Annotated in this window: 91 protein-coding genes and 2 tRNA genes (1 of these 93 running past the window's edge); 59 read left to right on the forward strand and 34 right to left on the reverse strand. The window is 36.3% G+C overall.

All coding sequences use genetic code 11. The annotated features are described in order from the left end of the window. Nucleotides 1–234 precede the first annotated feature (234 nt). The gene (locus ACFO7M_RS08280; protein ID WP_379735058.1) at nucleotides 235–2,202 is read left to right on the forward strand and encodes a metallophosphoesterase; all 1,968 of its coding nucleotides are present in this window, start codon (nucleotides 235–237) and stop codon (nucleotides 2,200–2,202) included. Continuing rightward, nucleotides 2,195–2,590 carry a hypothetical protein gene (locus tag ACFO7M_RS08285; protein WP_379735060.1) on the forward strand — a complete coding sequence of 132 codons (396 nt, stop codon included), beginning with the start codon at nucleotides 2,195–2,197 and terminating at the stop codon, nucleotides 2,588–2,590. Before ACFO7M_RS08280 ends, ACFO7M_RS08285 begins: the two co-directional genes overlap by 8 nt. A gap of 43 nt (nucleotides 2,591–2,633) precedes the next feature. Here the strand turns inward: ACFO7M_RS08285 and mscL are convergent, their stop codons facing one another. The 3 genes from mscL to ACFO7M_RS08300 form a co-directional block, all read right to left on the reverse strand. Further along, the gene (gene mscL, locus ACFO7M_RS08290) at nucleotides 2,634–3,059 is read right to left on the reverse strand and encodes a large conductance mechanosensitive channel protein MscL (protein ID WP_379735062.1); all 426 of its coding nucleotides are present in this window, start codon (nucleotides 3,057–3,059) and stop codon (nucleotides 2,634–2,636) included. A gap of 74 nt (nucleotides 3,060–3,133) precedes the next feature. Beyond that, nucleotides 3,134–5,578 carry a bifunctional UDP-N-acetylmuramoyl-tripeptide:D-alanyl-D-alanine ligase/alanine racemase gene (locus ACFO7M_RS08295; RefSeq protein ID WP_379735064.1) on the reverse strand — a complete coding sequence of 815 codons (2,445 nt, stop codon included), beginning with the start codon at nucleotides 5,576–5,578 and terminating at the stop codon, nucleotides 3,134–3,136. Next, nucleotides 5,575–6,213: a thymidine kinase gene (locus ACFO7M_RS08300; RefSeq protein WP_379714004.1), complete on the reverse strand. Its 639-nt coding sequence runs from the start codon at nucleotides 6,211–6,213 to the stop codon at nucleotides 5,575–5,577. The genes ACFO7M_RS08295 and ACFO7M_RS08300 overlap by 4 nt, the downstream gene beginning before the upstream one ends. A gap of 153 nt (nucleotides 6,214–6,366) precedes the next feature. On the opposite strand from ACFO7M_RS08300, the gene ACFO7M_RS08305 reads away from it, so the two are divergent. The 6 genes from ACFO7M_RS08305 (at nucleotide 6,367) to ACFO7M_RS08330 (ending at nucleotide 13,642) form a co-directional block, all read left to right on the forward strand. Continuing rightward, on the forward strand, nucleotides 6,367–7,269 hold the full coding sequence (locus ACFO7M_RS08305; RefSeq protein ID WP_379735066.1) for a hypothetical protein: 903 nt from the start codon (nucleotides 6,367–6,369) through the stop codon (nucleotides 7,267–7,269). After that, on the forward strand, nucleotides 7,270–7,971 hold the full coding sequence (rsmI, locus tag ACFO7M_RS08310; protein WP_379714008.1) for a 16S rRNA (cytidine(1402)-2'-O)-methyltransferase: 702 nt from the start codon (nucleotides 7,270–7,272) through the stop codon (nucleotides 7,969–7,971). Next, nucleotides 7,964–8,317 (forward strand): HopJ type III effector protein, encoded by a 354-nt coding sequence (locus ACFO7M_RS08315; RefSeq protein ID WP_379714010.1) that lies wholly within the window; start codon nucleotides 7,964–7,966, stop codon nucleotides 8,315–8,317. Before rsmI ends, ACFO7M_RS08315 begins: the two co-directional genes overlap by 8 nt. A gap of 20 nt (nucleotides 8,318–8,337) precedes the next feature. Then, nucleotides 8,338–10,026, forward strand: a complete 1,689-nt coding sequence (gene recJ / locus ACFO7M_RS08320; protein WP_379714012.1) for a single-stranded-DNA-specific exonuclease RecJ — start codon at nucleotides 8,338–8,340, stop codon at nucleotides 10,024–10,026. Continuing rightward, nucleotides 10,027–11,301 (forward strand): MFS transporter, encoded by a 1,275-nt coding sequence (locus tag ACFO7M_RS08325; protein ID WP_379714014.1) that lies wholly within the window; start codon nucleotides 10,027–10,029, stop codon nucleotides 11,299–11,301. 118 nt (nucleotides 11,302–11,419) lie between these two features. Continuing rightward, nucleotides 11,420–13,642: an NADP-dependent isocitrate dehydrogenase gene (locus ACFO7M_RS08330; protein ID WP_379735068.1), complete on the forward strand. Its 2,223-nt coding sequence runs from the start codon at nucleotides 11,420–11,422 to the stop codon at nucleotides 13,640–13,642. Between the two features lie 75 nt (nucleotides 13,643–13,717). On the opposite strand, the gene ACFO7M_RS08335 is transcribed toward ACFO7M_RS08330, so the two are convergent. The 7 genes from ACFO7M_RS08335 to ACFO7M_RS08365 form a co-directional block, all read right to left on the reverse strand. After that, on the reverse strand, nucleotides 13,718–17,038 hold the full coding sequence (locus ACFO7M_RS08335; protein ID WP_379735069.1) for a T9SS type B sorting domain-containing protein: 3,321 nt from the start codon (nucleotides 17,036–17,038) through the stop codon (nucleotides 13,718–13,720). Between the two features lie 130 nt (nucleotides 17,039–17,168). After that, nucleotides 17,169–19,040, reverse strand: coding sequence for an OmpA family protein (locus ACFO7M_RS08340; protein ID WP_379735071.1), 1,872 nt, complete (start codon nucleotides 19,038–19,040; stop codon nucleotides 17,169–17,171). Nucleotides 19,041–19,054: 14 nt separating this feature from the next. Then, nucleotides 19,055–19,990, reverse strand: a complete 936-nt coding sequence (locus tag ACFO7M_RS08345) for a type IX secretion system membrane protein PorP/SprF (RefSeq protein WP_379735073.1) — start codon at nucleotides 19,988–19,990, stop codon at nucleotides 19,055–19,057. Nucleotides 19,991–20,062: 72 nt separating this feature from the next. Next, entirely contained in the window at nucleotides 20,063–26,959 is a 6,897-nt protein-coding gene (locus ACFO7M_RS08350; RefSeq protein WP_379735075.1) for a choice-of-anchor J domain-containing protein, read from the reverse strand. An 88-nt stretch (nucleotides 26,960–27,047) separates the two neighbouring features. After that, on the reverse strand, nucleotides 27,048–33,236 hold the full coding sequence (locus ACFO7M_RS08355; RefSeq protein WP_379735077.1) for a T9SS type A sorting domain-containing protein: 6,189 nt from the start codon (nucleotides 33,234–33,236) through the stop codon (nucleotides 27,048–27,050). A 995-nt stretch (nucleotides 33,237–34,231) separates the two neighbouring features. Next, nucleotides 34,232–35,431: a tetratricopeptide repeat protein gene (locus ACFO7M_RS08360; protein WP_379735079.1), complete on the reverse strand. Its 1,200-nt coding sequence runs from the start codon at nucleotides 35,429–35,431 to the stop codon at nucleotides 34,232–34,234. Next, nucleotides 35,406–36,983, reverse strand: a complete 1,578-nt coding sequence (locus ACFO7M_RS08365; RefSeq protein ID WP_379735081.1) for a helix-turn-helix domain-containing protein — start codon at nucleotides 36,981–36,983, stop codon at nucleotides 35,406–35,408. Before ACFO7M_RS08365 ends, ACFO7M_RS08360 begins: the two co-directional genes overlap by 26 nt. Nucleotides 36,984–37,325: 342 nt before the next feature. Here ACFO7M_RS08365 and ACFO7M_RS08370 point away from each other — a divergent pair, with 342 nt between their 5' ends. From ACFO7M_RS08370 to ACFO7M_RS08420, 11 genes are all read left to right on the forward strand, one after another. Then, nucleotides 37,326–39,704 (forward strand): TonB-dependent receptor, encoded by a 2,379-nt coding sequence (locus ACFO7M_RS08370; RefSeq protein WP_379735083.1) that lies wholly within the window; start codon nucleotides 37,326–37,328, stop codon nucleotides 39,702–39,704. A gap of 3 nt (nucleotides 39,705–39,707) precedes the next feature. After that, nucleotides 39,708–40,523: a DUF4249 domain-containing protein gene (locus ACFO7M_RS08375; RefSeq protein WP_379735085.1), complete on the forward strand. Its 816-nt coding sequence runs from the start codon at nucleotides 39,708–39,710 to the stop codon at nucleotides 40,521–40,523. A 53-nt stretch (nucleotides 40,524–40,576) separates the two neighbouring features. Then, complete coding sequence (locus ACFO7M_RS08380; protein WP_379714041.1) at nucleotides 40,577–41,239, forward strand: thiamine diphosphokinase; 663 nt, start codon at nucleotides 40,577–40,579, stop codon at nucleotides 41,237–41,239. A gap of 5 nt (nucleotides 41,240–41,244) precedes the next feature. Next, entirely contained in the window at nucleotides 41,245–41,673 is a 429-nt protein-coding gene (locus ACFO7M_RS08385; protein ID WP_379735087.1) for a thioredoxin family protein, read from the forward strand. 3 nt (nucleotides 41,674–41,676) lie between these two features. Further along, nucleotides 41,677–42,597 carry an FAD:protein FMN transferase gene (locus tag ACFO7M_RS08390; RefSeq protein ID WP_379735089.1) on the forward strand — a complete coding sequence of 307 codons (921 nt, stop codon included), beginning with the start codon at nucleotides 41,677–41,679 and terminating at the stop codon, nucleotides 42,595–42,597. Nucleotides 42,598–42,608: 11 nt separating this feature from the next. After that, nucleotides 42,609–42,815 carry a DUF4266 domain-containing protein gene (locus ACFO7M_RS08395; RefSeq protein WP_379714048.1) on the forward strand — a complete coding sequence of 69 codons (207 nt, stop codon included), beginning with the start codon at nucleotides 42,609–42,611 and terminating at the stop codon, nucleotides 42,813–42,815. A 17-nt stretch (nucleotides 42,816–42,832) separates the two neighbouring features. Next, complete coding sequence (locus tag ACFO7M_RS08400) at nucleotides 42,833–44,044, forward strand: DUF3570 domain-containing protein (RefSeq protein WP_379735091.1); 1,212 nt, start codon at nucleotides 42,833–42,835, stop codon at nucleotides 44,042–44,044. 42 nt (nucleotides 44,045–44,086) lie between these two features. Next, nucleotides 44,087–45,043 (forward strand): 23S rRNA (adenine(1618)-N(6))-methyltransferase RlmF, encoded by a 957-nt coding sequence (gene rlmF, locus ACFO7M_RS08405; protein ID WP_379735092.1) that lies wholly within the window; start codon nucleotides 44,087–44,089, stop codon nucleotides 45,041–45,043. 240 nt (nucleotides 45,044–45,283) lie between these two features. Next, nucleotides 45,284–45,817, forward strand: coding sequence for a sigma-70 family RNA polymerase sigma factor (locus ACFO7M_RS08410; protein WP_379735094.1), 534 nt, complete (start codon nucleotides 45,284–45,286; stop codon nucleotides 45,815–45,817). A gap of 66 nt (nucleotides 45,818–45,883) precedes the next feature. After that, nucleotides 45,884–47,872, forward strand: a complete 1,989-nt coding sequence (gene uvrB, locus ACFO7M_RS08415) for an excinuclease ABC subunit UvrB (protein ID WP_379735095.1) — start codon at nucleotides 45,884–45,886, stop codon at nucleotides 47,870–47,872. Between the two features lie 73 nt (nucleotides 47,873–47,945). Further along, the gene (locus ACFO7M_RS08420; RefSeq protein ID WP_379735097.1) at nucleotides 47,946–48,842 is read left to right on the forward strand and encodes a DUF6252 family protein; all 897 of its coding nucleotides are present in this window, start codon (nucleotides 47,946–47,948) and stop codon (nucleotides 48,840–48,842) included. Between the two features lie 51 nt (nucleotides 48,843–48,893). Here the strand turns inward: ACFO7M_RS08420 and ACFO7M_RS08425 are convergent, their stop codons facing one another. After that, nucleotides 48,894–49,295, reverse strand: coding sequence for a TerB family tellurite resistance protein (locus ACFO7M_RS08425; protein ID WP_379714061.1), 402 nt, complete (start codon nucleotides 49,293–49,295; stop codon nucleotides 48,894–48,896). A gap of 49 nt (nucleotides 49,296–49,344) precedes the next feature. Here ACFO7M_RS08425 and ACFO7M_RS08430 point away from each other — a divergent pair, with 49 nt between their 5' ends. From ACFO7M_RS08430 to ACFO7M_RS08475, 10 genes are all read left to right on the forward strand, one after another. Further along, nucleotides 49,345–50,130: an alpha/beta hydrolase gene (locus ACFO7M_RS08430; protein WP_379735099.1), complete on the forward strand. Its 786-nt coding sequence runs from the start codon at nucleotides 49,345–49,347 to the stop codon at nucleotides 50,128–50,130. 5 nt (nucleotides 50,131–50,135) lie between these two features. Further along, nucleotides 50,136–50,579 (forward strand): DUF1456 family protein, encoded by a 444-nt coding sequence (locus ACFO7M_RS08435; protein ID WP_379735101.1) that lies wholly within the window; start codon nucleotides 50,136–50,138, stop codon nucleotides 50,577–50,579. A 120-nt stretch (nucleotides 50,580–50,699) separates the two neighbouring features. After that, nucleotides 50,700–52,979: a T9SS type B sorting domain-containing protein gene (locus ACFO7M_RS08440; protein ID WP_379735103.1), complete on the forward strand. Its 2,280-nt coding sequence runs from the start codon at nucleotides 50,700–50,702 to the stop codon at nucleotides 52,977–52,979. A gap of 32 nt (nucleotides 52,980–53,011) precedes the next feature. Beyond that, on the forward strand, nucleotides 53,012–57,424 hold the full coding sequence (locus ACFO7M_RS08445) for a T9SS type B sorting domain-containing protein (protein ID WP_379735105.1): 4,413 nt from the start codon (nucleotides 53,012–53,014) through the stop codon (nucleotides 57,422–57,424). 152 nt (nucleotides 57,425–57,576) lie between these two features. After that, the gene (locus tag ACFO7M_RS08450; RefSeq protein WP_379735107.1) at nucleotides 57,577–58,371 is read left to right on the forward strand and encodes an alpha/beta fold hydrolase; all 795 of its coding nucleotides are present in this window, start codon (nucleotides 57,577–57,579) and stop codon (nucleotides 58,369–58,371) included. Nucleotides 58,372–58,381: 10 nt separating this feature from the next. Continuing rightward, the gene (locus ACFO7M_RS08455; protein ID WP_379714078.1) at nucleotides 58,382–58,705 is read left to right on the forward strand and encodes a hypothetical protein; all 324 of its coding nucleotides are present in this window, start codon (nucleotides 58,382–58,384) and stop codon (nucleotides 58,703–58,705) included. A 9-nt stretch (nucleotides 58,706–58,714) separates the two neighbouring features. Further along, entirely contained in the window at nucleotides 58,715–59,191 is a 477-nt protein-coding gene (locus ACFO7M_RS08460) for a hypothetical protein (RefSeq protein WP_379735109.1), read from the forward strand. 25 nt (nucleotides 59,192–59,216) lie between these two features. Beyond that, nucleotides 59,217–60,068 (forward strand): hypothetical protein, encoded by an 852-nt coding sequence (locus ACFO7M_RS08465; RefSeq protein ID WP_379735111.1) that lies wholly within the window; start codon nucleotides 59,217–59,219, stop codon nucleotides 60,066–60,068. A gap of 30 nt (nucleotides 60,069–60,098) precedes the next feature. Beyond that, complete coding sequence (locus ACFO7M_RS08470) at nucleotides 60,099–60,698, forward strand: peptidylprolyl isomerase (protein WP_379735113.1); 600 nt, start codon at nucleotides 60,099–60,101, stop codon at nucleotides 60,696–60,698. An 82-nt stretch (nucleotides 60,699–60,780) separates the two neighbouring features. Continuing rightward, nucleotides 60,781–61,179, forward strand: a complete 399-nt coding sequence (locus ACFO7M_RS08475; RefSeq protein ID WP_379714089.1) for an ACT domain-containing protein — start codon at nucleotides 60,781–60,783, stop codon at nucleotides 61,177–61,179. 423 nt (nucleotides 61,180–61,602) lie between these two features. Here ACFO7M_RS08475 and typA read toward each other — a convergent pair whose 3' ends face one another. Next, nucleotides 61,603–63,402 carry a translational GTPase TypA gene (gene typA / locus ACFO7M_RS08480; protein WP_379714092.1) on the reverse strand — a complete coding sequence of 600 codons (1,800 nt, stop codon included), beginning with the start codon at nucleotides 63,400–63,402 and terminating at the stop codon, nucleotides 61,603–61,605. Nucleotides 63,403–63,590: 188 nt separating this feature from the next. Here typA and ACFO7M_RS08485 point away from each other — a divergent pair, with 188 nt between their 5' ends. Further along, on the forward strand, nucleotides 63,591–64,361 hold the full coding sequence (locus ACFO7M_RS08485) for a DUF5995 family protein (RefSeq protein ID WP_379735115.1): 771 nt from the start codon (nucleotides 63,591–63,593) through the stop codon (nucleotides 64,359–64,361). Between the two features lie 58 nt (nucleotides 64,362–64,419). Here ACFO7M_RS08485 and rpsT read toward each other — a convergent pair whose 3' ends face one another. The 4 genes from rpsT to proS form a co-directional block, all read right to left on the reverse strand. Further along, on the reverse strand, nucleotides 64,420–64,671 hold the full coding sequence (rpsT, locus tag ACFO7M_RS08490; protein WP_379714096.1) for a 30S ribosomal protein S20: 252 nt from the start codon (nucleotides 64,669–64,671) through the stop codon (nucleotides 64,420–64,422). Between the two features lie 157 nt (nucleotides 64,672–64,828). Then, nucleotides 64,829–64,900 (reverse strand) — tRNA-Glu (locus tag ACFO7M_RS08495). Between the two features lie 32 nt (nucleotides 64,901–64,932). Beyond that, nucleotides 64,933–65,004 (reverse strand) — tRNA-Glu (locus tag ACFO7M_RS08500). A gap of 120 nt (nucleotides 65,005–65,124) precedes the next feature. Further along, on the reverse strand, nucleotides 65,125–66,603 hold the full coding sequence (proS, locus tag ACFO7M_RS08505; protein WP_379735117.1) for a proline--tRNA ligase: 1,479 nt from the start codon (nucleotides 66,601–66,603) through the stop codon (nucleotides 65,125–65,127). 99 nt (nucleotides 66,604–66,702) lie between these two features. Between proS and ACFO7M_RS08510 the strand changes: the two genes are divergently transcribed. The 4 genes from ACFO7M_RS08510 (at nucleotide 66,703) to ACFO7M_RS08525 (ending at nucleotide 71,730) form a co-directional block, all read left to right on the forward strand. After that, nucleotides 66,703–67,680 (forward strand): hypothetical protein, encoded by a 978-nt coding sequence (locus tag ACFO7M_RS08510; RefSeq protein ID WP_379714100.1) that lies wholly within the window; start codon nucleotides 66,703–66,705, stop codon nucleotides 67,678–67,680. 75 nt (nucleotides 67,681–67,755) lie between these two features. Then, nucleotides 67,756–69,270: an OmpP1/FadL family transporter gene (locus ACFO7M_RS08515; protein WP_379735119.1), complete on the forward strand. Its 1,515-nt coding sequence runs from the start codon at nucleotides 67,756–67,758 to the stop codon at nucleotides 69,268–69,270. A 138-nt stretch (nucleotides 69,271–69,408) separates the two neighbouring features. Beyond that, nucleotides 69,409–70,713, forward strand: coding sequence for a 30S ribosomal protein S12 methylthiotransferase RimO (gene rimO / locus ACFO7M_RS08520; protein ID WP_379714105.1), 1,305 nt, complete (start codon nucleotides 69,409–69,411; stop codon nucleotides 70,711–70,713). Nucleotides 70,714–70,800: 87 nt separating this feature from the next. After that, a complete protein-coding gene (locus ACFO7M_RS08525; protein ID WP_379735121.1) occupies nucleotides 70,801–71,730 on the forward strand; it encodes a C1 family peptidase in 930 nt (309 codons plus the stop codon). Between the two features lie 85 nt (nucleotides 71,731–71,815). On the opposite strand, the gene ACFO7M_RS08530 is transcribed toward ACFO7M_RS08525, so the two are convergent. Further along, nucleotides 71,816–72,220, reverse strand: coding sequence for a DUF1573 domain-containing protein (locus ACFO7M_RS08530; RefSeq protein ID WP_379714111.1), 405 nt, complete (start codon nucleotides 72,218–72,220; stop codon nucleotides 71,816–71,818). Between the two features lie 166 nt (nucleotides 72,221–72,386). On the opposite strand from ACFO7M_RS08530, the gene ACFO7M_RS08535 reads away from it, so the two are divergent. Together ACFO7M_RS08535 and ACFO7M_RS08540 are read left to right on the forward strand one after the other, a co-directional pair. Next, nucleotides 72,387–73,646, forward strand: coding sequence for a sensor histidine kinase (locus ACFO7M_RS08535; RefSeq protein WP_379714113.1), 1,260 nt, complete (start codon nucleotides 72,387–72,389; stop codon nucleotides 73,644–73,646). After that, nucleotides 73,646–74,335, forward strand: coding sequence for a response regulator transcription factor (locus ACFO7M_RS08540; protein ID WP_379714116.1), 690 nt, complete (start codon nucleotides 73,646–73,648; stop codon nucleotides 74,333–74,335). The genes ACFO7M_RS08535 and ACFO7M_RS08540 overlap by 1 nt, the downstream gene beginning before the upstream one ends. 11 nt (nucleotides 74,336–74,346) lie before the next feature. On the opposite strand, the gene ACFO7M_RS08545 is transcribed toward ACFO7M_RS08540, so the two are convergent. From ACFO7M_RS08545 to ACFO7M_RS08555, 3 genes are all read right to left on the reverse strand, one after another. Continuing rightward, on the reverse strand, nucleotides 74,347–76,455 hold the full coding sequence (locus ACFO7M_RS08545) for an ATP-binding protein (RefSeq protein ID WP_379735123.1): 2,109 nt from the start codon (nucleotides 76,453–76,455) through the stop codon (nucleotides 74,347–74,349). Nucleotides 76,456–76,550: 95 nt separating this feature from the next. Beyond that, entirely contained in the window at nucleotides 76,551–78,743 is a 2,193-nt protein-coding gene (locus tag ACFO7M_RS08550) for a B12-binding domain-containing radical SAM protein (protein WP_379735125.1), read from the reverse strand. A 22-nt stretch (nucleotides 78,744–78,765) separates the two neighbouring features. Beyond that, nucleotides 78,766–79,110 carry a helix-turn-helix domain-containing protein gene (locus ACFO7M_RS08555; protein ID WP_379714125.1) on the reverse strand — a complete coding sequence of 115 codons (345 nt, stop codon included), beginning with the start codon at nucleotides 79,108–79,110 and terminating at the stop codon, nucleotides 78,766–78,768. Nucleotides 79,111–79,199: 89 nt separating this feature from the next. Here ACFO7M_RS08555 and ACFO7M_RS08560 point away from each other — a divergent pair, with 89 nt between their 5' ends. Continuing rightward, nucleotides 79,200–79,382, forward strand: coding sequence for a hypothetical protein (locus tag ACFO7M_RS08560; RefSeq protein WP_379735127.1), 183 nt, complete (start codon nucleotides 79,200–79,202; stop codon nucleotides 79,380–79,382). 136 nt (nucleotides 79,383–79,518) lie between these two features. Here the strand turns inward: ACFO7M_RS08560 and ACFO7M_RS08565 are convergent, their stop codons facing one another. From ACFO7M_RS08565 to ACFO7M_RS08575, 3 genes are read right to left on the reverse strand one after another with little or no spacing between them, the layout of a single operon-like run. Beyond that, entirely contained in the window at nucleotides 79,519–80,049 is a 531-nt protein-coding gene (locus ACFO7M_RS08565; RefSeq protein WP_379735129.1) for a tetratricopeptide repeat protein, read from the reverse strand. Beyond that, nucleotides 80,033–80,725, reverse strand: coding sequence for a peptide chain release factor H (prfH, locus tag ACFO7M_RS08570; RefSeq protein WP_379735131.1), 693 nt, complete (start codon nucleotides 80,723–80,725; stop codon nucleotides 80,033–80,035). Before prfH ends, ACFO7M_RS08565 begins: the two co-directional genes overlap by 17 nt. Nucleotides 80,726–80,727: 2 nt before the next feature. Then, nucleotides 80,728–82,119 (reverse strand): RtcB family protein, encoded by a 1,392-nt coding sequence (locus ACFO7M_RS08575; protein ID WP_379735133.1) that lies wholly within the window; start codon nucleotides 82,117–82,119, stop codon nucleotides 80,728–80,730. A gap of 419 nt (nucleotides 82,120–82,538) precedes the next feature. On the opposite strand from ACFO7M_RS08575, the gene bshC reads away from it, so the two are divergent. The 4 genes from bshC to ACFO7M_RS08595 all read left to right on the forward strand — a co-directional run bounded on the left by bshC (nucleotide 82,539) and on the right by ACFO7M_RS08595 (nucleotide 87,489). Then, nucleotides 82,539–84,128: a bacillithiol biosynthesis cysteine-adding enzyme BshC gene (gene bshC, locus ACFO7M_RS08580; protein ID WP_379714137.1), complete on the forward strand. Its 1,590-nt coding sequence runs from the start codon at nucleotides 82,539–82,541 to the stop codon at nucleotides 84,126–84,128. 71 nt (nucleotides 84,129–84,199) lie between these two features. Next, nucleotides 84,200–85,900, forward strand: coding sequence for a carbamoyltransferase (locus ACFO7M_RS08585; protein WP_379714140.1), 1,701 nt, complete (start codon nucleotides 84,200–84,202; stop codon nucleotides 85,898–85,900). Nucleotides 85,901–86,175: 275 nt separating this feature from the next. After that, a complete protein-coding gene (locus ACFO7M_RS08590) occupies nucleotides 86,176–86,997 on the forward strand; it encodes a formylglycine-generating enzyme family protein (RefSeq protein WP_379714143.1) in 822 nt (273 codons plus the stop codon). A 72-nt stretch (nucleotides 86,998–87,069) separates the two neighbouring features. Beyond that, nucleotides 87,070–87,489, forward strand: a complete 420-nt coding sequence (locus ACFO7M_RS08595; RefSeq protein ID WP_379714146.1) for a nucleoside-diphosphate kinase — start codon at nucleotides 87,070–87,072, stop codon at nucleotides 87,487–87,489. Between the two features lie 48 nt (nucleotides 87,490–87,537). Here the strand turns inward: ACFO7M_RS08595 and ACFO7M_RS08600 are convergent, their stop codons facing one another. After that, nucleotides 87,538–89,016 (reverse strand): helix-turn-helix domain-containing protein, encoded by a 1,479-nt coding sequence (locus tag ACFO7M_RS08600; RefSeq protein ID WP_379715006.1) that lies wholly within the window; start codon nucleotides 89,014–89,016, stop codon nucleotides 87,538–87,540. A 143-nt stretch (nucleotides 89,017–89,159) separates the two neighbouring features. Between ACFO7M_RS08600 and aceB the strand changes: the two genes are divergently transcribed. The 3 genes from aceB (at nucleotide 89,160) to ACFO7M_RS08615 (ending at nucleotide 92,651) form a co-directional block, all read left to right on the forward strand. After that, nucleotides 89,160–90,740, forward strand: coding sequence for a malate synthase A (gene aceB / locus ACFO7M_RS08605; RefSeq protein WP_379735135.1), 1,581 nt, complete (start codon nucleotides 89,160–89,162; stop codon nucleotides 90,738–90,740). A 79-nt stretch (nucleotides 90,741–90,819) separates the two neighbouring features. Beyond that, nucleotides 90,820–92,097, forward strand: coding sequence for an isocitrate lyase (aceA, locus tag ACFO7M_RS08610; protein WP_379735137.1), 1,278 nt, complete (start codon nucleotides 90,820–90,822; stop codon nucleotides 92,095–92,097). Between the two features lie 128 nt (nucleotides 92,098–92,225). Next, nucleotides 92,226–92,651: a hypothetical protein gene (locus tag ACFO7M_RS08615; RefSeq protein ID WP_379735139.1), complete on the forward strand. Its 426-nt coding sequence runs from the start codon at nucleotides 92,226–92,228 to the stop codon at nucleotides 92,649–92,651. A 91-nt stretch (nucleotides 92,652–92,742) separates the two neighbouring features. Here ACFO7M_RS08615 and ACFO7M_RS08620 read toward each other — a convergent pair whose 3' ends face one another. Beyond that, a complete protein-coding gene (locus ACFO7M_RS08620) occupies nucleotides 92,743–93,039 on the reverse strand; it encodes a DUF721 domain-containing protein (RefSeq protein ID WP_379735141.1) in 297 nt (98 codons plus the stop codon). Next, entirely contained in the window at nucleotides 93,020–93,457 is a 438-nt protein-coding gene (locus tag ACFO7M_RS08625) for a lipocalin family protein (RefSeq protein WP_379735143.1), read from the reverse strand. The genes ACFO7M_RS08620 and ACFO7M_RS08625 overlap by 20 nt, the downstream gene beginning before the upstream one ends. Before the next feature lie 76 nt (nucleotides 93,458–93,533). Between ACFO7M_RS08625 and ACFO7M_RS08630 the strand changes: the two genes are divergently transcribed. Further along, nucleotides 93,534–94,610, forward strand: coding sequence for a serine hydrolase domain-containing protein (locus ACFO7M_RS08630; protein WP_379735144.1), 1,077 nt, complete (start codon nucleotides 93,534–93,536; stop codon nucleotides 94,608–94,610). 26 nt (nucleotides 94,611–94,636) lie between these two features. On the opposite strand, the gene ACFO7M_RS08635 is transcribed toward ACFO7M_RS08630, so the two are convergent. The 3 genes from ACFO7M_RS08635 to ACFO7M_RS08645 all read right to left on the reverse strand — a co-directional run bounded on the left by ACFO7M_RS08635 (nucleotide 94,637) and on the right by ACFO7M_RS08645 (nucleotide 98,942). Beyond that, nucleotides 94,637–95,230: a glutathione peroxidase gene (locus ACFO7M_RS08635; RefSeq protein WP_379735146.1), complete on the reverse strand. Its 594-nt coding sequence runs from the start codon at nucleotides 95,228–95,230 to the stop codon at nucleotides 94,637–94,639. A gap of 3 nt (nucleotides 95,231–95,233) precedes the next feature. Then, a complete protein-coding gene (gene ccsA / locus ACFO7M_RS08640) occupies nucleotides 95,234–98,356 on the reverse strand; it encodes a cytochrome c biogenesis protein CcsA (protein ID WP_379735148.1) in 3,123 nt (1,040 codons plus the stop codon). 145 nt (nucleotides 98,357–98,501) lie between these two features. After that, on the reverse strand, nucleotides 98,502–98,942 hold the full coding sequence (locus tag ACFO7M_RS08645; RefSeq protein WP_379714168.1) for a hypothetical protein: 441 nt from the start codon (nucleotides 98,940–98,942) through the stop codon (nucleotides 98,502–98,504). A 143-nt stretch (nucleotides 98,943–99,085) separates the two neighbouring features. Between ACFO7M_RS08645 and ACFO7M_RS08650 the strand changes: the two genes are divergently transcribed. From ACFO7M_RS08650 to ACFO7M_RS08685, 8 genes are all read left to right on the forward strand, one after another. Further along, nucleotides 99,086–99,847 carry a Rossmann-like and DUF2520 domain-containing protein gene (locus tag ACFO7M_RS08650; protein WP_379735150.1) on the forward strand — a complete coding sequence of 254 codons (762 nt, stop codon included), beginning with the start codon at nucleotides 99,086–99,088 and terminating at the stop codon, nucleotides 99,845–99,847. Then, nucleotides 99,831–100,358, forward strand: coding sequence for a KdsC family phosphatase (locus tag ACFO7M_RS08655; RefSeq protein ID WP_379735152.1), 528 nt, complete (start codon nucleotides 99,831–99,833; stop codon nucleotides 100,356–100,358). The genes ACFO7M_RS08650 and ACFO7M_RS08655 overlap by 17 nt, the downstream gene beginning before the upstream one ends. Next, nucleotides 100,358–101,281: a geranylgeranylglycerol-phosphate geranylgeranyltransferase gene (locus ACFO7M_RS08660; protein ID WP_379735153.1), complete on the forward strand. Its 924-nt coding sequence runs from the start codon at nucleotides 100,358–100,360 to the stop codon at nucleotides 101,279–101,281. Before ACFO7M_RS08655 ends, ACFO7M_RS08660 begins: the two co-directional genes overlap by 1 nt. Continuing rightward, on the forward strand, nucleotides 101,271–101,849 hold the full coding sequence (locus ACFO7M_RS08665; protein WP_379714177.1) for a Maf-like protein: 579 nt from the start codon (nucleotides 101,271–101,273) through the stop codon (nucleotides 101,847–101,849). Before ACFO7M_RS08660 ends, ACFO7M_RS08665 begins: the two co-directional genes overlap by 11 nt. Before the next feature lie 97 nt (nucleotides 101,850–101,946). After that, nucleotides 101,947–102,507, forward strand: coding sequence for a hypothetical protein (locus ACFO7M_RS08670; RefSeq protein WP_379735155.1), 561 nt, complete (start codon nucleotides 101,947–101,949; stop codon nucleotides 102,505–102,507). A 105-nt stretch (nucleotides 102,508–102,612) separates the two neighbouring features. Further along, nucleotides 102,613–103,368 (forward strand): tRNA pseudouridine(38-40) synthase TruA, encoded by a 756-nt coding sequence (truA, locus tag ACFO7M_RS08675; protein ID WP_379735156.1) that lies wholly within the window; start codon nucleotides 102,613–102,615, stop codon nucleotides 103,366–103,368. Further along, nucleotides 103,355–105,115: an ABC transporter ATP-binding protein gene (locus ACFO7M_RS08680; RefSeq protein WP_379735158.1), complete on the forward strand. Its 1,761-nt coding sequence runs from the start codon at nucleotides 103,355–103,357 to the stop codon at nucleotides 105,113–105,115. Before truA ends, ACFO7M_RS08680 begins: the two co-directional genes overlap by 14 nt. A gap of 8 nt (nucleotides 105,116–105,123) precedes the next feature. Then, entirely contained in the window at nucleotides 105,124–105,522 is a 399-nt protein-coding gene (locus tag ACFO7M_RS08685) for an acyl-CoA thioesterase (RefSeq protein WP_379714185.1), read from the forward strand. Here the strand turns inward: ACFO7M_RS08685 and folP are convergent. Continuing rightward, entirely contained in the window at nucleotides 105,519–106,340 is an 822-nt protein-coding gene (gene folP / locus ACFO7M_RS08690) for a dihydropteroate synthase (protein ID WP_379735160.1), read from the reverse strand. The genes ACFO7M_RS08685 and folP overlap by 4 nt on opposite strands. Nucleotides 106,341–106,416: 76 nt before the next feature. Here folP and ACFO7M_RS08695 point away from each other — a divergent pair, with 76 nt between their 5' ends. The 5 genes from ACFO7M_RS08695 to tpiA are packed head-to-tail and all read left to right on the forward strand — an operon-like array spanning nucleotide 106,417 to nucleotide 109,777. After that, entirely contained in the window at nucleotides 106,417–106,956 is a 540-nt protein-coding gene (locus ACFO7M_RS08695; RefSeq protein WP_379714189.1) for a DUF1599 domain-containing protein, read from the forward strand. Nucleotide 106,957: 1 nt separating this feature from the next. After that, complete coding sequence (locus ACFO7M_RS08700; protein WP_379735161.1) at nucleotides 106,958–107,404, forward strand: GNAT family N-acetyltransferase; 447 nt, start codon at nucleotides 106,958–106,960, stop codon at nucleotides 107,402–107,404. Between the two features lie 3 nt (nucleotides 107,405–107,407). Beyond that, nucleotides 107,408–108,505, forward strand: a complete 1,098-nt coding sequence (locus ACFO7M_RS08705; RefSeq protein ID WP_379735162.1) for a BT_3928 family protein — start codon at nucleotides 107,408–107,410, stop codon at nucleotides 108,503–108,505. Nucleotides 108,506–108,507: 2 nt separating this feature from the next. After that, nucleotides 108,508–109,020 (forward strand): TlpA family protein disulfide reductase, encoded by a 513-nt coding sequence (locus ACFO7M_RS08710; RefSeq protein WP_379735164.1) that lies wholly within the window; start codon nucleotides 108,508–108,510, stop codon nucleotides 109,018–109,020. A gap of 7 nt (nucleotides 109,021–109,027) precedes the next feature. Then, complete coding sequence (tpiA, locus tag ACFO7M_RS08715) at nucleotides 109,028–109,777, forward strand: triose-phosphate isomerase (RefSeq protein ID WP_379735166.1); 750 nt, start codon at nucleotides 109,028–109,030, stop codon at nucleotides 109,775–109,777. Between the two features lie 293 nt (nucleotides 109,778–110,070). On the opposite strand, the gene ACFO7M_RS08720 is transcribed toward tpiA, so the two are convergent. The 4 genes from ACFO7M_RS08720 to ACFO7M_RS08735 form a co-directional block, all read right to left on the reverse strand. Next, the gene (locus ACFO7M_RS08720; protein WP_379735168.1) at nucleotides 110,071–112,272 is read right to left on the reverse strand and encodes a TonB-dependent receptor; all 2,202 of its coding nucleotides are present in this window, start codon (nucleotides 112,270–112,272) and stop codon (nucleotides 110,071–110,073) included. Beyond that, a complete protein-coding gene (locus tag ACFO7M_RS08725; protein WP_379735170.1) occupies nucleotides 112,272–113,564 on the reverse strand; it encodes a tetratricopeptide repeat protein in 1,293 nt (430 codons plus the stop codon). The genes ACFO7M_RS08720 and ACFO7M_RS08725 overlap by 1 nt, the downstream gene beginning before the upstream one ends. Before the next feature lie 69 nt (nucleotides 113,565–113,633). Next, on the reverse strand, nucleotides 113,634–114,167 hold the full coding sequence (locus ACFO7M_RS08730) for a DUF4331 family protein (RefSeq protein WP_379714204.1): 534 nt from the start codon (nucleotides 114,165–114,167) through the stop codon (nucleotides 113,634–113,636). Nucleotides 114,168–114,193: 26 nt separating this feature from the next. Next, entirely contained in the window at nucleotides 114,194–114,841 is a 648-nt protein-coding gene (locus tag ACFO7M_RS08735; protein ID WP_379735172.1) for a DUF4331 family protein, read from the reverse strand. A gap of 153 nt (nucleotides 114,842–114,994) precedes the next feature. Here ACFO7M_RS08735 and ACFO7M_RS08740 point away from each other — a divergent pair, with 153 nt between their 5' ends. After that, nucleotides 114,995–115,343: the 5' portion of an RNA polymerase sigma factor gene (locus tag ACFO7M_RS08740; protein ID WP_379735518.1), read on the forward strand. The gene runs 182 nt beyond the window's last position; 349 of the gene's 531 nt are visible here — the first part of the coding sequence; it begins with the start codon at nucleotides 114,995–114,997; its stop codon lies off the right edge, out of view.

The following is a 115,343-nucleotide window of genomic DNA, read 5'->3' on the forward strand; positions in this document are numbered from 1 at the left end:
TGTTTAAATTTTGACAACACAAAAGTAAATAATATTTGGTTTCCAAAAACGTATTAACAAAATTTAACAAAATGTTATAAAAATGCAAATTACCTTTTTTTGAATACGAGTATAACATTAACTTAACAAGTTTTTACAAACCAAACTCAATTGATTTACAAAAGAATAACCCAAATATAAACTAAGAAAATTCTTATTTTTATTATTTTTGCGCCAACTAAAAAACTAAAAAAAATGAAAAAAATCTTATTACTTCTGTTATGCTTTGGGGCGCATAACTTACTTACAGCGCAAACCACGCTTGTCAGCACCGGTTCTTCATGGAAATACTTAGCCAATGGCTCCAATCAGGGAACGGCTTGGAGAGCCACTACAATTAACGAAACTGGATGGTCGCAAGGAAATGCGCAACTGGGCTACGGTGATGGAGACGAAGCCACTGTAGTATCCTATGGGTCAAGTTCTTCAAACAAATATATTACTACCTATTTTAGAAAAACATTCAATGTAGCTAATGCAAGTGCGTTCTTGAACTATACATTAAAAGTAAAAAGAGATGATGGTGTTGCAGTTTACGTTAACGGAACGGAAGTTTACAGAAATAATTTAGCCTCCGGAGCGAGTTATACTACTTTAGCAACATTGGCGAGTGATGACGGTGGAACATTTCAAACCACGACCCTTCCTATCAATACTTTTGTAACCGGTAATAACACAATCGCAGTTGAAATTCATCAAAATGCAGCCAACAGTTCTGACATCAGTTTCGATTTGGAACTTATCGGTAACACCAGTGCACCAGCATCTGTAACACAGAAGCATATTCGTTGGGGAACCACAAAAAATCCATTGGAAGGTTTGACCGTATCATGGACCAATTCAACCGCAGCAACCACAGACCAAATTAAATGGGGATACACTACATCGTATGAACAAGGCACAAGTAATGTAGCTTCTCGTTCCGGATATTCGTCATCTACTAATAAATTTTTCAGTTATACTTTTCCAGGAGCTGTGACCGCTAACTCAATTATTTACTATTCTTTATTTGATTCGGTTTCAGGAGTATGGAGTGCACAAAAAACATACTCAACCGCTCCAGATTTAACTACCAATACATTTAAATTTGCAGCGGTTGGAGACAGTAGAACTAATGTTGGTGTTTGGAATACCATTTCTACATTAACCAACAACAGAAATCCCGCTTTTGTGGTATTCAACGGAGATATTGTTGACACGGGTAGTTCAGCATCACAATGGAATGCTTGGTTTGATAATGGAAAAAATCTAATTGAAAACAAATTAATTTTACATGCTCAAGGTAATCACGACGTAGCTTCCGCTTCCTATTACCAGAACATTTTCGATTTACCAAAAAACAACACTCCACAAACCGAATTGTATTATTCGGTAGAATATGGAGAAACAGTATTTATTTGTTTGAACTCTGAAACACCTTCGGATGTAACTCAATACAATTGGCTTAAAGCAACTTTAGCTGCCAACGCAACAAAAAAATGGAAAATAATATCTTTTCACAGACCATTCTATACTGTTGGTCCTCATGCTGGTGAAATGGATGCCTATTGGAATACATGGTTCAAAGCTTTTGACGATTATGGAGTAGATTTGATTTTAACAGGCCATGATCATTTGTACGAGCGTTTTAAACCTATAAACCGAAATGTAAGTACTACATCTCCGGTAGCAAATTATGGTAGCCAACCAACTGAAGGAAGATGTCAGGTTGTTTGTGGTGGTGCTGGCGCGCCTTTGTATACAGCGGGAAGCTCTTCTTTCTTACAAGCCTTTAAATCCGATTATCATTATGTAATGTTTGATGTAACCAATACAACGTTATGCGGTACTGTTTACGACGATACTAATGTAGCAATTGATAATTTCTGCATTAACAAACCGTATTTAGCAACACAACCACAAAAGCAAACTTTCTATCCAATTAAAGTGTATCCGAATCCGATTCAAGAATCATTCAAAGTTGATTATTCATCACCATACACAGGAAATGCTATTATCAATATTTACGATGTAAAAGGAAAACTAATTACAACGGAAAAAACCAACAAATCGACAACAGATTTCTCATACACCTATAATGGCAAAGCATTAAAAGCGGGTGTATATGTTTTTGAAATTCAAATGGAAAACCAAAAAGACACATCCATATTAGTCCGTGAATAAGAATATCTTAAATAGCATTGAAAAATGTGCCCGATTAGGTGTTTTCGGCACCTATTTGGGTCATGGTATTGTAGCTTTGGGCGTCAATCCAAAATGGATACCATTACTTACCTGTTTCGGTTTTACCGATGCACAAGCAATACAACTACTGCCACTTATAGGAATTTTGGATATTATTGTAGCAATACTAATTTTATTATTCCCCATCCGAATTATTGTCTTATGGGCTATCCTTTGGGCATTAGCAACTGCCTTAAGTAGACCAATTTCCGGTCAAGAATTTATAGAATTTGTTGAGAGGTCAGCCAATTGGTGTTTACCATTAGTTTTACTTCTCATTTTAGGAATACCTGAAAACGCAAAAAACTGGCTCAAGGTAAGATCATAAAAAAAGGAGGATTTTTGAATCCTCCTTTTTTATAAACAAAACTTTATTTTTTAAGCAAATCTCTAATTTGAGTTAGCAATTCTTCCTGAGTTGGACCTGCTGGGGCAGCTGGCGGTTCAGGTTTCTTCATTTTATTGATTGCTTTAATAATCAAAAACATTACGAATGCGACAATGATAAAATCAATAAGAGCAGTTAAAAAAGCGCCCCATTGGATTGCAACTTCAGCAACGGCGGGTGTAGTTACAGCTCCTGCTGCATCTTTAACTTCAGCTACCCCATCGACAATAACAAATTTTTTGTCATTAAGATCTATACCTCCCATTAGCAGACCAACAACCGGTGCGAACATTTTCTCAACAAAAGCAGTAACCACCTTTCCAAAAGCGCCTCCCATTACGAAAGCAATTGCCATATCCACCAGATTGCCTTTCATGGCAAACTCTTTAAATTCTGAAATAAATCCCATAAATAATTGTTTTTTTTGGTTAGTTAATTGTAATTGATTCGCTAATTTAACATTTTTTATCAATTGACAAATTATTATTCCCTGTAAAAAACTCGTTTTACTCTAGCAGAAATACTTGTTAATATTTCATATGGAATAGTATTGGTCGCTTTAGCAATATCAATAACAGAAGGGTTTTTTCCGAAAATTATTACTTCACTACCTTCAATACAATTAATGCCAGTTACATCTATCATCAACATATCCATACAAATACTACCTATGATTGGCGCTTGCTTTCCGTTAATTGAAACATAACCAACTCCATTACCCCAAAGTCTTGAAATTCCGTCAGCATATCCAATAGGAATCGTTGCGACTTTTGTAGTCGTAGTTGCCATAAATCGGCGCACATATCCCACACTTTCACCTGCCTCAATGGTACGAATTTGGGAAATGACAGATTTCAATGTTCCTACATTTTCCAATTTCACTTGTTCGTACGCTTCATTAGAAACACCATACAATCCTATTCCAAGTCGGACCATATCGAACTGAGCTTGCGGATAATTACTGATTCCGGAAGTATTACAAATATGACGAATAGGATCGATATTCAATTCACTTATCAGCAAAGACGAATCCCTTTCAAAATCGGCTATTTGCTGCAATGTAAAATCTCTATGTTCCGGCACATCACTTGATGCCAAATGCGACATGATACTTTTAATTACAACCCTTTTATTCTGTTGAAGAATCGTAATCAGTTCGGGCAAAACTTCAGGATCAAAACCCAAGCGATTCATCCCTGTATTAATTTTTATGTGTATCGGATAATCTTGCAACTGTTTTTCATCGGCAATCTTTAGAAACGCTTTCAAACCTCTGACATTATAAATTTCAGGCTCCAAATGGTATTGGATTATTGTCTGAAAACTAGTCATTTCGGGATTCATCACCAAAATAGGCAATTCGATTCCCGCTTTGCGCAATTCGATTCCTTCATCGGCGAAAGCCACACCTAAATAATCCACTTTGTGGTGTGCCAATAATTTCGCAATTTCATAACTTCCACTTCCATAACCAAAAGCTTTTACCATGATCATTAGCTTGGTTTTTGGGTTTAATTTGGACTTAAAGTAATTCAAATTATGACTGATGGCGTTCAGGTTAATTTCCAGAATAGTTTCGTGTGTCTTTTCCTCAAGTAGTGACACGATATTTTCAAACTCGAATTGACGTGAGCCTTTAATTAAAACGGTTTCACTAATAAAATGTAGATTTTCGAATGCTTTAATAAAATCTTCTGTCGTTGCAAAAGATGTAGCGTTAAGAAACTTATTCTTAAATTTTGACACCGTTTCACCAATACAAAAAACACGATTTATTTTATGCGAAACGATAAGATGAGAAACTCTCGAATACAATTCTTCATCTGACAAACCCGATTGGAAAATATCCGATAAAATCAACGTTCTTTTTTTGTGCTGTTTTTGATGTTCCAGAAAATCCAAAGCAATTTTAAGGGATTGAAAATCGGAACTATAGCTATCGTCGATAAGTGTACAATTATTAATCCCGTTTTTTACTTTCAGTCGCATTTCCACAGGAAACAACTCCTTAACCCTTTCCTCAATGATTTCGATGGAATAATTCAAATACAACATTGCCAGAATACAATGCATACTGTTTTCGATGGAAGCTTCATCGGTAAATGGAATAGCTATTTTAAAACAATGCTCTTTCCGGGTTATATTCAATTCCGAATGCTCTTCTACCACTTTTTTCTGAATAAAAACATCGGCACTTCTATCTTGTGTACTCCAAGTAAATGTTTTCGTATTCGATTTTAGAAACGCTTCTATCGTTTTATTCTTATTCAGAATCAGCACCTCAACATCTGAAAACAACTTTAGCTTTTCCTTAATTTTTTGAGAAATATCGACAAAGCCTTCATCATGTGCCGATCCTATATTGGTTAATATTCCAATAGTAGGTCGAATGATCTTTTGTAGATGGGCCATTTCACCAACAGTAGAAATTCCAGCTTCAAAAATTCCAAAATTATGATTTTCATTAATACCAATTACCGATAAAGGAACGCCCACTTGCGAATTATAACTCTTCGGACTTCGAATAATGTTGTAATCAGGACCCAATAAAAAATTCAACCATTCTTTAACTATCGTCTTACCATTGCTACCTGTAATTCCAATAACTGGGAAACCAAACAAACCACGGTAATAAGCCGCAAAATCTTGCAAAGCCTTTAACGTATTGTCAACAACTAAAAAATTAGCTCGGGAATTTAATCCTTCCGGAATATAATTGACTACAAAGTAATGAACTCCTTTAGTGATTAACTCATCTATGTATACATGAGCATCGTGATTGGGGCCAACCAGCGCAAAGAATAAAGTTTTATTATTATTTTGAAGAGAGCGACTGTCAATAGAAACATTTTCAATACTATCTAAAACATTTTCGAAATTCGTTTCAGCATGTATACTTTGGATAATGTCTTTTAGAATTACACTCATTTTGTATCGTTTTCGTTCTGGTTTTTATTGACAATTTCCTCATCAACGACCTCCATATTGTTTCGAATCGCATTGAAATAAGCCGCTCTACTCAATGGTTCGTATTCATCTGTTTCACCTAACAAAACCAAATTATCACTGGCTGCTTTTCTAAAACTAAAATGGGCCAAATTACCCGTTCGGGTACATACAGCATGCACTTTGGTCACATATTCTGCAGTAGCCATCAAAGCAGGCATCGGCCCGAAAGGATTTCCTTTAAAATCCATATCCAACCCAGCCACAATGACACGAATTCCGGAATTTGCCAAATCGTTACAAACAGCAACGATTTCGTCATCAAAAAACTGCGCTTCATCAATACCTACTACATCACAACCTTGAGCTAAAATTCGAATATTCGCTGCTGCCGGAACCGGTGTGGAACGAATCTCATTTTTATTGTGAGAAACCACCATTTCATCGTCGTATCGGGTATCAATCGTAGGCTTAAATATTTCTACTTTCTGTTTTGCGAACTGGGCTCGTTTCAATCTACGGATTAATTCTTCGGTTTTTCCCGAAAACATTGACCCACAGATGACTTCAATCCATCCAAATTGTTCTTTATGATTTACTGTATTTTCAAGAAACATTTTTTATTTTTATAACGATAAAAATGAATAGTTTTTATTACTTTGTAACAGAACAAAAATATCAAAAAACTAACGCTATTAATAGCACATCTGAGAAAGTTATCAAAAAAAGTATCATTTAACATTCTTCAATAAAAATTAAGTAACAAAACGATGAGAAAGAAACTTGAAGCCGAATTAATTAGTATTGCGCACCGAATTTTAAAAATGAAACATAAAGACGATGTACGTGAATTACATCATGAAACACAAAAGCTTTATGAGAAATTATCGGTATTGTTATTTGTGGAGGAAAACTTTGACGAAGTAAAACCAACAATTGGTATTCATGACATTGAAGATAGATTAGAACGTGCATTTGATTTTGATGAAAAAATTGTAGTTGCCGAATTGAAAGAAGACGACACTATTGAAATTAAAACAGAAGAAAAAGCCGTTGAAGAAAAAATTGAAGCGACTAAAAAAGTTGAGGAAGTTACTGAAGTTAAAATCGAAGAAATTACAGCAGCTGAAACTAAAATAGAAAGTACTAAGGAAGAAGTAATCAATCCTGAAATAAAAGAAATAAAAGAAGTAAAAGTTGAAGAAACTATTAAAGAAGATAAAAAGCATTTTCTTTTTGATGACATTTTAAGTGATTTGCAACCGGAACCTGTTTTCGAACGTGTAGACAACAACAAACTACCGAACGAGATTGCCAAAATCATCGAAACCAAAGTAGAGGAAACAAAAAAAACTGAAACTGAAATCTTTGTTGCTGCCGAAGAACCTATTTTTGAAAAAGCTGAAAAGTCAAAACCGGGTAGCAATCTTAATGACAAATTAAACAAAGGCATCAATATCACTTTAAATGACCGTATTGCTTTCGAAAAAAATCTTTTCGACGGTAGTACAGCTGATTTGAACCGCGTTATTTCTCAAATTTCAACATTTGACACTTTTGAAGATGCTAAAAACTTCATTGACGAAATGGTACGCCCTGACTACAACGATTGGAAAGGAAAAGAAGAATTTGCAGAGCGCTTCATGGAATTTGTTGAAAGTAAATTTGCCTAAATGTCAAAATTATATCTTGTACCCACTCCTATTGGCAACCTTGATGATATGACTTTCAGAGCTATTAAAGTACTGAAAGAAGTCGATTTAATCCTTGCCGAAGACACACGCAACAGTGGTAAACTATTAAAACATTTTGAAATTGCCACGCATATGCAAAGTCACCATATGCATAATGAACATAAAACGGTTGAAAATATAATCAAACGCATTCAGGCAGGTGAAAATATTGCATTAATTAGTGACGCTGGCACTCCTGCCATATCTGATCCCGGTTTCTTACTTACTAGAGCATGTGTAGAAAATGGCATTGATGTGGAATGCTTGCCAGGAGCTACCGCCTTTGTTCCCGCATTGGTAAATAGCGGACTTCCCAATGACCGATTTATTTTCGAAGGGTTCCTTCCTGATAAAAAAGGAAGACAAACTCGTTATTTGGCTTTGGCAGAAGAAACCAGAACCATGATTTTATACGTCTCTCCTCATAAATTAATCAAAACTCTAGGCGAATTTATTCAGTATTTCGGTGCAGAGCGCCAGGTTTCGGTTTCAAGAGAATTATCAAAATTGCACGAAGAAACGGTTCGTGGTAATGCTGAAGAAGTTTTAAAACATTTTGAAGCAAAACCTCCGAAAGGTGAAATCGTAGTTTGCATTGCAGGCAAATCTTCATCAAAAGAAAAAAGAAAAGAGGATGAATAATATCAACACATTCATAGAAACTATTAAGAAAAAAACTGAAGCATTCGATTTTCAGAATGTTATCAGCATCATAGATGCTAATTACGACTTTACTCCCACCACCTTTAAAAACGGTCATCAACTTAATAATGCTGGTGAAAATAATGGATCATGTAAAATATTCGGATTCGCACAAATGCATAACTTAACAACAGAAGAAACGTTATCTCTTTTTGGTGGTTTTTACAAAGATGTACTTCAGACTCCTGAAGGAACGGACCATCAAAACATCCGAAACTTTATGCAATTTGGTTGGGATGGAATTCAATTTGAAGGTAATCCGCTCATTCAGAAATCAACTATATAAATTCAGAAATCAATTACTAAATGCGTTGGACAATCAAATCAAAGCCCGAAAAAGAAAAAATACAAGCCTTACAAAACGCTTTACAAATTGACGAAATCATTGCCACTCTTTTACTACAGAGAGGAATTGAAACCTTTGATCAAGCACGACAATTTTTTCGTCCTAACTTAGAAGATTTGCATGACCCCTATCTTATGAAAGATATGGAAAAGGCCGTAAGACGAATAGAAGCAGCCTTTCAAAATCAAGAGAACATATTAGTTTTTGGCGATTATGATGTTGATGGTACGACTTCGGTTTCACTAATGTCTTCGTATCTAAAAACAATTTCACCTAACATTGCCACTTACATTCCTGATCGTTATGATGAAGGTTACGGCATATCCTACAAGGGAATTGATTTTGCCGATGACAATGGCATCAGTCTGATTATTGCTCTGGATTGTGGCATCAAATCAATCGATCATATTCATTATGCAAAAGAAAAAAACATTGATTTCATCATTTGCGATCATCACCGTCCAGGAGATACCATTCCGGACGCAGTAGCTGTTTTAGATCCAAAACAAAGTGATTGCAATTATCCTTTCAAAGAATTATGCGGATGCGGTGTTGGATTCAAACTGATTCAGGCTTTAGCGCAAAACCGAAATGAAACCATTGAAGATTTAGTTCCTTATCTTGATTTAGTAGCAACAGCAATTGCTGCCGACATTGTCCCAATAATAGGTGAAAACAGAATATTGGCAAAATTCGGATTGGATGTCATCAATAGCAACCCGAGACCGGGTATTAAAGCTTTGATTCAAAATGTAAAAAAACAAAAACTCACCATTACCGATGTCGTTTTTATCATTGCTCCACGTATTAATGCTGCAGGAAGGGTAAAACATGGTAATTATGCTGTCGAATTGTTGTCCGAATTCAATTTGGAGCAAGCCGAAGAGTTTGCCTCTCAAATTGAAGTCTTTAATGCCGACAGAAAAGACTTGGATAAACAAATTACTCAGGAAGCGTTATTGCAAATTCAAACCAATGATGAGCATGACAAATTTACTACCGTGGTGTATCAAGAAGACTGGCACAAAGGCGTTATTGGTATTGTCGCTTCTCGCTTAATTGAAACCCATTACCGACCTACCATCGTGTTTACAAAGAGTGGCGATAAATTGGCTGCATCTGCACGATCTGTTAAGGACTTTGACATCTATAACGCATTGGAGGCAAGTTCAGAGTTTTTGGAACAATTTGGCGGACACATGTATGCTGCAGGAATGACAATCAAGGAAGAAAATTATGAAGCCTTCAAAAATAAATTTGAGGAAATAGTTCAACAAACCATCCATCCCGATTTATTAACTCCAGAAATTACTGTGGATTTAGAAATCAATCTCGAAGACATTAACGACAAATTACTTCGTATACTAAAACAATTTGAACCTCATGGTCCAGAAAACATGAGCCCAATATTTATTTCAAAGGGCGTAAATGATACCGGATACGGAAAATCTATAGGAAAAGATGAAGAACATTTGCGTTTGTATCTAAAACAAGACGAAAGTGAAGGTTTTGGTGCCATTGGATTTGGATTAGCCAAAAAGAAAACACTTACCGAAAATCATAAAAAATTTGACATCGTTTATTCCATTGATGAAAATGAATGGAACGGAACCACATCCACACAATTGCGATTAAGAGATCTAAAATAATTGAATAAAGTGATAAAAGACAACAGAAAAGATCCGTTTTCTTCATTAAAAATTAAGGAGTTTCGCTGGTTTTTATTCATGCGATTGGGAATTGTTCTAGCGTGGTCCATGCAATTTGTACTAATCGAATGGGAAGTTTACCGATTAACCAAAGACCCTTGGTCATTAGGACTTATCGGTTTAATGGAAGTCATCCCTGCGATTACTTTTGCTTTATTCGCAGGTCATATTGTAGATCAAAACGAAAAAAAAGGAATGCTCATCAAATGCTTTTCCGCTTTGGCCTGTATAAGTATCTTACTGTGTTTGGTCACAAAACCTGAAATAATCAATACCCTTTCCAAAAATAGTATACTTTGGTCAATTTATGGATTGGTCTTTTTAGGTGGAATCGTTCGAGCTTTTATCATACCGTCTATTTTCAGTTTGTTAGGACTAATCGTCCCTAATAAAGAAAAAGCCAATGCTGCTGCCTGGAGTAGTTCAACTTGGCAGATTGCAGCAGTATTCGGCCCAACATTCGCTGGATTTGCAATTGGATTTATTGGTGTGTATTATTCTATGCTATTTGTTGTAGCATGTATTATTATAGGTATAGTAGCGCTTTTACAAATCGATTCAAAACCTATTTTAAACCCCAAACGAGGAGAACCATTTCTCAATAGTCTCAAAGAAGGAATCACTTTTGTGTTTGAAAACAAAACCATTTTAAATGCAATTTCATTGGATATGTTTGCCGTATTATTTGGAGGAGCAGTTGCATTAATTCCTGTCTTTGCCACCGATATTTTAAAAGTGGGTTCGGAAGGGTTTGGTATTTTGAGAGCTGCACCTTCTATTGGCGGATTAATTACGATGCTAATTGCAACCTATATTCCTTTGAATCGCGATGCTGGTAAAAAATTACTCACAGCCGTATTTTTATTCGGAATATGTATCATCATTTTTGGCATATCAAAAAATTTCTGGATTTCGGTCATTGCTTTATTTTTCAGTGGTGTAACAGATGGTATTTCGGTTGTTATTCGACAAACCATTTTGCAACTCTATACACCCGACAACATGAGAGGCAGGGTATCTTCCGTAAATTCGATATTTGTTGGATCATCCAATGAATTAGGCGCCTTTGAAAGTGGATTAACTTCACGACTCATGGGAGTTGTTCCAGCCGTAGTTTTTGGTGGGATTATGACATTACTAGTAGCAGTCACCATGGGTATTAAATCCCCGAAGTTCAGAAATTTAAATATTGAAAAAGACATAGCTGAAAATTAGATTTCGACAATAAAAACCATTAATTATTATCGTTTTCTCATCATTGTTTCGGGTTGAAATAACTATATTTGCTAACTTATTTTATAACACGTACATACATTTTTGAAATAGAAATACAATGACAAAAAAATCGACAATCCACTACACTTTGACGGATGAAGCTCCAATGTTAGCCACACATTCGTTTTTACCAATTGTACAGGCATTCACAGCTCCAGCTGATATTGACATAGAATTGAGAGACATATCCGTAGCATCGAGAATTTTATCACAGTTTCCAGAATACTTAAAAGACAATCAGAAAGTAGCCGATAATTTAGCTGAATTAGGTCAGTTAGCTACAACTCCAGATGCAAACATCATCAAATTACCCAATATTTCAGCTTCGATTACTCAATTAAAAGAAGCTATTGCAGAATTGCAAGCTCACGGTTTTGCTGTACCTAATTTCCCAGAAGAACCTTCCAATGATGAAGAAAAAACAATCAAAGCCAAATACTCTAAAGTATTGGGTTCTGCAGTAAATCCAGTATTACGTGAAGGGAACTCCGATCGTCGTGCACCAAAAGCAGTTAAAAACTATGCCAAAGAAAACCCTCATAAAATGGGTGTTTGGGCTTCAGACAGCAAAACAGCTGTAGCACATATGAATTCTGGTGACTTTTATGGTACTGAAAATTCAACAACAGTGGCCAACGACTGTAAATTCAGAATAGTTTTTACAGGAAATGACGGCTCAACTAAAGTTTTAAAGGATTTTTCAAACTTAAAAGCTGGAGAAGTAATCGATAGTTCGGTAATGAATCTTGCAGCATTAAAAACCTTTGTTTCAGAGGCAATTGCTGAAGCCAAAGAAAAAAATGTATTGCTTTCTGCTCACTTGAAAGCGACTATGATGAAAATTTCAGATCCGATTATTTTCGGAGCTATTGTTGAAACTTTCTTCAAAGAGGTTTTCGTTACCTATGCTGATTTATTCAAATCATTAGATATCAATCCGAACAACGGTTTACAAGATTTATTCGAAAAAATAACTGGTAATGCACAAGAAGCTGAAGTAAAATTAGCCATTGAAAATGCTTTGGCTAATGGACCACGCGTTGCCATGGTAAATTCTGACAAAGGAATTACCAACTTCCACGTTTCATCGGATGTAATTGTAGATGCTTCTATGGCAGCATTAGCTCGTAGTGGTGGTAAAATGTGGAATGCAGAAGGAAAAGAAGAAGACACGATTTGTATCATTCCAGACCGTACTTATGCAGGTTTTTACCAAGCTGTTGTTGACGATATGATTAAAAATGGAGCATTAGATCCAAAAACAATGGGATCTGTTCCAAATGTGGGCTTAATGGCTCAAAAAGCGGAAGAATATGGTTCACACGATAAAACTTTCCAAGCAGATGCTGCTGGAACAGTAAAAGTTGAAGATGAAAACGGAACTGTTTTATTATCTCAAAATGTAGAAAATGGTGATATTTTCAGAATGTGTCAAACCAAAGACGCTCCAATCCAAGACTGGGTTAAATTAGCTGTTAACAGAGCCCGTTTATCGGACACACCTGCTATTTTCTGGTTGGATAAAGGTAGAGCACACGACAGAGAAATCATTAAAAAAGTTGAGAAATACTTAAACGACTACGATACTACTGGACTTGACATTCGCATCATGGACGTGAAAGATGCGATGACTGAAACCTTACGTAGAATTCGCGAAGGGAAAGATACCATTTCAGTTTCAGGAAACGTATTACGTGATTATTTAACCGATTTATTTCCAATTTTAGAATTAGGAACATCCGCAAAAATGTTGTCTATCGTTCCTTTGATGAATGGTGGTGGTTTATTCGAAACTGGCGCTGGAGGTTCTGCACCGAAACACGTTGAACAATTTACAGAAGAAGGATATTTACGTTGGGATTCACTAGGTGAATTTTTAGCATTACAAGCCTCATTGGAACATTTAGCTCAGACTCAAAACAATCCGAAAGCACAAGTTTTAGCTGATACTTTGGATGAAGCCAATGCAAAGTTCCTTGCAACTGATAAATCTCCTGCAAGAAAAGTTGGCCAAATTGACAACAGAGGTTCTCACTTCTATTTGGCATTATACTGGGCACAAGCTTTGGCTAACCAAACAAAAGATACTGAACTACAAGCAAAATTCTCTTCAATTGCTAGCGAATTAACCGCTAATGAAACTAAAATTGATGCAGAGTTAATTGGCGCGCAAGGCACAACACAAAATATTGGTGGTTATTATCAGCCATCCAATGAGTTGACAGACAAAGCCATGCGTCCAAGCGAAACTTTCAATACGATTTTAGCTAAATTAGCATAGTCAATCCGAATAAAGTTTTCATACAAAAAGCCCACGTATACCGTGGGCTTTTTTATTTCTATACTATACTGCTTTTTAACGCTTTAATGAAAAATGAGAACGGAATGTTTTCTCTACATTGTTTTCGGTAAATTTCACAGCAAACCAATAATCGTTCGAAGGCAAATCATTTCCGTTAAAAGTACCATCCCAACCATCGCTACTTGGTCGCATCGTTTTTAAAACTTTACCGTAACGATCGAAAATATGAATCTCGGAATTAGGTTGGCTTTTCAATGCCCAAATATTCCAAGTATCATGATAACCATCTGCATTTGGTGTAAAATACTGCGGGTATCCTATAGTAAAAATATGTTCCAAAACAATATTCGTACAACCATTCGTATCCTGAATCGTTACATAATGTTCACCGGTTGGCACATTACTAAACACATTGTTGGTTTGAAAAGAACCCCCATCAATACTATACAAGTAACTACCTTGACCCACAACATTGATAGTAATCATCTGATTGTCTTCAAAATAATTACTTACTGTATATGTCGCTGTTTCGGCGGCTTGAAATGCTTCCACAGTGGCAGTAGCCGCTTCGGAAGTACAAACATTGGTTACTTGCACAGAATAATTTCCTACTTCATTTAATTGATCTACTAAATAGGTACTACCTGTTGCTCCGGGAATAAGCGTACCATTCAACATCCATACAAATGAATATCCTGTACTACTCAACCCCGTATCTAATAAATAATTCGTCAAAACAATATTATTCTTATCGATACAAATTCCTCCGCTGGTTAAAGTAATTTTTGGCAATGGTTTAACCACGACCGTATACGTTTTTGTTGGTCCGGCACAATCTCCGAGTAAGGTTGTGATTGTATACACAGCAGTTCCTTGTAAATTCCCGGCATTTATAAAAGTATCATTAATAATAAATACATTACTGGAAGAAATACCACTAAGAACTCCTCCTTGAACACTCACTCCGTTTAATACCAAACTCCATTGAAAAACAGCATTTGGATTCGGGCTTGACATCGATATTGATGTACTTTGCCCGCTACAAATCGCTGGCGGATTAGCTCCAAAAACTGCAGTGGGTATAGGATTAACCGTCACTGTAATTCTTTGTGGATCTCCATAACACGAACCAAGTTTAGGCGTTACTGTATACACAACTGTTCCAGAACTCGCTCCAGTTACCGATAAAACATCAACTATTTCTGGTGAAGAAGAATTAGTCACGTTGTTTTGACCAGAAGCTCCGCTAACCCCCGTTTGCGTTACAGCCCAATCGTAGGTAACTCCCGTATTTGGCGATTCTAAATTAATTGCTACAGCGCTGCCCGAACATACAGAATTATCAGCAACGGTAAAAGTCATAGTTGGTTTTGGGTAAACCATTATATCCACTTGTTGTTCACTACTTCTACAACCAGATTCTGCATACACTTTGTAACTTACAACAGTAGGTACTAAAATTGTATTGGATAATGTAATCACATCCGTTAAGTTAATTGATCCAACTCCATTTCCACTTGTTCCACCTGAAGCATTGGTTTCTGACAAAAATTGCCAATACAATGTTGCTCCCGGAACGTTTGAACAACTCAGCGCTACATTAATTGAATTACCCGAACAAATTGAAAGACTATTATTCGTTACTGCTATTATAGGTGTTGGATTAACTGTAATCGTCATTGAAGTGGCAACTGCACATTCACTAGTTGCGGGAGTAAATGTGTAGGTAGTTGTTATTGTATTGTTTAGTGACGGTGTCCATGTTCCCGTAATTCCTTCATTTGAAGTTGTAGGTAAAGCAGCAAGTGTTTGCCCTGAACAAATTGGAGAGACTTGGCTAAACGTTGGCGTTACTTTCTGATTAACCACAATTGTCATTGAGGCAGTTCTTACACAAGTTCCGCCTGTTGGGGTGAACACATAAGTCTTTGTCACCGTATTATCTATAATTGGCGACCAAGATCCCACTACTCCATTATCTGAGGTAGTTGGCAATGGAGCTAAGGCATCACCAGAACAAATTGGGGCTACTTGCCTAAAAACGGGAACTACCACAGGAGTTACATCTATTGTCATTGTAACAGGAACTGCACATTGTCCTGAGTCAGGCGTGAATGTATATGTTGTTGTAGTAGTGTTGTTTATAGAAGGTGACCAGACACCAGTAATTCCATTATTTGAAGTAGTTTGCAAAGGCAGTAATGCATCACCAGAACAAATAGGAGAAATTTGAGTGAAAATAGGGGTATTTTGAAACACACTAACTGTAATCGATTCATTTTCGGTACGTGAACACAAAGTATTATTGTTAGAATCCAAAATTCTAGTGCTCACCAAGGCAAATGTTGTATTAGCCACAACGTTCTTTGTTATTGTAAAAATCCCAGAAGTATCTAAAAGTCCTCTTTGAATTGTACTGCCATCAATCGTATACTCGACAGTAGCTCCAGGGGTTCCTGTGAAAGTGACCACTACATCACTACCCGAACAAGCGTTTGTAGTTGAAACCGACATATCTGCTGTAGGAATCGGATACACTTTCAAATTGAAATCGGTTATTGTAAAACAACCTGAAACATTATTTACCACTTTCGCATAGATAGTTTGTGGGTTTGAAGTATTGGCTATAATGTTTGGAAGCGGAGAAATTCCATCAATTGCGTTAGCATAGGTCGAATAAAAATTAATGGTATTATTCGTTAAATCCGAATTAATTTGACTTCTAACCGAATTCAAATCAAAGATTCCAACATTTGGTGTTACACTGCAGGTTTTTAGTTCAACAATTTCGTTTGCCGAAGGAGGTGTTGGAAATGCACCGGTTCCATTGGTTGCAGTGCCTGTCCAGCGAATTTCAAACCCGCCATCACCATGCGGTCTGTCTATTGCAATATAATACGACTGTCCAGCAAGAACGGGAATCGATCTCACATATCCGTCGTTATTCCCCGGATTTGTAGCACCTGGACCAATTTGTGTGAACGTATTCGTCATATTCATACCCGTATGATTATTGGAAGCATTTACTGCTTGTGGATTTAATGTTGCACAACGAATAGGGCTTCCCAAACTACCACAAGATTTGTTGGGTCCGTAAACCCAAAAATCATAATCGACTGAAATTGCCGGGTCATTCGGAATCAAATCGAAACCTAAGTTTCCAGATTGCACAATATTAATTTTAATCCATAACGAATTATGTTCTGAACCTCCGCACGATGCAACTTCTTGTGTATTTCCAACACCAGTTGCATTTGAGCTGAAATTACCATTTCCACAAACTGTGATTGCATTAACACAATCATTTGGTTGATTTTGCCCTAACACTATGCTGGTAAAAAACAACCCCAGAAATAATATAAAACTCTTTTTCATTATATCCTCTTTTACAATTAATGATAATTTACCGACTACAAAACAAAGCAGTCACGGTGTTTAGAAGAAGTTCCTTCACGCCATTTCTAACGCGAAGTGAACGACTAAAAAACAAATTAAAAAACCAGTCTTACTTGGTAACAATCATGAATTCAGAACGTCTGTTTTGAGCATGATCCTCCTCTGTGCATTTAACACCGCATGTTATTTTTGGTGTAGAACTACCGAAACCTTTTCCAGAAATTCTATTACCTGAAATACCTTTAGAAATAATATATTGAACCGTTGATTGTGCTCTTTGTTCTGATAAATTCAAATTGTAAATCGCTTTCCCTTTTGTATCAGTGTGAGATTTAACTAAAATCGCCATAGTAGGATGATCATTCATTATTTTAACAAGCTTATCCAATTCACTCGCCCCTTGAGTTGTGATGTTACTTTTATTGAATTCAAAATAAATTGGAGCTAACAGCACTTCGGTATCTGTAATAATCACATCCTCCGGTTTCAATTTTGCTTCAATTAAATTTTCTCCCGCTTTGGTTTTAGCCAATGAAAATGTCTGAGTATTATAGTTCAAAGCAGAAACTCTCAACTCATAAGCCATATCACAATCAACTGCGTAACTAACTCTTCCAGAAGTATCCGACTGTTGAGTTGCAATTGTATTCCCTTTATCATCTAAAATAGCTACAGTAGCATTAGCAATGCTTTCGCCAGTATTTTGGTTCGTTACTATTGCTATGGCTTCGGCTTTACAAACAGGAATTGCAGTATAAATTGCATCGAAACCGTTGCGATTGGAAGCAAAATAGCCCACATTTAACCTTGAATTCAAACTGAATGAAAAATCATCTTTCTCACCATTGACAGGTTTGCCAAGGTTTTGAACATTATTCATGTTGCTCAAATTCACTTTAAAAACATCCAAACCACCAAAACCTTGTTGTCCGGAAGAAGCAAAATACAATACGTTATCCTCGGTTATGAATGGAAAACTTTCTTTTCCCGGAGTGTTGATCTGATCTCCCAGGTTTTGAGGACTTCCGTATTGTTTTCCGACGACCAACACTTTCCAGATATCTGATTCTCCGTATCCACCCGGCATGTTTGATGCAAAAAATAACGTAGTCCCATCTTGACTCAAACTTGGATGTGATACCGAATAACTGTTACTATTGAAAGGAAGCGCTTCGATATTTGACCATTTGCCATCGACCTTAGTTGCTTTATACAAACCTTGTTGTCCTACTTTAACATTGCTCTTCTTATCCTTTTCAAATTGTCCTTTACTGTGACTGTCTCTAGCGAAAAACATGGTGTTCCCGTCGGCACTGATTGCTATTGGTCCGTCGTGAAAAGGGGTATTAAGTTCATCCACCGATTTGGGTTCAGACAATGTACCGTCTGCTCCCCTAACCGATTGAAAAATATCTACATACGGTTGATTTGCCCATTTATCCTTTTTATTGGAAGCATTTCTAGTACTTACAAAATAGAATGTATTATCATTAGCTAAAACCGGAGCGAAATCACTTTGGTTTTTACTTTGGATGTTCGTTTGAGCTACATCAAACAATTTAGAGTTATTGGATAAACTTGGAATATAATTCGGATTATCCCTGTGTGCTTTGGCTCTTGGATCATCTGAAGCTTGAGCGGCAAAAACATCCATTTGTTTGTTGGCTTCCTCATACTTCCCTAAAGTCTTTAGAGATTGTGCATAGCGATAATAGGTTTCAGCATCAACTTTTCCCTGAATAGCTTTAGCATACCATTGAGCAGCAGCTTCGGTATTAAAAATTGTATAATAGCTATCCGCCAATCTGGTAAAAACATAAGTATTAGCATGCTTCCCTTCTGCCAGTTTAGAATATTCAGCTATAGCATTGACATATTGATAACTTTCAAAAAGCTTGTCGGCTCTTTCCGTAGATTTATTCTGCCCGTAACCTGCCGTTAAAAGCAAGAATAAACTGATGGTTATATATCTTTTTTTCATGGTTGTTGTTTTGGTTAGAAAAATCTAGGTGAAATCGAAACTTTTTTCGGGAAATTCAAATCAAAAAGTAACATTACTTCATGCGAAGAAGCAGCAGCAATTTTCAAATCTGACACAATATGATCATAGGCATATCCAATTCTTAAACTAGGCGTAATAGCATAATTGACCATAGCTCCGAATGAATCGTCCAATCTATAAGTTGCTCCGGCTTCGAACTTTTCGAAAAACAAAAAGTTGGCCGATAAATCCAATGACACTGGAGAGCTAAAAGCCGATTTCATCATAAATGAAGGCTTAAATTTAGTTTGATCAGAAAGGTTAAAAACATAACCTCCCGTTAAAAAATAATGTTGTGTTTCACTACCAAAATGGTACTCCTGTCCGTTTTGCGTCAATTCTAAATGTTTACTTTGCAACATATTAGGCACAGAAAAAGCCAAATAATACGAATTGGAATAATAAAACAATCCTGAACCTATATTCAAAAATGTAGAATTAGAGTTTTCGCTGAAGGCTGCATCTCCCGAATCAATAACGTGTCCGTTTCCTATTTCAGAAAACAACCCCACATTGTGTAATGTAGCTCCGGCTTTGATTCCCATTGCTAATCTATGATCACCTCCTAAGTTCAATGTATAAGAGAAATCGGCATAGATATTATTCTCTTCAACCGGACCAATTTTATCCGATATCACCGAAAGTCCCAATCCAACATTTTTTCCTACGGGACCATGAACTGAAAGAGTTGCCGTTTTTGGCGCACCTTCAATATTCACCCATTGCTGTCTGTATAAAAGTCCAACAGACAAATTCTCTTTTGAACCCGCATAAGCAGGATTCATGACGTTCATATTATACATATATTGTGTATAATGTGGATCCTGCTGTGCCTGCATATCAAAGCACAACATCATCATCAGTATTGAGGCTAAATATATTCTTTTCATTGTATGCTCTTGCTTTATATTATTAATAACAGTCTGTTTGAATGACTAAAACAAACAGACTGTTTTTCACTTTTATCTGTTGATATATACCCAACCTGTTGCAGTAGTACCATCCGCCTTAATAATGGTATAGAAATAAGTTCCATCAGGCAGCTTGTCTCCTTTATTGGATACCCCTTTCCACTGATTGGTATAATTTCCACTAAATGCGTACACTTCGGTACCATAACGGTTATAAATAGTTACATTTCTGATATCCAATCCCGTCAAATCAAAGCTTTCATTTGCTCCGTCATTGTTTGGTGAGAAACCTCGTGGAATTTCCACACAAGACGCATCAACAGTTAAAGAAACTGAAGTTGCCCCAGCATTTGAACATCCATTTTGTGCGATTTCATAAGTAACTGTATATACCCCTCCCGCACTATTTGACAAAGTAATTTCCCCAGTAGCAGCATCAATATTCAATCCGTTAGGTTGCGCACTGAAAGTACCACCAGATGTAAAATTCGGAACGGTTGTAATTACCGGATTAGGGTCATTTTTACAGAATATAGTGTTATCATAAGCAAAGCCAACAACAGGAGTAACCGTTTCGTTAACAACTACCTCAATAGCCGCTCTTGGACCAATGCAACCATTAGCATCTACAGCACTTACATAATACATTGTAGTACCGAGAACAGCAACATTTGGTGTAGGTGCTGTTGTAGAACCATTCCCGCCAACAGCCTGTGTATACCAAAGTAATGTATGATTTGCTGGTGCTACTGCAGTCAAAGCCGAAGCCGTTTCGTTTGTACAATACGTAACTTGAGAAGCAACCGTTGGCAAAGCAGTTACTCCTTGATAGGTAATTGTAACTGTATTATCACAGTAACGCGTTTTCCAGTGGTATACATAAACTCCAGGAATCGTAAATCCAGAAATTGTCGTTTGTTTAGCATTTGGCGAATCGATAGTTGTTGTAGCAGGGTTTAATGGATCTTCAGACCATGTTCCTATACCTTCCGCTTCGACAATTGTAGCAGTTTCAGCACAACCTAAAGTAAGCGATGCATTTTTTACTTTGGTATTCGCCTTGAAATTAGCTGCATCCAAAATATGGCCAATAGCATTACCCACAACACGGAAAATAAAACGAGTAGTAGTTTGACCCGTCGGAACGGTATAACTTCCTTGAATTAACTCCCAGATTAAACTATCTGCATGATCTTGCGCAATTACTGTAAACGGCCCGGAAGGAGGTCCGGCAAACAATTGGACTGTCGTCCCGGTACCGTTTGCTTGTCTTGTAGCACTGGCAAAACTGTAATCCATTACAGTGATTTCAGAAGTATCAAAATCTTTGTATAATCCTTTAATATTAGGATCATTTGGATCCCATTCGTCTGCACCATCTTGAACCAATTGCAGATACTGTCCTCCCGAATATGCCGTTGCATCACCTAGAGTTCCTTCCTGTAAAAACATAGCTTTCCAGTCTGTATTCACTCTCCAACCCGGTATCACTTTGGCATCAATAATTGTAGACACACCCGTAACATATTGCATTTGAAGTTTTTCAAAATCATAATTGAAAGCATTCATGGTACACATATCCGTTGGCGTACTCACACAAATGTCAAATAGCTTAACATTCGATTCATTTGAATCTAGTTTTACTCTGATTTTATAGGTCTTACCAACAGTTAATTCAGAAGAGTAAACCGTTACTAAGGAATTATTTTCACTACATGCTCTTTCGGTTAACGAACCATCGGTTTGGACTTCGTAAAGTGATAGTATAATTTTGGGCCAAGTTCCCTGAAAGCTGCTTGTATAATAGCTTCCTGGGCTGAAATTGCTCAATTCAACGGTATGTACTTTAGAATTGGCAACAAATTCATACCAAATATCACCACCGTTTATACCTCCGCAAGAAGTTGGCACAGCAGAAGGTGTCGCTCCAATAAAAGAAGCTTTTGTTCCTTGAGATTCGCAAGAACCATTCGTATTCACTTGAAGTCGAATTGCCGTTGAAGGCTCATCATTTCTAATAAACACCTTAGGACCTGACCAATAACTTTTATCAGTAGTTCCACAAACAGCTCTAACAAAATATTCATTGGTTCCAGCCAAAGGATAGAAAAAATCAGCAGCTTGAGGTGTGTAAGAAGGAGTATTTACAACTACAACTCCCGATTGTGGTATTGTACCATGTTCAAAAGGTTGAATTGCTACTTCCCATTGAGTTTCTGAACCTCCTGGAGTCCATGAAAGTACACCATTTGCATTCACTATAAGGTTCGTCGGTTGAGGACAAGTTACAGGTCCACAACTTGCAACACCAGTATAAATATTTGTGTTAACAGTGCCTAAACCCAGTGGACTCGTCCAAATCACCGTATCGGAATAATCTTTGATTACTGCCTGAGCTTGTGAATATTGAACACCACTACCTAATCCTTCCCAGTACAAACTAAACTCAACACCAGTACACAAGAAAACTTGATGATCCAGCACCGTAGGTTGGTTTGGAGCTACAATAGGGAAAGTAAGTCTTTGAACAACTATTCCATTTTGAACTACATTCAAACTACGACTAACTTGTCCAGTATTTCCATTACTAAGTGAAATGGTATATTGGCATAAATTTGAAGTGTCACATTTGGTAAGAATATCAATAGGTCCAACCCATGAACTTTGATCAGTTCCGGTACAAATTGCTCTTACATAAACTTGATATCTTGTTGAAGGAGTAAGACCTGTGATTGTATAAGGATGAGCCGTTGCTGTATGCAAATATTGAGGAAGAGTATTTCCTACCGGAGCAGGAGTTCCAAAAGGCTGCACTGACAATTCCCATGAAGTTTCAGCACCTGCTACTCCCCAATTCATAATGGCAGTGGTATCAGTTATAGTTCCACTAGTTAAGTTAATAACAGAAGGACAAACCGGTATATCTTCTACGACTACATTGTCAATAAATGTATATTGACCTCTATAATTCCAAGGATTTTCTGGATAATATGGCGTATGAAATCCAATATTGATATCTGTTGGAGATGTAATATCGGTAAGATTAATAACCATTTCACGAGTTTCCACATTATTGATTACTTCATGAATGAATTCAACATGTAAATTCCCAGTTTGAGTTATTGTTGCGCTCGACGATAAGGTTATAACTAGTCCATTTTTTGCAGTAACCGTTGTTCCATAAGGAATTGGAAAACCAGGAATATATACCCTATCTCCTACTCTTACTCTTTGACTTGCAGAAACAGTTATAGTATTACTTCCTGCTGTGGTTCCATTTGCATCTGTTGTAGTCGAATAATTATTTTCATATAAAATAGTTGCAAACTGACTGGTTACCGAACCATTTGTAGAAAGCATCACTTTTAAATCCTCTTGAAAATCACTATTATATACTTTATAAGAGAATCGTAGTCTTTGTCCAGCACGCGCTTTTAACGTTGGTGTTATCAACCAATCATTATTAGCGCCATTCATACCCGTAAATAAAGCTGCCATTTGATCTCCAGCAATAGGCTGAACTGTCTGATCAAGATTCCAACTGTTACCGTCTGCGTTTGCATTTACGACTTTCCAACAAGTTTCTGTTGATGAATTGGTATCAAAAGTTTCGAAAAACGGAGTTGTTAGTGGATTACAATCGGTTCTGAAAGTCAATGGTCCAATCCATTCGCTTTGTTCTGTTGTATTACAAATTGCTCTAATATAATATTCATAAGCAGTATCAGGTGTTAAACCTGTTGCATTGTAAGTCGGTGTAGTATTAACTATTACTCCGGAAGCAGTTGGAATTCCACTACCTATTGCTTGAACAACTACCTCCCATCTTGGTTCTGTATAACCCGCAGTCCATCCCAAATTTGCAGAGGTAGCAGTAACATTATTAACGGTTTGATGAGACGGATTTGGACACGCGGGTGCATTTTCTACCACGAAATCATCTACAACAATAATCCCTGTATCACTTGGATTTGGCATATTGGAAGGAAGTCTGAAAGCAAAATAAGTTACCCCAGTTCCTGTAAACAAAACAGAGTCTTCCATAAAACTAGGATTAGAGAAATCATGCATTGCAATCAGTGTCGTATAACTACTGAAATCAGGTGTAGAAGACATTACTACTTCAAAGTTCCCTCTTGGAGAAGGAAAAAATGGAGACGTAGTTACTCTATATTTAAAACGCAATCTTTTTGGACCAACGGCATTAACCGGCGCACTAATTAACCAATCGTTGTAAGCAACAAACGGGTTAAAAAAGGAGATTGGTTGAGGGCGTATTGATGCTTCGGTACCGCTGATTGACCATTGTGCTGGATCATTATCCACGTTATTTGTAGACCAACAGAATTTTTTGGTATTTACATCAGTATCGTTAAAACTCTCTACATATGGTGTTGGTTGGGCAATACACAACGTATTGAAATTAACTGGACCAACCCAAGTACTTTGCAAAGTTGACGAGCAATAAGTTCTCACGTAAAACTCGTATCGTGTTGATGGATCTAATCCAGTGATTGTATAGGGGTTTGTACTGGCAATATTTACCACAGCGCCGACAGCAGGAGGCGTAGTTGGAGTCCCTGTTCCTAAAGGTTGTGCCACCACTTCCCATTGACTATTATTGAAACCATTAGTCCATGAAACTTGGGCTGAGTTTGTTGTAATTGAATTGAAATTCACAGCAGGATAACTAGGCTCAGAACAAGCTGGAAGATCTTCAATACAAACATCATCGATATAAATCCACGTTCCAGTTTGGGTTGCGCCAGCCGGTATTATCCAAGCAATGTTTACATCTCCTGTGATATTTGGTATTGGCACCACCATTTCGACAAAATTATAAGCCGTAGTATAAGACGCCAATGGAACAACTGTTGTAGTAAAGTTTTGAGTACCGATTCCTGTCGATGAAATTTTCACTTCAAAAGAACCCGGCCCTCCAGTAGGATTATCTGCAATAAGGCCCCAATTTCCGTAAATATTATATTTGAATCGTAATCGTTTTTGAGTCACTCCGTCCAAATGAAATTGTGGAGAGATCAACATATCGCTGGTATTTGTACCTGCATTTGATGTACGTAACTTTGCCACTGGTTCATTGAATCCATTATTACCGAAATGGAAAAAATCACTATCATTATTCAAGTTCAATTGTGACCAACAATCGTTCTTTCCTGAATCTTCAAAACCATTACAATAGGGCAAGGTTTGCATATTACAAGGTGTTTTGAAAGCCAAAGGTGCTGACCATGGTCCTGGTGTACTTCCACAAACAGAACGTACATACAAATAATAGTTCGTAGCTGCACTAAGTACCGGACTTGGGTTATTACTGTTTGAACTTGTTGGATTAATAACATCAGCTCCAGTTGGAGTTACTGCTGCTGTTTTTACAACATATTCCCAGTTACCCACTAAATTCTGAGGATTATCCCAATTAAAAGTCGCTCCTGTTTGCGTTAAATTATTATAGGCCAATCCAGAAGGGATAGGACATGAAGGTTGCGATAGCGTTAGCGTGAAACAGATACTTGCACCAGGACTGGTATGTTGATAAGGTGACGAAATCACAAAATAATATGTCTGACCAGCCGTCATGTACATATTTTGAATTTGTGCTGATGTTGCAGTTGAAGGTTGACCAGTTGTAAGAGATGCCAAACAATTAGCAGTAGTTCCAATGGCACAGCTATCGAAAATAAAAACACTTGAAAGTGTGTTAAAACATCCAGCTGACGAATTGGTATTTACTGTCATATTCACATTAACCAATCCCGAAGTCGCTGGAGTATACGATAAAAAGGCATGATCACCACTTAACCAGTTTTGAGTTGATCCAGATGGTTGACAACTCAAATTTTGAGAGTTTAAAGCTGTATAGTTTTGAAAATCATTAAAAACATTCAGATTCGTGCTTAATACATATGGCGTTGTCGAAATATTAGGTGGTATTACAACAGGTGTTGCACACGACAGTCCCAATCGAGTAGTCGTTATTTTAAATGGTCCTGCCCAACCACTGGTAGTAGTGGCATCACAAACCGTCTTAATATATACATCATAGGTCGTACCATTGTCCAAAGGCGCACCGTTAGTGGTTAAATTAGTGACATTGAAAGTTGTTCCAGTTACAGCAGTACCTGATGCAGTAGGTGCAAAATTTTCAGGCCCAACCTGGATTTCGAAATTATTTGCAACTGCATGTGCCCAGTTTAGAGTACCGCTGTTCGCTGACATATTAGAAGAAATACTGGTCACTTTTCCGCAACTTTCAATTACTCTGACATTATCTACAAACCAAATGTCACCACTAGTTCCTGAAATGTTAGCGGCATCTTGATTCGTAACAGCAACAAATGCCAGATAAACCGGTATCCCTTGTGGAATACCCGAAAGAGGAACTATTTTTTCGACATATGTTGTAGCAGGTGAATTTAATTGTGCTTCTGTCCATGAAGCCACCACAACGTTGAAACTATTGATATCAGGTTGTGTTGCAGTTGAAATTCTTAATTGATAAACCGCTCCTCTATTCACAAAACTTCCTTGTTTCGTCCAAAATCGAATTTCAGAATCATTGGGAGTTGTAAATTGAGGAGAAATCAGAAAATATTCCGCAGTTGTTCCAACAGTATTGTTCAAAGCCGGATTTACTTTTGCTCCAGGTGTACCCAGATAACCTTCGGCTGGTGTAGATGCTACCCAGTTACTCGAAACTGTTTGGTTACTGTTAATTGCCCAAGTGGCAGGAATTCCTCCTCCAAAATCTTCCATTGTTAATCCTCCAGATGCGGGGGCAGCAGATTGTGTGCTTCTCTGAGCTGACATCTCATTCGATACCAACGCAAATGTCAAAATCATCAGCATGGCTACTCCATAATTTTTCCTACACTGAAGAAAAATCCGGAAAAGAAAAAGCCAATTTGAAAGGTGTACTTCTTTTCGCATTTTTTTAATTTTTTGGGGGTTAAAAAATAAAAACTGTTATAAAAATGGGAGTAAGACAATCTTTAAGACTGTCTCACATCCCATGAAATTATTTTTTGATTACTTTAAACAGTTGAACATTTCTTTCTGAATATACTTTGATCAGATAAGTAGATGAAGCGAACTCGTTAAAATCGACTTGTACTGTATCTCTAGTAACATGCAATACTTTCAATTGCTGACCTAATAAATTATAAAACTCAACTTTGGTAATAGGCTCTTTAGCAGAAATGGTCAGAAGATCTGTAACCGGATTAGGATAATACAATAGACCCTTGATTGTAAAATGATCTGTATCCAAACACGGTCCTTGAGCAAGTACTGCCATTCTTGGTCCCTCGCAACCATTCACTGTTTGCGATACATAATAAGTCGTATTGGTTACTGCGTTTGTTGAAGTTGGTAAAACATTACCTAAAGTTGCTGCATCGTACCATGTAAAAGTAGCACCAGTCTCTCCGTTAACTGAGAAATCAGCAATTGTACCTGTCAAACATGAGTCTTGTGTTCCTGAACCAGAAGGAGCTTGAACATTAACTACTGTAGCAGTTACGGGTATCCTTGCAGATTCACAGATTTCATCAAAGTTCAAGTTATGAAAGCAGTTTGTTGTATTCGCTGTTGTAACAATAGCATCATTTATTCCTGACACATTACCCGTTAATCTAAGTGGACCACTAGTTGGATAAGATATTACAGCTGTACTGTTCCCCAATGTATTGGTTGTAGTCGCTAATCCATAAGTCGCTAGTAAACGATAATCTTTACCCACTGGAATAGTATAATTAAGCGTAACTACTTGTGAAGTCGTACCTACAGTTCCAGTCACTAAATTTGGAGTAAAAGTTACTGGAGTAGTTCCAGAAACTACATTTCCCGCAGCATCAAACAATGTAATAGTGATTGGTGTTAATGCAGCAGTATTTTTAGGATAGACAGTAACCGTTTTTAATTTTAAAGTATTAGTTACATCGAAAGCGATACCTTTGAATAAAGCCGTTGAAGCTGCTATACCTGTGTATGCATTTGTATTTACCGAACCAGCCGATTCAGAACCTGAAGAAACATAATAAGTAGTCGTTGAAGAAATGTTCGGACTATAGGTTGTACCTGTAGCAACAATTGAACCTCCATCCTGTGCATCATACCAATTTAAAATTGTACTTCCTGATGCTGTTAAGTTCGCAACTCCACTACTACATATTGAAGCACCATTCACAACAGCTGTTGATGTTGAAACTGTAACCGTTACTGGAGTTGAAGTACCTGTATTTGAAGAACAAGTCACATTACATCTGTACATTGTATTGATAGTTGGCATAGCGGTATAAGTTGCGGCTGTTGCTCCAGAAATACTATTCCACAATCCTCCACCATTTACTGAACTTTGCCATTGATAAGTGACGTTGGCACCTGTTGTAGCTGTTGCTAAGCTCAATACGGTTGATTGACCTGAACAAACCGAAGATGAAGAAGCAATCGTAGCACCCGGAGCTGGTGTTCCTGAACAAGCAACACCTTCTGCAAAGGCATAATTCCCTAAAAACCCAGCTGTTTGGGGAGTAGCTAAATAAAGAGTTGGCATGTTTGGCGTTGCAGAATAAGCTTGCTCGAATGTGGTAGCTGAAATTGGCGTTGAAACCAAATTGTAAATTCCAGTATCGGTAGCTGAGTGCACAATATTATTTAAAGAAGTAACGGCAGTTGATCCAATTCTTACATTATAACTAGTAAAATTACCAGCAACTCCTACTCTTGAAACTTTCCATCTGTCAGAACTTAAATTCGAACCATTTGTTGAATTGATTGACCCCGTATTGGTATCAAAAGCCTCGGCCATTAATTCAACACCACCTGTAGAAGCAACTAATACCGGAAGATATTTTCCATTTTTACCTACAGGAAATAATCGGTAATTTGTAATTGTACTGTCGAATCGGTTAGCATGAACACAAGGGCCATCGATATGAGTCGTATTACTACCACCGTTTGCAGCACTAAATGTACCTCCGTTAAAAGTAGATCCCATAACATCCTGGATTCCACAATAAATAGGATAAGCAGCTGAAGTATGTAAAATTCCATTGGTTAAGGTAACAGATCCCCAAACTTTGAAATTAGGCACTTGCAAAGTAATCCCCGAAGGATTCGTATTATTGATTGTTAATGATGATAAAGCATATCCATTCGTTGGACCGTTTGTTAATGACCACTGATTGGTAGACCATACTCCTGAACCTGAAATAGTCTGCGCTAATGTAGTTGGTACTGCACTTCCATTAATGAAATTACCAAGATATAGACCTGTTCCAGCAGATGGAAAATTAATAGTTCCGTTATTTACAATATCACCACCTACGTAAACTGTTGCGTTAGCAAATGTCTTTTTGAACACACTTCCAGGTGTAACCGTTAATGTATTCTGAACATTCATGTGATAGTTATTGTTCACGTTGTTACTACTAACATTCATGAATCTTGTACTTCCGTTAGGGGCGTCTACCGTTAAGTTTCCTAAAGAAAATAATCCTCCCATTGCTTGGAATTGGCAATTAAATCCAGTAGAAACAAGCGCTGAATTTTCAGTTGAAACTCCATCACCTATTTGCAATGTATGATTCAAACCAGAAGCATAATGATTTGTCGAAGCGTAAACAAATGATCCACTTGATAGTGTATTAAATGGATAAAAATTCATAGCTAAAGGAGAAGGAGCACCAACTTGAATTGGTTCAGAAAGTGTGAGTTTTGTACCCGAAATTTCAGCTACAAAAGTCCCTGGTAAAATTCCTGCTCCACTCACTGGCATTCCTGGAATAATATTTGAATTAGAAGCCGATAAAATTGTAGAATAACTTCCTTCAGTCACCGCATTAAAAGTCAATGTTTGTTGAGCATCAATTGGAGATGTCGCTAAACCAGAAATTGGAGCAGATAAAGTAACTTTAGTTAATGTATTTTGATCAACATTACTATTGAATACCAAACCTGTAATTGTTGAACCCGGTTGAATTCCAACACCAGTTACTCCCTGTCCAATTGCAAGATTTGCATTAGCTGTATTCGCCGTAAGTACTATAGTAGAACCTCCATTCTTCATTGATGAAAACTGTAAAGGAGTGCCTGCTGGTATTGATGCTGATACTGGAGTTGATAAGGTTAAAGTAATTGGAGGAGGAAAACCTACAAATCCTACGCTAACGTTTGTAATCGTTGTACCTGGTGCAATATTGGCATGTCCAGAAACTACTTGCCCAACTTCAAAAAGGTTATAAGTGCCGGTTATATTAACTGTACTGGCAGTTACTCCTCCGTTTACTGTAAATGTTCCAGTGGTACCTGCCGTATTCAATGTATAGTCTCCGATAGAAGAACCCGAAATTGGTGTTCCTGTATTTACTAAAGGGTCTACCACTGTAATTTTTCCTCCTGTTAGGTTTAAATTTGAAGTTTCAATTTTACATGAAGTGCCTCCAAATGCAACAGAAGTTGCCGCATCACCATTATTATTACTGTCGATTATAATGTCTCCACCAGTTTGGTTAAAGAAACTTCCTGTTTTATGTGCAACAAAACCATTTAATTTTAAATTCCCGGCAGTCATAGTATACGTACCGTAATTGTAAAATGCCGAATTATTATTTGTGCAACCAACCGTCATTGTTGATGAACCTGCATTGTTGGTTAAAGTACCTCCTTTTGCAATAATTACACCCGCAACATTAACTGTTGAAGTCACAGTTACATTGTGTCCATTAGCAATTGTTGCAACAGTAGTACATGAAGGAACTACACCACCAACCCAAGTTGAAGGAGTATTCCAGTCACCTGAAGTAGCTGATACAATTCCCGTAGATGTTGTTAAAAGCGAAGAATCATTCACTCCTACATAAATTGGAGCGGCTGTTAAACTTGTAAAAGGCAATCCTTTTCTGAAAGCAAAAGGTTGGGCCGTTCCGTCTTGATGAGTACCCGTTAAAGCGGCTGATGCATTCATTATTCTTGAAGAGCCATCAATGGCTTCAAAGGCTCCGTTTGCATACACCCCTACTCTGTTGGTAGGCGTTGTTGCGTTTGGCGCATATACTAGAACTGGTCCTGCAGGAACAGCATTGCTATCTGGAGTTGAAAAAGTCCAATTACCATTGTATCTTTTGTTAATGGTATAACCGCCATCGGCAATTGAAAGACTTCCGCTTACTGTTGAGGCATCTGTATAAGTTACTGCTACTTCACCTGAAGTTGCTGGTGTAGCATCCGGTAATAAATACAAAGATCTCTCTAAACCTGAATTACTGATAAAAGGATACCAAAAAGGTTTTGCATTATTATCAGTTCCTGGATACTCTGTCCCGACTTGAACATCTTTTGTATTGGCCGCTGCTATCCATCTAGATATCATACCATTTGTAAATCCATTTCCAGGAGGTATAACGACATTACTCCCTAGTATTGACCCAAAATTCCCAAGAACCAAACGATTACCGGAAGTAACATTTATTCTCCCGTTGGTTAAAAATATCCCTCCGTTAATTCTAACACCGTTGACATTCCATATTACATTAGAAGCAGCTGTAGCAGTGTTATTCACTTCCAATTGATTTAAAACTCCAGCTCTGTTGCCAAAAGCATTCGTTCCTGGAGCTGATCCTCCCATAAAACCAGATGGATCAACAGTTATAGTTTGAATTAATGAACCATTAAGTGCTACTCTACCTTGAAAAGCTGTGGTAGAACCAAAACTACTATCAAATCGGGCACCGGCAGCAACATCCAAATTATGTCCTAATTTTAAATATTTACCATTAGTACCATCGTGGTTATTAAATCGCGCACCACCAGCAGCTAAGTTCAAATCATTACTAATCGTAAATTCATCCATTACTGTACTGATAGCGAACTGTGTTAATGTATTAATTCCAGCAAGAATTAAATCGGAGCATCCTGAATATCGTGAATCAATCATCACTACTTCATTGTCATTATCTAGAATTACAGTATCTGCTGGTGTTGGAACTTTTCCTCCATCCCATGTACTTGTTTGTGACCACAATCCAGATTGAGCACAAGTGATTTCTTCTGGTATTCTAGAAACAAGAGATATATTATCGATGGCTGCCGGAGGAAGTGTTCCAACGGAAGTATTGTTTGTCCACACGAAAATCAACCTGAAAGTTGTTCCTGCAAAAGACTTAGGAACAAAGGCTGTTGTTTTTGTTGTAGCTACTTGCGGATTAGAATTGAAAGAAATCAATGTTGCTCCTGGCCATGAAACTCCATAGGCAAATGGTGCAGTTACCTGCGAATTGGTTCCTACAACTGATTGTGTAATTGGTGCAGCCCATACTTGCCAACCTCCTCCTGAAGCTGGAGCAGATTTCACATCAAAAGTCAAAGTAATTGCCTTTTCTGCAGTTGGAACCGTTACATCCCGGTAAAAATATAAAGTTCGATTACTGGAATAACCTCCATAAGAATTGGTAATTCCATTATCATTTGTTATATAAGCTGCATTACCCGAAATTGCAGCCGAAGTAGCCGTAAAATTAAGTGTTTGAGCCACAGCAAGTGCGGTACCATTGATCGAAGCTTTGGACAAACCTAAAGTTGTACCATTAATACTGGCAACATAAGTATTAGCATCAATAAATCCCGGTATTGGAGCGATTGCCATACCGACAGATATTGTAGGATTGGCTGCAGCCAAAGTAACGGAATAAGTATTAGCTGCTATAGAAGCTGTTGTAAGTTGAATCGCGCCAACGCTGATACCTCCAGAAAATTTCCCAAAACCTAAAGTGATTCCCGAAGCGGTAGCAGTCGCATTTTGAGACAATGTTAATGTTGTTCCTGAAATACTTTGAACGAAAGTATTTATTGGGATATTTGCTCCATAAACAAGTTGTCCTTGCGAAATGTTGCCATTTGGAGCCGTAAGCGTAACAATCGTTGATGCAGTTGTTGTAGCACCAGTAGAAGATGTTCCTGAAGCCGCTGTCCCTATTGCCCATTTAATTGGACCTGATCCTTCATTAGCCACTGTCCATCCGTTTGCCCCGAATGTGCTACCTGAATTAAATCCGCCATCTGTATTCGGATTAATTAATGTAGTCTGTGCAAACAAACTATCAGTAAAACAAAAAAGCGAAGTAAATAGAAACATACAATGAAGTAGTTTATTTCGCTCTTTAGAAACAAAGTAATCGATCACTTTGTAGAGATGTAATTTTTTTTGCATAATCATACTTTTTCGGTTAGTAGTTGATTGCATAAAAATAATTCTACAAAGCATACATTAATGGGTTATGGCTTTGTCAATTACTGAATTTTAAAAGAAGAAAAAAGGCTCAAAACACCTATAAAACAAGGAATTAATAAAAAATTAGAAGAAAAATAAGAGTACCTACAAAACATGTGGTTTTATGGTATTTTGGCTACATTTTGGGCTGATTTAAGCCAACTTCAAATCGAAAAATCATCACTAAAAGTGTTAAAATAACTTTCATTTATAAAAAATAAAATCATCAATCAATTAAAACAAAAAGTTATAATTAATTACTTTTTAACTTAATTTAACAGAAATAAATTAAAAACTAAGGATTATAAATAATCGTGTTTTTCAATGAATAGTTCTACAGTGGAACAAAAAAAAGAAAGCCCCTCAAATCGTAAAGACTTGAAGGGCACAACTAAAAAACAAATTAAAAAAACCTATTTTTCGGAATAACAATCTTAATGCAAATGGATGATCATTATTCGTGCAGCGTAACTGCAATATATTATTATGAACTTTATGAGGCGAAACTCTTGTTCAATTCACTCTATTTTTAGAAAACAACAGGCACTTTTGATGTTCTATCAATGAACTATATCGAAAATATGTTACTAACAATAAATCCGAATCGATTCGTTTTAACTTTAAACTTTGTTAAGATAAAAGTAGTTATTGTTAGAATATTTAAATAGACGATGCCTTTTACAATTACTGAATTTCAAAAACAAAAAAGAACTCTAAAGAGACTATTAAACAAGGTATTAACAAAAAAAAAGCATGAAAATCAGAAGAAAGTTATTTTTAGTTTTCTGTAAGTATTTGGCTTCAAAAAAATAAAAAAATTATACTTTTTGTTACAAGTCCAAAGTAATAAAACAAAGTTTTACACTAAAAACAAAAAGTTGCATTTAACGAATAAAACAATTTTTTAAAACAAAAATCAAATATTTAAGGATAATTTATTCTACCTCTTCACTGACCGTTTTATCTGTTTGAAGAGTTTTAATAATCTCTTCTAATTTTACGATTTGAGATTCCGATTTTTTCTTGTAGACTATCAAAGCAACAACAAACACCAAAGAAACAATTAGAACAATCACAATTGCATACCAAAATTGAGGTATCGAATCTTCATATTTTTTTTGCTCCTCTTGCTCCTTTTGAAGTAGGGAATCACTAACCGAACTTCGTTCTTGTTCTTTAAGTTTAAGCTGAGTCTTAAGGTATTCAGAACGGTATTTTGTATACTTTTTCCATTCATTAATAGCAAGGTAATTCTCCGATAATCCTTTAAATATTTCCTGCTTAAGTACTAAATCATCAACATTTTTAGATACAACAAGAGCTTCTTCAAGAGTTTTTACCGCATCTTTATATTTACCTTCCATTGTATACACCTGAGCCAATCCCTTTTGTGCAAAAGCTAAAAGACTGCTGGCATTCATTTTTTTCGCATAAGCAATCGACTCCAAAAAACTTTTAGTAGCTAATTTTGTATCCGACATTAACAGATAGCAATTCCCCTTATTGTATTTTGCTATACTTATTTTATTAGCATTGTCTTTGGCTCCTTTATTAAACAATAATTCTGCAATACCTCGATCAAAATAATTATTAGCGATATCACAGTTTAATTTTTCTTTATAGATAAAACCTCTCACAATGTAATTCACACCAAGAAATACATGCACCGAATCACTAACGGGATATTCCAAACTTAACTTTTCTGCTTCATCAAGATACTGTATCGATTTGTCATAGACTTTCAGTTGATGGTATTGAATCCCGGTTTTATTAATGATAAGAATTTTGAGCAGTTTATCCTCACTTTGAGGTAATAATTCGTTCGCCTTAATAACATATTGCAATGATTTCTTATACTCCCTTTTGGAAGAATATCCGTCAGAAATCAATTTATACCCCCTAATTTTAATATCAATATCATCCCCGGCTTCTTTAACCACTTGATTTCCGGCAAGAATCACAGCGTCAGGATTTTCATACATTTTAATCGTATTGACTTTAATAATACTATCCAAACGCTTAGAATGCTGTGCTTGCGTTGACACAGTTGTCATTAGCATCAAAATAATAGCCAATACAGACAGATACCAATTTAGTATTTTGTTCGTTTTATGAATTAACGGCTTCTTTCTCATCTTTCAAGAGTTCAATAAACGTTATGGGAGCAATCCCTGTGATAGATTTAAAAACGGTAGCAAAACTGCTATGAGATGAAAACCCACAAGTTTCAGCCAAATAACTAATTTTATAATTGATGAAATTGGAATCTGATTTTAATTTTTTAACAATAAAATTAATTCGAAGTTTATTTATGTAGGTATTGAAATTAACGTTGTAATGTTTATTAATAACTTCCGATAAATACTTCGTATTGGTTTCAAACTGTCCAGCTAAAACAGCCAGAGACATATCTTTACTGGTAAATCGAGTAGAGTTTTCAAACTTTTTCAATTTAGTCAAAAGCAATTGTTCTGTGTCTTGAGGTACAAAAAATTTCTTACCAACCTCTTTCTTTTCAGTAAAACGAATAATAAAATTGTTTCTAGTGACCTCCAGATAACTGATAATTTCACTCAACCTTTTCTTTTTCCAGTACAATTTGGAGTAAACAAATCCACCTCCGACTATAATCAATACTAAAACAAAAAGTGCAACGTACAATTTGGTAAAATATTCATCCCGTTGACGCTGATAATATTTTTCCTGTTCCTTTACAATAAGATTAAAGGCTGTATTCACGGATTCCTGATCGGCATTTTCTAACTGAGCCTGTGTTTTTAAAAAAGCTTGGTGGTAGAGTTTATAATTTGTACTGTCATTCAAAGCAATAAAATTAGCCACCAACAACCTATTTGCTGTATCAATATAATATAGATTTTGTAGCTTATTTCCAATTTCCAATGCTTTTAGAAGAAAATTCGTTCCTTCTTGTGGAACTTTCTCATGAAACTTTATAGTGGCAAGTCCGGTTAAGGCATGAAATTCCGCAAAAATGTTACGTTCTTTTTCCTTATCGAGTAATTGCATCACTTTATTATAAAACGCCTTTGCCTTCTCATAATTTCCAAAACCAAAATTGATTCTTCCATTTACAATAAGATATTTTAAATTAAGGGATGGATGTTCTGCCAAAGTGGAACCGAAATCATTCTCTTCCTCACTCAATTTTTCAAACGCCTCTTTGTATTTTTGACGTTCAAGCAATAACGCACATTGCTCCAAAGTAATCGAAGTATGAAGAAAACTTTTAATCTTTCGATCTTCAACCAATGCAATTTCCTCTTTGGCAAGTAAAAGATACTTTTTCGCTTGTTTATCAAGGTACAATGTTCGCAAAACAATCGATTTTCCTATCAATATCTGAATTCTGTCAAGTGGAAGAATTCCCGAGGCATTTTCATCTGCTAAATACAAATAATTAAGCATGTTGTTATGATCGCCTTTGACTTTATACGTTTCCGCAATTAAGAAATGAATTCTTGTCCTTTCCGCTTCAGATATATTTCCTTTTAAAAGATGCAAGGCAATCTTCAAAGCCTCATCTGGCTTAGAATAAATCAAATCATTCGATTCTTTATACAATGCCTCTCTTTTTATATAATCCTGGGCAATGATTTCATCATAACTGAACAAAAAAATCAGATTGATTAATATCAAAAAGAAAAGTGAAAACTCTTTATCTCTCATTGGAATAGGTTGCTGATAAATCTAAACTCATTTCATAAAATGTCATACAAATGTATCTATTTAAAGAGTTACACAAAACGCTTTGAACTCCCCTTGAATAGTTGCCAAAAAAACGATTTTGATTTTCGTTTAAATTTAACTAAAAAAACACGAATTCAATCAAAAACAATTAAATTTTATAAATAATTGATTACAAAAACCATTACTATCAAAAAATAACGAACCTACTCTTTTTTGTGATTTTTAATCGCTACATTTTCATCTTGATTTAACGATACATTAACATATTTTCAAAATTAAAAGGGGCAACTTTACTCTATATTTTAACAGATTCCAATCCTAATGAAAAAAAAGTTTCTTTTCGCCATATTACTGTTAATAGTTAATTACTCACTTTTTTCTCAGGAGAAATATACACTGAGTGGAGTTGTTACAGATACCAAAACCAATGAAACACTCATTGGAGTTTCTATTTTCATTAAAGAAACAAACACAACTTTGTACACCAATGAATATGGTTTTTATTCTATTACGCTTCCCTCGGGAAACTACGCTATTGAACTCAGCGCTTCTGGTTACAGCTCATTAACCGAAACAACCGTTTTAAATCAAAACACACGTAAAGACTTCCATCTAATAGAACTGAACAAGCAAATCAAACAACTTGATGAAGTTGCAGTTACCGGAAAAAACCGAGCCAATATTCGAAAACCTGAAATCAGCGTAAACAAATTAAGCATTCAAACCATCAAACAAATGCCTGTAGTTTTGGGTGAAGTTGACATCATCAAATCACTACTTTTTCTTCCAGGTGTTACAAATGCGGGTGAAGGACAATCCGGTTTCAATGTTCGTGGAGGCGGTGCAGATCAAAACTTAGTCCTTTTAGACGAAGCTACTGTTTATAATTCTTCTCATGTTTTTGGCTTTTTTTCCGTATTCAACCCCGATGCCATCAAAGATTTGAAGTTGTTTAAAGGTGGTATTCCTTCACGCTATGGTGGCAGAGCTTCTTCTGTACTTGATATTTATCAGAAAGATGGAAACAGTAATAAATTTGCTATGAATGGTGGTATTGGACTCATAACGAGTCGTATTCTTGCAGAAGGTCCAATTGTAAAAGAAAAAGGCTCATTCCTTTTTGGTGCTCGAGGATCGTACGCACACTTATTTCTAAAATTTACAGACAATGACAACAAAGCCTATTTTTATGATTTAAACACGAAACTGAATTACAAACTAAACAACAACAACAACTTATACCTTTCAGGTTATTTTGGAAGAGATATTTTTTCGTTAAGTGAAAGTTTCACCAATACTTACGGTAACAGCACCTTAAACCTCAGATGGAACCATCTCTATTCAGACAAACTCTTTTCAAATCTGTCATTGATTTACAGTGACTATTATTACGGTTTAAAACTCGATTTCATTGGATTTAATTGGGATTCCGGCATAAAAGCCTACAACCTGAAATACGATTTCAAACATTATCTTTCCGATCGCTCTAAAGTAAATTATGGTGCCAATGCTATTTATTACAATTTCAATCCGGGAACCATCGAACCCATAGATGATGAATCATCAATAAACTATAGACAACTGGATCGTAAATATGCTCTAGAACCCTCTTTTTATATTGATGCAGAACATACTTTCAAAGAGAAAGTATCCATTTCATACGGTATGCGATGGAGTTTATTTTACCGATTAGGACAATCTACCATAAATTATTATGAAAACAATCAACCAGTAGTTTATGATGAAGAATTGAAAATCTACGAAAAAGCAACTCCAATACGAACCGAATACTTTGGGAAAAACAAAACCATAGCGAACTTCGGCTATTTGGAACCACGCTTTGCCATGTCGTATGAAATCAACAAGGATCAATCCGTAAAATTCGGTTACAACCGCATGGTTCAATACCTTCAATTAGTTTCCAACACTGCTTCTCCTACTCCACTTGATGTTTGGACTCCAAGTGACAATTATATTAAACCGCAAATTGCCGATCAAATCTCCTTGGGCTATTTCAGAAATTTCAACGATGACAACTATACTTTGGAACTAGAAACGTATTATAAAGGAGTACAAAACAGAATGGATTATATTGACGGTGCCGATTTAATTGCAAACGAAGCCATTGAACAGGTAATTCTCAACGGACGAATGCGATCGTATGGATTAGAAATGCTTTTTCGAAAAAACACAGGCGATTTCAACGGATGGATAGCTTACACATTATCGCGTTCGGAACAACAAACACCGGGAAGAACTGCAACAGAAATTGGAATAGCCAATGGTCAATGGTATCGCTCTGCTTATGACAAAACGCACAACTTTGTAGCAACAGCAAGCTATAAACTTAATGATCGATGGACATTTGGTGGTAATTTTACTTTCCAAACCGGTCAACCTGTAACATATCCATCTGGAAAATATGTCTTTGAAGATGTTGTAGTTCCGTACTATAATTCCCGAAATGAAAACCGTTTACCAGCTTATCATCACTTGGATGTTTCGGCAACTATGAAAACAAGACAAAAAAAAGACAAACGATTACGAAGCGAATGGGTGTTTAGTATCTACAATTTGTATAGCAGAAAAAATGCTGCATCCATCAGTTTTAGTCAAAATAGTGAAACCGGAAAAAATGAAGCCACACGCTTATCAATCTTCGGGATTGTTCCGGCAGTTTCTTATAATTTTAAATTTTAAACCATGAAACGATTTTTATTTATAATCACCATAGCAGCCCTTTTGAATTCTTGTCAAGACACAGTTGACATCCCTTTGGAGACTGGAAAACCTAAATTGGTAATCAACGCCGTAATCAAATGGGCAAAAGGAACGACAGGTGAAAACCAAACCATAAAACTAAGCCTTACTAATGATTTCTATAGTAACACTGTAGTTTTCGCCAATGGAGCGACTGTAACTGTAACCAACAGTTCAAACACGGTATTTAATTTCGTTGAAGATCCAGGAACCGGCAATTATATTTGTACCAATTTCCAACCTGTAATCAATGAAAATTACACACTAACCGTACTCTATCAAGGTCAAACTTATACTTCTACAGAAAAGTTAATTGCAACACCTCCAATTATTAATGTACAACAGCAAACTGTTCCTGGACCAACCGGAGCAGACGAAATTCAAGTGAAATACTTTTTTCAAGACAACGGTACAGAAAATAATTTTTACTTACTTGGGGTACGAAACTCGAAGAAAAAAGTACAGGAATACGGAGTGGTTAGCAATGAGTTTTTCCAAGGAAATGTAATGTTCGGTTTTTATGCCAGTGAAGTAGAAGAAGGAAATACATTAAAATTATCGCTTCAAGGCATCACCAATTCGTATTATAATTATATGAACAAATTAATACCGATTTCAAGTACCAATACAGGAAATCCTTTTGCTACTCCACCTGCGACACTTAGAGGAAATATCATCAATCAAACCAATAGCAACGAATATCCATTAGGTTATTTTGCTTTAGGGGAAACTGACACTAGAGATTATGTTGTCCAATAATTTCTTATTTTTGATACCTACTTTTACTCACAACCCTCAAATCACTCAATTAAATGTCTTCACATCACATTGTCAGAGACGACCAAGAACCTGCTTTAATTATTGCTAATGGTGCTGAATGTTCCCGCGATTTATTAGATCAACTGCTGGAATGGTCACCGTTTGTGATTGTTTTAGACTCTGCAATTGAACGTGTATTGAATTTAGGCATAAAAATTGACGTTCTCCTTGGAGATTTTGATCACGGTTTTGACCCTCAAATCTATAAGGAAAAACAATACCCTTTGGAAATCGTTCATACACCAGATCAAAACAAAACCGATTTAGAAAAAGCATTTGATTATCTTATTGAGAAAGGCCATAAAGCGGTAAATGTAGTTTGGGCTACAGGCAAAAGAGCCGATCATACTATCAGTAACCTGACCAATATTGTACGCTATAGAGAGGAATTAAAAATTGTTATTCTAGATGATCATTCTAGGGTATTTCTATTACCAAAAAAATTTGAAAAATGGTACACAAAAAATAGTATTATATCGTTAATACCAGTTGGGGAAGTTACAGGAATTTATTCCGAAAATTTGTTTTACTCATTAAAAAAAGACACCTTAACTATAGGATTTCGAACAGGAAGCAGCAATCATGTAACTGAAGACGGATTAGTCGCCATTACTTATGAAACAGGTCATTTATTATTAATTGAATCCCTAGATTAAACCACATGAAAAAATTAATCTCATTAACATTCTTACTGATTGCATTGGCAGGATTTTCGCAACAAACAGAAAAAATCACTTTCTCTCAATCACTGGATAAAGCAAAAACCGAAAACAAAAAAATCCTATTGTACTTTTCGGGCTCCGATTGGTGTGCTCCTTGTGTAAAGTTCAAAAAACAATTTGTTTACACAGATCAATTCCAATCTTACGCAGCAAACAACTTAGTCGTTTACAATGCTGACTTTCCAAGATTGAAAAAAAATCAATTACCTCCAGACACAACAAAAGAAAACGAAACATTGGCTGAGAAGTACAACAACAAGGGTTTATTCCCACTCATTTTGCTTTTAAATAGCGATGGAAGTATTCTTAAAAAATGGGAACATTTGCCTTCAGAATCATTAGAAACATTCATTGCCGAAATCAAATAAATCATGCTGACAAAAAGAGTAGCCAAATTAATGGGAAATCGATTCGAAATTTCGGTGATAGGTCCAGATGAAAATTGGGGCAACTCGAAAATTGAATTGGCTATTCAGGAAATTCAACGCATTGAAAAACTACTGACTACTTTTTCGGAAGAAAGCGTCACTTCACACATCAACAATAACGCTGGTATCCAAGCAGTAAAAGTTCCAGTAGAAGTTTTTGAGCTTATCGAACGAAGCCAAATGATTTCTAAAATAACACAAGGAGCATTTGATTTAAGCTATGGGAGTATCGACAAAAAACTATGGAATTTTGACACCAAAATGAAAGTGCTTCCCGATGAAGAAACTGCAAAAAAAGCGGTTGCACTCATCAATTACAAAAATATCATCCTAGACAAGGAAAAACAAACGGTTTTTCTTAAGAATAAAGGAATGCGAATTGGTTTTGGTGGCATTGGGAAAGGATATGCCGCAGAAATGGCAAAAAAAGTACTTCTCAAAGAAGGCGTGAACGACGGAATTGTAAATGCTTCAGGCGATTTATCAGCCTGGGGAACCCAAGAAAATGGAGAACCCTGGACGATAGGTATTGCTAATCCGAATCATCAAAATGCTATCTTTTCGACATTTAAACTAACGAATAAAGCTGTGGCAACCTCAGGAAATTATGAAAAATATGTGATTATTGACAATAAAAAATACTCGCATACCATTGATCCAAAAACAGGTTATCCCGTATCAGGTATAAAAAGTGTCACCATCATTGCAGAAAATGCTGAAATTGCTGATGCTTTGGCAACTCCGGTTACTGTCATGGGAATTGAAGTCGGAATGGATTTTATCAATCAATTAAAACACATCGGATGCATCATTATCGATGACAACGACAGAAAATATTTTTCAGAAAACATTAAACTAACCTAACACCCAAATACATGAAACTGACATCCTCACTTCTATTCATGCTTATTTTAAGTAGCTGTACGTCTGTTAAAGAATATCAAAAATCAAAAATCAATGATTCAGATATGGAATTGGCAGCAAGAAAATCGGAAAAATTCGAAAACACATTCCAACTTTATAGAGAAGCAAGCTCAGGTGCCAATGGTGGAAAAACAGGTGGAGGCTGCGGCTGTAATTAATTCAAGTAAGGAAAAAGATGAAAAGAAGAATAATTACCGCATCGGTATTGGCGCTCTTGCTCAATAGTCAAACTAAAGCACAAGAAAACACTAGTAGTGATTCAACCTCAGCTTATAAAAAAAATAAATTAAAAATTGAAGAAGTAAATTTCATCAGCAGCTACTACACTCAAAACGGCGATAATTCAGCAGTAACAGGAGGTGAAGGAACTGAAAAACTGACTGATATAGCCACTACAATTGAAGTGAAATTATCCAAATTGGATAAAAATCAAAACAAACACAATTTTAATTTTGAATTGGGTGTCGATTCCTATACCTCCGCTTCCTCAGACAAAATTGACCCTAATACGGTAACTTCAGCATCATACCAAGACGTAAGAGTTTATCCGTCTTTAAATTATGCTTTCCAAAATGATGAAAAGAACTACATTCTTAACGGTGGGATTTCAGGATCAGCCGAGTTTGATTATTTTTCAATTGGAGCCAATGCCGGATTCACAAAACTGTCAAAAGATAAAAACAGGGAGTTTTCCATCAAAGGAATGGCCTTTTTTGACACTTGGAAAGTAATACTTCCCGTCGAATTAAGGAACAATCCATCCGACAATGAAGCAAAACACGGAGATAGCAAACCGAGAACATCTTACAACTTAGGATTGACTTTTTCACAAGTAATCAATAAAAACCTTCAATTAGCTTTGATGACGGATATAGGCTATCAAGAAGGTTTGTTAGCAACCAAATTCAACAGGGTGTATTTTAATGGTGGTGATGTCGCCTCAGAAAAACTGCCAAGTACCCGTTTTAAAATTCCTTTCGGCGCTAGGTTGAATTATTTCCTTGGTGATCATATTGTATTACGTAGTTATTATCGTTATTACCAAGACAATTGGGACATCAAGTCGCATACTTTTGGTTTTGAACCGACAGTCAAACTGACTGCTTTTTCATCACTATCAATCCCTTATCGATTCTATACACAAAGTGCTGCCGACTATTTCAAACCTATATTGACACATCAGCTGGGTGAAGAATTCTATACAAGCGACTATGATTTATCGGACTTCAAAAGTCACATGATTGGAATGGGGTATAAAATTACCGACTCCGACAAAGGAATTTTTGGTGTCAAAAGAATCAATACTTTCGAAATTCGCTATGGGTATTACACTAGAGATACCGGTTTGAACTCACATATTATTACTCTTTTGATGAAATTCAAATAACCGTTTATACTTACCTTTGTTCCTTAAAATCTTTACCCAGAAATGAAACCCAAAATTATCACAGAAAAAAAGAATTTGCATCCGAGAAATCCGCATCGGTTTGGGTATGATTTTAAGGAATTAACGGTACGTTATCCTGAATTGGAAAAATTTATTCAAACGAATAAGTACAAGACTGAAACTGACGAAAAAACGATTGATTTCAGTAATCCGAATGCAGTAAAAGCATTAAACAAAGCTTTATTAATGACTGATTACGGAATTCAGTATTGGGACATCCCTGAGCAAAATCTTTGTCCACCCATACCCGGAAGAGCAGATTACATCCATTATATTAGTGATTTGTTGGCAGAATCCAACAAGGGAGCTATTCCCGAAGGAACAACGGTAGAAGGATTGGATATTGGTATTGGAGCCAATTGTATTTATCCAATACTTGGTAACAAAGCCTATGGTTGGCGTTTTGTTGGGACTGACATTAATGAAAATGCGTTACAAAACTGTAAAAAAATCATCCATAACAATCCGGCATTAATCGATGCTATACGTCTTCAAAAACAATCGGAATCCAGATTTATTTTCAAGAATATTATTGCTCCGGAAGACCGCTTTTCTTTTACCATTTGCAATCCACCATTTCATGGATCTGCGGAAGAAGCCAACAAAGCGACTACCCGAAAAAGCAACAATCTTCAAAACGCGAAAACAACAAAACCAATATTAAATTTTGGCGGTAAAAATGCAGAATTATGGTGTGAAGGTGGTGAAATAGGCTTTCTAACCCAAATGATTTACGAAAGTGTGAAATACACAAATCAAGTGCTTTGGTTCACAACTTTGGTTTCCAAAAAAGAAAACCTCAACCGTATTTACAAACTATTAAAAAAAGTCGGTGCCGTAACTGTCAAAACCATTGATATGGCGCAAGGCCAAAAAACAAGCCGAATCGTAGCTTGGACTTTCTTAACCGAAAAACAGCATCAAACCTGGAAGTTTTAAAAAATTATGAATCCATTTTGCATCTTTTTTATTATTTCAAAGTCTTATAGGTATAACTTTTAAATTATAATAAAATGGAAAATACTGAAAATTGCGTTTGTCAATGCTCAAATTGTAACGATGGAAATTGCAGCGATTGTACTTGTGAAAACTGTACTTGTAAAAATTGCAACTGCTAAATAATGCAAAGCCCAAAGCTAATTTAGCAATGGGCTTTTTTTAATTTTATACCAAAGAACAATGGAAACAATAGATATTTGGAAACAGTTTTCAGAAAACTTAAAAGGATATATCGTAAGCAAAATAAAAGACACTGAAATCACCAAAGATTTACTTCAGGAGGTTTTTATAAAAATCCATCTCAACAACCATAAACTTAAAAATACGGATAGTCTGAAATCCTGGGTTTTCAGTATTACACACAATACCATCATTGACTATTTTAAAAGTCAATCCAAACCGATTCCTGTGCTCGAATTACCCGACAATGAAGAAACCAACCATCATTCGGCCGAAAATTGTATTATACCTCTGATCAATCATCTCCCAGAAAAATATAAAGAAGCCTTACTCCTAAGTGAAATAAAAGGTAAAAAACAACAAGAAGTCGCAGAAATTTTAAATATAACGCTTCCAGGAGCGAAGTCACGAATTCAAAGAGGGCGAAAATTATTGCAACAAGGATTAATAGACTGTTGCGATTATACACTGAACAACAAAGGTTTTTTAGTTGGTGAACATAAAGACAAAGAAAATTGCAAAGTATGCAACTAATGATTTTTAATAGTTATCTTTTTACTTTGTAACTTAGCACATCTGAACTTTTTGCAATTATAAACAATGAAATTCCAAGTCATATCCGATTACAAACCAATGGGTGATCAGCCTCAAGCTATTGAAAAATTAGCAAAAGGCATTATCAACGAAGAAAAATACCAAACTTTATTAGGTGTAACGGGGTCAGGAAAAACATTTACCGTTGCCAATGTGATTCAGGAAGTGCAACGTCCTACATTAGTGTTAGCGCACAATAAAACGTTAGCCGCTCAGCTCTACTCGGAATTCAAACAGTTTTTCCCGAATAACTCGGTGCAATATTTTGTTTCTTACTACGACTATTATCAGCCCGAAGCTTTTATCCCGGTTACAGGAACTTACATTGAAAAAGATTTATCCATCAACGATGAATTGGAAAAATTGCGTTTGAGCACTACTTCTGCCCTGCTTTCAGGTCGTCGCGATGTATTGGTGGTTGCATCAGTCTCTTGCTTGTATGGTATCGGAAATCCAGTAGAGTTTCAGAAAAATGTGATTTCCATCGAAAGGGATCAAACCATTTCACGAACTAAATTCTTACACCGATTGGTACAGAGCTTATATGCTAGAACCGAAGCTGATTTCACACCCGGTACATTCCGCATTAAAGGTGATACGGTAGAAGTTTTCCCTAGTTATGCAGACGAACCGTTCCGAATTCATTTTTTTGGTGATGATATTGAGGAAATCGAAGCTTTTGATGCCAAAACGGCCAAAGTGATTGAAAAATATTCAAAACTAAACATCTATCCTGCCAATATGTTTGTGACTTCACCTGATGTTTTACAGAATGCTATTTGGCAAATACAACAAGACTTAGTCAAGCAAGTTGATTATTTCAAAGAAATTGGCAAACATCTTGAAGCCAAACGTCTTGAAGAACGAACCAATTTCGATTTGGAAATGATACGTGAGTTAGGTTATTGTTCCGGAATTGAAAACTACTCTAGGTATCTTGACGGTCGCGAAGCAGGCACTCGTCCCTTCTGCCTTTTGGATTATTTCCCAGAAGATTATCTGATGGTTGTCGATGAAAGTCACGTAACTATTTCGCAGGTACATGCCATGTATGGAGGTGACCGAAGCCGCAAAGAGAATTTAGTGGAATATGGCTTCCGACTGCCTGCAGCAATGGATAACCGCCCTTTAAAATTCGAAGAATTCGAAGCGTTACAGAATCAAGTTTTGTATGTATCTGCAACACCAGCCGATTATGAATTGCAAAAATCGGAAGGAATCTATGTAGAACAGGTTATTCGACCTACCGGATTGTTAGATCCTATTATTGAAGTACGACCAAGTGCCAATCAAATTGACGATTTGATTGAAGAAATCCAACAGCGCTGTGAACTGGACGAACGCACTTTGGTAACAACACTAACCAAAAGAATGGCGGAAGAATTAGCCAAATACCTTACTAAGGTTTCCATACGTTGCCGCTACATCCACTCTGATGTAGATACTTTGGAACGTGTTGAAATTATGCAGGATTTACGTAAAGGAATTTTCGATGTACTGATTGGTGTTAACTTGCTTAGAGAAGGTTTGGATTTACCGGAAGTTTCGTTAGTCGCCATTTTAGACGCGGACAAAGAAGGCTTCCTAAGAAGTCATCGATCTCTTACACAAACCGTTGGTCGCGCTGCTCGTAACGTAAATGGTAAAGCTATAATGTATGCCGATAAAATCACTGCATCCATGCAGAAAACCATCGATGAAACCAATTACCGCCGTGAAAGACAAACGAATTTCAATACAGCTAACAATTTGGTTCCAAAAGCATTGAATAAAAGTTTAGGTAGTGCATTGAGCGGTAATTCTGTTTCTACGAAATATTACGAAGAAAAAATACTGAAAGCTGCCGAACCGGAAAGCGATTACTTATCAAAACCGGAAATCGAAAAGAAAATCCGCGACAAACGTAAAGCCATGGAAAAAGCGGCTAAAGATTTAGACTTCATGCAGGCAGCCAAACTTCGAGACGAAATAAAGGCACTACAGGAGAAAATTTAAAATAGGAAACCTCTTACTTTTTTGGTTTTTTTGATATTTTTGTCACTCAATTAAATCTATCAACTAAAAAATTATGAAAAATTTCTTAAAATTCTTTTGTCTTGCTCTGACAGGAATGTTATTATTTTCATGTAGCGGTTCTGATGACGCTTCAAATAACGAATCAATTACGGCGACTATCGATGGACAAAGATGGACTTCTTCTGGTGCTGGTGCCACAATTGAAGATTACTCTACCGCTGAAGAGAACGTTCATGTCTTGGAAATTTTTGGTGTTAAGTCCAATGGTTCATCCATGACCTTCCAAATTCCAATTACTGATTTAACTGTTGGTACCCACAACTATGATATCGATAGTGGAGCATTGTTGACATATGTATCGGCTGATGAACAATATTACGCTAGCCATGAAACCGGATCATCTTTTACGTTAACTATTTCGGATATAAACATCAATACAGGAAGACTTTCGGGTACATTTTCAGCAACTTTACACGATTTGGATGGTAATAGTATAACCATAACAGATGGAGAAATAAATAATGTAATTGTAATCAATAATGACTTCTATACTAACGGCACTATGACGTTGACCAAAAACGGAGGTACAGCATTCACTATGGACAACAATCCTAGTGACAGTAAGTTTTTAATGATTTCTCAAACTTCGGCTTCTACTGGGATTAATTTATTCGGAAACAATACAAATATTGGTTCAGATTTCGGTGTTTATAACATCTCTTTTCCAAAAAACGTAACGCCTGGAACCTACAATTTGGCTTCTACAGATGGTTTCGGTGCCGGAATTGGAAATGCCGATAATCAAGCCGAGTTCAATTTAACCTCTGGTAGTTTAACCATCAGTTCACACAATGGAAATAACGTTGTCGGAACCTTTAACTTTACAGTCAATAATGGCTCACAAACGGTAACACTTACCAACGGAAGTTTCAACATTACACACAAATAAAAACAAACAAAAATCCCTTGAATATTCAAGGGATTTTTATTTGTTTTTTTATTAATTCAATTGTTCATGAAAAGCACCTAACAAAACTTCAGCTTCAACCATTTGGTCTGGAGATGCTTCCATTAGATGCAAAATTCGTTTCATGGCATTAGGATTCAATCCCATGTTAATACCAATTTCATTGATTGCAATTCGCTCGTGTTCGTGCATTACGCCATCACAATGCATAAGCAGTGCCAAACGATAAAAATGTAAAATACGATGAAACTCATCTTTGATCACAGTTATCTCATTACGTCTTTTGAATAAATCTAAAAAAGTCGCTTTATCTATTTGTAATTCCTGAGAAACCATTAGTAAAAAATCATATTCACGATCGTGCAATTCCCCATCAACAACAGCGAATGCAATCATTTCAGACAACAAGCTGATTTTCTCTTCGTATGAATCCATAAATTGATTATTTTTAGCAAAACTATACTTTTTACTGTAAATCCAAAACATGTTTCAAAAAATATTCCTCTTCGCAATTGTTCTATTAATTTTCCCTAAAGGAATGAGCCAGGAAAATACAGCAAGCAAACAAGTTTCCACATTTATCATTGAAGCACTTCAATTGAAAAAAACCAAAAAAATATGGGTATATCTTCCAGAAAATTATCATTCTACTACCAAAAAATATCCTGTGATTTATTTGAATGATGCTCAAAACCTTTTTGATACTAAAACCTCCTTTTCTGGAGAATGGAAAATTGATGAAACCCTAGACAGTTTAAAAGCCGAAGTGATAGTAATTGGTATTGAACATGGTAACGAAAAACGAATAGATGAATTAACTCCTTATGCTAACGAAAAATACGGAGGCGGTAAAGCAGATGAATACTTGGATTTCATCGTAAAACAACTCAAACCACATATAGACAAAACGTATCGTACAAAAACTTCTTCCAAACATACTACAATCGGAGGCAGTTCTCTTGGCGGATTATTTTCATTGTATGCGCTTCAAAAACATCCAGATATTTTTCAAAAAGGTATTATTTTCTCACCTGCTTTTTGGATAAATCCCGAATTGTACCCGCTAATTCAAAAGTCAAACCTGAAAGCAAGAATGTATTTTTTGTGTGGCGATAAAGAAAGTGAAGATATGGTGTCCGACATGCAAAAAATGATTAACGTGCTTCCTAAAAATTGTACAATTGCATCCAAAATCATAAAAGATGGACAACATAACGAAAAATTATGGCGGGAAGCTTTTGCAAAAGCGTATCTTTGGCTTTATAAATAATTGACATGAATAATAACGAAATATTCAAAAAACTTCGAGTTGCTCTACAGCTTCGCGATGATCAGATAGTAGAAATTTTAGAACTGGTTAATTTTAGAATTTCAAAGGGAGAAATTGGCAATTTTTTTCGTCAGGAAGAACATCCAAAATTTATGGAATGTGGCGATCAGGTTTTACGTAATTTCCTAAACGGATTGGTGATTCATTTGAGAGGTACTAAAGAACATCCTAAAAACGCAATGGATGTAATTAATGAAAACGCAAAAAAAGTAGCCGCAGTACCCAAATCCACTGAAGAAAAAAAGAAAAAAAACTTTTCAGAAAAACCCAAAACCGATTTCAAAAAGAAAACTACTTTTAAACCAAAATCGGCACCAAAAAAAACGGAAACAAAGACATCCGTAGTTGAAAATGTTAAATTCAATAATGGAAAAAACAAAAAAAAATAATCCCAAAAATCCCTTTGTGAACAGCTTAGGGATTTTTTCCATTCAACAAAAGCTATCATTTTGTTAAAAACTCCTAAAAAATTACAATTGTAATTATATTTGCGGGCTATTTATTTTAGAATGAGAAACTTTGCCCTACTTTTTTTATTCAGTTGTACCTGTTCATTATATTCACAATATATCCAAGTTGACGATACTTTCACAGCGCAACAATTGGTAACCAATTTCTTTGCCAATAACACCAATTGCGGACAAGCAATCAATGTCTCTGTTAGCGGAGGTAATTTCTCTGGAGCACAAAGTTTCGGAAGTTTCAGTCAAGGAACAAGTACATTCCCCTTTGCAAATGGTATTGTGTTAAGCACCGGAAGAGCTTCCTCAACGGTTGGTCCAAATACAGGAAACAGTAGTGAAACCATTTCCACATGGCTCGGAGATCCTGATTTAGAACAAGCTTTATCACTAGGAAGCACTTTCAATGCCACTGTTTTAGAATTTGACTTTATACCAAACACCAATTCAATCAGTTTTGATTATATATTTTCTTCGGAACAGTATTTAAGTAATCCTTCCCAAAACCAATGCGGTTTCACTGACGGATTTGCATTTTTAATTAAACCAATTGGCGGTACCTATCAAAACATCGCATTAGTACCCGGCACAAACATTCCGGTTTCGGTGAATACAATCCGAGGCACAGGTACGGTTTGTCCACCAAGTAACGAAATCTATTTCGATGCGTTCAATGGACCAAATCATCCCACCACATTCAACGGTCAAACCAAAGTACTCAAAGCACAAGCCAATGTGATTGCTGGTAATTCGTATCATATCAAATTAGTCATTGCAGATCAAGGCAACGGCTTATATGATTCAGCCATTTTTCTCGGTGGAGGTACTTTCCAAAGCGAAACCGACCTAGGTCCGGATCGCCTTGTAGCCACAAACAATTCGTATTGTGCAGGTGACAGTGTTGTTCTTGACGGTACCCAATCTGGAACAAATAATACTTACAGATGGTATAAGGACAATGTTTTTACAGGAATTACAACACCTACTTACAATGTCATTGACAATTCCAATCAAAATATTGTGGAATACAAAGTGGAAGTATTAATTAATGGTACTTGTCTTTCCACCGGTGATGTACGACTTCAATTTGCACCACTACCATCACTTTCAAATCAAACGTTGGTTCAGTGTGATAGCGACAATAATGGATCGGCAATCTTTAACTTGACTAAACTGGATAATTTAATCCGAAACAATGACCCGAATCTTGGTGCAGTAACATATACTGAAAGTATCGGAGGTAACCCAATTCAAAATCCTACTAGTTACACCAGCACTCCCAAAACAATTTACGCAAATGTCACTAATACATACGGATGCACTGCAGTAGCCCAAGTAACTTTAAGTATTGAAAACAATACTGTTTCTTCAGTTACCTATTCCAAATGTGATGAAGATGGTACTAAAAACGGAATCACAACTTTTGACTTGAATACAGAAATAACTCCTTTGGTAACGAATGGACTTCCATCAGGAATTGTAGTTGAATATTATAGTTCTGCTAGCAATGCCGAAAATCAAACCAATCCATTAGCAAACAACTATACGAATACAAATGCGAACAATCAAACGCTCTATGCAAGATTGGTTAATGGTCCCGATTGTTATGATATTGTGCAAATACAACTAAATGTAAATTACAATACACCAAATAATTTTGGTGATGAAAATTCGTATTTATGTCCAAACGAAACAGTAACGTTGAGTGTTTCTTCAACTTTTAACAGTTACAATTGGTCCAATGGAGATACTGATTTTGAAACTCAAATTACTACTTCCGGCACCTACACCGTAGAGGTTACAGATACCAACGGATGCAAAGCAACAAAAACATTCAATATAATACCATCTGCTCCGGCAAGTAATATCGCTGCAATTATTCGTGACTTTTCAGAAAACAATTCAATAACGATTACCTATACTGATAATGGTGGTGATTATGAGTTTTCGATTGATGGAGTAACTTTTCAAGATAGTCCCACATTCAACAACCTCGAAGCAGGTGAATATACTATCTATGTAAGAGATAAAAATGGTTGCCAACCAACACCATCAACAACAATCTACATACTCGACTTTCCTAAATATTTTACACCAAATAATGATGGTTATAATGATACTTGGAAAATAGCTAATTTGGAATTAAATGGACTTTCCTACATTTCTATTTTTGACCGTTATGGTAAATTAATCAAACAAATGGATTCCAATTCATCCGGTTGGAATGGAACTTATAATGGAAAATCTCTTCCCGCTGATGATTATTGGTTTGTTTTAACACTTTATAATGGAAAAACATTAAAAAGTCACTTCTCGCTTAAAAGATAATTATCTACCTTTGGGCTGCAATTAAAAAACCCATGAAGATAAAATTACTTTTACTAACTTTTTTAGTTAGTGTAACTTGTTTTGCACAATTTAGTAAAACACATTACATACCTCCTATCTCGAATGCTGCGAGTATTGTACCGCAAGATCAAAGCTTATACATTTCTTGTCCAAGCGTTACGCCTATAAACTTCAGAATTATTCAATTGGGAGGAACTACGATTAATGGAACTGTTTCTAGAGACAATCCTTATATCCTATCTATTGCCACAAACGGTTCCAACAACCAGTTAATGGTAGATGAAACTGGCGCAAATTCAGTATTCAATAATAAAGGTTACATTATTGAAGCCGAAGACCTTGTATATGTAACAGTTCGAACTGTGGCAACACCAGGCCGATTTCACGCTGGTGGACTAGTATCCAAAGGATTAGCAGCACTCGGAACACAATTTAGAATTGGTGGATTCTTAAATCTTGGAACTCCTGTTTTCTCTGAAAATTACTACACATTTGCTTCCATTCTAGCTACTGAAAATAATACAGTTGTTACATTTGACGACATCAAACCCGGAGTAACTTTGGTGAATAGTTTCACTGGAAATCTTCCCTTCAGTATCACTCTGAATGCAGGTGAAAGTTATATTATAGCTACCCAAGGTGGCTTGACCGAAGCCAATCGCGATGGCTTGATTGGAGCATCAATCTCAGCCACTAAACCGATTGCTGTAAACTGCGGAACTTTTGCAGGAAGTAATAGTAATACAACCAATTTAGATTTAGGTTTCGACCAAATCGTATCTGCCGAAAGAACAGGTATGGAATATATCTTTGTTAAAGGTGATGGTTATGACGAAATCGAAAGACCACTACTTATCGCTAATGAAGACAATACCGAAATTTTCATCAATGGAAATGCAACACCAATCGCTACCATTAACGAAGGAGAGTACTATACTTTTGACGGAAGTTTTTTTTCAGGAAATAGAAACTTGTATGTACGAACTTCAAAAAAAGTATTTGCCTACCAAGCTATTGGTGGAATAGGCACAGATGGCGGACCTAATTTAGCCAATCAAAACATGCACTTTGTACCGCCTTTAAGCTGTGAAACCCCCAAGGTAATCAACAACATTCCTCGTATCAATGAAGTAGGTAATGATACCAATTTTGGTGGAACGGTATGTGTGGTTACCAAAACAGGTGCAGCGCTTAATTTCATAATCAACGGTACTAATCATACGCTAAGTTCTTTAACATCCATAGGTGTTTCTTTTATTGGGCCTTCAGTTGTTAACGGAAATAGTGATTATGAAACTTATATTTTCTCAGGACTTAACGGTAACATATCCGTTTTTTCCAGCGAATCGGTTTACCTTTCTTACTACGGATCATCTGGGGCTGCAACTTATGGTGGTTTTTACTCTGGATTTACATTCGAACCTGAAATTGCATTCAATAAGATTGCGGTTACTAGCGAAAATTGCTTACCCAACGTTAATCTCAGTGTAAACGATGCTACATCCTTTGACGTTTTTCAGTGGTATTTCAATAATACAATTATTCCAAGTGCTACAACAAACTCATACAACCCTACTCAACCGGGATTTTATCATGTTAAGGCCACTATTTCTACTTGTGGTACGAATTTAGAATCTGACAGAATACCAGTAAGTGCTTGTCCTACAAATGCAGATGGAGATTTAGCAAACGATAATATCGATATCGATTATGATAACGATGGTATCACCAATTGCACAGAATCATTCGGAAATCAAATTATAAATACTTCTGTTGCTGCTGGAACCATTCCGAACACAACAACAACATACACGGGAGTAGCTTCAAATTCGCTACCGGCTTCCACAATCCCCTTTACTGGAAATGCAGATGGAAGTTTTATCACCGATATATTACCTGGAAAAGGATATTATGTTGATTATACGTTAACGTTCAGTCAACCTAGTAATATTACTTTGGAATACCCGCAAATTGCAGCTGCAACCGATTTAATGAATGCCAATGCCGAATACATTGTCAACTCTGATACCGATAAAAACGTAACGGTTTTGAATCCTGATAATCAGTTATTAATCGACACCAATTATGACGGTATTTACGAAAGTGGCGTAACGCAATTCTCTTCCTTCGAAATTCGATTCCGACTTAATGGAAATGCACCTTTAGCTGCTGGAACTGGAACTTTCAAATTCCAGACTTTCCAATCTAGCACGTTCAAAATAACACACAAAAACTTATTGGACTCAGCACCAAACAAATCGACTTTCAAAGTTGTAGCTACTTGTGTATACAAAGACACCGATTTGGATGGCACTCCTGATATGTTCGATACAGATAGTGATAATGATGCTATACCAGACGTTATTGAAGCACAAGGAAATTCACCGGTAACGATTGCAAATGCTGACACTAACTTGGACGGATTAGATAATGCTTTCGAACCTGGATTTGTTCCTGTGGATACCGATTTGGATTTAATTCCAGACTATATTGATTGGGATAGTGATAATGATGGTATTTACGACAGTGTTGAAACCGGAATTGATACCGATACCGACACCATTGGGAATTATAGAGATTTAGATAGCGATAGCGACCAATGTTTTGACGCCAAAGAAGCTGGCTTTGCCGATACTGATAATGATGGAATACTCGGAACATCTCCAGCAACAGTAGCAGCCAATGGTGAAGTCACAAGTGCTACTGGATACACAACTCCTAACCCGAACTACATCACTTCTGCACCAATTACAATTACAACACAGCCTGCAAATAAAGCACAATGTTTATTTGAAAGTACTACTTTCGAATTGGTAAGTAATGCCGAATTTTTCCAATGGCAAGTATCTGTCGATGGAGGAGTTAACTGGACCAATCTTGTCAATGATGCAACTTATTCGAATGTGACCTCAAATCAATTGACTTTGACAAACATTCAGAATAATATGAATGGTTATTTATACCGTACGCAGTTAAACCGTACCGGAAATAGCTGTGATTTCTTTTCCAATTCCGCACAATTGACAGTATATCCAAAACCGGTTTTAAACACTGGCGTACGAATCGTTCAATGTGATGATAATACAGACGGTATCACTGTTTTCAATCTTCGTCAAAAAGAATCTGATATCTCTGCTACAGCCACAACTGAAACTTTCACCTATTTCACTACACAAACTGGAGCGCAAAACAACGACACCTCGCTACAAATCACTAATCCATTAGCATTTGCCAATACCACACCGTACTCTCAAATTATTTGGGTTAGAGTAACCAATGCAAACAACTGTTATGAAGTAGTAGATATGCAGTTGGTTTCATCAACTACCAATGCCATTTTGAGTGCTGCAGTAATTAATCCATTACACGTTTGTGATGATTTTGTAGATGCTGCCAATGATGACTACGACGGTATTTCAGAATTTGATCTGACAACTGTTCAATCTTACATCGATGGCTTAATTACCGCAACTGGTTACACCTACAAGTTTTATAAAAACTACAATGATTTCCTTCAGGAAGTAGATGCTGCTGGGAATTCATTAGCAATAACCAATATTACCAATTACAGAAATATCGGTTACACTAATACACAAACAATTTGGGTACGTTTGGAAGATGCAAGCACAAATGACTGTGTTGGAAGTACGAATTTTCAACTGATTGTTGATCCGAAACCAAATATTGACACGAATGTTGACATGGAAGACGACGCATACATCTGTACCAATGAACCGAATATTTATCAAACCATTACAGCCGGATTACCGAATGGCGCCAACCCAGCGGATTACACTTACACATGGTACAAAGATGGTAATCTATTAACTGGTGAAAACAATGCCACATTAATTACCAATCAGGATGGTGTTTATAAAGTTGAAGTAGCGAATGCAACTGGTTGTTTCAAGGAAAGAATAGTAACTATAAAACAATCCAATTCAGCTACCTTGGTAGGCGAACCAATAGTTAAAGATTTAACTGAAAACAATACCATCACTGTTACCGTAACTGGTTTGGGTAACTATGTTTTTGCTTTGGATGATTTATATGCTGAAAGACAAACTACTGGTTTCTTCGAAAATGTTCGTCCTGGTTTACATACTGTTTATGTGATTGATTTGAACGGATGTCCGGTATTGGAAATCCCTATTTCTATAACTGGATTCCCACAATTTTTCACACCTAACGGAGACGGATACCATGAAAATTGGAACATTATTGGAGCCAACAGTCGCTTCAATGCAAATGCTAAAATTTATATTTATGACCGTTTTGGAAAATTTCTAAAAGAAATCACTCCCCTTTCACAAGGTTGGGATGGTACCTATTTAGGAACTCCATTACCTGCCGACGACTACTGGTACAAAGCTACTTTAGAAGATGGTAGAGAAGTAAGAGGTCACTTCACACTAAAACGATAAAGATAAACTCCCGCAGATGTCGGGAGTTTTTTTATGTGCTTTTTCTTATATTTATAGTTCACTTTTAAAAACATACAGCAATGCAAGTAATTGTAATAGCAATTTTTTTCCTCTTAACAATGACTGGCTGTAAGAATTCAAACCACAAAGCAATGAAAACTTCTAAATCTTTGGAAAGTTCAAATGGTTATGCCAATGTGAACGGAATCAAAATGTATTATGAAATTCACGGCACTGGAGAACCATTAGTAGTGATTCACGGTGGCGGTTCAACTATTGAAACTTCATTTGGTCGTATATTACCCGAACTAGCCAAAAACAATACTGTCTATGCACTGGAAATGCAAGCACACGGACATACAACCGACAGGAACTCGCCGCTATCTTTCGAACAAGATGCAGATGATATCGCTGCACTTCTTAAGGAATTGAAAGTCAAAAAAGCACATATTCTTGGTTTCAGCAACGGCGGAACGACCACTTTGCAATTTGCTATCCGTCATCCGGAAATGACCAATAAAATTATCGTGGCTTCGGCTTTTTATAAGAAATCTGGTGCTCCGGATTGGTTTTGGCCCATGATGCAAAATCCGACATTTGAAGGGATGCCACAAGCGCTCAAAGAGGCTTTTCTTAAAGTCAATCCAGATCCGAAAGCATTATACAAAATGTACGAAAGAGATGTCGCCAGAATGCAATCGTTCAAAGATATAACAGACGAACAACTCCAATCAATCAAAGCTCCAGCACTAATTATAATGGGAGATAAAGATGTGGTCACCACTTCTCATGCAGCCGAAATGCAAAACATACTATCGGGTGCACGATTAGCGATATTTCCTGGTGGCCACGGAGATTATATTGGTGAAATTACGACACCACAAGATTCGACTTTAATCAAAACCACCGCTACAATAATTCATAAATTTCTAAATGATAAACTTTAAAAAACAAACTATGAAAACTGATCTATACACTAAAACTGTTCTCTCTATTATTGCCGTTTGTTTAACGATTCTAACTTTACAAAGCATTGATATCATTCCGAAATCATACGCTTCCGAAGGACATAAAAACCTATCCATAGTACCCAACCGTAACTATGGTTTAGTACCTTTGAACGAAAACGGAACTATCGATGTTAATATCACTTCTTCAAGCGCTGAATTGGACGTCAATCTCAGAAGAATCAATACAAACGATGAATTGGATGTGAATATAGACGAAATTGGAGGCGGCTTCATTTCGCATGGCGGACCTATACCCGTTACCATTAAATAATCCAAACCCATGCAAACGCTCAAACTATCAGAATTAATCGGCAAAGAAATTACGGATATAAGGTTTCAGTATACTGAAGAAAATCAATATGGCTTACAATCATTTCACGCTTATCTCAAGCTGAACGACAATACAATTATTGATATTCCTCAATCCGATGAAGATGATTATCTCGAATTGACAACAGAAAACATTGACTATTTACAAAAGAAATTTGACAGCAGCGAATCAATTAATGAACTTGCCAAAAAATACTGTATTGGACAAAAAATTGTCGATTTCTTCTTCTTCTATAGTGATGATGAATTCGATATAGGAACCTCAGGCTATATAAAATTATCCAATGGTTACTATCTCTCAGAAATCAATTATGGTCCACCGGGTATAACTACAGTCGATTTAATTCTACTGAACGAATCAAAATTTGAAAACCATCGAAATAATCCAAAAATGAACATTCGTTCCTTTTTAAATTCTCTACAATAATCTTCTACAGACATTCAAAAAAACCATGAAAACCCAAGTTTCTTTCTATTTCCTTTTGACGTGCCTTTTGCTAAATGCCTGCAAAAAGGAAGTCACTACAAATACCAAGCAAAAAGTAGTACCATCCAAAGCTACTTCAAATGCAAAAACCGACACCATTGCTAAAAAGGAATTGAAAGAAGAAAAAAAAGAGATGGATTGGATTGCAGAGGTCGTGAAAACCATCCCTAAAAACCTCAAACCGGTATTGGGTTATCGATTTATAATTGAAGGTGATTTTAATGGCGATGGTAAAAAAGAAAAACTCATCGAACACTATTACAGTGAAAAAGAAAAGAAAGAAACGTGTAAATTCTATGAAAATATTGAGGAATTAGATCAATTGATCGCAGTAACAATCCGAAAACAAACGCGCTCGTACCTGCTTTCTGATGCTAAAAAAATAGACACCTTAAACTTCAACTATCTTGATAATTTTGGCTTAGCTTTCTTAAAAAATGAAGGAGATTTGAATGGTGACGGCACTGATGAAATATCCTATGTACTTGATTATGGCGATTATTCCAGCCTAAACAGCTGGCATATTGCAACCTATAAAAACAACCAATGGAAAGACATTTACACTTTCCCCATTTGGGATTGGCAACTTCCTGATTTGCCAGACGCACCGAATCAATACGGTCTTTTCGGAGTCCAAAACAAAATCATAACTACCGAAAATGATTCCTTGAATAAAGCACTTGAAAAACAAATCAAGGAATTCAAAGGATTGGTCCATAAAGTCAAAAAGAACCGCATCGAAGTCATTTACAGAACCGATGATGCTGATGAAGGTAAGAAAATCGTGAAATTGGATAAACTGACGTCAAACAATTAATTCCTACATTTGACACTTAAGATACAAACAATGAAATTTACCTTACTATTGAACGCCTTTCTGTTTTCACTGAGCTGCTTTGCACAGGAAGAACAAATTGCCCCCATCAATACCATTGAACAGGCCAAAATACTCATCCAAGTGCATCCTGAATTAGACGGTCAAATCTGGACCACTATCCCGGAAACTCACTCAACTGACACTTCGAATGTATTTACCAGCAAGAAAAAGGGAGCTGTTTTCAGTGATGAAAACCGCGTTTACAAAGTGCTGAGCACTCAAAAAAAGAATGTACACAGAGTAAGTTATATCTTCCTTGACGGAAGTAAACTTTCCATGGAAGCTATCAATGCCCTGCGAAAAACAATCCTGGAGAAATACAAAGCCGGAACTCCGTTTACCGAGTTGGCGAATGAATATACAATGGATCACAACAAAACTGGTGATTTGAATTGGTTCAAAGACGGAACGATGGTACCCCTATTTGAAAAAGCAGTCAAAAAGCATAAAGTAAACGACATTTTCACTGTTGATATCCCTGAGAACAAGTGGTATTATGTGACGCTAAAAACATTTCAGGACAAAGAATTAGAAGAACTGACACTGTTGAGCGTAAAGAAAAAGAAATAGATCCTTGCAATAGATTTAATTTCTACAAAACAATAAACCCAAACTTTATAACTTTTCAACTTTACAACATTAAACTAAAATCATGTCCGGCGAAAAAAACTTAGCTACTTTACTCAAAACTATGAAACCCCAATTGAACAATGGGGAATATGTTTTTTGTACAGTCAAAAATGACACTCTGGTAAATTTCAGTGAAATCCTTTTTCATTTCAAGGAAGAAGAAGGCATTACAATCGTGCTGAAAAAGCACATAGCTGACCAATTAAGCCTTAACTATTCTTATATAGCTTCCTGGATTACCCTGACTGTGCATTCATCGTTAGAAGCCGTTGGATTAACTGCGGCGTTCTCTAATGCGCTCGCGAAAGAAAACATCAGCTGCAATGTGGTGGCTGCCTTTTATCACGATCATATTTTTGTAGATAAAAAAGACGCAACAAAAGCAATGGAAATCCTGAACCGCTTTTCAGAAGACAAATAACACCAATACATCTCTGAGAGAAATCCAAAGTTTTTGGACTACTGAACAGAGAAAACTCCTTACTGCTTGGTTAACACTCTTTACTGCTTCGTGTACAATCGTTACTGCTCGGTTAACACTCCTTACTGCTTGGTTAACACTCTTTACTGCTTGGTTAACACTTCTTACTGCTCGGTTAACACTCTTTACTGCTTCGTGTACAATCGTTACTGCTCGGTTAACACTTCTTACTGCTCCGTGTACAATCGTTACTGCTCGGTTAACACTTCTTACTGCTCGATTAACACTCCTTACTGCTTGGTTGACACTCTTTACTGCTTGGTTAACACTTCTTACTGCTTTAAAAACTTTGGACTTTCTTTATCAACCACAAACAAAAAATCCGGCATAAAAGCCGGATTTTCCTATATAAAGACATTCGTATTAAGCAATCTTATTACGTTTTCTGTCATTTTCATTCAAGTAGATTTTACGTAAACGAAGTGACTTAGGCGTTACTTCAACGTACTCATCTTTTTGGATGTATTCCAATGCTTCTTCCAAAGTGAATTTGATCGCAGGAACAATTCTTGTCTTATCATCAGCACCCGCAGAACGGAAGTTAGTCAACTGTTTCGTTTTAGTGATATTCACCACCATATCGTCACCTCTTGAGTTCTCACCGATAACCTGACCTTCGTAAACATCTTCGTTAGGATCTACGAAGAATTTACCACGATCTTGTAATTTATTGATAGAATAAGGAATTGCTTTACCATTCTCCATTGAAATCAATGAACCGTTGATACGTCCAGCAATTTCTCCTTTGTACGGTTGATACTCTAAGAAACGGTGTGCCATGATAGCCTCACCAGCAGTAGCAGTCAACAATTGGTTACGTAAACCGATGATACCACGTGAAGGAATGATGAACTTAATGATCATACGCTCTCCTCTTGGCTCCATGCTCAACATTTCACCTTTACGCATCGTTACGAATTCAACCGCTTTTCCAGATACATTCTCTGGTAAATCAATAGTTAATTCTTCAATTGGCTCACATTTAGCACCATCAATTTCTTTGATGATTACTTGTGGTTGACCAATTTGCAACTCATATCCTTCACGACGCATTGTCTCAATCAATACAGATAAGTGCAATACACCACGTCCGAATACCATGAATTTATCCGCAGAATCAGTTTCATTAACTCTTAAAGCTAAGTTTTTCTCTAATTCTTTCGTCAATCTGTCTTTTACGTGTCTTGATGTTACGAATTTACCTTCTTTACCAAAGAAAGGTGAATCATTAATCGTAAACAACATACTCATTGTAGGTTCATCAATAGCAATAGTTGCCAATGCTTCAGGGTTTTCAAAATCAGCAACAGTATCACCAATTTCAAATCCTTCCAAACCAACAATAGCACAAATATCTCCAGCAACTACTTCAGCAACTTTCTTACGGCCTAAACCTTCAAAAGTGTGTAGTTCTTTAATTTTAGATTTTACAATAGATCCATCACGTTTTACCAAAGAAATATTCATTCCTTCTTTCAAAACACCTCTTTGTAAACGTCCGATGGCAATACGTCCAGTAAACGAAGAGAAATCCAATGAAGTAATCAACATTTGTGGCGTTCCTTCAGAAACTTTAGGAGCTGGAACATTGTTCAATACCATATCCAATAAAGGCTCGATGTTTTCCGTTTGGTTTTTCCAATCATCACTCATCCAGTTGTTCTTAGCCGAACCGTAAACAGTAGGGAAATCCAACTGCTCTTCTGTAGCACCCAATTCGAACATTAAGTCGAAAACTTTTTCGTGCACTTCTTCCGGAGTACAGTTTTCTTTATCCACTTTATTGATAACCACACATGGCTTCAATCCTAAATCGATAGCTTTTTGCAATACGAAACGAGTTTGAGGCATTGGTCCTTCAAAAGCATCTACTAATAAACAAACACCATCAGCCATGTTCAATACACGCTCTACTTCCCCACCGAAATCGGCGTGGCCCGGAGTATCGATAATGTTGATCTTTGTTCCTTTATACGTAACTGAAACGTTCTTAGAAGTAATTGTAATTCCGCGCTCGCGTTCCAGGTCGTTATTGTCAAGAATTAAATCACCTGTGTTCTCGTTTTCACGAAACAACTGACAGTGATACATGATTTTATCAACCAACGTAGTCTTACCGTGGTCAACGTGCGCAATAATCGCAATATTTCTAATTGATTCCATGTGATTTTTTTTGTGGTGCAAAAGTACGATTATTTTTTACATAAAAAACATTTTTAATTCAAGCGCTAAATACTTAACAATTAGAACATAATAAAATAATAAGAACACCGCACCGAAGCAATGCAAAAAAGGATAGGCATCTCAGATTTTATTTTTACATTTATGAAAATTTAGAAGAATTCACCTACATGCAAGCGAATACCATTAACGAAGTCATTAGTATATTAGACACTATAGTTGAAGAATGCAAAACCAACAACAACCCTTTGGGTTATTTTGCTGTTTTATATCGAAAAGTAACCATCAATGTTAGAGATGGAATTGCGAACCAGCGTTTTGAAGACAATCAAAGAATGGAAAAACTAGACGTATTATTTGCCAATCGTTATTTTAAAGCTTATTTTGACTATAAAGAACAGAAACCTATCTCAAAGTGTTGGGAGATTTCGTTCAAAGCCGCTTCCAAAAAACATTTGGTATTACAACATCTTCTTACTGGAATCAATGCTCATATCAACTTGGATTTAAGCATCGCAACCATCGACACTATCGAAAACAACACTTTAGACAGCATACAAAACGACTTCAACCATATCAACTCGTTACTTTCAGAAATGACCGATGAAGTAAAACGAAATATGAGTGTAGTCTCTCCTATTTTCGGATTGGTAATGCCTTTAGCCAAACAATGGGATGATAAACTAATTCAATTCAGCATTCAGACTGCCAGAGACGGCGCGTGGTTATTTGCCAAAGAATTAAAAGCAGCCCCGGAACAAAGAAATGATTTAATACAAATAAGAGATTTAAAAATCGAAAACTTAGGCTTCAAATTACTTAATCCTGTAAGGACATTGCAATGGGTTCTAAATATAATATTGTGGTGTGAATGGGGTACTATTGCTTCTAAAATCGAAGCACTTGAAGGAAAACTAGCCACTGAACCAGCGCTGGCTTAAAAACAAAAAAGCCTTGCAAATGCAAGGCTTTTGAGTAAATTTTGAACACTAATTTAAATTATAAAGCAGCTACGTGTCTAGTTAATTTAGACTTCAAGTTAGAAGCTTTATTATCGTGTATGATATTTTTCTTTGCTAATTTATCAATCATTGAAATAACGCTAGATAATTTTGCAGCAGCTTCAGCTTTGTCAGTAGCTACACGGATTGCTTTGATAGCATTACGAGTAGTTTTGTGCTGATATCTGTTTAACACTCTTCTTTTTTCGTTACTTCTGATTCTTTTTAAAGCTGACTTATGATTTGCCATTTTCTTTTAATTTTAATTGTAATAATTATTTATAAACTATCAGTTAAAAAAGAAAAACCTCCCACAACTGCATTTACAATCACTTTGGTTTTAACTAATAAAATAAAGACCGAGACACTGCTCTTTATTTTATAAAACTTATTTACAACTAATTTTGTAGCCCGTAAGGGAATCGAACCCTTCTTACCAGGATGAAAACCTGGCGTCCTAACCGATAGACGAACGGGCCATCGCATTATTAATTTCAATATTTCAAAAAAGTAGCCCGTAAGGGAATCGAACCCTTCTTACCAGGATGAAAACCTGGCGTCCTAACCGATAGACGAACGGGCCATTTACTTACTCTGATTCTCATGTCGAGCGCTCATTTCTGTAATGCGAGTGCAAAGATATACACATTTTTTATTTCTGCAATAGCTCTCGCAATTTTTTTTAATATTTTTTTTCTTAATTTTAGTAAGCCTTTGCAAATAAGACTCTTCCGTTTGAAGATTTTCCTGTCAAAACACAAGTGCCAGACTCTTCTTTTCGATCCAAAGGAATACAACGAATCGTTGCTTTGGTCAAATCTTTAATTTTTTCTTCTGTTTCAGCTGTTCCATCCCAGTGCGCAGATACAAATCCACCCTTACCTTCTAAAACCTCTTTAAACTCTTCAAAGGTGTTTACTTCTGTAACATGCGAATTTCTATACTCAAACGCTTTTGTATATAAACTCTTCTGGATTTCCTCTAATAAATCACTTATATAGGCAGTTGCATCATTAGCAGCAATTACTTCTTTCGATAATGTATCACGACGAGCAACTTCAAAAGTTCCGTTTTCTAAATCCTTCGGACCAATTGCTATACGCACTGGAACACCTTTCAACTCCCATTCAGCAAATTTAAACCCTGGCTTCTGCGTCGTTCTATTATCAAACTTAACAGAAATACCCATTTTTCTGAATTTTGTCTGCAAATCGTTCGCAACCGCCGAAATCTTATCCAATTCCTCATCCGATTTAAAGATCGGAACAATAACCACCTGAATTGGCGCTAAATTTGGAGGCAACACTAATCCGTTATCATCAGAATGCGTCATTACCAAAGCACCCATTAAACGAGTTGAAACTCCCCATGAGGTTCCCCAAACATATTCTTGTTTTCCTTCCTGGTTCGCAAATTTAACTTCAAAAGCTTTTGCAAAATTCTGACCTAAGAAATGCGATGTGCCGGCTTGTAAAGCTTTTCCATCCTGCATTAATGCTTCTATACAGTACGTTTCATCTGCTCCTGCAAAACGCTCTGTTTCTGTCTTCACTCCTTTTACTACCGGAATAGCCATAAAGTTTTCAACGAAATCAGCATACACATTCATCATTTGCACTGTTTCATCCAACGCTTCCTGTCTAGTAGCATGCGCTGTATGACCTTCTTGCCATAAAAACTCAGCTGTACGCAAAAACAAACGAGTACGCATTTCCCAACGCACAACATTCGCCCATTGATTGATTAACAATGGTAAATCTCTATACGATTGCACCCAGTTTTTATAAGTACTCCAAATAATAGCTTCACTGGTTGGACGAACAATTAATTCTTCTTCTAGTTTCGCATTGGGGTCAACCATTAATTTTCCAGGCTTCGATTCATCATTTTTCAAACGATAATGCGTCACAATGGCACACTCTTTTGCAAAACCTTCTGCATTTTTTTCTTCCGCCTCAAACATGCTTTTAGGAACAAATAATGGAAAATAAGCATTACTGTGTCCTGTTTCTTTAAACATCCTATCCAATTCTGCCTGCATTTTTTCCCAGATTGCATACCCATAGGGCTTAATTACCATACAACCTCTTACACCAGAATTCTCGGCTAAATCAGCCTTGACAACTAGTTCGTTATACCATTTGGAGTAATCTTCTGCACGCTTCGTTAAGTTCTTGCTCATATTGAATAGTTTGGCACAAAAATTGTGAAATGTTAAATATTATAATTATTCGACAAAACTAACTATTTTTGAGTTGTCCAACAATAAATTTTCAAGATTATGAAAGCAAAATACTTTTCGATTAATGGTCTAATTGTTAAATCCATTGTTGGATTGTTGGTTTTAACAACAGTCTCTTGTGGTTCATACAAAAATGTATCGTACTACGAAAACGATGGCATTTACGGAAGCGAAAAAAGAGAGACCGTAACAAGCACCTCTGAAACTCCTCGAACCTCTCAGGATGACTCCAATAAAAAATACAAAGAATATTTTGGCTCCAACGCCAACAATTATAGTATTGAATCATCAGATGTATTCACAGATGTAGAAAGCTACTCCACAGAAAACGACACTACCGAAGTAAAAAAACAAGTTAGCTACGCCAGCTGGGGAGACAATACCGACCACATCACTGTTAATGTTTATGAAAGCAATTGGGGATGGGGCAACAATTGGGGATGGAATAACTACTATTGGGGCTACAGACCATGGAGAAATTACTGGGGCTGGAACTCTTATTGGTGCGATCCATATTGGGGCGGATACGCTTTCTACGGTCCTTCTTACTGGAACGGATGGTATAGCCCATATTACTACGGAGGATACGGCTATGGCTACTACGGAAATGGCTACTACGGCAGAAACTATGCCTACAATGGAGGAAGAAGAACAGTTGCCTATGGAGACAGAACAAACGACAGATACAGTAATCGTTACACAGGAGACAGAAGATCTTCTTACAACAGCCAAGGATACTCTTCGAATCCGAGATCAGCTACTACTTTACCGAGAAGAAGAAACTTTGATAGTCCGTCATCGAACGGGACTATAGGAAATGGAAATACTTCAATTCCAAGACCTAGATCAACTCCTAGACCATCTTCTCCAAGAAATGAAGATTCACCAAGAAGCTCTTCACCAAGAACATATGATTCTCCAAGAAGCTACGATTCTCCTCGTTCATCAGGCGGAGGTAGTTATAGCGGAGGCGGTAGTTCCGGTGGCGGCGGAGGCAGAAGCGGAGGTCGCAGATAACAACATTTTACTCAACAAACCTATACAAAGATTCTGTGACAACTTTTTTGTGTGGGTTTTTTAATGAAATAGAATATGAAAAACTATATATCACTTTTAAGCCTAATCTTGGCAACTACTTCAATGCAGTCTCAAGATATAAATGACGCATTACGATACTCTCAAACAGAATCTCTAGGTACTGCTAGATTCAGAGCACTAAGCGGCGCCTTTGGTGCACTCGGAGGAGATTTATCTGCAATTAACATAAATCCAGCCAGTTCTGTAATCTTCAACAACAACCAAGTTGCATTTACTCTTGGCAATTACAACACTAAAAACAATTCGAATTATTTCGGAACAAAAAGCAGTGACAGCAATAGCTCCATTGATTTAAATCAAGCTGGTGGTGTTTTTGTATTCGAAAACAACAATGAAAGTGAATGGAAAAAATTTGCATTTTCATTGAATTATGAAAACCAAAACAATTTCGATAATTCATTATTCATCAGTGGTACAAACCCCAATAATTCAATTGATGATTACTTTTTAAATTATGCCAACGGAATTCAATTAGGAGTTTTACAAAATTTCAACTTCGAAGAATTATCCTTTCGCGAGCAACAAGCCTATTTAGGCTATAACGCTTATATAATTGACCCAATACCTTTAGTTACCGACCCTACCAACTACAACAATCCGAACATCACTCAATACAGCTCAGCAGTGATTCCCGGTGATTTCTACCATGAAAATTCAGTAGAAACTACAGGTTACAATGGAAAATTAGCATTCAATGCATCTGCAAATTATCAAGACCGATTAATGATTGGTATTAATCTAAACTCTCATTTTTCTGATTATGTTAGATCTTCTCAATTTTTTGAAAGCAATGATAACAATACATCAACTGATAATTATGTAAAAAGAATATATTTCGACAATTACCTACACACTTACGGTAATGGCTTTTCATTTCAAATAGGAGCAATTCTAAAGTTGGGCGACCAATTCAGAGTTGGTGCTACTTATGAATCACCAACTTGGCACAAACTCACCGATGAATTATCTCAAAGTGTAGTTGCAGTAAGCGGTAATAACACCAGTGAATTAGCTGCAGATATTGTAGATCCAAATATCACTATGGTTTTTGCTCCTTACAAAATCCAAACTCCTGGTAAATTAACAGGAAGTGCCGCATTCATATTCGGAAAACAAGGTTTCATCAGCGTTGATTATAGCAGCAAAGACTACAGTACCATGCGTTTAAAACCCGAGAGTGACTACACCAATGACAACAACCAAATTGATGAGACATTCACCACTTCAAATGAATTGCGAATTGGCGGCGAATATAAAATTGAAAAATGGAGTCTTCGTGCCGGATTTCGTTCCGAAACAAGTCCATACAAAGATGAAAATATTATGGGCGACTTAAAAGGGTATTCTGGTGGTTTAGGCTATAACTTTGGAGGCACTAAGCTTGATTTTGCTTATTCAACATCCGAAAGAGACTATGGTCACCAAATATTTACAACTGGTTTAGTTGACAGAGCCAAAACAACGCTAAAAAACAACAACGTAACAGTTACCCTTTCATTCGAATTGTAATTCAACACATTAAAAACATAAAAGCCCACAAAATTGTGGGCTTTTTTAGTACAAAATACTATTAAATTACGTGTTCAGCGTCCAAATGTTTCGCCACTTGAAATAAATATTGTAATTTTGCGCTCCTAAATTAAAGCAATGAGAACCAAATCGTTAAAGAAAAACAAGATTAATGTTATTACACTGGGTTGTTCTAAAAATGTTTATGACAGCGAAGTCCTAATGGGGCAATTAAAAGCCAACGGAAAAGATGTAGCACACGAACAGGAAGGAAATATCGTCGTAATAAACACATGTGGTTTTATCAATAATGCCAAAGAAGAATCGGTAAATACGATTCTAGAATATGTTGACAAAAAACAACAAGGCATTGTAGATAAGGTTTTCGTTACCGGCTGTTTATCTGAAAGATACAGACCTGACTTAGAAGCAGAGATCCCTAATGTTGACCAATATTTTGGAACTACAGACTTGCCTTTATTATTAAAAGCATTAGGCGCCGATTATAAGCATGAATTATTAGGCGAACGCTTAACTACTACTCCGAAAAACTATGCATATTTAAAGATTGCCGAAGGATGCGACCGTCCATGCAGTTTCTGTGCAATTCCAATCATGCGTGGAAAACACGTTTCTCAACCTATTGAAAAATTAGTTAAAGAGGCAGAAGGTTTAGCAGCTGATGGCGTGAAAGAATTGATCTTAATTGCTCAAGATTTAACCTATTACGGTTTGGATTTGTACAAAAAACGTAATTTGGCCGAGTTATTGGAAAACTTAGTAAAAGTTGAAGGCATTGAATGGATTCGTTTACACTATGCCTTCCCTACCGGTTTCCCGATGGATGTTTTGGAGTTAATGAAAAACGAGCCAAAAATCTGTAATTACATTGATATCCCTTTACAACATATTTCTGACAACATTTTAAAATCAATGCGTCGCGGAACTACTTATGCAAAAACGACGCAATTATTAAAAGATTTCCGCGCTGCCGTTCCTGGAATGGCAATTCGTACGACTTTAATCGTGGGTTACCCTGGTGAAACCGAAGAGGATTTCCAAATTCTAAAAAACTGGGTAGAAGAAATGCGTTTCGAACGTTTAGGCTGTTTTGCTTATTCTCACGAAGAAAATACGCATGCTTACTCTTTAGAAGACGATGTTCCTGAAGATGTAAAACAAGCTCGTGCTACTGAAATCATGGAAATTCAAGCCCAAATTTCATGGGATTTGAATCAGGAAAAAATCGGACAGACTTTCCGTTGTATTATCGACAGAAAAGAAGGACAATATTTTGTAGGTAGAACCGAATTTGACAGCCCAGATGTAGATAACGAAGTATTGATAGACGCTTCAAAGCATTACTTGAAAACTGGTGATTTTGCCATGATCAAAATTTTTGATGCTACAGAATTCGACTTATACGGCGAGCCTGCAAACTAAATAAACCTTTTTAAGAATTTTATTTTTGTAGTAAAAAACTGTATTTTTTTCATTAATTTTATTTAAGACAAACTTAAATAACTACAAATGAAAACTTTACTAACTTTACTATTAGTTCCCATTTGGGCTAATTCACAGCAAAACACCCTTCAATCGCCTGACAAATTATTTAGCGCAACCATTCATTGGAATTCGCAATCTGCAGTAAAAAACCAAGGACAAAGAAATACTTGTAGTGCTTTTGGTGTTGCTGCTGCATTGGAAACTTTTGATGGAGTACCCAAAGATTTAAGCGAAAAATACCTATATGGCATCCAAAAAGCGAATGATTTCGTGAATGGTAAACAAACCACTCAAGGTCAGTTTCTTGCTTATTATCCTAATGCTTTACTAAATGATGGAGCGATTAAGGAATCACAATTGCCCTATGATCCAAATGCCGCTCAAAAATGGCAGGAAACAGACAGTGAACTAACTAAATCCTTATTTGAAGGCGGAATTGGTTATATGACACTTTCTTTAAAATACAAAAAAAAGGCCAAAGTATTTCTTAAAGACTATGAATACTTGGATTTTAAAGCCTCCAAAAATACTGATTACCTAAAATTTCTTCTTAAAAACGGAATCAAAGCGATACCCGTAAGTTATGAACTATATGTACCTGCATGGAATGCCTATCCTTCTAGAAATTTCAACACCATAACACCTGATCCTGGCTACAGTGTAATTAGTCTTACAGGTCAAGAAATGCCGTTTTCTGCCCTTCAAAAATTATCTTCAACAGATTTGGCAGATCAAATAATTAATGGTGAAGTAAAGATTATACGAAATGATCGATTACCCAATCAATACGCAGGACATGTGGTGACCATTATTGGATATGATGACCAAGGCTTTATAATTAAAAATTCTTGGGGAACCAATTGGAGATGGTCTGGCTATGAAAGAGTTAGTTTTGATTTTCACAAACTCTTTGCATACGAAGCACTAGTCATTAAAAGTGTTCGATTCAAATAGAACGATAACAACCAATTTGTACCAATAAAAAACTCCAAAACAATGATGCTTTGGAGTTTTCCGCTTAATTAACCCTATAAATTTATTATATCACAGTTCCTTTGAAAGACAAAACCTTCGGAGCCTCCTCCGCATTGGTTGTCACGGTCACTGTTTTTGTAAATACTCCTTTTGCAGCAGCATTATAAGTAGCTTTTATTGTTGCCTTTTTTCCCGATGCAACAGGTTCTTTAGTATAATCTGTAGCTGTACATCCGCAAGATGCTTTTACATTTGTAATAACTACTGGTGTTTTGCCAGTGTTGGTAAATTCGAATTCAATCGTTACGGGCTTCCCTTGTGGAATTTGTCCCAAATCAATTACTTCGCTTTTCCATTTAACCGAAGTTCCATCAACGACTTTAACGATGGTTTCGTGTTGCAGTGTTTCTGCTGTAAAAGACATCAAACCAAAAGTTAATGCCAAAAGAGAGATTTTAATTACTTTCATACTGTCTATATTTAAGTTAGGTAGTTGTTTTACTAGTTTTGTTTACTCAAAAGTAGTCCAATAAATTACACCCTCTTGTTAAGCAGTTTCAAATGTTTGTTAATGACTTGTTAACAGAGAAATCAAGTCTTTTTTTTCAGTAATATTACATCACGAATTCCTTGCTGTGAAAACAAAAAAACTAAATACGATTATCGTCTTGGGGCTGGTGGCAACTACCGGTATTCTGATTGCACAATTGCTTTGGACCAAAGAAGCGTTTACTATTGAAGAAAAAAAATTCTCCCAAAAAGCCCACATTGCACTATTGAATGTAGTTGAACATCTTTATGAAGGAACCAACCATGAAGTTCCAGCCAATAACCCTGTAAAAAAAGTAGCCAACGATTACTACATTGTGAATGTTGACAACGATTTTGAACCCGAAATACTAGAACATTATCTTAAAGTAGAATTTGGAAAAATTGGTATTACTACTGATTTCGAATATGCCATGTACAATTGCCAAAGTGACGAAATGGTATATGGAAACTATATCTCTTTCTCTAATAAAACACCCAAAAAAACTTCCATTCACTTTCCAAAGCATAAAAACCTAATTTATTATTTCGCGGTACGATTTCCCAATGAGACTTCCTATTTATTTAATTCATTGCGTTTTTGGTTTGTACTATCATTTGCCTTAGTCATTATTTTGGTCGTATACGTCTACTCTATTTACACGATAATCCAACAGAAAAAATATTCCGAATTGCAACGTGATTTCATCAATAACATGACACACGAATTCAAAACACCACTCTCCTCTATTCTGATTGCTTCTAATTATTTGCATCAACAGGAAAGTATTAAAAAGGATCCGAAGTTAGAGAAATACAGCAAAATCATTATCGATCAAACACACAAACTGAACCACCACATTGAAAAAGTACTCAATGTGGCGAAGTCCGACAATTCAGCATTGGTATTAGACAAACAACAAACTGCAATTGTTCCGATACTCAAATCCGTTATTGACAATATCCAATTAAAATATCCTGAAACTTCTATTACGATTAACACCAACAGCGACAACTATATGATTGAAGCTGATCCGTTTCATTTCACCAACCTTGTATACAACCTTATCGATAATTCTATAAAATATTGTGAGTGTGAACCCGAGATTGCTATTTTCCTATCGGAAGACAACAAACAATTAAAAATGGAATTTGTGGACAACGGTATTGGCGTTGCCAACAAAAACATTTCGTTTATCTTTGATAAATTTTACCGAATTCCGAGTACGAAAAGTAATGAAGTGAGTGGCTTCGGGTTAGGATTGTATTATGTAAAGAAAATATGCACCCAACATCAGTGGAAAATTACTGCTAAGAACAATACTGAAAAAGGCATCACTATCACTATTTTAATTCCGAATAAATAATGACAAAAATTAAAATATTATATGCAGAGGACGATGAAACATTAGGTTTTTTAACCAAAGACAATTTGGAACAAAACCAGTATGATGTAACTCATGCAACTGATGGTTTAGAAGCATTACACGCTTTCCAAACGGATGTATTCGACATTTGTATTTTTGACATTATGATGCCTAAATTAGATGGATTTGAACTAGCTGAAACCATTCGAAAATCCAATACCGATATACCTATTATTTTTCTTTCTGCGAAAACTTTAAAAGAAGATCGCATCAAGGGTTTGCGTTTGGGCGCTGATGATTATTTGGTGAAACCCTTTAGTATTGAAGAACTATTATTGAAAATTGAAATTTTTCTAAAACGTTCCTCTAAAAACACTTCGGTTGAAAAATCTACCTATACGCTGGGAAAATACCAGTTTGACAGTAAAAACTATTTTGTGGTTTCAGAAAGTGAAAAAATAACTTTGACCCAACGGGAAGCCGAACTTCTCAAATTATTTCTTGACAACAAGAATGTGGTTTTAAAAAGAGAAGAAATACTCAAATCACTTTGGGGTGATGACGATTATTTCATGGGTAGAAGTTTGGATGTATTCATATCCCGACTGCGAAAAATTGTGGCGTCTGAAGACGGTATTGCCATTGAAAATCTTCACGGTATTGGATTTCGATTTACGACAAGCCAATAATCAAATTGTTTTTAGTTCAGAATTAAAATCAACAAATCGTATAACTTTTCTTTATCTAACGGTTTGGTGATGTAGGCATCAAATCCAAAGTTTTTTATTTTTTCAATTTCTTCAGAAGAAGAAAAAGCGGTTTGTGCGATTACTGGCAATTTCGGATTTATTTCTTTCACCTTTTCAAAGGCATCATATCCACTCAATCCAGGCATCTTAATATCCATCAAAACCAAGTTGATTTCACTATCATGCAGCTTACACATTTCGATAGCTTCCACTCCGTCTTTCGCTCGAATCACAGTATAATGCTTCATTTTGAGTAATTTTTCAATCAACAAGAAATTGATATTATCGTCTTCGGCGACAAGAATCGTAGCCATTTTATCTGAAACGGAATCTTTTTCAGTCTCTTTTGTTTTAAATTTTCTGGTAGTATCCGTATCAACAACCAGCGGAACATTGAATTTGAAGGTAGAACCTTCTCCCAATTCTGAAACCAATTTGATATCGCCGCCCAATAAATGCACATAGGCTTTGGAAATAGCCAATCCCAAACCTAAACCACCTACTTTGATGGAATAATCGCTATCCACTCTACGGAAGCGATCAAAGATGAAAGGCTGATTTTCCTCATCGATACCTAATCCCGAATCTTTTACAAAGAAATGAATTTGCGAATCATCGGTACTTTTATTGTAACCAAATTCAACGAAACCGGAATCGGTAAACTTAATGGCATTGGTAATCAAGTTGATTAAAACCTGTTTCAGTTTGATTTCATCGATTAAAATTCTTCCTGAAACCGGGTTATTCGATGGCACCAAGCGGAAGTCGATATCCTTATCTTTCGAGATAGTGATTGCGATGGATTTGTACAATTCATTCATACACGACTCCAGATTAAGGCTCGAAATATTCGGTTTCACCTGTTTGGCATCAATTTTTGACATTTCAATTAAATCGTCGATAATGGAGACTAGATTGGTACCACTCTTATTGATGATCTTGATATAATTTTGCTTCTCGGCTTCTTCAATCTCTTTTTCTTTAAGCAATTCGGAAAAACCAATGATGGCATTCATCGGCGTTCTAATTTCGTGTGACAAATTAGTCAAGAAAGCCGTTTTCAGCTGATCACTTTCTTCGGCTTTGGCTTTGGCCTTTTCCAGTTGTTTTCTTTGTGAAAAAGCCTCTTCAAACAAAGCACCAATTTTACTGAACTCACCGGGAGACGATTTTAATTTTTTCATTGCCTTCTTACTTCCGGTTTCCAGAATTTGAGTGGTAAGCGACAAAGGTCTGGACACCCATCGTTGCAGAAACATCGTACAAACAATTAAAAACAAGATAAAAGAAAGCATAATGACAGTCAAAATCTTTTCGGTATCATTAAAATTCATGTAGAACTTTCGTTTAAAGACGATATTGGTCACTTTTTCACCATCCCAAGAATACAAAGCGTGAAACCCTTGAATGTAATCATCATAGAATAACTTTTCATTTTTAGCGTCGGTAAAAAAGACATCAGCGGTACTAATTTGTTCCAGACGTTTGATGTATTCTTGGTCCAAGAGGCGCACCATTACGAAATAGCCTTCGGGTTTCGTTTTGTTCTTATTCGGGTCGTTGGATGGGTGAATGGTAGCCATAAAAACTTCGGCATATCCTTCTGGGATTTTGGTATAAAAAGTAATAATCTTCTTTTTATACACTTCATTTAGAAGTTCTTTGGTAACAAAATTTATGGGTTGTTTGATTTCATTGGTATACTTATAGCCCAATTTATTGCCTTTCAAATCGTAGACAGCCAGGTATTCGACAAAATACATATCGATGGCGCTGGCGATGGTATTGTCAAACCATTTTGGATCTTGGTGTTTGATGTATTTGACCAATTCGTCCCAGTAGGTAATATCAATGATTGTAGAAACGTGCGATTCCGAATTCAGTTTCATTAAAGAGTTCACCTCATCATTCAACTGATTTTGGGTCATTGAATAGACTTCATCTTCCTGTTTGAGAGTATAATAAAAAAGGTAGAGAAACAACAGTATAAATGCGATACTTGAAACAAAAATCAACAGAAGTAACTTCGAATAAATTGAAATTTTGTCGATTTTTTTCATATATATAGTGATTGGTACCTATAAACTTAGTGAAATTAAAACTATTTAACAAAAAATACCAGAATAAACACTTCCGATTAATGAAAACGAAAGTCTTACAATACTAAGAGATTGCTTTCTTTCAAAGTTTGCATAGGTTTTGAGAACCAAAACAATTCGAAATCATCGAAACCCTTATTTTCATAATCTGCTTTGATTTCTTGGAAGGTATTTTTCTTATCGTTGGTTACTGCAATTTTTTCCAGAAGCGAAGATAACCACTCCCCTTTTTCCTTTTCGACTGTGATATCGAACGTTTCCCTTTTGTCGTGAAAGGTAAGTTGCATCATTTCCCAGGAATTTCCTTTCTTCGATTTTGTAAACACTTCGGAAGCGGGATATCCACCGAGCCAAACGATTTTAGCATTGGGTTTGGTTTGCAGCTGATTTTCCTCCTGTAAGCAATCGTAGATAAAATCGGGATTGATTGTAGTGGCAGGAATTTTGAAATCGAACCAATCCTGAAGCGGATAGTCGAAACAAATACCGTGCATATAGTTGAATAACGATTTTTTCAGACCGAAGCTAAACTTATCATGATTGATTCCGGTTTTGTCTTTGAATTGAATATCGTTATTAGCGAAAGTGATTTCATTTATTTGCGGTGTCACACCGAATTCTTCCGGGTTCATACCCACGGGGCTGTGAGCCGTCATGGCGAACTGGTGCCAGAAACCCGATTGCAAGATCCCCAGTTCGAACATTTGGCGTACCATTTCCAAGCTATCGATCGTTTCCTGAACAGTTTGCGTTGGATAACCATACATTAGATACGCATGCACCATGATGCCCGCTTCGGTGAAGTTGCGTGTTACTTTCGCTACTTGTTCAACGGTTACCCCTTTCTTAATCAGTTCCAACAAACGATCGGAAGCCACTTCGAGTCCGCCCGAGACAGCGATACAACCGGACGCTTTGAGTAACACACACAAATCGGAGGTAAAACTCTTTTCAAAGCGAATGTTTGTCCACCATGTGACAGTAAGATTTCTTCTTAGGATTTCCAAAGCCACTTCGCGCATTAACGCAGGCGGTGCCGCTTCGTCTACAAAATGGAAGCCGTTTTCGCCGGTTTGCGCGATGAGTTCCTCCATTCGATCCACTAAAGTTTTGGCGTGAATAGGTTCGTAGACTTTAATATAATCAAGAGAGATATCGCAGAACGTACATTTTCCCCAATAGCAACCGTGCGCCATGGTTAGTTTGTTCCATCGGCCATCACTCCAGAGGCTGTGCATAGGATTGGCGATTTCGATAACAGAAATGTAGTTCTCCAGCTGTAAATCAGAATAATCCGGTGTACCCACTTCACTTTGTTTGTAATCGTGGCGGGTGGTATTGTTTTTATAGACCACTTCTCCGTTTTCCAGAAGAAACGTCCTTTTGAATTCGGTTGCCTCCGCATTGGTACAACTTTCGATCAGTAATTCGACAGGCAATTCGCCATCATCGAGCGTGATAAAGTCGAAGAACTCAAAAACGCGTGCATCTTTGAGGTCGCGCAATTCCGTGTTTGGAAAACCGCCACCCATAGACACTTTGATTGTTGGATAGTTTTGTTTGATGAACTGCGCACAACGGAAGGCACTGTAGAGATTACCCGGGAACGGAACAGAAAAGCACACCAATTGAGGCAATTCTGTTTGTTGCAGTTGCGAATCCAGAAGATGCAGTGTAATGGCATCGATAAAAGTAGGATCGGTTTGCAGGTAGTCGTACAATTCATCGAACGAGTTGGCACTTCGGCCGAGACGTTCGGCGTAGCGACTAAAACCGAAGTTATCATCGACCCCTTCTACGATAAAATCAGAAAGATCCTCGAGGTATAACGTTGCCAAGTGTTTTGCTTTATCTTGCATACCCATCGAGCCAAAAGCCCAGTCCATATCGTCCAATTGTGCGAAGCGAGAAGCTTCGGGAAGGAAATTTCCGGAACAGATTTGGCGAGCCAATGTTGGGTTTTTTCCTTGCAAGAATTCGATGACCGAATCGATGGTTTTGATATACTCGTTTTGTAGTGCCAGGATACGTTCTGCGTTGGGTGACAGTTCGATTTCCTCATCGGCTACAAGTTCAAAAACAGTAGTTAGTCCCTCTTTGGAAAACAATTCCAGGATCACTTCAATACCCAAATCCATTTGAAACGAACTTATGGATTTCGTATTGAGAAAACCTTTCAAGTAAGCCGTTGCGGGATACGGTGTATTCAGCTGTGTAAAAGGCGGAGTGATAAGAAGGGTACTGTACATTGAAAACGATTATTCGGCAAAATTACTCCATATTTTTAATGATATCATGGATTTGCTGAATTTTATCGACGGAAAGCGTATTAATTTTCTCAAAGAGCTCGTTAGTGACAACCATTTTCTTTATTGAGTGCAAAGCGTGGTCCTCGGGAATTGTGTCATTTTCATACACTCGGAAATCGAGGATATCGTTAGGTGTGCAGTTAAGATCGCGGCAGATGCGTTCCAACATGGGCAGCGTCATTTGTGAAACTTCATTATGCGCCATCTTTGTGGCAAAAGTACCCGAGTAGCCCAGAGCCGTCATGTATTTATAAGGACGATGAATCCCTTTTAGTTTAAAGATGCGGATAAAATTGAAATACAACATACTTACATTTTTAAGAATACACTTACAAAATGTATGCCTGAATTTTGAAGGTCACTCACAAAACCCATGTGAGGTAATAAAAAACCCGTGTGAGGAAAAAAAAATACCCTGCCGGGAACAAAAAAAACCGTGTGAAGAAAAGAAAAACCCATGCGGATAAAAGGAAAAACCATGCGGGAAAAGAAAAATACCATTTCAGAAAAAGAAAATACCGTTCCAGGAATAAAAAAAAACGTGTGAAAAAAAAAGAAAGCCTTGCGAGAAGCAAATAAAGTCGGTTATAGATAAAAGAGAGCAATGTTTTATTTTTTTTATTCGTTTTGATAAATAATTATATTAGACTGGAGAATTGAGATTGTGGCTTCGAGTTCCTCAGCCATCAATTGAATAATATACAAAAAAGAGCAGTTATTTACTGCTCTTTTTCTTTTTGGACTTTTTCTTTTTCTTTTTGGATGCAATTGACTTCAGTTTTTCGGTCAACCGTTTTTCCGTTTCCTCGATACAATAATTAAAATCATTGTTGACAATTGCCAATTTCATGGTTTTCAACAAGGTTTTTGCTTTTTTATACTCCTGTTTTCTTTCGAACAATTGGATTTTTTTCAATTGCAATTCGGCTTTATTGCTTCCTTTGACGGTCAAGGCGAATTCGATTAATTTTTCCGCTTCGTCATAATCTTCGTTCAACAATAAAGTTTCGATGTAATAAGCGTATACTTCTAGCGCATTGACATTGATTGCCAACGCTTTTTGGAAATAGCTTTTCGCCTCTTCGAATTGCAACAATTGTTCGGTGTATACACGACCGTACAAGCACAACGCCATGGTATTTTTATCATCATAAGACAAGGCATAATCCAATGATTCGATGGTTTCCTCCAACGAATACGGATAATTGTCCAATGCCTGAAACAAGTATTTATCTATAGATTTCATCTTTCAATTCTTTTTTCAACCGCTGTCGGTCGGTTTTGTTCTTCTTTTCTTCCTTTGTTTTTTTGAAGTCGGTCCCTTGGAAGGTACGCACCGGATTTCCCCTTTCGATTTGCATTTGGTTCCTCCATTGCTTTTGAAACTCATTTTTAAGAAGTTCCACATTGACCACTTCCAATTTTTCGAACAAACGTTCTTTTGCCAGTTTTTTATTCTGGTGTTGCGAGCGCGAGTCCATAGCGACCACCGAAGTACCCGTTGGTACGTGAGTTGCCCGAATAGCCGAACTCACTTTGTTCACATTTTGGCCTCCTGCCCCGCTACTACGCATGGCTTGGTATTGAATCTCTTTTTCGTGAAAAGCCGCTTGTTTCGGTTTTTCCACTTCAAAGATTCCGATGAACCAGTTTTTACGTTTGTGCATTTTACGGAATTGGCTTTGACCGATCCATTGGATGGTACCTTTCCACGAAGCAGCGAATTCGGCAGCATTCTTACCTTCCAATGCCACCAATGCCGATTCGACGGTACCGTTTTCGTTACCCGGTTCTCGATCAATTACGGTAGCACTTAAGCCACAATCTTGAGCTTCCTCCAGCACTTTTTTAAGCACTTGGGCGACAACCCAAGTGCATTCTGCAGGACCACGTCCTGCGGTTATTTGTATGATAGTGTCCATTTTTATTTATCCATTCTCACAATTTTGGGTGTGAAAGTTCCCATTACGTTGACTAATTCTTTTTGCAATTCCATTACCGTGTTGATATTCTTATAGGCCATTGGTGCTTCGTCTATATTTCCGCCGATTAATTGTACTTCGTGTTTTTTCAATTCCTTTTTAATATCACTTTGGGTGAACGTTGCTTTGCATTTGGCGCGAGAGAACAAACGTCCGGCGCCGTGAGAAGCCGAGTTCAGACTTTCCGGATTTCCCTTACCCATTACGATAAACCCCGGAGCCGTCATAGAACCCGGAATGATTCCCAATTGGCCTTCGCTAGCTGGTGTTGCTCCCTTTCGGTGCACGATACACTCTTTACCGTTGACCATTTCCTTCCACGCGAAATTGTGGTGATTTTCGATGGTAGTTACGATACGTTTTCCCAGCGCTTTGGCGATACGTCTGTGAATATCATCGTGACAGGCTTTAGCATATTCACCGGCTAAATTCATAGCCATCCAATATTCCTGACCGTCGTGTGTATTCAAATCAAGCCAAGCCAAATGCTGCACCTGTTTCGGTAGCGGACATTGCTTAGTGGCCAGATACGTGTAATGCTTCGCGATGTTAGCGCCCATTCCGCGGGAGCCACTGTGAGACAAAACTGCCAGGTATTCGCCCGGGAGTAATTTCCATTCCGGCAAAACCGTCTCCAGTTTTGCGATACCAAATTCAACGAAATGATTACCGCCTCCCGAAGTTCCCAACTGCTTGTACGCTTTACCCAATAGGTTTTTCAAAAGCGGAATATCTTTGAATTCACTTCTGCTGAACACTTCATGATCCGCTTTGATTTTGTGCGTTTCTGTCATTCCGAATTTCGTATGCTCGCTCAAAATCGCTTTCAGCTGATCGTCTTTACCTTTCAGAAAAGAAGCAGGTAAATCAAATACAGACAAACTCATACGGCATCCGATATCGACACCTACTCCATAGGGAATAACGGCATTATCTGTGGCTAAAACTCCGCCAATTGGCAAACCGTACCCCGAATGTGCGTCGGGCATCAAAGCACCCGAAACGGCGATAGGTAATTTCAATGCATCGTACAATTGGAATTTCGCCTGTTCGTCAATTTCATTTTCACCAAAGATTGAGAACGGAGCTCGTGTGGTATTCAACTGATGCATTCTAACCTGCACCGGATTGATTAAACCTTCAGCCACTTTGCCCCAAGTACCGTGTCCTTTGAATTTTTCAGGTGTCAAGAGTACTTCTTTTGCTTCGGTTAAAATGCTGGCTTTCTTTTCTTTTTTTCTATATCTGTTAATTTGCCCTAAGGCAATGTTTATTGCGTTATTTTTAGGGAAACCCAATTGAATTAGATCTCTCCCTGATAATTTATTTCCCATGATTTTGTTACTAAAAATTTCTATTGTTGCCTAATGACAATGCATAGGCAAAACATTTTATTCGTTACGAATAAATAACAATCGGTGTTCGGGAAGTAATTGTGAAGTGTCTAGAATATACAAAAAAGCCCGAAACTAAATGTCTTCGGGCTTTTTCATATATTTAGATTTAAATCGCTACGATTGAAATAAGCCACGAAGAAAAGCTACACCAGGTACTGATGAGTTGCTTTGAGATGTTACGTTGAATACAAACATTTTTCTTCGTTTTTAAGAGTTAATTATTACGGCACAAATTTTTAGAAAACTTTTTCTAATTTCCAAATTTCTTACAAATTATTTTTTTTGAAATGATAATAAGACGTTAAAATAAAATCGTCGAATACCTCAATTTAGTACATTTACAAAAAATAAAAAAAATGCCAACCGACTGTATCAGCTACCAAAATTCAGGATATTTTTCAAAACTCATCATCGATTATTTAAATCAGAAACCCGAATTACAGTCGTTATACCATCGTTTTCCCACTAATGAGAATTTTCTTTCACAAATTGAAGAAAAAGGCACTAATTTTCCAATTGAAAACCGAAAAGTATTAGTTGAAAGTTTGTTACAACAATATACCAACTTCACCTTATCCGACACTTCTTTGCACAACATCGAATTGTTAAAACAGCCCAATACCTTTACAATTACTACCGGTCATCAATTGAATTTATTCACTGGTCCGTTGTATTTCCTTTATAAAATTGTTTCGACGATCAATTTATCCAAGCAGTTAAAAGCACAATATCCCAATTATCATTTTGTTCCCGTGTATTGGATGGCGACGGAGGATCATGATTTTGAAGAGATCAATCACTTTACATTCAAAACAACCAAGGTAAAATGGAACAAATCCAGTCAAGGCCCCGTAGGTCGATTATCCACCCAAGGATTGGAGGAAGTATTTGCACAATTTGAAAAAGAATTGAGTATTGGTGATCATGCCAAGCATTTAAAAGAACTATTTAAAAAAGCCTATTTAGAACATACCACATTAGCCGATGCCACTCGGTTTTTGGCCAACGAATTATTCAAGGAGGAAGGTTTGGTGATTGTGGATGGTGACGATGTGAATTTGAAACAACTGTTTGCTCCCTATGTTAAAAGAGAGCTATTAGAGCAAGCTTCCTTTCAAAACGTTACCGAAACGAATAAAGCATTAGCACACTATGACATTCAGGTAAATCCGAGAGAAATCAATTTATTTTATATAGAAGATAAACTCCGTGAACGTATAGTACTTGAAAAAGGAAAATACATAATCAATAACACAAAAATTGAATTTTCCGAAAGCGAAATTCTGACGGAGTTGGAAAACCATCCGGAGAAATTCAGTCCGAATGTAATTTTACGACCGTTGTATCAAGAAGTTATCTTACCGAATTTATGTTATATTGGTGGTGGCGGAGAAATCGCTTATTGGCTACAATTGAAATCCAATTTTGAGAGTAATGGCGTTACATTTCCTGTTTTACTAGTTCGAAATTCAGTAGTGATTGCTTCAGCAAAACAAGTGCAGAAGATTGACAAACTGGATTTAAGTTGGGCCGATTTATTTACGAAACAGCACGATTTGATCCATAAAAAAACCAAAGAACTTTCCAGTCTGACGATTGATTTCTCGGAGCAAAAAGAATTTTTAAAGCAACAATTCATTACGTTAAACGACATTGCCAAGCGTACTGACCCTTCTTTTACTGGAGCCGTAAAAGCCCAGGAAGCGAAGCAAATCAAAGGTTTGGAGAATTTAGAGAAGCGATTATTAAAAGCCGAGAAGAGAATTTTAAGCAATCAATTGGAACGCATTTCGATGATTCAAAATGAACTTTTCCCCAATGGAGGACTTCAGGAGCGCAAACAGAATTTTTCAGAATTTTATCTTGAAAATGGCGATCAGTTGCTTTCTAAATTATTTAGTGCACTCCATCCGTTGGATCAAGATTTCACCCTATTGATTGTGTAAAACCCTAACGTAAAAATTCAATCTCCAAATCCAAAGATTATTTATAACTTTCGATTGCACAAAATCGAAAAATGAATACACCAATTTATATACTGGGAACCGGATTATCTCATGATGGTTCTGCGGTATTACTGAAAGACGGAAAAGTTTGCGTAGCAATTGAAAAAGAACGCATTACGAGAGTTAAACACGATGGTGGTAACGATACCGATGCGATTCAGTACTGTTTGGATGCTGAAAACATTACAATTGACGACATTAGTTTAGTTGTACAAAGTGAAAACTTCACTATTCCATCACGCGAGCGTTTTAAGGGAAAACGTCTTTTTGCAGAAAAATCCACTCCGGAAATCATCACAATATCGCACCATCTTGCTCATGCTTATAGTGCTATTGGCACATCTCCTTTTACCGAATGTGCGGTTATGGTTATTGATGGATGCGGGAGTCCACTCGAACAGTTTTTACAATTAAACCCTGAAGAAAAAGACACTGTTCCAGCACATTATTTGACGGCTAATGTAATGCTTTGTGAAAAAGATAGTTTTTACTATTACAATGGAACCGAATTAAAAACCCTATATAAAGATTTCAGTCCGATGGCTGAAGCAACAGAAAATCAATTAAAACTACCCACCACTCGACATTCCATAGGGGGTTTTTATGCAGCGGTAAGTCATTATGTATTTGGTAATATGGACGATGTTGGTAAATTAATGGGATTGGCACCTTATGGAAAATCCGGAGCATTTGAAATGGAAGCCTTTTATTTTGAAAATCAGAATGTTTATGTTTCTGACGATTGGAAAGCAGTGCTGAACAATCCCTCTGAAGGATATGATTATTTCAAAGCCCATTTTTCCTATTATGCCGATGTTGCAAAATGGGCACAAGAACAAGTAGAAAAAGCAGTTTTGAAATGCATTACCCAACGCTACACACTATTTTCCCATCCCAACCTTTGTTATTCCGGAGGAGTTGCTTTGAATGCTGTGGCCAATGCCAAATTGCAAGATACGAACTTAGCCCAAAACATCTATTGGGAGCCCGCTGCCGCTGATAACGGGTTGGCATTAGGATGTGCATTTTATGGTTGGCTTCAGCATTTGAAAATGCCCAAAATCACACATCAAGGTTCCACCTGTTTTGGAAAAAAATACAGTGACGATGAAATCAAACAGGCACTACAAAATGTAGACCATACAAAATACAAGGTGAATTATTTTCAAGATGAAGATAACTTATTACAACATTGTGCAACGAACATTGCTACTGGGAAAACAATCGCATGGTTTCATGGAGAATCTGAATTTGGCCCAAGAGCTTTGGGCAGACGCAGTATTTTGGCGCATCCCGGCATAAAAGGAATGAAACAACATATTAATAGCAACATTAAATTTAGAGAAGACTTTCGCCCTTTTGCACCCGCTGTTCCTGAAGAAAAAGTAGCCGTTTATTTTGAAAAAGGCAGAAACAGTCCTTATATGATTTTGGTAGATACAACTCGTAAAAACCATATCGAATTACTTCAAAACACCACCCATGCAGACGGTTCTGCGAGAGTTCAAACTGTGAATAAACAGTGGAATGAGCGTTTCTATAAACTTATCGAAAATTTTGAAAAAGAATCCGGAATAGCAGTACTCTTAAACACCAGTTTGAACAGACGCGGCATGCCAATGGTAGAAACGCCAGAACAGGCGATTGCGCTTTTTGAAGAAACCGCACTTGATGTATTAGTTTTGGAAAATTATGTAATTGAGAAACAATAGTAGAACCAGCGTACAAGACTTTCATAATTGCAGTACACTTTACTTTTTAGAGTCAAAAAAACTATTTTGACCTAGATTTACTTTGAATATATCCAACACTTCGACAATTTGATGATTATTTAATAAAATCATCAATTTAACGACTATTCTTCACATTTAATCGATTATGGCAATCAAAAATTATCATAATTTAATTTTAAGTCTACTTTTGCGCCCGATTTGAAATAACAATTCACAACAAAAACAAACTAACAAACAAACTAACAAACAAAAAAATGTCAAGAAAACTACTATTCATCGGCGCTGCATCAATGACTTTACTATCCTTTTACAGATTGAGGAATCCTGTACTAGAAATGGTAAAAGTTAACGGAGGAAGTTTTATGATGGGTTCCAAAGATGATAATCGTATTGCTGAAAATGACGAACAAAAACAACATGAAGTAAAACTAAACGCATTCCAAATCAACAAATTGGAAGTTACTGTTTGGGAATGGAAGGACTATTGCAAGAAAACAAAGAAAAAAATGCCTGTAGTTCCAACTTGGGGTTGGAATGACAACAATCCGGTTACTAACATTACTTGGTATGAAGCTATTGAATATTGCAACTGGTTAAGTAAAATTGAAGGGTTAAAACCAGCATACACTATGGTAGGTCCTAATGTAAAATGCGATTTCACAGTTGACGGCTATCGTTTACCAACAGAAGCTGAGTGGGAATTTGCTGCCAAAGGAGGAAACAAATCAAAAGGAAATGCTTTTGCTGGATCAAATAACTCCAATGATATTGCATGGTGGATTAAAAATAGTGAAAAAAAGCCACATGCAGTTGGCACAAAACTACCTAATGAATTAGGTATTTATGACATGAGTGGCAACGTTTGGGAATGGTGTTGGGATTGGTACAATAAAGATTATTACAAAATTGAAGACAGCAACAATCCAAAAGGCCCTATTCGTGGTGAGAAAAAATCGGTACGAGGTGGTTCATGGGACAGTCAGGAAAATTACTTGAGAACAGCAAACAGAATTAGTACTGATCCAAATAAAACAAACGAGTTTTATGGATTTAGATTGGCTAGAAGCATCAACTAAAATATCCTTACAACTTTTCTTTCAGATTGATTAAAAAGTTATACTTTTGCACCCAAATTAAAAAAGGAAAAAATGGCAAGTAATAGAACTTTTACTATGATCAAACCGGATGCGGTTGAAAAAGGGAACATCGGTGGAATTTTAAACATGATTACTGAAGGTGGTTTCAGAATCGTTTCTTTAAAATTAACACAATTAACTGTGGCAGATGCTCAAAAATTTTATGCTGTTCACTCAGAAAGACCTTTCTTTGGTGAATTAGTAGAATTCATGACAAGAGGTCCAATCGTAGCTGCTATCTTAGAGAAAGATAACGCTGTTGAAGATTTCCGTACTTTAATCGGTGCTACTAACCCAGCTGATGCTGCTGAAGGAACAATCCGTAAAAAATACGCTACTTCAATTGGTGAGAATGCAGTTCACGGTTCTGACTCTGATGAGAATGCAGCTATCGAAGGTGCTTTCCACTTTGCAGGAAGAGAAATGTTCTAATCCAACATATATCATAAAAAAAGCCGTTCAATTGAGCGGCTTTTTTTATTACTTATATTTTTCAAAAATCCCTTGAACCACTTCATCGGTTTGGGCGAATCGAACTTTTTTCTCCACGGTTTTTGGTGGCGCAACTCTTTCGGCGCAATCGGCAATTCTACACGATTCACAAGTAACTCCTACTTCCCTTTTTTTCACTTTTTCATCATTTAGAAAAGCGATTTTGGAAGAAGAATTCGGTGTAATCATGATACCAAAACCAATACTTCTGTAATAACCCGTTCTAAACGGATCTTTTGTAGCCGATGACATGGTAAAATATTCCACACCACTATGGGTGTAGGAGGAAATCTGACTATCAAACAAATGATCTACTTCAAGATTCGGAATTTCTTTTATGGTTTGTAATGAAATCCATCTTCTACAGTAATGCTCATAACTTTCATTAGCATGTGGCTCCAATAGATTGGTAATATGCAATTCTTTGGTCAGTTTGATATCATTTCGTTCCGGTTTATAACTGAAGCGAAGGAAAAACAGGTTTTTAAGATTGAAATCCTTTGGCAATATATTTGTTAAACGCTGATAAAACGTTTCAGGCGAATCGGTATATTCAGCAATTAAATTTTGAAATTCAATGGCATCGAAGGATTTCTTTTCAAAAAAAGCTTTCAATTTTTTCACCAATGGTTTTCTCGGAATTAATAACGCTCCAGCAAAATAAGAAGCCAAGAAATTATTCAATACTTGATCAAAACGTTCAAATTTAATCCAAGAAAACGTATACAAACGATCGGTAATATTCAAATAATTATAAGCGATTTCTTTAGCATAAATGAATAAACGCTGTGATTCATCGGTTTCAGAAGAGACCAACAACGTTTTGGAAGTAGGCACAAAAACCGAACGCAAATTAATTAATTCTTTGTGTTGCGATAATTCTTCATTGTTGATGGTATAACCGTATTCTTCAGTAAGAATTTCTTCCAATTCAGTAACGGAGAGCTTTTGATTCAAATCTATGGAATAGGCTTTCGCGAATTTTTCCACCTGACTTTCAATCTCATCAAAATAGTTATTATTGGCTTCCTGGTACGATCGCAACGCTGCCAAAAAGAAACTTTCACGCGTTAAATTGTAATGTTTTGCAATTTCAAAAAGTGTACTAATGAAAGCATTGACTTTTACAGGAGCTTCGGCGATAATATCAATCAGATCACTTTCTTTAATTCCGAAAAGTTCCAGCGGAATTTCCTTTAGTATATTGGATTGTAGAATTTCACCGATTGGAGCAAGGTTTTTATCCAGTTTTAAGGAAACCAAATGATCATAATTCGATTCTAATGCTTCGGCCAATAACAGAATTTTATCCCTTTTGGGGTATTTCTTTCCTTTCTCGATTTCATTTAGATAGGATTTCGACAAACCGGTCATTTTGGCCAAACCAAATAAAGACAGATTTTTTTCTGTCCGCATCTGCTTCATCTTCAATCCGAAAATCAAACGAATATATTCTTCTTCAATCATTATAAATACTGGAATTATTACTTTCAAACAAAGATATGACTTTTAATGAATTTTGCAATTTTAAAATATTTTGCGAACGTTCGCTTGTTTTGTAAAAATTAATTTTATAAGTTTGTTCGCAGAAAACAACTAAACCACTAAACATGGAAATAGCATTAACTAAAATTGCACAAGTAAACAACCAAGAAACTTATGCCAATATCCTAACCGATGAAGCAATTGCATTCTTGGAAGCATTGCATAAAAAATTCAATAAGGACAGAATTGCACTTTTGGAGAAAAGAGAAATCCAGCAAGAGATTTTCAATTCGGGAGAAACACCAATTTTCCCATTGGAAACCAAAAACATCAGAAACACAGCATGGACAGCTGCAAAAATTCCAGAAGCATTATTAGACAGAAGAGTGGAGATCACAGGGCCGGTTGATCGAAAAATGGTCATCAACGCTTTAAATTCGGGTGCTAAAACGTTCATGGCCGATTTCGAAGATAGCTGCTCACCAACATGGAGCAACTTAATGGAAGGACAACAAAACTTAAGCGATGCCATCAACAGAACGATTGACTTTGAGCAAAATGGTAAAAAATACAGTTTGAACGAAAAAACAGCAGTATTACTGGTTCGTCCACGCGGATTGCATTTGGAAGAAAAAAACATCGCTTTTGAAGAAGAATTGGCTTCCGGATCTTTGGTAGATTTCGGTTTGTTTTTCTTTCATAATGCACAAAACCTAATTGAGAAAGGTGTTGGCCCTTATTTTTACTTACCCAAGCTAGAACATTATGAAGAAGCACGTTGGTGGAATGATGTTTTCGTTTTTAGTCAAGATTATTTAGGTATCAAACAAGGTACGATAAAAGCAACTGTTTTAATAGAAACCATCACCGCCAGTTTCCAACTCGATGAAATCATTTATGAACTAAAAGAACATATTGCTGGATTGAACTGTGGTCGTTGGGATTACATATTCTCGTACATCAAAAAACTAAAAAATCATAAAGACTTCATAGTTCCCGACAGAGACCAGATTACAATGACAAGTCCGTTCATGAGTGCATACTCTTTACGTGTTATCCAAATTTGTCACAAACGCAATATTTTGGCAATCGGAGGAATGGCAGCACAAATTCCGATAAAGAATAACGAAGAAGCCAATCAAATAGCATTCAACAAAGTTATTACCGACAAAGAACGTGAAGTAAAAAATGGACATGACGGAACCTGGGTTGCACATCCAGCATTAGTGCCTGTAGCTATGAAAGTTTTCAACGACAACATGCACACTAAAAACCAAATGCACATTAAACGAAATGAATTGAGTATTTCCGAAAAGCAATTATTAGAAATTCCTGAAGGAACAATCACTTTGAAGGGTATTCAAAAAAACATCAATATTGCCATTCTATATATTGAATCTTGGTTAAGTGGTGTTGGAGCTGCGGCATTGTATCATTTAATGGAAGATGCCGCAACCGCAGAAATATCAAGAACACAAATCTGGCTTTGGCTACAAAAAGGCATCCAACTAGAGGATGGAAAAACATTCACTCCTTATGCCTTAGAACAATTGACTGAATTAGAATTACTAAAAATAAAAGAAGAAGTTGGCGTAGAACGATTTACAAAAGGAAGATATGAATTGGCTGCTGATTTATTCACTGAAATGTCGTTAAGAAAAGAGTTAGATGATTTCTTAACCATTATAGCCTACAAATACTTATAAAAAAAGCCGTCAGATGCGGCAACATCTGACAGCTTACATTCAAATAATTAACAATAACTATTTAAAGCACAACAAAATTATGAAAACTGAAGAAAGAATTCAACAATTAGTAACGGATTGGACAACAAACCCAAGATGGAAAGGTATTGAAAGACCTTACACTGCCGAAAAAGTAGTGGAATTACAAGGTTCTTATCAAATTGAACATTCCATTGCGCGTCATGGCGCTGAAGTACTATGGAAAAAATTACATTCTCAGGACTGGGTAGCCGGATTAGGTGCAATGACAGGAAATCAAGCCATTCAAGAAGTAGAAGCCGGATTGGAAGCTATTTATCTAAGTGGTTGGCAAGTTGCAGCAGACGCTAATTTAGCAGGCGAAATGTACCCAGATCAATCATTATATCCAGCTAACAGCGTACCGCAGGTAGTAAAAAGAATCAACAATGCTTTATTACGTGCCGATCAAATTCAATCGGTAAATAAGGTAGAAAATAAAAAAGAGTATTTAGTTCCAATTGTAGCTGATGCAGAAGCTGGTTTCGGTGGAAACCTAAATGCTTTCGAATTAATGAAAGGGATGATTGAGGCGGGTGCAGCAGGTGTGCATTTTGAAGACCAATTATCTTCTGCAAAAAAATGTGGACATTTAGGTGGAAAAGTATTGGTACCCACTCAAGAAGCTATCAACAAACTGATTGCCGCTCGTTTGGCTGCCGACGTTATGAATGTTCCAACATTGATTGTGGCACGTACTGATGCAGATGCAGCCAACTTACTTACTAGCGATGTTGACTATAGAGACAGAGAATTCATTACAGGGGAAAGAACTCCGGAAGGTTTCTTCTATGTAAATGCCGGCTTGGAACAAGGAATTAGCCGCGGGTTATCCTATGCTCCCTATGCCGATTTAATCTGGTTAGAAACATCAACACCGGATATTACTGAAGCTAGAAAATTTGCCGAAGCCATTCACGCACAATTTCCAGGAAAACTATTGGCATACAACTGTTCTCCATCCTTCAATTGGGCTGCAAAATTATCCGTAGAAGAAATGGAAACATTCAGAGAAGATTTAGCCGCATTGGGATACAAATTCCAATTCATTACTTTAGCAGGATTCCATGCGTTGAACACTTCAATGTTCGAATTGGCTTTAGCGTACAAGAAAAAAGGAATGGCGGGTTATTCGGAATTACAACAAAAAGAATTCGCTTTACAAGCTGAAGGATTCAGAGCGGTAAAACATCAAAATTTTGTAGGTACAACCTACTTCGACGAAGTTCAGAATGCGGTTACTGCAGGATTAGCATCAACAGTTGCAATGAAAGACTCTACAGAAACAGCGCAATTCTAATTTTTTTGGTTAGTGCAAAAATGCCCCGGAATTCGGGGCATTTTTTTTAAAAAATTTTGACTTCTAACTATTTTTCAATACTTTTAATTTCAAAAATCAACATAAAAAAACCGAAACCTTTTAATACAATGAATTTATTCAGAAAGTGTTATACACTCATTTCTATACTAAAATTTAGCGCTCTACTTTTATCAGTAATTAACATCTACAGTTATTTCCAAAATGGCGTCCAACTTTTCAATGACAAAATAAATCCTGATTCCGAACGTTTCCTCTATGGCAAATACATCATTTTTGCAATGGTTCTACATACAATATTCGAAAGTATATCAACAATCAATATATTTTCCTACTATGCCAAGAAACATCATTTCCTTAATTATATATTAGGTCTAATTTCAATAGCTATCTCTTTACCCTTATTTTATGACTTCGCAGATGATTTTGATTATTTTGATGGTAAAGTTAGTCCTATGTCTTTCCTTTTTCCATTAGTGTACTTCGTTTGTGGAATATTCGACTTTATAATTGCAGGCAAAACAATTGAAGACTAAGCAAAAACAACAAATATCATTCAATTGATACTATGAAGTACTATAAACAAATTATAAGTTTCACAACTAAAGAATAATTATAAAATCAAAGTTACCTTAAGACCACATCTTTTACCACTTCCCTACCCAATTCTTCATTAATCATCTTGATAATCTTGTCTTTGCCGTAACTTAATTCCTCACGCAAAACCGAAGAAGTTAGTTCAACATATAAAACAGCTCCCTTCAGCAATACATTACGAGTATAATTATTCACTCCATTACCCATAAGGTTTTTCCATGCATCAGCCACAGAAATCTGATTCAAGCCTTTGTCTAATTTATTGGCTTCAATGATTTCTTTTAAAATATCCCCAATGGAACTTTCGTTACTCAGCCTTTTTGCCATACTCTGGTAATCGGTTTACATTTACTTTTTTATAATAAAATTCGGCGCCTTCTTGAGATTCCAGCACCAACAAACTATCCGTTAACTGAATTACTTTTTCAGTACGTTTTCCAAATTCAGACGAAAAATTCAATACCAGGTGTCCATCCCTTTCGGTAGCCGTCATTTTCTCCTGTAGATCATCAACCAAAAAAGTTCCCATGGGTTGCCAGCGTACTTTTTTATGAAATCCAATATTATTTTTGATGTCGAAATATTCATAATTTTCATTAACCGGATACTCCTTTTCATTACCATCAGCACTTTCCACTTTAGTAATTTGCCAATACCCAATTATTTTTCCTACATTCTCGATAGCCACTTTTTCTTTACACGAAAAAACAGACAGAACCGACAGTATTATTATAATTTTTCTCATGTTGTAAAATTAAGACATTCGATTAAACCTTTCTGAAAAAATATAGTCTAAATTTGAAATAACTAAACCAATCGAAATGAAACCTTTTTACTATGTAATCATCGCTGCATTAAGCTTATTTGGATGTGGAAATGAAGAAACAGAAAACTCACCCACTGAAGAAGCAATGTATTTTCCGCCTCTAACCGGATCAACATGGGAAACCAAAACCATTTCTTCGTTAGGATGGAATCAGAGTGCCGTTCAACCATTAAAAGACTATCTTAACACCAAACATACCAAATCATTTATCATTTTAGTTAATGGCAAAATTGTTATGGAAGAGTATTTCAATGGCCATAATGCATCATCCGTTTGGTATTGGGCAAGTGCTGGAAAAACACTTACTGCAACACTTACTGGAATTGCACAACAGGATGGTTCTCTTTCTATCAACAACAAAGTTTCAACGTATCTTGGTACCGGCTGGACCAGTGCATCATTAGCTCAAGAGAATTTAATTACCTGTAGACATTTATTATCTATGACATCCGGATTGGATGACGAATACAATGCCGACTTAGTGGATCCGAGCAATCTGATATACAAGGCAAACGCAGGAAGCCGGTGGGCCTACGACAACGTGTATGTTAAATTACAAGATGTAGTTTCACAAGCAACCGGACAAACATGGAATGCTTATTTCAATAGTAAACTACGAGATAAAATCGGAATGAGTACTACTGGATTCTGGTTTAATAATGCTGATGGCTTACGAATTTACTCCAGCGACACCAGAAGCATGGCTCGATTTGGATTACTAGCATTAAATAAAGGAAAATGGAACAACGAAGTAATACTGAATGATAGTTACTTTAACGAAGCTACTTCTACATCACAAACCATCAATTTGGCTTATGGCTATTTATGGTGGTTGAATGGAAAAACATCCTATCATTTACCTAATTCTCAATTTGAATTTCAAGGCAGTATTATCCCTTCTGCACCAAACGACATGTTCATGGCTTTAGGCAAAAATGATCAAAAAATATATGTTGTACCCAGTAAAAAAATGGTCATCATACGTATGGGTGACGCCGCAGACGGAAGCAATATGGCACTTTCCGATTTTGACGAAATACTCTGGCAAAAAATAAATGCGCTATTTCCATAGCGCATTTATTTTTCTATTGTATTTATTTAGGACTTAATCCAATTGATAATAACCTCATCAATAGGTAGCGTTTGCGGCCCTATTACTTTAGCCAAAGTACCGTCTTCATTGATCAAATACTTTTGGAAGTTCCATTTCACTTCGTTGTCTTCCAAACCGTTTTTCGCTTTTTGAGTTAGAAACTGATATAACGGATGTGTGTCCTCACCGGTAACAGAAATTTTCTCCATCATTGGGAAAGTTACTCCGTAATTCTTTGTACAGAATGTTGCAATCTGCTCATTACTACCCGGCTCTTGTGCTCCAAAGTTATTCGCAGGAAATCCAATGATAATAAAATTATTGTCTTTGAATTCGGTATACAATTCCTGTAATTGCTCGTATTGAGGCGTCAAACCGCATTCTGAAGCCGTGTTCACAATCATAACTTTTTTTCCTTTCAACGAAGCCAAATCAAAATCGTTTCCAGCAATATCTTTGACCTTAAATTGGTAAATTGTAGTTGCAGTCATAATTTCCTTTTTAGTTGTTTTATTACTTGTTGCGTTTTTACTTTTCTTTTCTTGACCTTGACAGCCTAAGACCAAAAGCAAACATAAAATTACAAAACTATTTTTCATGTTTTATTTTTTAAATTTTCTGTATCTGAAATAGACTAATCCTGAATAAGCTAAAAATCCAATCAGAACGTATAAATAAATAATCACATTCTGTTTTTCACCGGAAGCGTATGAATGTAATCCGCTCAAGTGGAAATTTACACCAAAGTAAGTCATCAAAACCGATGCAAAAGCCAATACACTCAAAAAGTTATAAATAAACTTACCTCTCAAGGCGGGAACAAAACGCATGTGAATTACAAAAGCATATACCATGATACTAATTAGCGCCCAAGTTTCTTTAGGATCCCAGCCCCAGTATCGTCCCCAGCTTTCATTAGCCCATTGTCCACCCAAGAAGTTTCCAATAGTCAACATTACCAAACCGACAGTCAAAGCCATTTCGTTGATGTATGTAATTTCCTTGATGTTCAAATCCATTACTTTTTTATTTTTTTCGTTGGTAAATAACATCAATCCAAGTGCAACCAAACCAAGTATTGCTCCTAATGCAAAAGGACCATAACTACCTACAATCACTGCAACGTGAATCATTAACCAATAGGAATTCAACACTGGCTGTAAGTTACCAATTTGAGGATCCATCCAACTTAGATTAGCCACCCATAATATCATAGTGGCAACAAATGCAGTCGAAGCAACCGTCAAAGCTGATTTCCTTCCAAAGGCCAATCCGAAGAACATAATTGACCATCCCACATAAATCATCGATTCATAGGCATTACTCCACGGTGCATGACCAGAAATGTACCAACGAGCTATTAAACCAAGAGTATGTAAAACAAATAATAATCCTAAAATTACGTGGAAGAATTTCACTGAAATAGCTACCCATTTCTTTTTATTGAAAATATTAATTATAACAAATACAAACATTAAAAGTCCTGCCAATAAGTACCACTTATAAAGCTTTTTGAAAATATCATATTTATTATACTTAATCTCTAAATCGATTTGTTTGTCTGAAGGACGCACTTTTGCCCCGTATTTTTTCTGATATTTTTCGATACCAGTAACCAAGCTGTTAGCCAACTTGTAATCTTTAGAAACAGAAGCTTTATCCAATGAATTCAGATAAAAAGGCAACACATTTTTAATAGTATCTAACGATGTTCCTGTCGGCTGATTGATTTCTAAAAAGCTAACCCATTTGTTGTTTTTATCATTAGGAATTGGAAAAATTTTCAAAATTTGTCCTGAGATTGCCGAGTATAGTAAATTTACTTTCTTATCGGCTTCAATAAAATCTTTTTCAAACTGATTAGGAACAGCTGCTTTGTAAGCTTTATCTATTTGACGCGACAGTTTGTAATTTCCTTTTTTGTCAAAAAAATCGATTAGTTTAGCATATTTAGTTTTCTTTTCAATACCTAATAACTTATGAATACTATCGTTGTCCTTTTGCACAAAAATAATGGGTATTTCATACCAAACTTGTGGAAATTGAGTAATAGACAAAAACACTTGGTCGGAATTCATATCCTTGTAGGTGTCTTTTTTACTTACTTTACGTAGTAATTCAGACGAAAACGTATTTAAAGGCTTCATACGTCCTCCTTCATCCTGAATGATTAATCTTCCGAACCTCTCAGCTTCTTTAGCTGGTACCGTGTAACGCTTTAAAATAGAATCAATTTGCTGTTCCGTTGGAATCTTGTGCGCATGATTTTGTGAAAATCCGCTCAAAGAACACATCATTATTATGATTGACAACAAATTAGCTTTTTTAGCTTTTACTTTCTCCAACTTCTGTTTTAAATCATCAAATCGTGTATGCTTAGCAAATAAAATAGCCATCATTCCAAAGTATAAGAGAAAATACCCAATGTAAGTAATTGTAGTTCCCCAAAAATCATGGTTTACAGACAATTTAGTCCCCTTTTCATCAGGATCAAAACCCGCTTGAAAGAAACGATAGCCTTTATGATCCAAAATATGATTCATGTAAATACGCGCATCAAATGGTTTTTCATCCAAAATAGTTACTTGACTTTCGAAAGCAGAATAACTTTTTTCAGTACCAGGATATTTTGACGCGATGAATTTATTCAATTTTATTTTAAAAGGTAAATCATATACTTTACTTCCAAAAAACACTGTATATTCTAAATCACCCAATGTAAAAGCCTGTGGTTCACTTACCTTTCCCTTTGAGCCCAAAAGTGTAATAATTTTTTCTTTTCCTTGGTTGGATATTTTAAACACCAAAGCATCATCAGTTTCCTGATCTTTATAATTGCCGTTTGATTTGTATTCTTTCACCCCTTTAATTGCAGCTTCTGGAAAAACAAACTGACTTCCTCCTACATTATACAATGAACGATACATTAAATCAGCTTTTGTATTTTTGACTACATTCCCTTTCATTTGATCCGCCATACGCATGAAGTTACCATCAAACGGAGTTTCTATAGAAGCACCCTTTTCGTCTATCGTAATATTCACAGCACCTTGTGTATACTTATTCAACGCAAAAAGGATATTATGAATACTTTGCACTTCCCCTTCTTTCAAATAATGCTCATGACGCTCACCACCACCAGCTTCTACCATTTTTAGAAATAAGATTCCTTTATCATCAGGTTTAATCGTTTCTTTCGCTCCCATAATAAAATCTACCAATTCCACTTGAAAAGGGATTTCACTGAATTGATATTTATCCACAAAATGATTATCGACTGCACCTGATAACAACAATTGCTTTTCAATTGTTTTTCGTTTCATTTCACCTTGATGCTGACCATCAACATACAAGGTTAAATATGTTTTGTCTGAAAAAACTTGATTTTCTGTTGCTCCTTCACGGATTGGCATCATCCCTTCATAACTAATGTAACGCGTAACAAAAGCTCCGACTAAAATTAAAATGAATGACAAATGTAAAATCAAAGTTGCCCATTTCTCTTTTTTGAACAATTGGTAACGTTTGATGTTTCCTAAAAAGTTCAACATAAAGAAAAACATGATAGCTTCAAACCACCAAGAATTATAAATAATAATCCTTGCGGTGTCTGTATTATATGCGTCTTCAATAAAGGTTCCTGCTGCCATGGCTGCTGCAAAAACAATAAATAAAACAGCCATTAATCGAGTTGAGAAAAGAAAAGAAAATATTTTTTTGTCCATTGTTTTGGAATGCTAATTTAAGTGTCACAAAAATACTTAATTAGTTTCTTTTAAAACTGAAAAGACTTTGTTTTTTAAGGAGATTTTAAGAATAAAAAAAGCGAAACATATAGTTTCGCTTTTGTCTTGAATCAAATATAGAAAATTAACTTCTCTCGAATAATTTTTTAACGTCTTCTACACTCAACATTTGTGAAATTCCTGTTGAAGAAGTTACCTTGTTAGTTGTCATAAACTGTACAACTGCTTTGTTCGTAGCTTTAGTGTAATGCAACCACACATAATCGTTTGGCAATTCCAATTTAATATCGTACATCGGAGACGCATTGAAACCATCCATGATGATTTTGTACAAATTGTCATAATCTCCTTCTACATTTTTAAATGAGAAGTTTTTGATTGAAGTGTCATCAGTGTTTTCCATGTCTTTATAAAAGAAAGTATACTGACTTCCTTCTTTCTGAACATAAACATCATTTGTCCCTACTCTCCCTAATCTTTCCAAAGGAGTTGTTGGCAATACTTTAATTTGTGCGAAACTTAAACTACTGATTAATAGTAACGCTAACATAAATACATTTTTCATGGTATAACATTTAAGGAATTGGTTGTCGCAAATATAATTTTTTTGTTGAATAAAACACAATTTCAAACATTTGATTATTAACAACATATTGTTAATAGAATATGAATTGTAGTTAAATTTTTAAATTTTCTTATTTTAGCCGAATGATTCAGGTAATAATTTTAGGCTCCGGAAATGTAGCACAACATCTTATTTCGGCTTTTGAAAAAAACACAACAGCCCGAGTAAAGCAGGTTTTCGCACGTAATCCAAAAAATATATCTCATTTAATTGATTATGAAAGAGTTACAAACAACATTAATTCACTTCTAGAAGCAGATGTTTATATTATTTCTGTAACTGATGATGCGATTGAAAACATTTCCGCACAAATTCCTTACAAAAACAAATTAGTGGTTCATACCTCAGGTACGATTTCGATTACTAATTTGGATTCAAAAAATCGAAAAGGCGTTTTTTATCCATTGCAAACCTTCTCAAAAAACAAATCGGTCAATTTTAAAGAAATACCTATTTGTTTGGAAACCCAAAATCAGGAAGATTATCACTTATTGGAAAAGATAGCACATTCCATTTCTGATAAAATTTTCAACATAAACTCCGAACAACGAAAAGCCTTACATGTTGCGGCAGTATTTTCCTGTAATTTTGTCAACCACCTATATCAATTAGGTTCCGAAATCTGTAAAGAAAATAATATTCCCTTTGAAATATTATATCCGCTAATTCAAGAAACAGCCAATAAAATAAAAACACTTTCGCCTGAAGAAGCCCAAACCGGACCAGCAAAGCGCAATGATACCACAACCATCAATGCACATTTGCATTTTCTTCAAAATGAAACACAAAAAGAGATTTACAAACTACTCACAAAATCAATAATTGATAATGGCAAAAAGCTATAAAGAAATCATGAACAACATCACAACATTCATCTTTGATGTTGATGGTGTATTAACAGACGGAACAGTTCACGTTTCGCAAACCGGAGAAATGTTACGCGAAATGAATATCAGAGACGGATTTGCCATGAAAGCTGCAATCGAAAGCGGTTATCATGTTTGCATTATTTCCGGCGGTAGCAACGAAGGAGTTCGCATTCGTTTACGTAATTTAGGAATTACAGACATACATTTAGGATCACCCGACAAAGTAGAAACCTTTAAGGAATACATAGATGTTTATAACATCAAACCCGAGCAAGTTCTTTACATGGGAGACGATATTCCTGATTACCATGTAATGAAATTAGTAGGATTACCTACATGTCCTCAAGATGCTTCTCCAGAAATCAAAGAAATATCCAATTATATTTCACACAAAAACGGAGGTAAAGGAGCTGTACGTGATGTTATCGAACAAGTAATGAAAGTTCAGGAAAAATGGAATATTTATTTTAACGGTAAATTTGACTAATGAAATACTTACAACTAATACGCTATCAAAATTTATTACTTATTGCCTTGATGCAACTTGTGGTACTGCATGGCTTTCTTAAATTCCAAAATGCGTGGCTTTTTCTTCAAGACTGGCAATACTATTTATTGATTATAGCAACAGTATGCATAGCTGCTGGTGGTTATATCATTAACGACATCAACGATCAGAATGCCGATGCAGAAAACAAATCTTCGGGAAATATAGTCGGAAAAACAATTTCCGAAAGTACAGCATATAACCTGTATGTTGGCTTTACCATTATAGGAGTTGGCATTGGCTTTTATCTTTCCAATGCCATTCAAAAACCTAATTTCGTCACCGTTTTTATTCTATGCGCAGCCTTACTTTACATCTATGCTACCAACTTCAAACAAATTCTTTTGGTTAAAAACATAGTAGTTTCTTTTTTACTTGCTTTCAGCATAATCATTATCGGGCTTTTCGACATTTATCCTGCCATTACTTTTGAAAACAGAAGTGTAATGCAAATTATCTTTTCCATTTTACTTGATTTTTCAATCATTGCTTTTATCATCAACTTCATGCGAGAAATTGTAAAAGACATGGAAGACATCAAAGGCGATTACAATAATGGCATTCAAACGTTACCCATTGTTTTAGGAGTTTCTAGGACAGCCAAATTACTACTGGTATTTACCTTAATTCCGGTGGGTTTGATTTTATATTATACTTATACTAACTTATTCAAATTAGAATTTGCAACCGTATACATATTAGGCTTCATCATTGGCCCCTTATTTTACTTTATGATTAAAATAGCGTCAGCACGAAGTAAAAAGGAGTTCAATCATTTGAGTACCGTATTAAAGTTTGTTATTTTCTTCGGAATCATTGCCATTGGAGTAATCGGATTAAACATGAAATACTATGCTTCATAATAAATTTAAAGAGTATAAAATCATCTTGGCTTCTGGTTCACCAAGACGCCAACAGTTTTTCAAAGATTTGGATTTGGATTTTGAAATTCGCCTAAAAGAAATTGAAGAAATCTTTCCACCTCACCTGCAATCTTTCAATATCACCAATTATTTAGCACAACTCAAGGCGGATGCTTTTACAGATTTAGCCGAAAACGAATTACTCATTACCAGTGATACCTTAGTTTGGTTAGAGAATGAAGCTTTGGGAAAACCTACAGATGAAGATGACGCTATAAAAATGCTTCAACAATTATCAGGAAAAACACATGAAGTAGTTACTTCAGTCTGTTTTAAAACTAAAAACAAGAGCGAAATCATCTACGATATTACAAAAGTTACCTTTGCTGATTTAAGCCTGGAAGCGATTCAATATTACATCCAAAATTACAAACCACTTGACAAAGCCGGAAGCTACGGAATCCAAGACTGGATAGGACTTGTTGGCATTTCAAAAATAGAAGGTTCGTATACAAATGTGGTTGGTTTACCCACCGAAAAGGTATACCAATATCTGTTAAAATTCTAATTCAAATGCAATTCATATTGTTTTTTGGCACAGTAATTGGATACTAATTATCAAACGTTCACGTTTAGCTATTATCCATAACTTAAAACTAAATAATATGAAAAAGTTACAATTTATATTCGGAGCATTTTTAGTCTTATTTGCCCTGGAATCGAATGCACAAGTATCAGTGAGTTTAAACATCGGTTCTCGTCCAACGTGGTGCGATCATTACGATGACAGAGTTCAATACGTTTACTTACCAGAAATCGAATGTTATTACGATACCTATGATGCGGTTTATGTTTACTATGGTCCTAGCGGATGGTGTCGTTCTCGTTATTTACCAGAATACTGTAACGGATATGATATCAATAGAGGTCACCGTGTAGTTATTGACTACAGAGGTGGAACGCCTTGGACTCATTTTGATTACCACCGCAAACATTATTGGAGAGATAATTACCGTAACTATCGTCGTGAATACTACGGACCAAGATACGATAACAGAAGAAGTAACTATGTAGCTGTAGCACACAGAGACAGAAATTACGACAATGACAGATACTACCGTGGTAACGGAAGAGGAAATGGACATTACAAAAAACACGATAGAGGAAATGACAACCACCAAGGTCACGGAAGAGGAAATGGTAGAGGAAATGGAAGACGTGACTAAACTTCTTTTAAAACAACTATAAATAGAAAAGAGAGAACTTAGGTTCTCTCTTTTATTATTTTAAACCCCATTGTTTTATTTTATCTTTGCAAAAAGATTTTCAAATTGAGGTATTTCATCGAATTTGCTTACAACGGAACCCATTATCATGGTTGGCAATACCAACCCAATGCCATTTCCGTTCAAGAAACTTTAAACAAAGTTTTTTCCACTTTATTACAAGAAGATATTGAAATTGTTGGTGCCGGTAGAACTGATACTGGCGTACATGCTTCACAAATGTATGGCCATTTCGATACTGATAAAATAATCGACAAACCAAAGCTAATCTACAAAGCCAATTCTTTTTTACCGAAAGATATCGTCGTTTACGATATTATTCTAGTACACGATGATGCTCACGCCCGTTTTGATGCTACATCCAGAACCTACCATTATCATATCGCTACCAAAAAGGATATTTTTGGAAATGAAATTTCTTGGTTCAATCAATTACCATTGGATTTGGATGCCATGAATGAAGCCGCAAAATTATTACCTACTTTCACCGATTTCCAATGTTTTTCAAAATCAAACACGGATGTTTTTACTTATAACTGTAAAATCACCGAAGCGTATTGGAGAAAAGAAAATAATACACTTATCTTTACCATCACGGCAGATCGTTTTTTGCGTAACATGGTAAGAGCCATTGTTGGAACACTAGTAAATATTGGTCTTCACAAAATCAATATAGAGGATTTTATAAAAATCATAGAAAGTAAAGATCGAAAAAAAGCAGGTTTTTCTGTTCCGGCACAAGGGCTATTTTTAACCAATATAAAGTATCCATACATCAATAAGGAGAATGAAAGCATTTGATTCGACATTATTCAAACGAATTTTAGAATACACAAAACCCTACCAATGGAGGTATCGCAGTGTAATTGTATGGGCTATTTTACTCTCTATTTTCGCAGCATTACGCCCTTACTTATTAAAATACACTGTCGATCACCACATCCAATCTAAGAACCAAGAAGGATTAACTTTATTCATTTGTCTTATTGGAACTACCCTATTATTGGAAGTGCTTGCCCAATTTTATTTTGTATTTTGGGCGAATTGGCTAGGCCAAGACATCATCAAAGATATCCGAATCAAGCTATTCAAACATTTGAGTGGATTCAAAATGAATTATTATGACCACGAACCTGTGGGTAAGCTGGTTACACGTGCAGTCTCTGATATTGAAGCCATAGCACGAATCTTTAGCCAAGGTTTGTTTATGATCATAAGTGACCTACTTAAAATGATAGTTGTACTAGGGTTCATGTTGTATATGAATTGGAAACTGACCTTAATCGTAATTGCGGCTATGCCAATTCTAATCTATGCAACTCGCGTGTTCCAGATAAAAATGAAAGCCGCTTTTGAAGAGGTGCGTACGCAAATTGCCAACATGAATACGTTTGTGCAAGAACGTGTTTCGGGTATGAAAATCGTGCAATTGTTCATTCGGGAAGAAACCGAATACCAAAATTTCAAAAAAATCAATTACTTACACAAAAAAGCCTGGGTCAAAAACGTATGGTACAACTCCATCTTTTTTCCCATTGCTGATATTGTTTCTGCATTAACATTAAGCTTAATCATTTGGTATGGAGGTCTTAACATTTTAAACAACGATACCTTCACCACTTTTGGAGATTTGTTTGCCTATACCATGTATATTTCCATTTTCTTCACACCATTGCGTCAAATAGCAGATAAATTCAATGAGATGCAAATGGGAATGATTGCTGCAAATCGTGTTTTTGAAGTATTGGATACTCAAAACCATACCGAAGATTCCGGCACTTTGGAAGCACCGCATTTTGAAGGGAAAATTGATTTTAAAAATGTGGTTTTCGGATACAAAGAGAATGAAGATGTATTGAAAAACATCAACTTATCCATCAACAAAGGAGAGACTATAGCCATTGTGGGAGCAACCGGGGCTGGAAAATCTACCATTATCAATTTATTGAATCGCTTTTATGATATCAAATCGGGAGAAATCTGTATCGACAATGAAAATATCAATCGTTTTTCGTTAGCAAGTTTACGCAAACAAATTGCAGTAGTTTTACAAGATGTTTTCTTGTTCGCTGATTCCATTCATAACAATATCACGCTCAATAATCCAAGTATTACAAGGGAAACAGTCATTACAGCTGCCAAAGAAATTGGTGCGCATGATTTCATTATGAGTTTACCCGGCAATTACGATTACGATGTAAAAGAAAGAGGTAATATGTTATCCTCTGGGCAACGCCAGCTCATTGCCTTTTTACGCGCTTATGTAAGTCAACCCAGCATTTTAATCTTAGACGAAGCCACTTCATCGATTGATGCGTATTTAGAAGAACTAATCCAAAAAGCTACAATAACACTTACAAAAAACAGAACTTCGATAGTTATTGCACATCGATTAGCAACTGTTATCAATGCCGACAGAATTGTTGTTTTAGACAAAGGAATCGTTGTCGAAGAAGGAACGCATCAGCAACTTTTACAGAAAACCGGCGGTTATTACCGTAAATTGTATGAAGCGCAATTTGTCAATCACGAAGAAGAAATCAACTAAACTAAAAAATGGAAAAATATTCAATTGAATTAGACGTACGAGATTACGAACTAGACGTACAAGGAATTGTAAACAACTCAGTATACCAAAATTATTTAGAACATGCACGCCATGAATTTTTGCACCATCACGGTATTGATTTTGTTGATTTTGCACAAAACAACATTATGCTTGTGGTAAAAACCATCGAAATGAATTTCAAAAACTCTTTGGTAAGCCGTGACAAATTCAAAATTGAAGTTGCTGCAGAAAAAGAAGGCAATTTAAAAGTCGTATTCCATCAGGATATCATCCGTCTTTCAGACAATAAAGCAATTTTATCGGCTAAAGTAACCGGGGTAGCTATTAAAAACGGAAGACCGGTAGCACCAGATACTATACCACAAATTCAAGGATTTTTGAGTTAACCCAATTGACTCATCAATTTCACACACTCCACTGCTTCTTTTACATCATGCACTCTTATAATGTTAGCTCCTTTCTGTAATGCTAACGTATTTAAAATCGTAGTGCCGTTCAAAGCATTCTCTGGGGTTGTTTCCAAAGTTTTATAAATCATCGATTTTCGGGAAATACCAACCAAAACAGGTAATTCCAACATTTGAAACAACTCCAGTTTGGAAAACAATTCAAAATTTTGCTCGACTGTTTTCGCAAACCCGAATCCCGGATCTACAATAAGATCGTTAATTCCTAAACTTCGGGCTTGGGCAATTTTTTTTGAAAAATAGAAAAGTATCTCTTTAACCAAATCATTATAATCCGTCAGTTGCTGCATGGTTTGAGGAGTACCTCGCATGTGCATCATAATATAGGGAACTTGGAGTTTTGCAACTGTTTCCAGCATTTTTTCATCCAAATTTCCAGCCGAAACATCATTAATTATCGCGGCACCGTGATTCATTGCTTCCTCGGCTACTTTTGCATAAAAAGTATCAATGGAAAGTAACGTTTCAGGGAAATTTTTCAGAATTAAATCTACTACAGGCACTACCCTTTTCAGTTCTTCTTCCGCAGTAATCAAATCGGCAGATGGTTTTGTTGTTTGTCCGCCAACATCAATAAAATCAGCACCTTCAACCAGCATTTTTTCAACTTGTTGCAACAGTACGGCATCGGAAGAAAACCTTCCTCCATCATAAAAAGAATCGGGAGTCACATTTAAAATCCCCATCACTTTGGGTGTTGTTAAATCAATCAGGTTTCCTTTACAGTTGATGGTCATTTTTATACTTTTTTTAAATAAATTGTAAACAAAAAAGGCTATTTTTGGACAAACTTGATACAAATATAATTTAATAATGAGTAACACCTCACAACAATACGACGCAATCATTTCAATTTGTCGTGATTTATACGCCAAAAAATTACAAGATTACGGAAGTGCATGGCGCATTTTACGCTTGCCATCACTAACCGACCAAATATTCATCAAAGCGCAACGTATCCGTTCGTTACAAGAAAATGAAGTTCGAAAAGTAGATGAAGGAGAAGCTTCAGAATTCATTGGTATTATCAATTATTCTATCATGGCTTTAATTCAATTGGAAAAAGGTGTCGCAGACCAACCCGATTTGAATGTGGAAGAAGCTGTAAAATTATACGACGAAAAAATACAACTGACAAAAGATTTAATGGAAGCCAAAAACCATGATTATGGTGAAGCTTGGCGTGATATGCGAGTGAGTTCGTTAACCGATTTAATTCTTCAGAAACTATTGCGTGTTAAACAAATCGAAGACAATAAAGGCAAAACATTGGTTTCGGAAGGTATTGATGCCAATTACCAAGACATGATTAATTATGCAGTATTTGCATTAATCTTATTAGAGCACAAGTAAAATGATTTTCAGAGAAGCACGACGTGAAGATATTGATCAAATTCAGATCGTCAGAAATTCTGTTACCGAAAATACACTTTCTGATCCGGGATTGGTAACCAATCGTGATTGTGAAGAATTTATGTTCGAACGCGGAAAAGGTTGGGTTTGTGAAATCGACCAAACGATTGTCGGTTTTGCTATTGCCGATTTGAAAGAAAACAATATCTGGGCTTTATTCCTAGATCCGAAATACGAAAAACAAGGAATTGGACGAAAACTTCATCAAATGATGATGGATTGGTATTTCAGCCAAACGAATGAAAAAGTATGGTTAGGAACTGCCTTTAACACTAGAGCCGAAGAATTTTACCGCAAGGCCGGATGGACAGAAGCGGGAACAAACGGCAGTAGAGAAATCAAATTTGAAATGACCAAAGAAGACTGGTCCAAAATAAATACAAAGTAAAGAATGAAATATTTAGTACATTTTTCACGTCTGTTTGTAGGCGTTTTATTTATCATTTCGGGATTAATCAAATTGAATGACCCGGTTGGATTTTCGTATAAACTGGATGAATATTTTGGTGAAACCGTATTCAACTTACCATTTCTCTTACCTTACACACTGGCTTTGGCCTTGTTTGTAGTTATTTTGGAGGTGGTTTTAGGGGTTATGCTTCTGGTGGGTTACAAACCGAAATTCACGGTTTGGAGTTTGTTGGGATTGATTCTATTTTTCACTTTCCTGACTTTCTATTCGGCTTATTTCAACGTAGTGAAAGATTGTGGCTGTTTCGGGGATGCTTTGAAATTGACACCATGGGAATCTTTCACTAAAGATGTGGTTTTATTGGTTTTTATTCTGATTTTATTCTTCGGAAGAAAATACATTACACCATTATTCGGTACAAAATTTGCTGCAATTACTTCGATTGCAAGTATTGTTTTAAGCTGTTATTTGGGTTACCATGTCCTGCATCATTTACCGGTTATCGATTTTAGAGCGTATGCCGTAGGCAAAAACATCCAAAAAGGAATGGAAATTCCGGAAGGCGCGCCCAAATCGGAATACGAAATGAAATTCATTTACGAAGTAAACGGTGTAAAAAAAGAATTTTCAGATAAAGAATTAATGAACATTCCACCGAACGCGAAGTTTATTGACCGTATTGACAAACTAATCAAAGAAGGATATGTACCACCAATTCATGATTTTGGTTTGGAAAAAGAGGGAAGCGATTATAAGGACGATATTCTTAATGAAGCAAAAGTAATTTTCTTCACGGTATACAATTTGGACAAATCAAAACCGGAAGGATTGCAATTACTGGAAACTTTTTATCAAAAAGCGAAAGCGAAAGGTTATCATGTCTTAGCCGTAACCGGTTCAGATGCAACTACTGTGGAGAAATTCAAAAAACAATATGGTTTTACTTTTGATTTCTATTTTTGTGATCCAACAACGATTAAAACCATCGAAAGAGCCAATCCAAGCATTGTGGTGATTAACAAAGGAACTATCACTCAAAAAGCACATTACAACGATATTGACAACATAAATTTATAACTATGAAAAAAGTAATAGCACTTCTCTCCGTTGCAGTATTAGCAATAGTAAGCTTTGCTTATACCAAAGCACAAATGGGGAAAAAAGAAGGTTTTTCTACTGAAGCACTCACATCAAAACTAAAAGATGTTAACGGAAAAGAAATCTTGTTTCAAGACATTATCAACAAACACAAAGGCAAGCCAATTGTTATCGAAGCTTGGGCTTCATGGTGTGGCGATTGTGTAAAAAACATGCCTAAACTAAAAGAATTGCAAACCGAATTTCCAAAAGCGGCATTTGTTTTTCTTTCGGCTGATAAGACTTCGGAAGCTTGGTTGAAAGGAATTGAGAAGCATGATTTGAAAGGCGACCATTACATGATGGATGGTGGAATGAAAGGCAGCTTTGGAAAAGCAATCAACTTGGACTGGATTCCGAGATACATTATTATTGACAAAACCGGAAAAGTAGCGTTATACAGAGCTATCGAAACCGATCATGAGCAAGTGAGCAGTCTTTTAAAAACATTATAATTAGAACATGAGACAAAAAATTGTAGCCGGCAATTGGAAGATGAACAAAAATGCCGAACAAACTGAAGATTTAATCAACGAATTGATTCATAAATTACCCGAAACCGATGCTAAAGTCATCATCGCACCAACGTTCGTAAACTTGGCTTCTGCGGTAGATCATACCGAATTTACAGCTATTGAAGTAGCGGCTCAAAATATGCACCAGGCTGAAGGCGGTGCGTTTACCGGAGAAATCTCTGCAGATATGTTGAAAAGTATTGGTGTCGATATTGTAATCTTAGGACATTCGGAACGCCGCGCCTATTTTCATGAGACGGATGCTTTATTGGCAAGTAAAGTCGACACGGCCTTAAAACACGAAATGAAAGTTATTTTCTGTTTTGGTGAAGAATTGAAAGACCGTCAGGACAAACAACATTTTAATGTGGTGGAATACCAATTGAAAGACGGTTTGTTCCACTTACCCGAAAGTGCATGGACCAATATCATTTTGGCGTACGAACCGGTTTGGGCCATCGGAACTGGAGAAACGGCATCACCTGAACAAGCGCAAGAAATGCACAAATTCATCCGCGAAACCATTTTGGAACGTTACGGAAAAGAAGTTGCCGAAAACGTATCCATCTTGTATGGCGGAAGTGTTAAACCGGACAATGCCAAAGAAATTTTCTCGCAAGCAGATGTTGACGGCGGATTGATTGGCGGCGCATCACTAAAAGCTGATGACTTCATCGGAATCATCAACGGAATTTAAAAAATAAAAACAACATAGAAAATCCTGATACAACGTCAGGATTTTTTTTTTTGCCCTTTTACTAAAGCCACATGGATTTTTCGCGTGCTTAATTTTTAAAAACAATTTTTTAAGCACAAAAACTGTGTCTTTTTTGAAAAAAAAATAAATTAAACACAAAAGCCGTGTTTAATTTAAAAAAAAAAAATTTTGACACACTTATTAAATACTGATCAAAAAAAACAATGCTTCGCAAAACAGAAAACCCGCACAAAATATGTAACGGGCTTTCCTCTAAACAAACTAAAACTATGTCAAAAACTGTATGTTATTTTTCCTTTAATAAAAAATGGAGTTCCAGGTGTAAAATGGATTTCTTCCACACTTTCACTTTCGTTTTGCAATTGTGATTCGGTAGCGAACTGCGTTTCATTCCATTCGGTATTGAACAGATTTTCAACCGACACACCAAATGTCATTGCTTTCCATTCATAATTAATAGTGGCATCAGTAACCATATAACCTTTGGCAACGATTGAATTGTCTTCATTGGCCGGTCGGGATTTTAAATAACGGTATTGCAATCCGCCTGACCAGTTCTTATACTTTTTCAGGCTAATTCCGGCCGTAGTTGTAAAATCGGGTGCCAAAGGTATATAATCTTGTCCTTGGGGTTCATCAATGCTTCTTCCATACGTATAATTGGCGTCGGCATCAAAAAACAGATATTCGTTGAATTGATAACGTAAACCGAAATCCATTCCTCTTCTACTCGTTCTTCCGCTGGGCTCTACAATCCCCGCATCGCCAACATATACAAACTCTTGCTCTAAATTGAGCATCCATAGAGCTGCGTTGACAACTAATTTTGGTAAAGGCTTATAAATAAATCCCAAATCGGCTCCGAAAGAGGTAGGCAATACCTTTTTACCAGCTTGCGACACCACAACACGGGTATCATTAGAATGGAAACCAAAACCGGTTTTTACGAAAAGCTGTAAAGTATTATTCTGTGCATAAATCAAATTCAGCTTGGGTGACAACTTCATTTTACTTTCCGATTGATTTTCATAGGTCGTTGCCAGTTGATCATAGTAATTGAATTTAAAATAATCCATACGCAATCCCGGATTCACTTTCAGTTTACCAAAATCAAATTCCGTATTCAAATAGGCATACATATTGGTTTGATCGATATCGCCTAATTGGATGGATTCCAAAGTGGTTTTACGGTTCAAAGTGTGCGATAGTTCCGAATCGGAAGTCGCATCCGCTCTAAAGCCGGCTCCTAACTGAACCAGACTTGAATTCCATTTTTTACTCAGTTGTGAATTCCAACCATAAAGGGATCTATTTTCCTTTTGTCTAATTTGATCCCCATTTACCGGGTCTTCCAAAAAGAAGGTAAAATTGGAATACAATTCAAATTGATAATTCGAATAAAAAGCATTCGTTTTAAAAAAAGTACTATCATTAATAGGCTTTGAATAGGCCACATTGATATTCGTTCGAGACGTTTCACCTCCTTCGGTATCATCAACAGCACCAAAACGACCAATGGCACCGCTATTTACTAATCGCATTGGAATTTGTCCTGAAGCATCCCATTTACTACTAAATCTTGAGGCTAATACAGAAACCTTACTATTATCCGGTAATTGTTTCGTGTATTTTCCAAAAAGATTCATTCGTTTAAAATTTTGAGGCGAATCAAACGGTCCGTCAGTCAGCAAGTACTCGGTTGCAATGTAGGCCTTCTCCTTTGATTGTTTACCCAACAAATCAAAAACCCCTACAGTTCGAATGGTATTGAACTGACCAATTTCGGCGCTTATACTACTTTGTTCAACAAAATCTTTAGTTTTAAAACCAACATAACCCGCAGTAGCAAAGTCGCCTTTGTCTGCATAATAACTTCCTTTTCCAAAATCGATTTTATCGATGGTTTCCGGAATTACAAAATGTAAATCGGCATAACCCTGACCGTGTGCGTGCGAAACCATATTTACAGGCATACCATCAACGTTGATTTCAACATCAGTTCCGTGATCGATATCAAATCCGCGTAAAAAAATCTGTTCCGCCTTTCCTCCGCCGGCATGCTGACCGATAAACAATCCCGGGACTTTTCGCAAAATTTCCTGGGATGATTTTACCGGTGCTGTGGCTAAATCTATTTTGGAAATTACATTCATTGCCGAAAGATTTGAAGTAATGACCACTTCATCCAATTTAAAAGCATCCGATTCCAAAACTATCGTTAAGTTATAATCAACCACTTGTACTCGTTTCTTTTTAAAACCGAAAGCAGTAATCATTAACTGATCATTGGTTTTGGTTTTATCAATCGAAAAACGACCGAATGCATCTGTATGCGCATGAGATTGTGAATCTTCATTAAACACGTAGGCATTTTCAATCGGGTTATTCAGTGAATCAAGAACAAAACCTTTTTGAATTTGGCTATAACTTAAAACTGAACTGAACAAAAACAGAAGGAGTCCTATTCTTTTCATTATAAATCTTCAATTTTATCAGCCATATTTGGGCCTAATTCAAAAATACTTGCTTTCAAATCTTCTTTTATAGGTTGAATCTTATTTTTAAGATTATTTGCTTTGTATATTGTAGCTACGTGATAATTCAATTCTGGTTCGAACGATTTATCTGCTACATGTTTTTGAACAATTTCAAAAGCTTTTTTTGTATCTCCTAAATTATAATAAGCCCAAGCCAAAAGATCGTATGAATCCGGTGTAGGACGGTTTTTTATTTCCTCCTCGGCTATCAAAAGCGCCTTTTGAGCCGAATCTTTGTTATCGGCATATAGTAAAGCGTTGTATTTATTATACATCACGCCATAATTATTTTGTTCCAACATTTTAAAATACCCTTTCATGCTAGATTCTTTCAATAGATCGTCCTTTTCGTATTCCGCTATTTCCGCTTTTAATAAATAAAAATCAGGAGAGTTGTGTTTTTTAGAAATACGAGTAATGATTCGCAATGCCTCTTTCGTATTTTTTTCATGAGAGAAAGCAATCCAAGCCAATCCTTTTAGAGAAAAAGAATGATTGGGATTGATTTTTAATGCTTTTAAATACGAATCGTATCCTTCTTGGATTCTTCCGGCATGACCATACATATCGCCTAGGTTCGAGTACGACCAAAGTAATAACCCGTCTTCTCCATTCATTTTTGCTTTTTCGGTGGCTTTTTCCATTAAAGTAATGGCCGTATCCAAATCACCTTGATGATCGTTCCATTTCGCCATTCGAATCAAGCAATCGAAATCATTTTGATTGCAGATGAATGTCAAACATTTTTTAGCCTCATCATAATTCCCTAATTCCATATGAACATCAAACATTAATTTTTGAGTTTCACGCATTCCTTCGCCAATTTTCAATGCCTTTTCGGCCAACTGCAAAGCTTCTTTAAAACGATGTTGCGTGATATAATTTCTAGCGAGTGAACGAATTGTTCCTACTTCAGAATACTTAAATGCTTCATTCGATTCTAGCAACAAATCTTCTGCTTTGTACAAATAATTGATATCTCCAGTTTCTTCAAAAAGTACAGCATAATTGGCGGCAATCTTACTCAGATAACTGATTTGATTGGGAGCAGCATCAAATTTTGCTTGCCAAAAATTAATTTCATTAAATGAGAACTCCTTGACTTTATTTACTTCACTTAATAAAAAATGATTGTAATCGTCTCTATTCGTTACACTATCCGAATTTTTCTCACAACCTGATAAGAAAAAAAGTAGTGCAAGGGATCCAATGCTTATAGGTAGTTTCATAGTTTTAGTTTTAGTTGTTAATTATTTTAAAAAGAGCGCATAATTTTTAATGCGCTCTTTTTATACTGATTACCAAGCCGAAGCCAAGTAAGGAAATGAAGTTGAAAAACTTTTGTCATTAGAACCCACGTTATCTGAAGTCAATCCAGGATTCGAAGTTCCTGAAGGTCCACCAAAGATTAACAATAACTCAACATCGATTACATCATCGGCAAGTGCTCTTCCTGTTAATACATTAGTCCCGTCAAAGAAAGTTGTAGTACCTGTTTTACTTACGCCTAAAACATCAGTCGCAAGAAGCCCAGTAAATTGAGCAGCAGTTTGTCCTAAGGCATTCGTTGTATATCCAGAATTCAATGCCAATAATCGCGATTGAAAAGTAGCTTGATAGCTAGCACCCATCATAGAAGGAATTGTTCCGTTAAAACCATCTTTCGGAGCACCAGAAGCGATGAATACGGTATTAATTGCCGGTCGGGCCATTTGATCTTTTTGAACATAGGTTCCTGAGAAATCAGGTCCGTTATCATCATCTGAATCACAACTCACGAATAAACTCATGAATACTACAGAGAAACCTAAAATATATTTACTTGTTTTCATAATTCTTTGTTTTAAAAATTTACAGATTATTTTTGTTTGGTTTCTGCCCATATATTGATTGAAGTAGAGGCTCCTAAACTAGTTTTAGGCACTTCAACCACAATAGAAAGCACGTTAGTTCCAGCGAAAGTATCGGTTCCAGGATTATTAAAACCTGAAGCGGTTCCACCTAGAATGGCTTTGTACTGATTCAAGTCAAAGAAGAAAGGATCATCTCTTGGACCAGCGAAAAACTTCATTCCGTTAGTTGTTTTAATAATTGGTGATTGTCCGTATTGAGATATCTCAACATTTCCAGCTTCGTTATTGGTTTTGATTGTACTAGATGTTCCTGTAACTCCCGGAGCAGTTGGACCGAAAAAGTACATCTTATTCCCACGTCGGATAGCCTGAATTACCAAATCTTCTACATTGTCATTGTTGTTGTCAATGTTAATTTCTGTCAATACATTCTCGTTGAAATTTGCACTGGCTGTAGCACCAGGACTTAACAATCCTTGGGTATTAACCACAAACACCATGTTGTTGTTGTCTTGCCCTTGAAAAGCATACACATCGGTAATATCAGAAGCATTACCTGTCACTGCCGGTGCATCCGCATGGTCAGCTGCGATTAACATAAGGCCAGTAACTGCAAATACAGATAAGCCTATGAATAATTTTGTCTTTTTCATTTTTACTGTTTTTAAATGATTATAAGGTCACTTACGCAATAACATTAAAGTTGGTTTTTAAAAACAGCCATTTTTTTTGAAAAAAAAATTAATTCCTTCATTCCATGCGGTTTGTGAAAAAGAATAATTATGTTTGTAATACAAATCTTAACTATGATTCAAGAAGAAATCGTCACGTTGCTGCAAAAAAAAGATGATAAAGCATACAGTACCTTATATGATATGTATGCGAAGAGTCTCTTTGCAGTTATTACTAATTTGATTAATGATAGAGAAGAAGCCGAAGATGTACTTCAGGAAGTTTTCATCAAAATATGGAAAAACATGGACTCTTACGATGAATCGAAAGGGCGGTTTTATACTTGGATGATTAATATTGCCAGAAATACGGCCATCGATAAATTGCGTTCCAAAAACTTTAACAATTCCAAAAAAAACCTTTCTACTGATAATTTCGTACATCTATTTGACGAGAGCAATAAAGCTGTTTTCAAGATTGACG

Source organism: Flavobacterium sp. GCM10023249, from assembly GCF_042653365.1.
Classification (GTDB): domain Bacteria; phylum Bacteroidota; class Bacteroidia; order Flavobacteriales; family Flavobacteriaceae; genus Flavobacterium.

Coding starts and splice junctions, on each gene's coding strand:
- ACFO7M_RS08345 (WP_379735073.1), bottom strand. CDS start 19,990: ATGAAAAGAATATATTTAGCCTCAATACTGATGATGATGTTGTGCTTT.
- ACFO7M_RS08440 (WP_379735103.1), top strand. CDS start 50,700: ATGAGAAACTTTGCCCTACTTTTTTTATTCAGTTGTACCTGTTCATTA.
- folP (WP_379735160.1), bottom strand. CDS start 106,340: ATGACCATCAACTGTAAAGGAAACCTGATTGATTTAACAACACCCAAA.
- ACFO7M_RS08705 (WP_379735162.1), top strand. CDS start 107,408: ATGAAATATTTAGTACATTTTTCACGTCTGTTTGTAGGCGTTTTATTT.
- ACFO7M_RS08600 (WP_379715006.1), bottom strand. CDS start 89,016: ATGATTGAAGAAGAATATATTCGTTTGATTTTCGGATTGAAGATGAAG.
- ACFO7M_RS08455 (WP_379714078.1), top strand. CDS start 58,382: ATGAAAACTGATCTATACACTAAAACTGTTCTCTCTATTATTGCCGTT.
- ACFO7M_RS08305 (WP_379735066.1), top strand. CDS start 6,367: ATGAGAAAGAAACTTGAAGCCGAATTAATTAGTATTGCGCACCGAATT.
- ACFO7M_RS08335 (WP_379735069.1), bottom strand. CDS start 17,038: ATGAAAAAGAGTTTTATATTATTTCTGGGGTTGTTTTTTACCAGCATA.
- ACFO7M_RS08630 (WP_379735144.1), top strand. CDS start 93,534: ATGAAACCTTTTTACTATGTAATCATCGCTGCATTAAGCTTATTTGGA.
- ACFO7M_RS08330 (WP_379735068.1), top strand. CDS start 11,420: ATGACAAAAAAATCGACAATCCACTACACTTTGACGGATGAAGCTCCA.
- ccsA (WP_379735148.1), bottom strand. CDS start 98,356: ATGGACAAAAAAATATTTTCTTTTCTTTTCTCAACTCGATTAATGGCT.
- proS (WP_379735117.1), bottom strand. CDS start 66,603: ATGAGCAAGAACTTAACGAAGCGTGCAGAAGATTACTCCAAATGGTAT.
- ACFO7M_RS08375 (WP_379735085.1), top strand. CDS start 39,708: ATGAAACGATTTTTATTTATAATCACCATAGCAGCCCTTTTGAATTCT.
- ACFO7M_RS08530 (WP_379714111.1), bottom strand. CDS start 72,220: ATGAAAGTAATTAAAATCTCTCTTTTGGCATTAACTTTTGGTTTGATG.
- ACFO7M_RS08670 (WP_379735155.1), top strand. CDS start 101,947: ATGAAAAAGTTACAATTTATATTCGGAGCATTTTTAGTCTTATTTGCC.
- ACFO7M_RS08475 (WP_379714089.1), top strand. CDS start 60,781: ATGTCCGGCGAAAAAAACTTAGCTACTTTACTCAAAACTATGAAACCC.
- ACFO7M_RS08725 (WP_379735170.1), bottom strand. CDS start 113,564: ATGAAACTACCTATAAGCATTGGATCCCTTGCACTACTTTTTTTCTTA.
- ACFO7M_RS08435 (WP_379735101.1), top strand. CDS start 50,136: ATGAATAATAACGAAATATTCAAAAAACTTCGAGTTGCTCTACAGCTT.
- ACFO7M_RS08565 (WP_379735129.1), bottom strand. CDS start 80,049: ATGAAATCTATAGATAAATACTTGTTTCAGGCATTGGACAATTATCCG.
- rlmF (WP_379735092.1), top strand. CDS start 44,087: ATGAAACCCAAAATTATCACAGAAAAAAAGAATTTGCATCCGAGAAAT.
- ACFO7M_RS08695 (WP_379714189.1), top strand. CDS start 106,417: ATGAGTAACACCTCACAACAATACGACGCAATCATTTCAATTTGTCGT.
- ACFO7M_RS08635 (WP_379735146.1), bottom strand. CDS start 95,230: ATGAAAAATAGTTTTGTAATTTTATGTTTGCTTTTGGTCTTAGGCTGT.
- ACFO7M_RS08735 (WP_379735172.1), bottom strand. CDS start 114,841: ATGAAAAAGACAAAATTATTCATAGGCTTATCTGTATTTGCAGTTACT.
- ACFO7M_RS08410 (WP_379735094.1), top strand. CDS start 45,284: ATGGAAACAATAGATATTTGGAAACAGTTTTCAGAAAACTTAAAAGGA.
- ACFO7M_RS08445 (WP_379735105.1), top strand. CDS start 53,012: ATGAAGATAAAATTACTTTTACTAACTTTTTTAGTTAGTGTAACTTGT.
- ACFO7M_RS08350 (WP_379735075.1), bottom strand. CDS start 26,959: ATGCGAAAAGAAGTACACCTTTCAAATTGGCTTTTTCTTTTCCGGATT.
- ACFO7M_RS08515 (WP_379735119.1), top strand. CDS start 67,756: ATGAAAAACTATATATCACTTTTAAGCCTAATCTTGGCAACTACTTCA.
- ACFO7M_RS08575 (WP_379735133.1), bottom strand. CDS start 82,119: ATGGGAAATAAATTATCAGGGAGAGATCTAATTCAATTGGGTTTCCCT.
- ACFO7M_RS08460 (WP_379735109.1), top strand. CDS start 58,715: ATGCAAACGCTCAAACTATCAGAATTAATCGGCAAAGAAATTACGGAT.
- ACFO7M_RS08365 (WP_379735081.1), bottom strand. CDS start 36,983: ATGAGAGATAAAGAGTTTTCACTTTTCTTTTTGATATTAATCAATCTG.
- ACFO7M_RS08360 (WP_379735079.1), bottom strand. CDS start 35,431: ATGAGAAAGAAGCCGTTAATTCATAAAACGAACAAAATACTAAATTGG.
- ACFO7M_RS08680 (WP_379735158.1), top strand. CDS start 103,355: ATGAAAGCATTTGATTCGACATTATTCAAACGAATTTTAGAATACACA.
- rimO (WP_379714105.1), top strand. CDS start 69,409: ATGAGAACCAAATCGTTAAAGAAAAACAAGATTAATGTTATTACACTG.
- ACFO7M_RS08340 (WP_379735071.1), bottom strand. CDS start 19,040: ATGAAAAAAAGATATATAACCATCAGTTTATTCTTGCTTTTAACGGCA.
- rpsT (WP_379714096.1), bottom strand. CDS start 64,671: ATGGCAAATCATAAGTCAGCTTTAAAAAGAATCAGAAGTAACGAAAAA.
- ACFO7M_RS08545 (WP_379735123.1), bottom strand. CDS start 76,455: ATGAAAAAAATCGACAAAATTTCAATTTATTCGAAGTTACTTCTGTTG.
- ACFO7M_RS08525 (WP_379735121.1), top strand. CDS start 70,801: ATGAAAACTTTACTAACTTTACTATTAGTTCCCATTTGGGCTAATTCA.
- ACFO7M_RS08300 (WP_379714004.1), bottom strand. CDS start 6,213: ATGTTTCTTGAAAATACAGTAAATCATAAAGAACAATTTGGATGGATT.
- bshC (WP_379714137.1), top strand. CDS start 82,539: ATGCCAACCGACTGTATCAGCTACCAAAATTCAGGATATTTTTCAAAA.
- ACFO7M_RS08380 (WP_379714041.1), top strand. CDS start 40,577: ATGTCTTCACATCACATTGTCAGAGACGACCAAGAACCTGCTTTAATT.
- ACFO7M_RS08540 (WP_379714116.1), top strand. CDS start 73,646: ATGACAAAAATTAAAATATTATATGCAGAGGACGATGAAACATTAGGT.
- ACFO7M_RS08625 (WP_379735143.1), bottom strand. CDS start 93,457: ATGAGAAAAATTATAATAATACTGTCGGTTCTGTCTGTTTTTTCGTGT.
- ACFO7M_RS08620 (WP_379735141.1), bottom strand. CDS start 93,039: ATGGCAAAAAGGCTGAGTAACGAAAGTTCCATTGGGGATATTTTAAAA.
- ACFO7M_RS08420 (WP_379735097.1), top strand. CDS start 47,946: ATGAAAAATTTCTTAAAATTCTTTTGTCTTGCTCTGACAGGAATGTTA.
- rsmI (WP_379714008.1), top strand. CDS start 7,270: ATGTCAAAATTATATCTTGTACCCACTCCTATTGGCAACCTTGATGAT.
- ACFO7M_RS08595 (WP_379714146.1), top strand. CDS start 87,070: ATGGCAAGTAATAGAACTTTTACTATGATCAAACCGGATGCGGTTGAA.
- ACFO7M_RS08730 (WP_379714204.1), bottom strand. CDS start 114,167: ATGAAAACAAGTAAATATATTTTAGGTTTCTCTGTAGTATTCATGAGT.
- prfH (WP_379735131.1), bottom strand. CDS start 80,725: ATGGACACTATCATACAAATAACCGCAGGACGTGGTCCTGCAGAATGC.
- ACFO7M_RS08590 (WP_379714143.1), top strand. CDS start 86,176: ATGTCAAGAAAACTACTATTCATCGGCGCTGCATCAATGACTTTACTA.
- ACFO7M_RS08555 (WP_379714125.1), bottom strand. CDS start 79,110: ATGTTGTATTTCAATTTTATCCGCATCTTTAAACTAAAAGGGATTCAT.
- ACFO7M_RS08650 (WP_379735150.1), top strand. CDS start 99,086: ATGATTCAGGTAATAATTTTAGGCTCCGGAAATGTAGCACAACATCTT.
- ACFO7M_RS08550 (WP_379735125.1), bottom strand. CDS start 78,743: ATGTACAGTACCCTTCTTATCACTCCGCCTTTTACACAGCTGAATACA.
- ACFO7M_RS08665 (WP_379714177.1), top strand. CDS start 101,271: ATGCTTCATAATAAATTTAAAGAGTATAAAATCATCTTGGCTTCTGGT.
- ACFO7M_RS08585 (WP_379714140.1), top strand. CDS start 84,200: ATGAATACACCAATTTATATACTGGGAACCGGATTATCTCATGATGGT.
- ACFO7M_RS08450 (WP_379735107.1), top strand. CDS start 57,577: ATGAAAACTTCTAAATCTTTGGAAAGTTCAAATGGTTATGCCAATGTG.
- tpiA (WP_379735166.1), top strand. CDS start 109,028: ATGAGACAAAAAATTGTAGCCGGCAATTGGAAGATGAACAAAAATGCC.
- ACFO7M_RS08400 (WP_379735091.1), top strand. CDS start 42,833: ATGAAAAGAAGAATAATTACCGCATCGGTATTGGCGCTCTTGCTCAAT.
- ACFO7M_RS08485 (WP_379735115.1), top strand. CDS start 63,591: ATGCAAGCGAATACCATTAACGAAGTCATTAGTATATTAGACACTATA.
- uvrB (WP_379735095.1), top strand. CDS start 45,884: ATGAAATTCCAAGTCATATCCGATTACAAACCAATGGGTGATCAGCCT.
- ACFO7M_RS08655 (WP_379735152.1), top strand. CDS start 99,831: ATGGCAAAAAGCTATAAAGAAATCATGAACAACATCACAACATTCATC.
- aceB (WP_379735135.1), top strand. CDS start 89,160: ATGGAAATAGCATTAACTAAAATTGCACAAGTAAACAACCAAGAAACT.
- ACFO7M_RS08395 (WP_379714048.1), top strand. CDS start 42,609: ATGAAACTGACATCCTCACTTCTATTCATGCTTATTTTAAGTAGCTGT.
- aceA (WP_379735137.1), top strand. CDS start 90,820: ATGAAAACTGAAGAAAGAATTCAACAATTAGTAACGGATTGGACAACA.
- recJ (WP_379714012.1), top strand. CDS start 8,338: ATGCGTTGGACAATCAAATCAAAGCCCGAAAAAGAAAAAATACAAGCC.
- ACFO7M_RS08615 (WP_379735139.1), top strand. CDS start 92,226: ATGAATTTATTCAGAAAGTGTTATACACTCATTTCTATACTAAAATTT.
- ACFO7M_RS08390 (WP_379735089.1), top strand. CDS start 41,677: ATGCTGACAAAAAGAGTAGCCAAATTAATGGGAAATCGATTCGAAATT.
- mscL (WP_379735062.1), bottom strand. CDS start 3,059: ATGGGATTTATTTCAGAATTTAAAGAGTTTGCCATGAAAGGCAATCTG.
- ACFO7M_RS08645 (WP_379714168.1), bottom strand. CDS start 98,942: ATGAAAAATGTATTTATGTTAGCGTTACTATTAATCAGTAGTTTAAGT.
- ACFO7M_RS08685 (WP_379714185.1), top strand. CDS start 105,124: ATGGAAAAATATTCAATTGAATTAGACGTACGAGATTACGAACTAGAC.
- ACFO7M_RS08385 (WP_379735087.1), top strand. CDS start 41,245: ATGAAAAAATTAATCTCATTAACATTCTTACTGATTGCATTGGCAGGA.
- ACFO7M_RS08430 (WP_379735099.1), top strand. CDS start 49,345: ATGTTTCAAAAAATATTCCTCTTCGCAATTGTTCTATTAATTTTCCCT.
- ACFO7M_RS08465 (WP_379735111.1), top strand. CDS start 59,217: ATGAAAACCCAAGTTTCTTTCTATTTCCTTTTGACGTGCCTTTTGCTA.
- ACFO7M_RS08355 (WP_379735077.1), bottom strand. CDS start 33,236: ATGCAAAAAAAATTACATCTCTACAAAGTGATCGATTACTTTGTTTCT.
- ACFO7M_RS08280 (WP_379735058.1), top strand. CDS start 235: ATGAAAAAAATCTTATTACTTCTGTTATGCTTTGGGGCGCATAACTTA.
- ACFO7M_RS08700 (WP_379735161.1), top strand. CDS start 106,958: ATGATTTTCAGAGAAGCACGACGTGAAGATATTGATCAAATTCAGATC.
- ACFO7M_RS08470 (WP_379735113.1), top strand. CDS start 60,099: ATGAAATTTACCTTACTATTGAACGCCTTTCTGTTTTCACTGAGCTGC.
- ACFO7M_RS08710 (WP_379735164.1), top strand. CDS start 108,508: ATGAAAAAAGTAATAGCACTTCTCTCCGTTGCAGTATTAGCAATAGTA.
- ACFO7M_RS08510 (WP_379714100.1), top strand. CDS start 66,703: ATGAAAGCAAAATACTTTTCGATTAATGGTCTAATTGTTAAATCCATT.
- typA (WP_379714092.1), bottom strand. CDS start 63,402: ATGGAATCAATTAGAAATATTGCGATTATTGCGCACGTTGACCACGGT.
- ACFO7M_RS08425 (WP_379714061.1), bottom strand. CDS start 49,295: ATGGATTCATACGAAGAGAAAATCAGCTTGTTGTCTGAAATGATTGCA.
- ACFO7M_RS08660 (WP_379735153.1), top strand. CDS start 100,358: ATGAAATACTTACAACTAATACGCTATCAAAATTTATTACTTATTGCC.
- ACFO7M_RS08295 (WP_379735064.1), bottom strand. CDS start 5,578: ATGAGTGTAATTCTAAAAGACATTATCCAAAGTATACATGCTGAAACG.
- ACFO7M_RS08315 (WP_379714010.1), top strand. CDS start 7,964: ATGAATAATATCAACACATTCATAGAAACTATTAAGAAAAAAACTGAA.
- ACFO7M_RS08370 (WP_379735083.1), top strand. CDS start 37,326: ATGAAAAAAAAGTTTCTTTTCGCCATATTACTGTTAATAGTTAATTAC.
- ACFO7M_RS08720 (WP_379735168.1), bottom strand. CDS start 112,272: ATGAAAAGAATAGGACTCCTTCTGTTTTTGTTCAGTTCAGTTTTAAGT.